83 protein-coding genes, 1 tRNA gene and 2 pseudogenes (1 of these 86 running past the window's edge) are annotated in these 115,343 nt (G+C 62.5%); 26 read left to right on the forward strand and 60 right to left on the reverse strand.

Annotated features, from left to right (window positions below):
• The first annotated feature begins 127 nt into the window (after positions 1-127).
• From E5S69_RS07330 to E5S69_RS07365, 8 genes are all read left to right on the forward strand, one after another.
• Positions 128-1,429: a dicarboxylate/amino acid:cation symporter gene (locus tag E5S69_RS07330; protein WP_171514339.1), complete on the forward strand. Its 1,302-nt coding sequence runs from the start codon at positions 128-130 to the stop codon at positions 1,427-1,429.
• Positions 1,430-1,508: 79 nt separating this feature from the next.
• Complete coding sequence (locus E5S69_RS07335) at positions 1,509-3,506, forward strand: sensor histidine kinase (RefSeq protein WP_171514340.1); 1,998 nt, start codon at positions 1,509-1,511, stop codon at positions 3,504-3,506.
• An 8-nt stretch (positions 3,507-3,514) separates the two neighbouring features.
• Positions 3,515-4,840, forward strand: coding sequence for a sigma-54-dependent transcriptional regulator (locus E5S69_RS07340; protein WP_171514341.1), 1,326 nt, complete (start codon positions 3,515-3,517; stop codon positions 4,838-4,840).
• A gap of 241 nt (positions 4,841-5,081) precedes the next feature.
• Positions 5,082-6,206, forward strand: a complete 1,125-nt coding sequence (locus E5S69_RS07345) for an NAD(P)/FAD-dependent oxidoreductase (RefSeq protein ID WP_171514342.1) — start codon at positions 5,082-5,084, stop codon at positions 6,204-6,206.
• A gap of 9 nt (positions 6,207-6,215) precedes the next feature.
• Complete coding sequence (gene creB / locus E5S69_RS07350; RefSeq protein ID WP_272871704.1) at positions 6,216-6,914, forward strand: two-component system response regulator CreB; 699 nt, start codon at positions 6,216-6,218, stop codon at positions 6,912-6,914.
• A gap of 9 nt (positions 6,915-6,923) precedes the next feature.
• Complete coding sequence (gene creC, locus E5S69_RS07355; protein WP_171514344.1) at positions 6,924-8,354, forward strand: two-component system sensor histidine kinase CreC; 1,431 nt, start codon at positions 6,924-6,926, stop codon at positions 8,352-8,354.
• 128 nt (positions 8,355-8,482) lie between these two features.
• Positions 8,483-9,460 (forward strand): NAD(P)H-dependent flavin oxidoreductase, encoded by a 978-nt coding sequence (locus tag E5S69_RS07360; protein ID WP_171514345.1) that lies wholly within the window; start codon positions 8,483-8,485, stop codon positions 9,458-9,460.
• 99 nt (positions 9,461-9,559) lie between these two features.
• On the forward strand, positions 9,560-9,958 hold the full coding sequence (locus E5S69_RS07365) for a DUF454 family protein (protein ID WP_171514346.1): 399 nt from the start codon (positions 9,560-9,562) through the stop codon (positions 9,956-9,958).
• Between the two features lie 113 nt (positions 9,959-10,071).
• Here the strand turns inward: E5S69_RS07365 and E5S69_RS07370 are convergent, their stop codons facing one another.
• From E5S69_RS07370 to E5S69_RS07400, 7 genes are all read right to left on the reverse strand, one after another.
• On the reverse strand, positions 10,072-11,322 hold the full coding sequence (locus E5S69_RS07370) for a phenylacetate--CoA ligase family protein (protein ID WP_171514347.1): 1,251 nt from the start codon (positions 11,320-11,322) through the stop codon (positions 10,072-10,074).
• A gap of 93 nt (positions 11,323-11,415) precedes the next feature.
• Entirely contained in the window at positions 11,416-12,231 is an 816-nt protein-coding gene (locus tag E5S69_RS07375; protein WP_018003769.1) for an ABC transporter ATP-binding protein, read from the reverse strand.
• Positions 12,232-12,342: 111 nt separating this feature from the next.
• Positions 12,343-13,680 carry an ABC transporter substrate-binding protein gene (locus E5S69_RS07380; RefSeq protein ID WP_171514348.1) on the reverse strand — a complete coding sequence of 446 codons (1,338 nt, stop codon included), beginning with the start codon at positions 13,678-13,680 and terminating at the stop codon, positions 12,343-12,345.
• Between the two features lie 91 nt (positions 13,681-13,771).
• Positions 13,772-14,848 carry a branched-chain amino acid ABC transporter permease gene (locus E5S69_RS07385; protein WP_171514349.1) on the reverse strand — a complete coding sequence of 359 codons (1,077 nt, stop codon included), beginning with the start codon at positions 14,846-14,848 and terminating at the stop codon, positions 13,772-13,774.
• A gap of 24 nt (positions 14,849-14,872) precedes the next feature.
• A complete protein-coding gene (locus E5S69_RS07390) occupies positions 14,873-15,787 on the reverse strand; it encodes a branched-chain amino acid ABC transporter permease (protein WP_171514350.1) in 915 nt (304 codons plus the stop codon).
• An 88-nt stretch (positions 15,788-15,875) separates the two neighbouring features.
• Complete coding sequence (locus E5S69_RS07395; RefSeq protein ID WP_171514351.1) at positions 15,876-16,838, reverse strand: ABC transporter ATP-binding protein; 963 nt, start codon at positions 16,836-16,838, stop codon at positions 15,876-15,878.
• 23 nt (positions 16,839-16,861) lie between these two features.
• The gene (locus tag E5S69_RS07400) at positions 16,862-18,820 is read right to left on the reverse strand and encodes an AMP-dependent synthetase/ligase (protein WP_171514352.1); all 1,959 of its coding nucleotides are present in this window, start codon (positions 18,818-18,820) and stop codon (positions 16,862-16,864) included.
• Positions 18,821-19,096: 276 nt separating this feature from the next.
• Between E5S69_RS07400 and E5S69_RS07405 the strand changes: the two genes are divergently transcribed.
• Both E5S69_RS07405 and E5S69_RS07410 read left to right on the forward strand, forming a co-directional pair.
• Complete coding sequence (locus tag E5S69_RS07405) at positions 19,097-19,765, forward strand: Crp/Fnr family transcriptional regulator (protein ID WP_171514353.1); 669 nt, start codon at positions 19,097-19,099, stop codon at positions 19,763-19,765.
• A gap of 1 nt (position 19,766) precedes the next feature.
• The gene (locus tag E5S69_RS07410) at positions 19,767-20,189 is read left to right on the forward strand and encodes a DUF3293 domain-containing protein (RefSeq protein ID WP_171514354.1); all 423 of its coding nucleotides are present in this window, start codon (positions 19,767-19,769) and stop codon (positions 20,187-20,189) included.
• Positions 20,190-20,402: 213 nt separating this feature from the next.
• Here E5S69_RS07410 and E5S69_RS07415 read toward each other — a convergent pair whose 3' ends face one another.
• The 4 genes from E5S69_RS07415 to E5S69_RS07430 all read right to left on the reverse strand — a co-directional run bounded on the left by E5S69_RS07415 (position 20,403) and on the right by E5S69_RS07430 (position 25,769).
• Positions 20,403-21,305: a 3-hydroxybutyryl-CoA dehydrogenase gene (locus tag E5S69_RS07415; RefSeq protein ID WP_236901249.1), complete on the reverse strand. Its 903-nt coding sequence runs from the start codon at positions 21,303-21,305 to the stop codon at positions 20,403-20,405.
• A complete protein-coding gene (locus E5S69_RS07420) occupies positions 21,302-21,739 on the reverse strand; it encodes an HIT family protein (RefSeq protein WP_171514356.1) in 438 nt (145 codons plus the stop codon). The genes E5S69_RS07415 and E5S69_RS07420 overlap by 4 nt, the downstream gene beginning before the upstream one ends.
• A 141-nt stretch (positions 21,740-21,880) precedes the next feature.
• Positions 21,881-25,171, reverse strand: a complete 3,291-nt coding sequence (gene icmF, locus E5S69_RS07425) for a fused isobutyryl-CoA mutase/GTPase IcmF (RefSeq protein ID WP_171514357.1) — start codon at positions 25,169-25,171, stop codon at positions 21,881-21,883.
• Between the two features lie 259 nt (positions 25,172-25,430).
• A complete protein-coding gene (locus E5S69_RS07430; RefSeq protein WP_171514358.1) occupies positions 25,431-25,769 on the reverse strand; it encodes a DUF2917 domain-containing protein in 339 nt (112 codons plus the stop codon).
• Between the two features lie 154 nt (positions 25,770-25,923).
• Here E5S69_RS07430 and E5S69_RS07435 point away from each other — a divergent pair, with 154 nt between their 5' ends.
• Positions 25,924-27,330: a PLP-dependent aminotransferase family protein gene (locus E5S69_RS07435; RefSeq protein WP_171514359.1), complete on the forward strand. Its 1,407-nt coding sequence runs from the start codon at positions 25,924-25,926 to the stop codon at positions 27,328-27,330.
• A gap of 9 nt (positions 27,331-27,339) precedes the next feature.
• Here the strand turns inward: E5S69_RS07435 and E5S69_RS07440 are convergent.
• The 4 genes and pseudogenes from E5S69_RS07440 to E5S69_RS07455 all read right to left on the reverse strand — a co-directional run bounded on the left by E5S69_RS07440 (position 27,340) and on the right by E5S69_RS07455 (position 32,232).
• Positions 27,340-28,736 (reverse strand): annotated as a pseudogene (locus E5S69_RS07440) (amino acid permease).
• A gap of 173 nt (positions 28,737-28,909) precedes the next feature.
• Complete coding sequence (locus E5S69_RS07445; RefSeq protein ID WP_171514360.1) at positions 28,910-29,260, reverse strand: VOC family protein; 351 nt, start codon at positions 29,258-29,260, stop codon at positions 28,910-28,912.
• Positions 29,261-29,276: 16 nt separating this feature from the next.
• Entirely contained in the window at positions 29,277-30,794 is a 1,518-nt protein-coding gene (locus tag E5S69_RS07450) for a CoA-acylating methylmalonate-semialdehyde dehydrogenase (protein WP_171514361.1), read from the reverse strand.
• A 106-nt stretch (positions 30,795-30,900) separates the two neighbouring features.
• Entirely contained in the window at positions 30,901-32,232 is a 1,332-nt protein-coding gene (locus E5S69_RS07455; RefSeq protein WP_171514362.1) for an aspartate aminotransferase family protein, read from the reverse strand.
• Positions 32,233-32,562: 330 nt separating this feature from the next.
• Here E5S69_RS07455 and E5S69_RS07460 point away from each other — a divergent pair, with 330 nt between their 5' ends.
• Entirely contained in the window at positions 32,563-34,023 is a 1,461-nt protein-coding gene (locus tag E5S69_RS07460) for a PLP-dependent aminotransferase family protein (RefSeq protein ID WP_171514363.1), read from the forward strand.
• A gap of 441 nt (positions 34,024-34,464) precedes the next feature.
• On the forward strand, positions 34,465-35,466 hold the full coding sequence (dmeF, locus tag E5S69_RS07465) for a CDF family Co(II)/Ni(II) efflux transporter DmeF (protein ID WP_171514364.1): 1,002 nt from the start codon (positions 34,465-34,467) through the stop codon (positions 35,464-35,466).
• A gap of 36 nt (positions 35,467-35,502) precedes the next feature.
• Here dmeF and E5S69_RS07470 read toward each other — a convergent pair whose 3' ends face one another.
• From E5S69_RS07470 to E5S69_RS07485, 4 genes are all read right to left on the reverse strand, one after another.
• Positions 35,503-35,946, reverse strand: a complete 444-nt coding sequence (locus tag E5S69_RS07470; RefSeq protein ID WP_171514365.1) for a GNAT family N-acetyltransferase — start codon at positions 35,944-35,946, stop codon at positions 35,503-35,505.
• 308 nt (positions 35,947-36,254) lie between these two features.
• Positions 36,255-36,329: transfer RNA gene (locus E5S69_RS07475), tRNA-Cys, on the reverse strand.
• Positions 36,330-36,424: 95 nt separating this feature from the next.
• The gene (gene bfr, locus E5S69_RS07480; protein WP_171514366.1) at positions 36,425-36,901 is read right to left on the reverse strand and encodes a bacterioferritin; all 477 of its coding nucleotides are present in this window, start codon (positions 36,899-36,901) and stop codon (positions 36,425-36,427) included.
• A gap of 308 nt (positions 36,902-37,209) precedes the next feature.
• Entirely contained in the window at positions 37,210-38,202 is a 993-nt protein-coding gene (locus E5S69_RS07485) for a Bug family tripartite tricarboxylate transporter substrate binding protein (RefSeq protein ID WP_171514367.1), read from the reverse strand.
• Between the two features lie 103 nt (positions 38,203-38,305).
• Here E5S69_RS07485 and E5S69_RS07490 point away from each other — a divergent pair, with 103 nt between their 5' ends.
• Positions 38,306-39,253, forward strand: a complete 948-nt coding sequence (locus E5S69_RS07490; protein WP_171514368.1) for a LysR family transcriptional regulator — start codon at positions 38,306-38,308, stop codon at positions 39,251-39,253.
• A gap of 20 nt (positions 39,254-39,273) precedes the next feature.
• Here the strand turns inward: E5S69_RS07490 and E5S69_RS07495 are convergent, their stop codons facing one another.
• From E5S69_RS07495 to E5S69_RS07510, 4 genes are read right to left on the reverse strand one after another with little or no spacing between them, the layout of a single operon-like run.
• The gene (locus E5S69_RS07495; RefSeq protein WP_171514369.1) at positions 39,274-40,584 is read right to left on the reverse strand and encodes an MFS transporter; all 1,311 of its coding nucleotides are present in this window, start codon (positions 40,582-40,584) and stop codon (positions 39,274-39,276) included.
• Positions 40,585-40,639: 55 nt separating this feature from the next.
• Positions 40,640-41,932, reverse strand: coding sequence for an acyl-CoA dehydrogenase family protein (locus E5S69_RS07500; RefSeq protein WP_171514370.1), 1,293 nt, complete (start codon positions 41,930-41,932; stop codon positions 40,640-40,642).
• Positions 41,929-42,315 (reverse strand): DUF6285 domain-containing protein, encoded by a 387-nt coding sequence (locus E5S69_RS07505; protein ID WP_171514371.1) that lies wholly within the window; start codon positions 42,313-42,315, stop codon positions 41,929-41,931. Before E5S69_RS07505 ends, E5S69_RS07500 begins: the two co-directional genes overlap by 4 nt.
• 2 nt (positions 42,316-42,317) lie before the next feature.
• A complete protein-coding gene (locus E5S69_RS07510; RefSeq protein WP_171514372.1) occupies positions 42,318-43,373 on the reverse strand; it encodes a phosphotransferase family protein in 1,056 nt (351 codons plus the stop codon).
• 158 nt (positions 43,374-43,531) lie between these two features.
• Between E5S69_RS07510 and E5S69_RS07515 the strand changes: the two genes are divergently transcribed.
• On the forward strand, positions 43,532-44,167 hold the full coding sequence (locus tag E5S69_RS07515) for a TetR/AcrR family transcriptional regulator (RefSeq protein WP_171514373.1): 636 nt from the start codon (positions 43,532-43,534) through the stop codon (positions 44,165-44,167).
• Between the two features lie 430 nt (positions 44,168-44,597).
• Here the strand turns inward: E5S69_RS07515 and E5S69_RS07520 are convergent, their stop codons facing one another.
• From E5S69_RS07520 to E5S69_RS07540, 5 genes are all read right to left on the reverse strand, one after another.
• Positions 44,598-46,958 (reverse strand): hypothetical protein, encoded by a 2,361-nt coding sequence (locus tag E5S69_RS07520; protein ID WP_171514374.1) that lies wholly within the window; start codon positions 46,956-46,958, stop codon positions 44,598-44,600.
• Positions 46,930-47,718, reverse strand: coding sequence for a hypothetical protein (locus E5S69_RS07525; protein WP_171514375.1), 789 nt, complete (start codon positions 47,716-47,718; stop codon positions 46,930-46,932). The genes E5S69_RS07520 and E5S69_RS07525 overlap by 29 nt, the downstream gene beginning before the upstream one ends.
• Positions 47,715-48,086, reverse strand: coding sequence for a hypothetical protein (locus E5S69_RS07530; protein ID WP_171514376.1), 372 nt, complete (start codon positions 48,084-48,086; stop codon positions 47,715-47,717). The genes E5S69_RS07525 and E5S69_RS07530 overlap by 4 nt, the downstream gene beginning before the upstream one ends.
• 2,715 nt (positions 48,087-50,801) lie before the next feature.
• Positions 50,802-52,139 carry a hypothetical protein gene (locus E5S69_RS07535; protein WP_171514377.1) on the reverse strand — a complete coding sequence of 446 codons (1,338 nt, stop codon included), beginning with the start codon at positions 52,137-52,139 and terminating at the stop codon, positions 50,802-50,804.
• 1,257 nt (positions 52,140-53,396) lie between these two features.
• A complete protein-coding gene (locus tag E5S69_RS07540; protein WP_171514378.1) occupies positions 53,397-53,942 on the reverse strand; it encodes an HAD domain-containing protein in 546 nt (181 codons plus the stop codon).
• 218 nt (positions 53,943-54,160) lie between these two features.
• Here E5S69_RS07540 and E5S69_RS07545 point away from each other — a divergent pair, with 218 nt between their 5' ends.
• Complete coding sequence (locus tag E5S69_RS07545; RefSeq protein ID WP_216621249.1) at positions 54,161-54,727, forward strand: DUF6471 domain-containing protein; 567 nt, start codon at positions 54,161-54,163, stop codon at positions 54,725-54,727.
• A gap of 442 nt (positions 54,728-55,169) precedes the next feature.
• On the opposite strand, the pseudogene E5S69_RS07550 reads toward E5S69_RS07545, so the two are convergent.
• From E5S69_RS07550 to E5S69_RS07570, 5 genes and pseudogenes are all read right to left on the reverse strand, one after another.
• Positions 55,170-55,367 (reverse strand): annotated as a pseudogene (locus tag E5S69_RS07550) (hypothetical protein); the annotation flags it as partial.
• Positions 55,368-57,371: 2,004 nt separating this feature from the next.
• Positions 57,372-57,815, reverse strand: a complete 444-nt coding sequence (locus E5S69_RS07555) for an NUDIX domain-containing protein (protein WP_272871705.1) — start codon at positions 57,813-57,815, stop codon at positions 57,372-57,374.
• A 39-nt stretch (positions 57,816-57,854) separates the two neighbouring features.
• Complete coding sequence (locus E5S69_RS07560; protein ID WP_171514380.1) at positions 57,855-58,094, reverse strand: hypothetical protein; 240 nt, start codon at positions 58,092-58,094, stop codon at positions 57,855-57,857.
• A gap of 875 nt (positions 58,095-58,969) precedes the next feature.
• Complete coding sequence (locus E5S69_RS07565) at positions 58,970-60,418, reverse strand: argonaute/piwi family protein (protein ID WP_171514381.1); 1,449 nt, start codon at positions 60,416-60,418, stop codon at positions 58,970-58,972.
• Complete coding sequence (locus E5S69_RS07570; RefSeq protein WP_171514382.1) at positions 60,418-62,286, reverse strand: SIR2 family protein; 1,869 nt, start codon at positions 62,284-62,286, stop codon at positions 60,418-60,420. The genes E5S69_RS07565 and E5S69_RS07570 overlap by 1 nt, the downstream gene beginning before the upstream one ends.
• 329 nt (positions 62,287-62,615) lie before the next feature.
• Between E5S69_RS07570 and E5S69_RS07575 the strand changes: the two genes are divergently transcribed.
• Entirely contained in the window at positions 62,616-63,347 is a 732-nt protein-coding gene (locus E5S69_RS07575; protein WP_171514383.1) for a DUF4145 domain-containing protein, read from the forward strand.
• 30 nt (positions 63,348-63,377) lie between these two features.
• On the opposite strand, the gene E5S69_RS07580 is transcribed toward E5S69_RS07575, so the two are convergent.
• Together E5S69_RS07580 and E5S69_RS07585 are read right to left on the reverse strand one after the other, a co-directional pair.
• A complete protein-coding gene (locus E5S69_RS07580) occupies positions 63,378-63,971 on the reverse strand; it encodes a hypothetical protein (protein ID WP_171514384.1) in 594 nt (197 codons plus the stop codon).
• A gap of 69 nt (positions 63,972-64,040) precedes the next feature.
• The gene (locus E5S69_RS07585) at positions 64,041-64,355 is read right to left on the reverse strand and encodes an H-NS histone family protein (RefSeq protein WP_171514385.1); all 315 of its coding nucleotides are present in this window, start codon (positions 64,353-64,355) and stop codon (positions 64,041-64,043) included.
• 269 nt (positions 64,356-64,624) lie between these two features.
• Here E5S69_RS07585 and E5S69_RS07590 point away from each other — a divergent pair, with 269 nt between their 5' ends.
• The gene (locus tag E5S69_RS07590; protein ID WP_171514386.1) at positions 64,625-64,996 is read left to right on the forward strand and encodes a PHA-granule associated protein 4; all 372 of its coding nucleotides are present in this window, start codon (positions 64,625-64,627) and stop codon (positions 64,994-64,996) included.
• Positions 64,997-66,216: 1,220 nt separating this feature from the next.
• Here E5S69_RS07590 and E5S69_RS07595 read toward each other — a convergent pair.
• The 18 genes from E5S69_RS07595 to glmU all read right to left on the reverse strand — a co-directional run bounded on the left by E5S69_RS07595 (position 66,217) and on the right by glmU (position 100,114).
• Positions 66,217-66,858 carry a DUF429 domain-containing protein gene (locus E5S69_RS07595; protein ID WP_171514387.1) on the reverse strand — a complete coding sequence of 214 codons (642 nt, stop codon included), beginning with the start codon at positions 66,856-66,858 and terminating at the stop codon, positions 66,217-66,219.
• A gap of 99 nt (positions 66,859-66,957) precedes the next feature.
• Positions 66,958-68,262: an McrC family protein gene (locus E5S69_RS07600; protein WP_171514388.1), complete on the reverse strand. Its 1,305-nt coding sequence runs from the start codon at positions 68,260-68,262 to the stop codon at positions 66,958-66,960.
• Positions 68,259-70,712, reverse strand: coding sequence for an AAA family ATPase (locus tag E5S69_RS32760; RefSeq protein ID WP_216621250.1), 2,454 nt, complete (start codon positions 70,710-70,712; stop codon positions 68,259-68,261). The genes E5S69_RS07600 and E5S69_RS32760 overlap by 4 nt, the downstream gene beginning before the upstream one ends.
• Before the next feature lie 133 nt (positions 70,713-70,845).
• Positions 70,846-72,159: a hypothetical protein gene (locus E5S69_RS07610; protein WP_171514389.1), complete on the reverse strand. Its 1,314-nt coding sequence runs from the start codon at positions 72,157-72,159 to the stop codon at positions 70,846-70,848.
• Between the two features lie 70 nt (positions 72,160-72,229).
• Positions 72,230-72,961: a Qat anti-phage system TatD family nuclease QatD gene (gene qatD / locus E5S69_RS07615; RefSeq protein ID WP_171514390.1), complete on the reverse strand. Its 732-nt coding sequence runs from the start codon at positions 72,959-72,961 to the stop codon at positions 72,230-72,232.
• Positions 72,961-74,238 (reverse strand): Qat anti-phage system QueC-like protein QatC, encoded by a 1,278-nt coding sequence (gene qatC, locus E5S69_RS07620; RefSeq protein WP_171514391.1) that lies wholly within the window; start codon positions 74,236-74,238, stop codon positions 72,961-72,963. Before qatC ends, qatD begins: the two co-directional genes overlap by 1 nt.
• Positions 74,235-75,113, reverse strand: a complete 879-nt coding sequence (gene qatB / locus E5S69_RS32765) for a Qat anti-phage system associated protein QatB (protein WP_336510570.1) — start codon at positions 75,111-75,113, stop codon at positions 74,235-74,237. The genes qatC and qatB overlap by 4 nt, the downstream gene beginning before the upstream one ends.
• Positions 75,114-76,979, reverse strand: a complete 1,866-nt coding sequence (locus tag E5S69_RS07630; protein WP_171514393.1) for a KAP family P-loop NTPase fold protein — start codon at positions 76,977-76,979, stop codon at positions 75,114-75,116.
• A 71-nt stretch (positions 76,980-77,050) separates the two neighbouring features.
• Positions 77,051-77,386, reverse strand: coding sequence for a hypothetical protein (locus E5S69_RS07635; RefSeq protein WP_171514394.1), 336 nt, complete (start codon positions 77,384-77,386; stop codon positions 77,051-77,053).
• Between the two features lie 91 nt (positions 77,387-77,477).
• On the reverse strand, positions 77,478-83,399 hold the full coding sequence (locus E5S69_RS07640; protein WP_171514395.1) for a DEAD/DEAH box helicase: 5,922 nt from the start codon (positions 83,397-83,399) through the stop codon (positions 77,478-77,480).
• On the reverse strand, positions 83,396-86,830 hold the full coding sequence (locus E5S69_RS07645) for a hypothetical protein (RefSeq protein WP_171514396.1): 3,435 nt from the start codon (positions 86,828-86,830) through the stop codon (positions 83,396-83,398). The genes E5S69_RS07640 and E5S69_RS07645 overlap by 4 nt, the downstream gene beginning before the upstream one ends.
• A 136-nt stretch (positions 86,831-86,966) precedes the next feature.
• Positions 86,967-90,053 (reverse strand): type I restriction endonuclease subunit R, encoded by a 3,087-nt coding sequence (locus E5S69_RS07650; RefSeq protein ID WP_171514397.1) that lies wholly within the window; start codon positions 90,051-90,053, stop codon positions 86,967-86,969.
• A 7-nt stretch (positions 90,054-90,060) separates the two neighbouring features.
• Positions 90,061-91,425 (reverse strand): restriction endonuclease subunit S, encoded by a 1,365-nt coding sequence (locus E5S69_RS07655; RefSeq protein WP_084402517.1) that lies wholly within the window; start codon positions 91,423-91,425, stop codon positions 90,061-90,063.
• Positions 91,415-92,974, reverse strand: a complete 1,560-nt coding sequence (locus E5S69_RS07660) for a type I restriction-modification system subunit M (protein ID WP_171514398.1) — start codon at positions 92,972-92,974, stop codon at positions 91,415-91,417. The genes E5S69_RS07655 and E5S69_RS07660 overlap by 11 nt, the downstream gene beginning before the upstream one ends.
• Positions 92,975-93,208: 234 nt before the next feature.
• On the reverse strand, positions 93,209-94,258 hold the full coding sequence (locus E5S69_RS07665) for a DUF2971 domain-containing protein (protein ID WP_171514399.1): 1,050 nt from the start codon (positions 94,256-94,258) through the stop codon (positions 93,209-93,211).
• Positions 94,259-94,393: 135 nt separating this feature from the next.
• A complete protein-coding gene (locus tag E5S69_RS07670; protein WP_171514400.1) occupies positions 94,394-95,956 on the reverse strand; it encodes an SIR2 family protein in 1,563 nt (520 codons plus the stop codon).
• Positions 95,957-96,810: 854 nt separating this feature from the next.
• Entirely contained in the window at positions 96,811-98,649 is a 1,839-nt protein-coding gene (gene glmS / locus E5S69_RS07675) for a glutamine--fructose-6-phosphate transaminase (isomerizing) (protein ID WP_171514401.1), read from the reverse strand.
• A gap of 100 nt (positions 98,650-98,749) precedes the next feature.
• Complete coding sequence (glmU, locus tag E5S69_RS07680) at positions 98,750-100,114, reverse strand: bifunctional UDP-N-acetylglucosamine diphosphorylase/glucosamine-1-phosphate N-acetyltransferase GlmU (protein WP_171514402.1); 1,365 nt, start codon at positions 100,112-100,114, stop codon at positions 98,750-98,752.
• A 314-nt stretch (positions 100,115-100,428) separates the two neighbouring features.
• Here glmU and E5S69_RS07685 point away from each other — a divergent pair, with 314 nt between their 5' ends.
• Positions 100,429-101,259: a DUF6279 family lipoprotein gene (locus E5S69_RS07685; protein WP_171514403.1), complete on the forward strand. Its 831-nt coding sequence runs from the start codon at positions 100,429-100,431 to the stop codon at positions 101,257-101,259.
• An 85-nt stretch (positions 101,260-101,344) separates the two neighbouring features.
• Here E5S69_RS07685 and ttcA read toward each other — a convergent pair whose 3' ends face one another.
• The 3 genes from ttcA to E5S69_RS07700 form a co-directional block, all read right to left on the reverse strand.
• Complete coding sequence (gene ttcA / locus E5S69_RS07690) at positions 101,345-102,268, reverse strand: tRNA 2-thiocytidine(32) synthetase TtcA (RefSeq protein WP_171514404.1); 924 nt, start codon at positions 102,266-102,268, stop codon at positions 101,345-101,347.
• A gap of 109 nt (positions 102,269-102,377) precedes the next feature.
• On the reverse strand, positions 102,378-102,779 hold the full coding sequence (locus tag E5S69_RS07695; RefSeq protein ID WP_082818824.1) for a dihydroneopterin aldolase: 402 nt from the start codon (positions 102,777-102,779) through the stop codon (positions 102,378-102,380).
• 86 nt (positions 102,780-102,865) lie between these two features.
• Positions 102,866-103,705: an SDR family oxidoreductase gene (locus tag E5S69_RS07700; RefSeq protein WP_171514405.1), complete on the reverse strand. Its 840-nt coding sequence runs from the start codon at positions 103,703-103,705 to the stop codon at positions 102,866-102,868.
• Positions 103,706-103,720: 15 nt separating this feature from the next.
• Between E5S69_RS07700 and E5S69_RS07705 the strand changes: the two genes are divergently transcribed.
• The 7 genes from E5S69_RS07705 to E5S69_RS07735 all read left to right on the forward strand — a co-directional run bounded on the left by E5S69_RS07705 (position 103,721) and on the right by E5S69_RS07735 (position 110,108).
• Positions 103,721-104,917 (forward strand): class I SAM-dependent methyltransferase, encoded by a 1,197-nt coding sequence (locus E5S69_RS07705; RefSeq protein WP_171514406.1) that lies wholly within the window; start codon positions 103,721-103,723, stop codon positions 104,915-104,917.
• Positions 104,918-104,924: 7 nt separating this feature from the next.
• On the forward strand, positions 104,925-105,119 hold the full coding sequence (locus E5S69_RS07710; protein ID WP_171514407.1) for a DUF2905 domain-containing protein: 195 nt from the start codon (positions 104,925-104,927) through the stop codon (positions 105,117-105,119).
• Positions 105,120-105,296: 177 nt separating this feature from the next.
• On the forward strand, positions 105,297-106,586 hold the full coding sequence (locus E5S69_RS07715) for an amino acid ABC transporter substrate-binding protein (protein WP_216621251.1): 1,290 nt from the start codon (positions 105,297-105,299) through the stop codon (positions 106,584-106,586).
• 24 nt (positions 106,587-106,610) lie between these two features.
• Positions 106,611-107,507 carry a branched-chain amino acid ABC transporter permease gene (locus tag E5S69_RS07720; RefSeq protein WP_171514408.1) on the forward strand — a complete coding sequence of 299 codons (897 nt, stop codon included), beginning with the start codon at positions 106,611-106,613 and terminating at the stop codon, positions 107,505-107,507.
• Positions 107,504-108,526, forward strand: a complete 1,023-nt coding sequence (locus E5S69_RS07725; protein WP_236901241.1) for a branched-chain amino acid ABC transporter permease — start codon at positions 107,504-107,506, stop codon at positions 108,524-108,526. The genes E5S69_RS07720 and E5S69_RS07725 overlap by 4 nt, the downstream gene beginning before the upstream one ends.
• On the forward strand, positions 108,523-109,269 hold the full coding sequence (locus tag E5S69_RS07730) for an ABC transporter ATP-binding protein (protein WP_171514409.1): 747 nt from the start codon (positions 108,523-108,525) through the stop codon (positions 109,267-109,269). The genes E5S69_RS07725 and E5S69_RS07730 overlap by 4 nt, the downstream gene beginning before the upstream one ends.
• Positions 109,266-110,108 carry an ABC transporter ATP-binding protein gene (locus E5S69_RS07735; protein WP_171514410.1) on the forward strand — a complete coding sequence of 281 codons (843 nt, stop codon included), beginning with the start codon at positions 109,266-109,268 and terminating at the stop codon, positions 110,106-110,108. Before E5S69_RS07730 ends, E5S69_RS07735 begins: the two co-directional genes overlap by 4 nt.
• A 79-nt stretch (positions 110,109-110,187) precedes the next feature.
• Here the strand turns inward: E5S69_RS07735 and E5S69_RS07740 are convergent, their stop codons facing one another.
• From E5S69_RS07740 to E5S69_RS07755, 4 genes are all read right to left on the reverse strand, one after another.
• Entirely contained in the window at positions 110,188-111,423 is a 1,236-nt protein-coding gene (locus E5S69_RS07740) for a multifunctional CCA addition/repair protein (protein ID WP_171514411.1), read from the reverse strand.
• Between the two features lie 55 nt (positions 111,424-111,478).
• The gene (locus E5S69_RS07745) at positions 111,479-112,177 is read right to left on the reverse strand and encodes a glutathione S-transferase family protein (protein WP_171514412.1); all 699 of its coding nucleotides are present in this window, start codon (positions 112,175-112,177) and stop codon (positions 111,479-111,481) included.
• Between the two features lie 198 nt (positions 112,178-112,375).
• Entirely contained in the window at positions 112,376-113,398 is a 1,023-nt protein-coding gene (locus E5S69_RS07750; protein ID WP_171514413.1) for a complex I NDUFA9 subunit family protein, read from the reverse strand.
• Between the two features lie 94 nt (positions 113,399-113,492).
• On the reverse strand, positions 113,493-115,343 hold the 3' portion of the coding sequence (locus tag E5S69_RS07755; protein WP_171514414.1) for a lytic transglycosylase domain-containing protein. The gene runs 102 nt beyond the window's last position; 1,851 of the gene's 1,953 nt are visible here — the last part of the coding sequence; the start codon falls outside the window, past its right edge — the gene reads right to left on this strand; it ends in the stop codon at positions 113,493-113,495.

A 115,343-nucleotide genomic window follows, 5' to 3' on the forward strand; every position in this document is an offset into this window, starting at 1 on the left:
CAACCAGTTAGCAATACCCGTTGGACTGGCACGCGGGTTGCGAATTCCCGTCCGTGAACGCGCCGCAACTGTGACGGCGCGCGCCCCGCGCAAACCGCCGGGTACGGTCAACACCGAGGACGACATCATGAGGAAACCCTTCTACAAGATCCTGTACGTGCAGGTCCTGTTCGCCATCTGCATCGGCATCCTGCTCGGCCACTTCTGGCCCGACACCGGCGTCGCCATGAAGCCGCTGGGCGATGGCTTCATCAAGCTGATCAAGATGATCATCGGCCCGATCATCTTCTGTACCGTGGTGACCGGCATTGCCGGCATGAGCGACATGAAGAAGGTCGGCCGCGTCGGCGGCAAGGCGCTGCTGTACTTCGAGGTGGTGTCGAGCTTCGCGCTGCTGATCGGCCTGGGCGCCGCGCACCTGCTCAAGCCGGGCGTGGGCTTCAACATCGACCCGTCGACACTGGACACCAAGGCCATCGCGCAATACGTGTCCAAGGCGCACGGCCAGAGCACGGTCGAGTTCCTGATGCACATCATCCCGGACACCGTGTTCAGCGCCTTCGCTAACGGCGACATCTTGCAGATTCTGCTGGTTTCGCTGTTCTTCGGCGCCGCGCTGGCCGTGCTGGGTGAACGCGCCCGCATCGTGGTGCAGCTGATCGAGCAGGTCTCGAAGGTGTTCTTCCATATCGTCCACGTGATCACCAAGGTGGCGCCGATCGGCGCCTTCGGCGCGATGGCGTTCACCATCGGCAAGTACGGCCTGGGCTCGCTGGTGCCGCTGCTCAAGCTGATCGGCACCTTCTACTTCACCGCCATCCTCTTCGTGCTGGTGGTGCTGGGCACGATCGCGCGCCTGACCGGCTTCAACATCCTGCGCTTTATTTCCTACATCAAGGAAGAGCTGCTGATCGTGCTGGGCACCAGCTCGTCCGAAGCCGCGCTGCCGCACCTGATGGAAAAACTGGAGAAGCTGGGCTGCTCCAAGTCGGTAGTGGGCCTGGTGGTGCCCACCGGCTACTCGTTCAACCTGGACGGCACCAACATCTACATGACCATGGCGGTGATCTTCATCGCGCAGGCTACCGGCATCGAGCTGACGCTGATGCAGCAGCTGACCATCCTGGCGGTGGCGATGCTGACCTCCAAGGGCGCCAGCGGCGTGACCGGCTCGGGCTTCATCACGCTGGCGGCGACGCTGGCGGTGGTGCCGACCATCCCGGTGGCGGGCATGGTGCTGATCCTGGGCATCGACCGCTTCATGAGCGAGTGCCGCGCGCTGACCAACATCATCGGCAACGGCGTCGCCACGGTGGTGGTGTCGGCGTGGGAACGCGAACTGGACCGCAAGCGCCTGGCCCGCGTGCTGCAGCACGGCGGCAGCGACGATGCCGACGAACTTGCCGAAGCCGGCCAGGGCGCCGTCTGAATGCGCGGCGGCCGCGCGGGCGGCTGCCCCGGCCGCCCGCCTGCGGGTATCATCGGCGCGACAGCCCTCGCGCGCGCCGATGCCACACTCCGACGACTTCCTCGCCGTGCATGACCCCGCCGCCACCCGCCCGGTGCACGCGCCGGCGGCCGGCAGCGGGCGCTGGTGGGGCTTCGCCGTCGCCCTGGCGGCGGGCCTGCTGCTGCTGTGCGCGCTGACCTGGCTGGTCTCGGTCCAGCGCGGCCTGGCCAGCCTGCAGCAAGGCACTGCCACGCGCGCCGACCGCTACGCCGCCACGCTCGAAAGCACCCTCGACCGCTACGAGTTCCTTCCCGCGCTGGTGTCGCTGCATCCGTTCGTGCGCGGGCTGCTCGCCGCCCCCGGCGACGCGCAACGCGTCGCCGCCGCCAACCAGTACCTGGCCGAGGTCAACCGCCGCGCGCATGCGTCGGCAACTTATGTGATCGCCGCCAACGGCATTGCACTGGCGGCCAGCAACCATGGCGAGCCCGGCAGCTTCGTCGGCACCGACTACCGCTTCCGCCCCTACTTCCAGGCCGCCGCGGGCGGCAAGATGGGGCGCTTCTACGCCATCGGCATCACCAGCGACGAGCCCGGCTACTACATCGCCCAGCCGGTGGAGGCAGGCGGCAAGGTCATCGGCGTGACCGTGGTCAAGCTCAACCTGGAATGGTTCCAGCGCGCCGGCAGCGGCGCCGAGCCGCTGATGGTGAGCGACGACCACGGCGTGATCTTCCTGTCGTCGGTCCCCGCGTGGCAGTACCGCACGCTGCGCCCGCTGCCGCCGGCATTGCGGGCGGAACTGGACCAGACCCGCCAGTACCATGGGCGCGCGGTGACGCCGCTGCCGCTGGAACCGCTGGCGTCGCCGGTCACGCGCTGGCTGGCCGACACCACGTTGCCCCACGGCGCGCGCCTGGTACGCGTGCGCGACGATGCGGCGGCGTCCCGGACCCCCTTCGCCCCGGATGGCGCCGAACGCGCCGAGCGCTACCTGGAACTGAACCGCACCGTCGGCCCGGCCGGCTGGACCATGCAGGTGATGGCGCCGCTGGAGCCGGTGCTGGCCAATGCGCGCAACGCCACCGTGGCCGCGGCGCTGGCCTACGCCTGCATCTGCCTGCTGCTGGTCAACTGGCGCCAGCGACGCCAGCGCGCGCGCGACATGCAGTACAGCCGCCGCCTGCTCGAGGCCGCCTATGACCAGCTCGAACGACGGGTCGAGGCCCGCACCGCCGACCTGATGGCAATCAACGAGAAACTGGAAGACGAAGTGGCCGAGCGCACCCGCGCCGAAAACGAACTGCGCGCGGCCCAGGATGAGCTGGTGCAGGCCAGCAAGCTGGCCGCGCTGGGCCAGATGGCGGCCGGCATCACGCATGAACTGAACCAGCCGCTGGCGGCGCTGCGCACCTTCTCGGACAACACCCGCGTGCTGCTGGCGCGCGGCCAGCTGGCCGCCGCCGAAGGCAACCTGACTGCCATCGCCGACCTGACCGAGCGCATGGGCAAGATCACCGGGCAGCTCAAGCTGTTTGCCGGCAAGGCGCGCCCGGTGCGCCGGCCGGTGGCGCTGCGCGCGGCCGTCGACCACGTGCTGGCGCTGCTGGCGCCGCGGCTGGGCGCGGTCACGGTCGCCGTGACCGGACTGGATGCGGTGCCCGGGCTGGCCGTGCGCGCCGACGAGCTGAAGCTGGAGCAGGTGCTGCTGAACCTGCTCGGCAACGCGCTGGACGCAATCGCCGCGGCAGCGCCGGCGCAGGGACGGATCGATCTGGACGTGCAGGCCGGCGAGCACGCCGTCACTATCGTCGTGCGCGACAACGGCACCGGGATCGCGCCGGAAGCGCTGCCGCGCCTGTTCGAACCGTTCTTCACCACCAAGGAAACCGGGCAGGGCCTGGGGCTGGGGCTGGCGATCTCTTCGTCGATCGTGCGCGAGTTCGGCGGGCAGCTCGGCGTGGCCAACCTCCCCGGCGGCGGCGCGCAGTTCACGCTGGTGCTGGCGCGCGCACCCGCCCTCGACACCGCACCCCCGCTTTCCACCACCCAATGAGCACTGCCATGCAAGACGGTCTGCGTGTCCTGTTTGTCGAAGACGAGCCGCTGGTGCGCCAGGCCACCGCGCAAAGCCTGGAGCTGGCCGGCTTCCGCGTGCTGGCGCTGGCCTCGGCCGAGGCCGCGATCCCGCACCTGCACGGCGCCTTCGCCGGCGTGGTGGTGACAGATGTGCGCCTGCCCGGCGCCAGCGGCCTGGACCTGCTGCAGCACTGCCGCAATGCCGCGCCGGGCGTGCCGGTGATCCTGGTGACCGGCCACGGCGACATCACCATGGCCGTGCAGGCGATGCGCGAAGGCGCCTATGACTTTATCGAAAAGCCCTTCGGCGCCGACCGCCTCACCGACACCGTGCGCCGCGCGCTGGAACGCCGCGCGCTGGAGTTGGAGAACCAGGCCTTGCGTCGCGAACTGGCCGGGCCCGCGGCCGGCACGCGCATCATCGGCCGCTCGCCGGCGATCGAGCAGGTGCGCGCCCTGGTGGCCAATGTCGCGCCCACCGACGTGCCGGTGATGATCAACGGCGAGACCGGCACCGGCAAGGAACTGGTGGCGCGCAGCCTGCACGCGCTGTCAGGGCGCGCCGAGGGACCCTTTATCGCGCTGAACTGCGGTGCGGTGCCCGAGGCCATCTTCGAGAGCGAGATGTTCGGGCACGAAGCCGGCGCCTTCACCGGCGCGGGCAAGCGCCGCATCGGCAAGCTCGAGCATGCCTCGGGCGGCACGCTTTTCCTCGACGAGATCGAAAGCATGCCGCTGGCGCTGCAGGTCAAGCTGCTGCGCGTGCTGCAGGAAGGCTCGCTGGAGCGGCTGGGCTCGAACGCGTCGGTGCAGATCGACGTGCGCATCGTCGCCGCGGCCAAGGGCGACATGGACGCGCTGGTGGCCCAGGGCACGTTCCGCGAAGACCTGTATTACCGCCTCAATGTCGTCACCATCGCCCTGCCGCCGCTGCGCGAGCGGCGCGAGGACATCGTGCCGCTGTTCGAGCATTTCTCGCTGGTGTCCGCGGTGCGGTACCAGCGGCCCGCGCCGATCCTGTCCGAGGCGCAGCGCCAGGCGCTGGCCCAGCGCCCGTGGCCGGGCAATGTGCGCGAGCTGCGCAATGCCGCCGACCGGATGGTGCTCGGCGTGCCCGAGGGCGGGCAGGCCGGCGCGCAGGCGGCGGGCCGCGACGAGACCGCGCCGCTGCGCGAGCGCATGGAGCACTTCGAGCGCGCCGTGATCGCCGACGCGCTGGCGCGCACCGGCGGCGCGGTCAGCCAGGCGGCGGACCTGCTGCAGGTCGGCAAGGCTACGCTGTACGACAAGATCAAGCGCTACGGGCTGTGATGTCATGCGGCCTTCATGGCGCCGCCACGACGCCGTCACATTGGCGGCCTATGCTTCGTGGGCGGTTGCGGCATTGGCAGGTGCCCGCCGTGTGTATCAGTCTTCGTGGTAATTGATGGCCCCGCGCATGCGGGGCGTTTTTTTTGGGCGGTCTGGGCGCCGCCGCGCCGCTTCACACCCGCCACACATTGCCCTCACCCCGGCTGGCCAGACTGGAGCCCTTCGCTCTCCGGGAACCGCCATGCCCTCCTTTGACTACGACCTCGTCATCGCCGGCGCCAGCTTTGCCGGCGCGGCCTGCGCCCTGGCCGCCGCGCGCGCCGGCCTGCGCGTGCTGGTGCTGGAACGCAAGACCGATCCGGGCGACAAGCTCCACACCACCGGCATCCTGGTCAAGGAAGCCATCGAACAGACCTGGCTGGGCCAGGCGCCGGCCGATTGCGTGCACCGCGTCGACCAGGTGCGGCTGTACTCGCCGCGGCTGCGCAGCATCGACCTGAGCGCGCCCGGCTACTACTTCCACACCACCGATACGCCGCGGCTGATGCGCTGGCTGGCCGCGGAACTGGTGCGCCACCGGGTCGAGCTGCGGCTGGGCCAGGCCTTCGTCGGCGCGGTGCCGCGCCACGGCGGCTGGCATGTGACGGGGGTCGGCCATACGCGCTACCTGGTCGGCGCCGATGGCGCGCAGTCGCGCGTGGCGCAATGTGCCGGGCTGGGGCGCGTGCACAGCTTCCTGTACGGCGTGGAGTATGAATTCCCGGGACTGGCGCTGCCACAGCCCGGCGCGCTGCACTGCTTTGTCACGCGCCGCTTCGCGCCCGGCTATATCGGCTGGATCGCGCAGAACCCCACCGGCGTGCAGGCCGGGCTGGCACTGCGCTACCTGCCGCGGCGCGGCCGCGCGCCGGACCTGGACGGCCTGCTGGCGCACGTGCGCGAGCGCGCCGGGCTGCCGCAGCTGGCGCGGCCGGCGGCCACGCGTGCCGGCCTGATCCCGTGCGGCGGCCCGGTGTTGCCGCTGGCGCGCGACGGCGTGATCCTGACCGGCGACGCCGCCGGCATCGTGTCGCCGCTGACCGCGGGCGGCATCCACTACGCCTTTGCCCACGGCGAATCGGTCGGCCAGGCCGTGGCCGCGCACCTGCTGCGCGGCGGCCCGGCGCCGGAGGCCGTGGCCAGCGCCAGCGCGCCGCGCTTTCGCGCCAAGCGCGCGCTGCGCTGGATGTTCGAGCGCTTCCAGTGCGACTGGCCCTTCGACCTGATGCTGTATTCGCCGCCGCTGCGCTGGGCCGCGGCGCAGATCTATTTCCACCAGCGTGGCGCCGAAGCGGCGGAGCCGGCGCGCGCGGCGGCCCGCGCCTGACCGGCTAGAATGCCGGGCATGGAACAACCGCGGATCCTGGTGGTGGAAGACGAGCAGGCCATCGCCGACACCATCCTCTATGCGCTGCGCACCGACGGCATGCTGGCCGCGCACTGCACGCTGGGCAGCGACGCGCTGGCGAGCCTGCGCGCCGCGCCAGCCGACCTGGTGGTGCTGGACGTGGGGCTGCCGGACCTGAACGGCTTCGAGGTCTGCCGCACGCTGCGCACCTTCTGCGACGCGCCGGTGATCTTCCTGACCGCGCGCCATGAAGAGATCGACCGCATCGTCGGGCTGGAGATCGGCGCCGACGACTACGTGGTCAAGCCGTTCTCGCCGCGCGAGCTGGCCGCGCGCGTGCGCGCCATCCTGCGCCGGGCGCGCGGTGGCAGTGCCACCGCCGCGAGGGACGACGAGATTGCCGGCTTTACCCACGACAAGGACGGCGCCCGCCTGGCCTATCACGGCCACTGGCTGGCGCTGACGCGCTACGAATACCTGTTGCTGGCCTGGCTGGTCGCGCATCCGGGCCGCATCTATTCGCGCGCGCAGCTGATGGACGGCGTGTGGGCCGGCGCACTCGACACCAGCGACCGCACCGTCGATACCCATATCAAGACCCTGCGCGCCAAGCTGCGCGAGGTGGCCCCCGAAGGCGCCGGGCGCATCCGCACCCATCGCGGCATGGGCTATTCGCTGGAGCCCTGAGCGCGAGCCATGCATATCGGCCTGCGCATCTTCTTCGGCTTTTTCCTGATCGTGGGCCTGGCCACCGTGCTGACGCTGCGCGTGTTCGTGCAGGAGGTCAAGCCCGGCGTGCGCCAGGCCATGGAAGACACGCTGATCGATACCGCGCACGTGCTGGCCGCGCTGGCCGCCGACGACCTGAAGGCCGGCCGCATCGCCGACGGCGCTTTCGCGCGGCATATGGCGGCGTTGCGCGACGTGCCGGTCAATGCCGAGGTCTCGGGCCTGCACAAGGACAGCATCGGCTACCGCGTCTACGTGACCGATGCCAGCGGCATCGTCCGCTTCGATTCCACCGGCACCGACGTGGGCCATGACTACTCGCGCTGGAACGATGTCTACCTGACGCTGCGCGGCCAGTACGGCGCGCGCAGCACGCGCGCCGACCCCGCGGACGAGGCCAGCACCGTGATGCACGTGGCCGCGCCGGTGCGCGACGGCGAACGCATCATCGGCGTGCTCACCGTGGCCAAGCCCAATGCGGCCATGGCGCCGTTCATCGCGCGCAGCCAGCGCAAGATCCTGTTCTACGGCGCCCTGCTGATCGGCACCGCCTGCGTGATCGGGCTGGCCTGCACGCTGTGGCTCGCGCATGGCCTGAGCCGACTGCGCGGCTACGCGCGCGCGGTGGCGGCCGGCGCGCGCGCCGAGATGCCGCTGCGCGGCGCGGGCGAGCTGGCCGAACTGGGGCGCGCGGTGCAGGGCATGCGCGAGCGGCTGGAAGACAAGCAGTATGTCGAGCACTACATCCACACGCTGACCCACGAGATGAAGAGCCCGCTGGCCGCCATCGGCGGCGCGGCGGAGCTGCTGCAGGAAGAGATGCCGGCGGCTGATCGCCAGCGCTTCGTCGCCAATATCCGGACCCAGTCCGGACGGCTGGAAACCATGATCCGCAAGCTGCTGGCGCTGGCCGAGGTGGAACAGCGCCAGCGCCTGGAGGTGCGCGAGCCGGTGCCGCTGGCGCCGTTGCTGGCGCAACTGTGCGCCGAACTGGAGCCGCGCGCGCGGCAGCGCGGCGTGGCGCTGCAGTGCCCTGCCGAAGGCGGCCCGGGCCACGTCGCCGGAGACCCGTTCCTGCTGCGCCAGGCCATTGCCAACCTGCTGGAAAACGCCATCGACTTCGCCCCGCCGGGGAGCGCGGTCACGGTGGCCTTGGAGCGCCGCCGCGACGCGCTGGCCATCACCGTGGCCGACCAAGGGCCCGGCATTCCCGACTACGCGCTGCCGCGCGTGTTCGAGCGCTTCTACTCGCTGCCGCGCCCGCATGGTGCCGACAAGAGCACCGGCCTGGGCCTGTGCTTTGCGCGCGAGGTGGCAACCTTGCATGATGGCGCGGTGACGCTGGCCAACCGCCCGGGCGGCGGCGCGCTGGCCGAGCTGGTCCTGCCGGCGGCATAGCGCCCCGCGCCGGCCGGACCGGCATAGACTGGGGCTTCTAACGTCACCGCGCGGAAACTCCCTATAATCGAACGACCGTTCATTTAGGGCGCGCCCCGCGTGCCCGCCCGTAGCGTCCAGGAGACACCATGCCCGCCGCCAAGCAACTGCCCCAGGCCTTGCAGAACCTGGCCCTGCCCGTGATCGCCTCGCCCATGTTCATCGTCAGCTACCCGGAACTGGTGCTGGCGCAGTGCAAGGCCGGCATCGTCGGCTCGTTCCCGGCGCTCAATGCGCGCCCGGCCGAACTGCTCGACGAATGGCTGACCCGGATCGAGGAAGAACTGGCCGCCTTCAAGGCCGCCAACCCCGGCGCAACGGTGGGCCCGGTCGCGGTCAACCAGATCGTCCACAGCTCCAACGCGCGCCTCGAGCATGACATCAAGGTCTGCGTGGAACACAAGGTGCCGATCTTCATCACCTCGTTGCGCGCCCCGCCCCGGGAGCTGATCGACGCGGTGCACAGCTACGGCGGCATCGTGCTGCACGACGTGATCAGCCTGCGGCACGCCGAGAAGGCGATCGAATCCGGCGTCGACGGCCTGATCCTGGTCGCGGCGGGCGCCGGCGGCCATGCCGGCATGCTGTCACCGTTCGCGCTGGTGGGCGAGGTGCGCAAGCTCTTCGACGGCCCGATCGCGCTGTCGGGCTCGATCGCCACCGGCGAAGCGGTGCTGGCCGCACAGGCGATGGGCGCCGACTTCGCCTACGTGGGCACGCGCTTCATCGCCTCGCAGGAGGCCCATGCCGCCGAGTCGTACAAGCAGTCGATCACCAGCTCGGCCGCCGCCGATATCGTCTACACCAACCTGTTCACCGGCGTGCACGGCAACTACATCCGCGAAAGCATCAGCAACGCGGGACTGGACCCGGACAACCTGCCGGTGGCCGACAAGAGCAAGATGGATTTTTCCAGCGGCAGCTCCAAGGCCAAGGCGTGGAAAGACATCTGGGGCGCCGGGCAGGGCGTGGGCCAGATCCACGACATCCCGAGCGCCGGCGAAATCGTCGCGCGCATGAAGGCGGAGTACGATGCCGCCAAGGCGCGGCTGGGTATCGCGCGCTGACCCAAGCCATTACCGGGCCGCGGCTGCGGCCTCTTCAGGCCTCCCTTGCCAACGCCAGGTCCCGCCAACCCTCCCGATTCCGCTCCGGATCCCGCCGCCGTGCCAGGCCGCCGGCAGCAGGTGCTGCGCGCGCTGTGGGTGGTGCTGGGCGGCGTATGCCTGCTGCTTGGCGTGATCGGCATCTTCCTGCCGGTGCTGCCGACCACGCCGTTCGTGCTGCTGGCCGCTGCATGCTTCGCGCGCGGTTCGCAACGCTTCCATGAATGGCTGCTGGGGCATCCGCGCTTCGGGCCGCTGGTGAGCGACTGGCAGCGGCATCGCAGCATCCCGTTCAAGGCGAAATGCCTGGCGCTGTCGATGATGTGGGTGTCGATGGGGACCACGGCATGGCTGCTGCGCGGGCGGCCGCTGGTGTCGGCGGCGTTGCTGGCGTGTGCGGTGGGGGTGAGTGTGTGGATGGTCAGGTTGCCGACGCGGCCGGCTAGCGGCAAGCTCTAATGCGCCCGCACACCGACGGTTGGCTCCCCTCTCCCGCCTGCGGGAGAGGGGCTGGGGGAGAGGGTCGGCGTATCAACGAAGTCTAAAAGCCGCCAGCCGCGACGCCACCCCGCTTAATCATACTTGCGCGCATCCTCGATCAGCTTCCCATCCTGCGGCAACGACCCCGCCGCGACAAACGCCACCTCGCCGCGCAGCCGCATCACCTCGCGCAGCGACTCCGCCACCGCGCGCTGCAGGTCAGCGTCTGTGCGCGTCGCTTCGCAATGCAGCGTCATCACGTCGGCGCCCGGATCGCCCGTCACTACCAGCCGCGCCGCGCGGATTTCGGGATGGCGCCGCACTACGTCGGCCACCTGTCCCGGATGCACGAACATGCCCTTGACCTTGGTCGCCTGGTCGGCGCGCCCGAGCCAGCCCTTGAGCCGGATATTGGTGCGGCCGCACGGGCTGGGCCGCTGCGAGGACGCCGGCACCACTGCCGACAGGTCGCCGGTGCCGAAGCGGATCAACGGGTAGTCGCCGTTGCCCAGCACCGTCACCACCACCTCGCCGGTCTCGCCTTCGGGCATCGGGCGCGAGCCGCCGGGTTCGACGATCTCCACCAGCACGCCCTCGTCCACCACCCAGCCATCGCCACCTTCGGTCTCGTATGCGATCAGGCCGACATCGGCGGTGCCGTACATCTGCTGCACGCGCACCCCGCGCGCCTGGAACCAGTTGCGCAGCGACGGCGGCAGCGCCTCGCCCGAGACCAGCGCCTTGGCCAGGCTGGTGCAGGGCGTGCCGAGTTCATCGCCGCGCTCCAGCAGCAGCTTGAGGAACGACGGCGTGCCGGCATAGGCCGCCGGCTGCAGGCTGGCCAGCGCCTGCACCTGCGAATCGGTCTGGCCGACGCCGGCCGGGAACACGCAGCAGCCCAGCCGGTGGGCGCCGCTTTCCATCATCATCCCGGCCGGGGTGAAGTGATAGGAGAAGGTGTTGTAGACCAGCTCGCCGGCGCGAAAGCCCGCGGCGTGCATGGCGCGCGCGGTGCGCCACCAGTCCGCTTCATGGCCATCGGGCTCGTGGATCGGCCCCGGTGACTGGAACACGTGGCGCAGCTTGCCCAGCGGCGTTGCGTTGAGCCCGCCCAGCGGCGGCAGCATGCGCTGGCGCGCGGTGAGGTCCGACTTGCGCGTCACCGGCAGTTCGGCCAGCGCGGCGCGCGAGGTCAGCAGGCGCGGCTCGACGCCGCTCAGCAGTTCGGCAAAGTAAGGCGCGTGGTCGCGCGCATGGGCCACCTGGCGTGCCAGGGCGGCAAGGAGCGCCTGCTCGCGGACTTCCGGCGCGCGGGTTTCGAGCGGATCGAAGTGTTCTGGCATGGTGCTGTGCGTCAGGGAATGGGATGCGTCTTGCCCCGCGCCGCGGGGCGCGTGGTCGCGTGGTGGCAAGGCCGGATAAAAAACGGGCGCTGGCTAGGCCAGCCAGCGCTTGCGGCGCCGGTAGCTCTTGACGTCGCGGAACGACTTGCGGCCGGGGCCGTCGGCGTCGTTGGCGGCCACGCCCAGGTAGAACTCCTTGACATCCTCGTTGGTGCGCAGCGACTCGGCGTCGCCGTCCATCACCACGCGGCCGTTCTCCAGGATGTAGCCGTAGTCGGCATAGCGCAGCGCCACCATGGTGTTCTGCTCGGCCAGCAGGAAGCTGACGTTCTCGCGCGAATTCAGGCCGCGCACGATCTCGAAGATCTCCTCGACGATCTGCGGCGCCAGCCCCATCGAGGGCTCGTCCAGCAGGATCATCGCGGGCTTGGCCATCATGGCCCGGCCGATCGCGCACATCTGCTGCTCGCCGCCGGAGGTGTAGCCCGCCTGCGACTTGCGGCGCGTCTTCAGGCGCGGGAAGTATTCGTAGATCTTTTCCAGCTCGTCGCGGGTCTGGCCGCGCGACAGGCCGCGCGTGTAGGCGCCGGTGAGCAGGTTTTCCTCGATGGTCAGGTGCGCGAAGCAGTGGCGCCCTTCCATCACCTGGATCACGCCGCGGCGCACCAGGTCATTGGGCGTGAGCTGGTCGACCCGGTCGCCGCGGTATTCGATCGAACCCTTGGTGACATCGCCGCGCTCGGCCTGCAGCAGGTTGGAGATGGCCTTGAGCGTGGTGGTCTTGCCCGCGCCGTTGGCGCCCAGCAGCGCCACGATCTTGCCCTCCGGCACTTCGAGCGAAACGCCCTTGAGCACCAGGATCACGTGATCGTAGATGACTTCGATATTGTTGACGGACAGGAGGCTCATGGTGCGGCTCGGGTTGGTGTGGCGGTGATTCAGTGCTTCACAGTCGTGGCGGCTTGCTCCCCTCTCCCGCAAGCGGGAGAGGGGAGCAAACCAGTCGGGACTCGTCCGGCCTCAGCTCTTCGAGCACCCCGGCGTAAGCCCCTTCTCCTTCGCGTACTGCGCCGCGGTGGCCTTGAACAGCGGGTGGATCAGGCTCTTATTGCCCTCGATCCAGTCCGACACCACCACCCACTTGCTGCCGTCCCACTGCTGGATCTTCACCTTGCCCGAGCCCTCATGGTTCTCGCAGCTGGTCTTGATCTCCGGCAGCAAACCCGTGGCGCCCAGTTGCTGCAGGCGTGCGTTGGTCAGGTTCAGGTTCTCGAAGGCCCAGCGCATCTGCTCGCCGCTCATGGGCTTGCCCTTGCCAAACTTGGCCTGCGCCACGCGCACCGCTTCCACCGTCACCACCGCCGCCGACACGCCGCGGTTGTACAGCACCGAGCCGACCTTGTTCTTGTCCTGCATATTGCCCTTGCCGGCACCGTAGACCACCTTCTCGATATCGGCGATCAGCGGCACGCTCTTGCCCGCGACGTTCCAGGTCGCGCTCATGTAGCCCTTGGCCGCATCGCCGGCCGGCACCGTGTCTTCCTCGGAGCCCGCCCACCAGGAGCCGATCATCTTGTCACGCGCGAAGCCTACCTTCTGCGCGGCCTTCAGCGCGGTCTGGTTCATCACGCCCCAGCCCCAGAAGATCACGTAGTCAGGATTTTCCTGGCGGATCTTCAGCCACTGCGCACCCTGCTCGTTGCCGGGGTGCGCCACCGGGATCTCCACGAGGTTGAACTTGCCCAGGCGCGCTTCGGCCTGCAGCGCCACGATCGGCTCCTTGCCATAGGCCGAGTCGTGGTACAGGTAGACGATCTTCTTGCCGGCGAGCGAACCGCCGTTCTTCGACGCCAGGTACTTGACGATGGCCGAGACCTGCATCTGGTACGTGGTCACCAGCGGGAACGCGTACGGGAACACCGAGCCGTCGACTGCATCGGTGCGGCCGTAGCCCATCATCACCAGCGGCACCTTGTCGGCGGCGGTCTTGTCGACCAGCGCGTAGGAGATGCCGGTCGACATGGCGTGGTACGCGGTGCCCTTGGTGGTGGCGTTCTTGGCCTTCAGCCGCTCATAGCACTCCACGCCCTTGGCATTGTTGTACTCGGTCTCGCACTCTTCCCAGCTCAGCTTGACGCCGTTGACGCCGCTTTCCTTCAGGTTGACGTAGTTGAGGTAGTCGATGAAGCCGCCATACCAGGACTGACCGTTGGCGCCGTACGGCCCCACGCGGTAGCTCGGCAAAGCCACGAACTGCTCGTTGCTCTGCGCCATGGCCGGCGCCGCGGGCGCCAGCAGTGCCGCCGCGGCGCTGACCACCAGGGCGGCGCGTTGCACGTTGCGGATCAGGTGGGTCATGACAGTCTCCTTCGCCCTCAAGGGAGCGTTTCGTTATGCGTAAGCTTCAGAACTTCACACAGGAACTGCGGTAACACAGGCTCCCCTCCCGTCAATGAGGGAACGGCCACAGCCTCAGCTTCTCCTTGGCGATCTGCCACAGCCGGGCCAGCCCGTGCGGCTCCACGATCAGGAAGAAGATGATCAGCCCGCCGAACACCATCAGCTGGATGTGCGACACGGTGGCATTGGTAAAGGGCAGGTGCAGCAGCGATGCCAGCGGCGGCAGCACGTTGTCCAGGAAGATCGGCAGCAGCAGGATGAAGGCGGCCCCGAGGAACGAGCCCAGGATGCTGCCCACGCCGCCGATGATGATCATGAACAGCACGCGGAACGACAGGTCCAGCGAGAAGCCGTCCGGCTCGACCGAGCCCAGGTAGCAGAACGCGTACAGCGCGCCGGCCACGCCGCAGTAGAACGAGCTGACCGCGAACGCCAGCAGCTTGGTCCGCATCAGCGGGATGCCGATCACCTCGGCGGCCACGTCCATGTCGCGCACCGACATCCAGGCGCGGCCGGTGGCCGAGCGCACCATGTTCTTGGCCGCCAGCGCCAGCACCGTGACGATGGCCAGCACGAACAGGTATTTCTTGACCGGGGTGTCGATGGCGAAGCCGAACAGGTCAAGCCGCTGCGCCGTGATCACGCCCGAGGAGCTGTTGTTGGAGAACCAGGGGAACTTGGTCAGCGCCCACACCACGAAAAACTGCGCCGCCAGCGTCGCCACCGCCAGGTAGAAGCCCTTAATGCGCAGCGATGGCAGCCCGAACGCCACCCCCACCACCGCCGCCGACAGGCCGGCCAGGATAAACGTCAGCAGCACCGGCATGCCTTCGATGCGCAGCTGGAAGTTGTACGCCGCATACGCGCCCACCGCCATGAAGGCCGCGGTGCCCAGCGACAGCTGGCCGGCATAGCCGGTCAGGATATTCAGCCCCAGCGCCGCCAGCGAGAAGATCAGGAACGGGATCAGGATGGCCGAGAACCAGTATTCCGACCCGACGAACGGGACCGCCACGAAGGCGACCGCCATCAGCACGGCAAAGCCGATGCGGTCCTGGCGGATCGGGAAAATCTGGCTGTCGGCAACGTAGCTGGTCTTGAACTGGCCGGCCTCACGATAGAACATGGCAACTCTCCTGTGCGAAGTCGGTCAGACGCGATCAATATGTTTTTCGCCAAACAGCCCTTCGGGCCGTACCAGCAGGAACAGCAGCGCAAACACGTACGGGAACCATCCCTCGATGCCGCCGAAGTTGCCGCCGAACATCGACTGGAACACCGGCGGGATATAGATCTCGGCCAGCTTCTCCGACGCGCCGATGATGAGCCCGCCGACGATGGCGCCGGGCACCGAGGTGAAGCCACCGAGGATCAGCACCGGCAGCGCCTTCAGCGCGGTCAGCGTCAGCGCGAACTGCACGCCATTGCGCGAGCCCCACAGCATGCCCGCCACCAGCGCGACAAAGCCCGCCACGCCCCAGACGATGGCCCAGATGTTCTGCAGCGGAATGCCCAGCGACAGCGCCGCCTGGTGGTCGTCGGCCACCGCGCGCAGCGCGCGGCCGACCTTGGTGTACTGGAAGAACAGCGCCAGCGATCCGACCAGCACGCCGGCGATGGCCGCCGCCGCGATGTCGAACTTGGACAGCACGATATTGAAGTTGGTGAGGATCGACTCGATCGGCTCGTCGACGATGCCCAGGTTGATCGGCCGCACTTCATTGCCGAACAGGAGCGGCCCCAGCCCTTCCAGGAAGAACGACAGCCCGATGGTCGCCATGAACAGCGTGATCGGCGGCTGGTTGACCAGCTTGCGCAGCACGAAGCGCTCGGTGCTCATGCCGACCAGGATCATCACCACGAAGGCGCCGATCACCGCGGCCCACATCGGCAGGCCCTTGTCCATCAGCCCGACCACCGCCAGCGCGGCAAAGTAGACCATCGCGCCCTGGGCAAAATTGAACACGCCCGAGGCCTTGTAGATCAGCACGAAGCCCAGCGCCACCAGCGAGTACATCAGTCCCGACAGCAGGCCGCCGAGCAGGATTTCAATGAAGAACGTCATGGTTTGCCTTTGCTTGCTTCCGTTGGTCCACCAACACCACTGTCTGCCTCCCCTCTCCCGCTTGCGGCAGAGGGGAGCACCCCCGCGCTCAATGTGAGGTTCCCAGGTATGCCTTGATCACGTCAGGGTTGCCCTTGACCTCTTCCGGCGTCCCGTCTCCGATCTTCTTGCCGTAATCCAGCACCACCACGCGGTCGGAGATATCCATCACCACGCCCATGTCGTGCTCGATCAGCACGATGGTGGTGCCGAACTGCCGGTTCACATCGAGGATGAAGCGGCACATGTCCTGCTTTTCTTCCACGTTCATGCCGGCCATGGGCTCGTCGAGCAGCAGCATCGACGGCTCCGCCGCCAGTGCCCGCGCCAGCTCCACGCGCTTCTGCAGGCCGTATGGCAGGCGTCCCACCGGCGTCTTGCGGATCGACTGGATTTCGAGGAAGTCGATCACCTCCTCGACCTTCTGCCGGTGCCGCATCTCTTCATTGCGTGCCGGGCCCCACCACAGCGCGTGCGCAAACAGCCCGGTGCGGAACTGCGTGTTGCGCCCGGTCATGATGTTGTCGAGCACCGTCATGCCCTTGAACAGCGCGATGTTCTGGAACGTGCGCGCAATGCCCTGGCGCGCGGCGGCGGTCGGGTGCATCTGCTTGCGCTCCTCGCCGCGAAACACGATGCGTCCCTGCTGCGGGTGGTACACGCCGTTGATCACGTTGAGCATCGAACTCTTGCCGGCGCCGTTGGGACCGATGATGGCGCGCACCTCGTGCTCGCACACGTCGAACGAGATATCGGTCAGCGCCTTTACCCCGCCGAACGACAGCGAGATGTGCTGCAGGTCCAGGATCACCTCGCCGCCGGTGCGCGCCTGTGCGCCGGTGCGCTGCGCGTGGCGCGTACCGGGATGCGCGCCGCTGTCATCCGTCAGCCCCGACGGGGGCAGCGGACCGGTGGGAGCCATCGCTCCGCCACTGCCGGCGCCGCTCGCATCGGTGCGTGCCGCTCCCGTCCACTCGCGCTTGCCGGCGCCTTGCCAGGCCACTTGCGTCATGTTGCTGCCTCCACCCTGTGCGCTCATGCCGCGCGCGCCGCCGCCGGCAGCCGCTTGGCATCCATCAGCTTCAGCGTGGCCGACACGCTGCCCTCGCGCCCGTCTTCAAACTTGACGCGCGTCTCGATGAACTGTTCAGACTTGCCCGCATAAAGGGCCTCGACCAGCACCGCGTACTTCTCCGCGATAAAGCCGCGCCGTACCTTGCGCGTGCGGGTCAGCTCGTCGTCGTCCGGGTCCAGCTCCTTGTGCAGCACCAGGAAACGCGCCACCTGCGAGCCCGCGAGCATCGGGTCGTGGGCAAGGTCGGCGTTCACCTGGTTCACGCACTCGCCGATCATCTCCAGCACGTCCGGCTGCGCGGCCAGGTCGACATAACCGGCATACGGCAGGTGGCGGCGCTCGGCCCAGTTGCCCACTGCCTCGAAGTCGATGTTGATAAAGGCACAGACCTGGTCGCGGCCGTTGCCGAAGGCCACCGCCTCCTTGATGTACGGGAAGAACTTGAGCTTGTTCTCGATGTACTTGGGCGCGAACATCGAGCCATCGGCCAGCTTGCCCACGTCCTTGGCGCGGTCGATGATCTTCAGGTGGCCGTCGGCGTCGATCACGCCGGCGTCGCCAGTCATGAAGTAGCCCTCGTCGTTGATGGCCTCGCGGGTGGCGTCGTCGCGCTTGTAGTAGGACTTGAGCAAGCCCACGCCGCGCACCAGCACCTCGCCGTTGTCGGCGATGCGGATTTCCATGCCGGGCGCGGCCGGTCCGACAGAATCGAACTTGACCTTGCCGTCGGGCTGCAGGCACACGTAGGCGCAGGTCTCGGTCTGGCCGTAGAACTGCTTCAGGTTCACGCCGATCGAGCGGTAGAAGCGGAACAGGTCCGGGCCGATCGCCTCGCCCGCGGTATAGCCGACGCGGATGCGGCTCATGCCCAGCACATTGCGCAGCGGGCCGTAGACCAGCGCCTCGCCCAGCGCATAGCGCATGCGCTCCGCCAGCGGCACCGGCTGGCCGTCGAGGATATCGGTGCCGCAGCGTCGCGCCACGTCCATGGCCCAGTGGAACAGCTTGCGCTTGATCCAGCCGGCGTCCTCCATGCGGATCATCACCTGCGTCAGCAGCCCTTCATAGATGCGCGGCGGCGCGAAGTAGTAAGTGGGGCCGATCTCGCGCAGGTCGGTCATCACCGTCTCGCGCGATTCCGGACAGTTCACGGTGAAGCCCGCCACCATTGCCTGCGCATACGAGAACAGGTTGTCGCCGACCCATGCCATCGGCAGGTAGGACAGCACGTCGTCATCGGCGCTGAGCTTGTCGAAGGCGCAGCCGTTGCGCGCCGAGCCGATCAGCCCGTAGTGCGAATGGCACACGCCCTTGGGCTTGCCGGTGGTGCCCGAGGTATAGAGGATGATCGCGGTGTCGTCGGGCTGCCCCGCGGCGATGGCCTCGTCATAGAAGCCCGGATGCGCCTGGTCGAATTCGCGCCCCAGCTCCTGCAGGCGCTCGTACGACATCAGCGAAGGGTGGTCGTAGTCGAGCAGGCCGCGCGGGTCTTCGAAGATGATGTGGCGCACGGCGCGGCCCGACTCGGCCAGCAGCGCTTCGACCTCCAGCAGCTTGTCGACCTGCTCCTGGTCCTCGACGATGGCGAACTCGATTTCCGCATCGTTGAGCACGTAGACCATCTCGTTGGCGATCGCGTCCTGGTACAGCGGCACCGGCACGCCGCCCAGCGCCTGTGCCGCGGTCATGGCCCAGTACAGGCGCGGGCGGTTGTCGCCCACCACCGCCAGGTTCATGCCGCGTTTGAAGCCGAGCGCGGCCAGACCACATGCCAGCGCCCTCACCTGCTGCGCCACCTGGGCCCAGCTGTATGTCTGCCAGATGCCGAGATCCTTCTCGCGGTAGGCCGGATGTTCCGGCCGCTGCTGGGCGTGCGCCAGCAGCCATCGCGGGAAGGTCGTCGCCGACGATTCCTGCATCGCTGTCTCCTGTCCCTCCGGCGTGGGGGTCCACGCCCGGTGTCAAGCGCCGGTCCGGTCGTTATACTTGGCCTGCTTTGCGCGGCGGCATCCGCCGCATCGCATCAAGCCCGGTGTGCCATCTCAGGGGGCCGGGAAAGCGTTGCCGCCATTCCCCGGCGTGCCTCTGGTGACACCCGCGGTTCCGTTGTGATCGTACGATAGTCCATGCCAACCACCCCGGTTGTCACGCCGGTGACAATTCCGGGTTAATCCCTACCGGAGCTTGCGCAGGCCATGCTGAACGATTTTGTCGACCGCTGCGTGTGGGCAGCAGACCTGAGTCCGGCGCAGCGCGAGCGCGTGCGCCGCGCCATGTTCGTGCACGAGTACAGCCAGGGCGACTACGTCTGCCACAAGGGCGACAAGGCCGAGCACTGGATGGGCGTGCTCGAAGGGATCGTCAAGATCACCACGGTATCGCCGTCGGGCAAGTCAGTTACCTTCACCGGCGTGCCCACCGGCGGCTGGTTTGGTGAAGGCGCGGTGCTGAAGTCGGAGATCCGCAAGTACGACGTGATGGCGCTGCGCCGCTCGACCATCGCCTTCCTGCCGCGCGACACTTTTCAGTGGCTGCTGGATACCAGCCTGCCGTTCACGCGCTTTCTGCTGACGCAGTTCAACGAACGGCTGGGGCAGTTCATCGCCGCGGTCGAGTATGAACGGCTGCTCGACATCGATTCGCGCGTGGCGCGCGCGGTGTCTTCGCTGTTCAACGAGCACCTGTATCCCGGCATCGGCAAGACGCTGGAGATCTCGCAGGAAGAGATCGGGCTGCTTGCCGGCATCTCGCGCCAGCGCGCCAACCAGGCGCTGAAGGTGCTCGAGCAGCAGGGGCTGGTGCGGGTGGACTATGGCGTGATCGAGGTGCTGGACCTCGAAGGCTTGCGGCAGTACGGGGAGTAACGTGGGCAGCGCCATCGACGCCGCCACCTTGCGGGCGTATCGTGAAACGCACTACCGGGTGCTGGGCGACAGGCCGATGCGCTTGCGCATCGACCAGCCCAGCGCGGCGCTGGCCGCGCTGCACCAGGCGCATGGCGTCGACTGCAGCGCCTTCATTACGGCGGCCAACCCGTTCAGCCAGCGTTGTGGCGACGCCGCCAATGCGCAGCGTCAGCTGGCACTGGCGCAGAACCTGGAGCGCATGGGCTTGCGCGCGATAGCAGCCGCCGGCGAGCATCCGTCAAACGGCTGGCCGGCCGAACCAAGCTTCCTGGTGCCCGGGCTGTCGCTGCAGGATGCGCGGATGCTCGGGGAACAATACGGCCAGAACGCCGTGGTGTGGAGCGGCGCGGACGCGGTGCCGCGGCTGGTGCTGCTGCGCTGAGCGTCCGGCTGGCGCCGGCGCGGTTCGACGCCAGCGCCCGCTGGTGTTGTCGTAAACGGAGTGGGTGCACTCTACCGCGCATTCCTGTTACCGGATGCGGCGCAGTGTTTCGGCATATAACGCGGTGTAAACGGGATTCCGCGGGCCCGGCGTCGGCAAAAGAAAACGGCCGCCCGAAGGCGGCCGCCGCAAGCGCGCAAGCCGCCGCGCGGCTTACTTGCTATACACGTACACCCCACGCCCCGTCTTGCGCCCCAGGTAACCCGCGGCCACCATCTCGCGCATCAGCATCGCCGGACGGTACTTGGGATCGGCGAACTCGGTGTACAGCACTTCCATCACCGCCAGCATGGTGTCCAGGCCAATCATGTCGGCCAGCGCCAGCGGCCCGATCGGGTGGTTGCAGCCCAGCTTCATGCCTTCGTCGATCTCTTCCGGCGAGGCCAGGCCTTCGCCCAGCACGCAGAAGGCTTCATTGATCATCGGGCACAGGATGCGGTTGACGACGAAGCCCGGGCTGTTCCTGACCGTGATCGGGTACTTGCCGAGCTGCTTCGACAGGCCTTCCACGGCGGCGTGGGTGGCGTCGCTGGTCTGCAGGCCGCGGATCAGTTCGACCAGCGCCATCACCGGCACCGGGTTGAAGAAATGCATGCCGATAAAGCGGTCGGCGCGCGAGGTCACGGCGGCCAGCTTGGTGATCGAGATCGACGAGGTGTTGGACGCGATGATCACGTTGTCGCCGACGATGCCGTCGATCTGCTTGAGGATCTTGACCTTGAGATCGTAGTTCTCGGTGGCGGCCTCGATCACGATGTCGGTGCCCTTGAGATCGTCATACGACGTGCTGCCCTGGATGCGCGCCAGCGCGTCGGCCTTTTGCGCTTCGGTCAGCTTTTCTTTCTTGATCAGCCGGTCCAGGCTGCCCGCCACCGTGGCCACGCCCTTCTGCACCGCGGCGTCGCTGATGTCGACCATCACCACGTTCAGGCCCACCACCGCGCAAGCCTGCGCGATGCCGTTGCCCATGGTGCCGGCACCCACGATGCCTACCGTCTTGATTGCCATCTTGTCTTCCTCTGCTTGCTTGGTTGAATGCCTGGATGCGGGCTTCAGGCGCCCTGCTCGCGCAGCGCGGCGATGATGCGCTCGGCATGACCCTTGAGCACGTCCGGCTCCTGCATGTCGCGCGCGTGGCCACGCAGCGCCTGGTCGTTGTAGCGCGGCACGATGTGGAAATGGATGTGCGGCACGGTCTGGCCCGCCGCGGCACCGTTGAACTGGCCGATCGAGATGCCGTCCGGGCTGAAGGCGGCGCGCACCGCGCGCGCCACGCGCTGGGTGGCGACGATGGCCGCCTGCGCGCCGCGCTCGGACAGGTCGAAGAGATTGACCGCGGCTTCCTTGGGCACCACCAGCGTATGGCCGTCGGCCTGCGGCATGATGTCCATGAAGGCGATGGTGTCGTCGTCCTCGTACACCTTGATGCACGGCATTTCGCCGCGCAGGATCTTGGCAAAGATGTTGTTCGGGCTGTACTGGGTGTCCATGGTTTCGGGCTTGCGGTTATCTGGAATACGTTGGCCGTAGCGCGGCCGCCGGCGCAGCCTTCGAGTGTAACGCAGGGCGGCCCGTCACTGCGGCCGCCCTGCGCGGTAATCGGGCACGCGTTCCGCGCGGTGCCGGCGGCGCTACATATTGCGGCGATACTGCCCGCCAACCTCGAACAGCGCGTGCGTGATCTGCCCCAGCGAGCAAACCCGCACCGCGTCCATCAGCACCGCGAACACGTTCTGGTTGTCGATCACGGCCTGGCGCAGCCGCTGCAGCATCGCCGGCGCTTCGTCGGCATGCGCCTGCTGGAACGCCTGCAGGCGGTCGAGCTGGCTCTGCTTCTCGGCCTCGCTGGAGCGCGCCAGTTCCAGCTTCTGCGGCACCGGATCGCCCTCCGGATTGCGGAACGTGTTCACGCCGATCAGCGGCAGCGTGCCGTCGTGCTTGAGCTGCTCGTAGTAGAGCGACTCCTCCTGGATCTTGCCGCGCTGGTAGCCGGTCTCCATCGCGCCGAGCACGCCGCCGCGCTCGGCGATGCGCTCGAACTCCTGCAGCACCGCCTCTTCCACCAGGTCGGTCAGTTCCTCGATCAGGAAGCTGCCCTGGTTGGGGTTCTCGCACCTGGCTACGCCCCATTCGCGGTTGATGATCAGCTGGATCGCCAGCGCGCGGCGCACCGATTCGCCGGTGGGCGTGGTGATGGCCTCGTCGTAGGCGTTGGTGTGCAGCGAATTGCAGTTGTCGTAGATCGCGATCAGCGCCTGCAGCGTGGTGCGGATATCGTTGAAGTCGATCTCCTGCGCATGCAGCGAGCGGCCCGAGGTCTGGATGTGGTACTTCAGCTTCTGGCTGCGTTCGTTGGCGCCGTACTTGTCGCGCATGGTCACGGCCCAGATGCGGCGCGCGACGCGACCCAGCACGCTGTACTCGGGGTCCATGCCGTTGGAGAAGAAGAACGACAGGTTGGGCGCGAAATCGTCGATATGCATGCCGCGCGCCAGGTACGCTTCCACATAGGTGAAGCCGTTGGACAGCGTGAACCCCAGCTGCGAGATCGGGTTGGCGCCGGCCTCGGCGATGTGGTAGCCCGAGATCGACACCGAGTAGAAGTTGCGCACCTGGTGGTGGACGAAGTACTCCTGGATATCGCCCATCACCTTGAGCGAAAACTCGGTCGAGAAGATGCACGTGTTCTGGCCCTGGTCTTCCTTCAAGATGTCGGCCTGCACCGTGCCGCGCACGTTCTGCAGCACCCACGCGCGAATCTTGGCCTCCTCGTCGGCGGTGGGGTCGCGGCCGTTGTCGGCGCGGAACTTGTCGAGCTGCTGGTCGATGGCGGTGTTCATGAACATCGCCAGGATGGTCGGCGCCGGGCCGTTGATGGTCATCGACACCGACGTGCTCGGGCTGGTCAGGTCGAAGCCGTCGTACAGCACCTTCATGTCGTCGAGCGTGGCGATCGACACGCCCGAGTTGCCGACCTTGCCGTAGATGTCGGGGCGCACATGCGGGTCTTCGCCATAGAGCGTGACCGAGTCGAACGCGGTCGACAGGCGCTTGGCGTCCATGCCCTCCGACACCAGCTTGAAGCGCCGGTTGGTGCGGAAGGCATCGCCCTCGCCGGCGAACATGCGCGTGGGATCTTCATTTTCGCGCTTGAAGGCGAATACGCCGGCGGTGTACGGGAAGCTGCCGGGCACGTTTTCGCGCATCAGCCACTTCAGCACCTCGCCGTCGTCGTCGAAGCGCGGCAGCACCACCTTGCGCACCTTGGTGCCCGACAGCGTGGTGGTGACCAGCCCGGTGCGGATCTCCTTGTCGCGGATCTTCACCACGTATTCGTCGCCGCTGTAGGCCTCGCGCATCTGCGGCCACATCGCCAGCAACTTGCGCTCGACCTGGCCGAGGGCCGTGTCGCGCTCCGCGGCGAGCGCATCGAGTGCGGTGCCGTCTCCGTGCGCGGCCTTCAGCATGCGGCTCGATTCGCGCAGCTGCTGGCGCTCGCGCGCAATGCGGCTTTGCTCGGCCACGCGGCGGTGGTAGGCGCGCACGGTGTCGGCCAGTTCGGCCAGGTAACGGCTGCGCGCCGGCGGCACGATCACGTTCTGGCCGGTGGAGATGCGCCCGGACAGCGCCGGCAACGCGCCCGGCCGCAGAACCAAGCCGCGCGCGGCGAGCGCTTCGCGCAGGCCCTGGTACAGCATGGTCACGCCGTCGTCGTTGAAGCGCGAGGCCTGGGTGCCGTAGACCGGCATGTCCTCCGGCTTGCCATGCCATTGCTCGCGGTTGCGCTGCACCTGCTTGGCCACGTCGCGCCAGGCATCCTGCGCGCCCTTGCGGTCGAACTTGTTGATGGCGACAAAGTCCGCGAAGTCCAGCATGTCGATCTTCTCGAGCTGGCTCGCCGCGCCGAACTCCGGCGTCATCACGTACAGCGACAGATCGACGTGCGGCACGATGGCGGCGTCGCCCTGGCCGATGCCGGAGGTTTCGACGATCACCAGGTCGAAGCCCGCCACCTTGCACGCGGCGATCGCGTCGGGCAGCGCCTGCGAGATCTCGGAGCCGGCCTCGCGCGTCGCCATCGAGCGCATGAAGATGTTCCGGTGGTTGATCGCGTTCATGCGGATGCGGTCGCCCAGCAGCGCGCCGCCGGACTTGCGCCGCGACGGGTCGATCGAGATCACGGCGATCGACAGCGCATCGTGCTGGTCCAGCCGGAAGCGGCGGATCAGCTCGTCGGTCAATGATGACTTGCCGGCGCCGCCGGTGCCGGTGATGCCCAGCACGGGGACCGATGCCGGTTTCGCCTGCGCATGCATCGACGCCACCAGCGCGCCATCGGCCTTGCCGTTTTCCAGCGCGGTGATCAGCTGCGCCAGCGCGCGGCGGTCGCCGCCGGCGACCGCATCGAGCGAAGTCGGGGCGTAGCGCGACAGGTCGATGTCGCAGCGCTGCACCATGTCGGCAATCATGCCGGCCAGGCCCATGCGCTGGCCGTCCTCGGGGCTATAGATCCGTGCCACGCCATAGGCCTGCAGTTCGCGGGTCTCGTCGGGAACAATCACGCCGCCGCCCCCGCCGAAGACCTGCACGTGTTCGCCGCCCTTCTCGCGCAGCAGGTCGACCATGTACTTGAAGTACTCGACATGCCCGCCCTGGTAGCTGGAGATCGCAATCCCCTGCGCGTCTTCCTGCAGCGCGGCGGTCACGATCTCCTCCACCGAACGGTTGTGGCCAAGGTGGACCACCTCGCAGCCGTGCGACTGCAGGATGCGGCGCATGATGTTGATCGAGGCATCGTGGCCATCGAACAGCGAGGCGGCCGTAACAAAGCGCACCTTGTTGACCGGACCGGCGCCCTGCGCGGTCGGCTTGGGCTGGGGCGCCCCGCGGCGCACATCATGCACATCGGAAAGGTCGGTCATTGTCTCCACCGTCTCTGGTGTTTCGCTGCCGCCGCGGCGTGCGCCGGTCATGTTGTGGGGTGCCGTGCCTGGACGGCTTGTCGGCAAGCGCGCGGGCCGGGTCCCGGATGGGGGCCGGTCGATTATATGACGTTGACGTTAACGTTAATCAATGGGGCGGAACCCCGAGGGCGGGCGGCTCCGCCCTTCTAGAGTAGGCGCCGCCGCCAAGCAAAAGGCCACCCGCAGGTGGCCTTGTCCGAAAATCGTCGGGCGCCGTTCAGGCCCAGATCCTGGGGCACTCGCCGAACGCATCGGTGCTGTGCTCTTCCACGCGGTGGCGCATCGCCCGCAGCCACCCGGACAGCCGCCGCAGCGACCACGGTGCCGGCACCTGCGCCAGCGTAAAGCGCGCCCCAGCGCCGTCGCCCGACAGCCATACCCGGTAGCCTTCCGGCAGCGCCAGCTCGGCACCAGGTTCCAGCCAGATATCGTTGGGGTTGCCCTCGACCGTCAGCCACAGCTTGCCGGTCACCGCGCAGACGGTCTGCCCGTAACCAGCGCGCCAGCTGACCGGCCGTCCGGGCTCGTCCAGTTCGAAAGTCCGTAGTTCGCGCATGTTGCACTCCTCTCAGCCTGTCGGCGTCGTCATTGCCGCCACGCTTCCATTATTCGCATCCCTCACTACAATCCCATGTACAGTTGTGAACAGTTTTCGATGCACTGTTCAGTAGTTTTTCCTGACAGTTGCCCTGCGGCTGCGCGCGGATCCCATGAAACTTATCTTAGATGCTTCCACCGGAATTCCACTGACCGAGCAGATCGTCGAAGGCGTGAAGTCGTGGATCGGCAACCGCGAGGCGCGCCCGGGCGCGCGGCTGCCGTCGATCCGGCAGCTGGCCGCCGAGAACGGCATCAGCCGATTCCCGGTGATCGAGGCCTATGACCGGCTGGTGTCGCAGGGACTGCTCGATTCGCGCCAGGGGTCCGGCTTTTATGTGGCGGACAGTCCGCTGGCGGGGCGCTCGGCGCGCGGCTGGTCGGACCCGAGCCTGGCCGAGGATCTGTCCGACCATATCCTCGAGCAGTTCAACCACCCCAGCGGCACGCTCAAGCTCGCCGGCGGCTTCGTCCCGGAGAGCTGGCGCGACGTGGAAGGCCTGACGCAGGCGATCCGCGCGATTTCGCGCAACGAGATCGACAGCGTGATCCATTACGCCACCCCGATGGGCCATCCGGAACTGCGCCGCCAGGTGCTGCTGCGCGTACGCCAGTTGGGCATCGCCGCGGAGCTGCCGCAAGTGCTGATCACCACCGGGGCCAGCCAGGCGCTGGACCTGGTGGTGCGCCACATGCTCAAGCCGGGCGACACGGTGTTCGTGGAAGACCCTGGCTACTACAACCTGTTCGGCCTGCTGCGGCTGCATGGGGTGCAGCTGGTGGGCGTGCCGCACACACCCAACGGCCCCGATCCGGACGCCACCGAGGCGCTGCTGCGCCAGCACAAGCCGAAGCTGTTCTTCACCAACAGCGTGCTGCAGAACCCGACCGGCTCGACGCTGGCGCCGCCGGTGGCGTTCCGGCTGCTGGAACTGGCGCGCCGGCATGGCTTCCGCTTTGTCGAGGACGATATCTTCTCGGACTTCCAGACCCACTTCACCGACCGGCTGGCCACGCTGGACCAGCTCGAGCACGTGATCTACATCGGCGGCTTTTCCAAGACGGTATCGGCGTCGCTGCGGATCGGCTACCTGGTCGCCGACAAGGCGCTGGTCAAGGACCTGGTCGATGTGAAGGTGCTGACCAGCGTGGCCGGCTCGCACTTTGCCGAGGCGGTGACGGCGGCGCTGCTGGAGCGCGGCGGCTACCGCAAGTATGTGGAGCGGCTGCGGCTGCGCGTGCGCGAGGCCGTGGCGGTCGCGGTGCGCCAACTGCATGGCAATGGCTGGGAGGTGTTCTGCCAGCCCTCCGGCGGCAACTTCCTGTGGGCGCGCCCGCCCGGCATCGCGGATTCGCGCGAGCTGGTGACGCTCGGCGAGCAATACGGCGTGACGCTGGCGCCGGGCAACTACTTTCGCCCCGGCGGCGAGACCTCGGCCTGGATCCGCATCAACGCCGCCTATGCCAATGAGCCGCGCGCGGTGGCGTTCATGCAGGCCGCGGCAGAACGCGGCCGCTGAGCGCCGCGGTCAGCCGCCGTGGTTATGCAGCACGGCATGGCGCCGCGCGTAGGCGAAGTAGATCACCAGCCCCACCGCCAGCCAGACCAGGAAGGCGGCCCAGGTCAGCGCCTGCAGGTGCGCCATCAGGAACAGGCAGAAGCCGATCGACAGCAGCGGCACCACCGGCACGCCCGGGCAGCGGAAGGCGCGCGGCAGCTCGGGCCGGGTCTTGCGCAGCACCAGCACCGCCACCGAGATCAGCGTAAAGGCCGCCAGCGTGCCGATATTGATCAGTTCCGCCAGCACGTTCAACGGCACCAGGGCGGCAATCGCGGCAAACACGAGGCCCACGGTCCAGGTGGCAAAGTAGGGCGTGGCATGCACCGGGTGCACCGAGGACAGCCGCTCGGGCAGCAACCCGTCGCGCGACATGGCAAAGATCACGCGGGTCTGGCCATAGGTCATCACCAGGATCACCGTGGTCATGCCCAGGATCGCGCCCAGGTCGACAAAGCCCGCGACCCAGTTCTGCCCGGCAAACTGCAGCGCCAGCGAGACCGGATGATCGACCCCGGCAAATTTCGCGAACGGCACGATGCCGGTCATGATCGCCGCCACCACCACGTACAGCACCGTGCAGACCGCGAGCGAACCGATGATGCGATCGGCAGGTCGCGGCGCGGGTTGCGCACCTCTTCCGCGGCCGAGGTCACCGCGTCGAAGCCGATAAAGGCAAAGAACACCAGCGCCGCCGCATTGAAGATGCCGGTAAAGCCGAATGGCGCGAACGGCTGCCAGTTGGCCGGTTGCACGTGCCACACGCCCACCGCGATAAACAGCAGCACCACGCCGATCTTGATCGCGACCATCAGGTTGTTGACGCGCGCGGACTCGCGCACGCCATACGACACCACCCAGGTGATGGCCAGCATGATCAGGCACGCCGGCAGGTTCAGCACGGTCTGCACCCCGGGCACCGAGCCCGGTGCCGCGGTCAGCGCCACCGGCAGCTTCATGCCGAAACCCGTCATCAGCGACTGGAAATAGCCTGACCAGCCCACCGACACCGCCGACGTGGCCAGCCCATATTCCAGCAGCAGGTCCCAGCCGATCATCCACGCGACGATCTCGCCGAGCGTGGCGTAGCTGTAGGTATAGATCGATCCCGACACCGGGATGGCCGAGGCAAACTCCGCGTAGCACAGCGCGGCAAAGCCGCACGCCAGTGCCGCGATCACGAACGACACCGTCAGCGCCGGCCCGGCGGTCAGCGCGCCGGTGCCGGTCAGCACGAAAATGCCGGTGCCGATGATGGCGCCGATGCCCATCAGCACCAGGTCGACCGGACCCAGCACTTTTTTCAGGCCATCCTCGCGCGCGACGGCGAGCATCGCGTCGATATCCTTGGTACGGAACAAGCTCATTCAGACTCCCTGCAACGGTAACCAGGCCCGCGGCGGCAATGCGCGGGCCCGGAAAAAGGGCGGTAGTTTACGCCGCTGGCCGGACGCAAGCGTCACTTGCACCCGGCCACCGCGTTGCAGGAATGATAGGAAAGCCCCGCCAGGCCGGCACTGACGGCGGGCAAGGCACGCGCTCAGGCGTGCGCGAGGATATTGACCAGCTGCCCGAACGGATCGCGCACAAAGAAGCGACGCACGCCCCACGGCTCGTCGGCCGGGCCGTATTCCACGGCAAAGCCAGCGGCCACCATGCGGCGGTGCGCTTCGTCGACGTCGTCGACTTCGATCGACAGCGCGGGCACGGGCGTGCCGTTGCCGCCTTCCACGGCAAAGCTGACCTGGGCCCGCGCGGCGCCATCGCTGCCGTAGGTGCGGATCCAGCCGTGGTCCATCAGCAGGTCCAGGCCGAGCACGTCCTGATAGAAGATGCGGGCCTGGCTGGGGTCGGCAGTGCCGATATTGGCGACGATGCGGTTGACCTTCATGACCCGTCTCCGACTATCACTTCGCCACCGGCATGGTGAACTCGGCGCCCTTGGCGATCGAGTCCGGCCAGCGCTGCATCACGCTCTTGTAGCGCGTGTAGAAGCGCACGCCCTCTTCGCCATAGGCATGGTGGTCGCCGAACAGCGAGCGCTTCCAGCCGCCGAACGAATGCCACGCCATCGGCACCGGGATCGGCACGTTGATGCCGACCATGCCCACCTGGATCTGCCGCGCGAACGCGCGCGCGATGCCACCGTCGCTGGTGTAGCAGGAGACGCCGTTGCCGTACTCGTGCGCATTGATCAGCGCCACCGCCTCGGCAAAGTCATGCACGCGCACCACCGACAGCACCGGGCCAAAGATCTCTTCCTTGTAGATGGTCATGTCGGGCTTCACATGGTCGAACAGCGTGCCGCCGACATAGAAGCCGTTCTCATGGCCATCGACCTTGTGCCCGCGCCCATCGGTCACCAGCGTCGCGCCCTCCGCCACGCCTTTGGCGATATAGCCTTCGACCTTGGCCTTGTGCGCGCCGGTCACCAGCGGGCCCATCTCGGCATCGGCCTCCATGCCGTTGCGGATCTTCAAGGAACGCGCCCGCTCGGCCAGGCGCGGCACCAGCTGGTCGGCGACCTCGCCAACGGCAACGGCCACCGAGATCGCCATGCAGCGCTCGCCGGCGGAACCGTAGGCGGCGCCGATCAGCGCATCGACCGCCTGGTCCAGGTCCGCATCGGGCATCACCACCAGGTGGTTCTTGGCACCGCCCAGTGCCTGCACGCGCTTGCCGTGCTTCGTGCCTTCCGTATAGATGTACTCGGCGATCGGGGTCGAGCCGACGAACGACAACGCCTGCACGTCCGGATGCGCCAGCAGCGCGTCGACCGCTTCCTTGTCGCTCTGCACCACGTTAAACACGCCATCCGGCAAGCCGGCCTGGCGCAGCAAATCCGCGATCAACAGGCTCGGCGACGGATCGCGCTCGGACGGCTTGAGCACGAAGGTATTGCCGCACGCCAGCGCCACCGGGAACATCCACATCGGCACCATCACCGGGAAGTTGAACGGCGTGATGCCGGCCACCACGCCCAGCGGCTGGCGCAGGTTCCAGTTGTCGATGCCGCCGCCGATGTTGTCGGTGAAATCGGTCTTGAGCAGGTTGGGAATGCCGCAGGCAAACTCCACCACCTCGATGCCGCGCGTGACTTCGCCCCTGGCATCGGAGAACACCTTGCCATGCTCACGCGTGATCAGCGCGGCCAGGTCGTCGTGGTGCTGGTCCAGCAGTTCCTTGAACTTGAACAGGATGCGCGCGCGGCGCAGCGGAGGGGTGTCGGCCCACGCGGGGAAAGCGGCCTTGGCGGCGGCGACGGCCTCGGCGACGTCTTGCGCGGTGCCGAGCGCCACGCGTGCGGCAACTTCGCCGGTGGCGGGATTAAACACATCCGCCTGGCGCTGGCCGCCGGCGCGGCGCACGGCGCCGCCGATGAAATGATGGATTTCGGCGAGTTGCCGGTTTTCTGCAATGCTCACTTGGGGTTTCCTTCGAGAGCCGCGACACGCAGTACAGCGCGCCCGGCGTGCAATCCGAGACGCCGGGCCCGCGGGCCCGGCAACAAAGCGATGCGGCGCGCGCCGCTTACTGGATGGCCTGCAGCGCCTTCTTCACGGTATCGAAAAGTTCGCCGATCTGCGCTTCGGAAATGATCAGCGGCGGCGAGAACGCCAGGATGTCGCCGGTGTAGCGCACCAGCACGCCCAGCTCCAGGCACTTGAGGAAGGCCTCGTAGGCGCGCGCGCCCGGCTGGCCCGGACGCGACTCCAGCTCGATGCCCGCCACCAGCCCGTAGTTGCGGATGTCCTTTACATGCGGGGCGCCGCGCACGCCGTGCACCGCGGCCTCGAATACCGGCGCCAGTTCGGCAGCGCGGCCGAACAGGTTTTCGCGCTGGTACAGGTCCAGCGTGGCAATGGTGGCCGCCGCAGCCAGCGGGTGGCCCGAATAGGTGTAGCCATGCAGCAGTTCGATCGTCCCCGGCGCGGCCGCATTGACCACCGCGTCGTGCACCTCGCGACGCACGGCGACGGCGCCCATCGGCACCGCGGCGTTGTTGATCGCCTTGGCCATGGTGATCAGGTCCGGCGTCACGTTGAAGCGCTCGGCCGCGGTGGCGGCGCCCAGACGACCGAAGGCGGTGATGACTTCATCGAAGATCAGCAGGATGCCGTGCTTGCTGGTGATCTCGCGCAGCTTTTCCAGATAGCCGACCGGCGGCACCAGCACGCCGGCGGAGCCCGCCAGCGGCTCGACGATCACCGCGGCGACATTGGCCGGATCGTGCAGCGCCAGGATGCGTTCGAGTTCGTCGGCAAGGTGGGCGCCCCATTGCGGCTGGCCCTTGGAAAAGGCCGCTTCGGCGATGTTCAGCGTGGCCGGCAGATGATCGGTGCCGGGCATCAGGTTGGCCGAGAATGCCTTGCGGTTGGGGCCGATGCCGCCCACCGCCATGCCGCCGAAGCCGACGCCGTGGTAGCCGCGCTCGCGGCCGATAAAGCGTGTGCGCTGGCCTTCGCCGCGCGCGCGGTGGTAGGCCAGCGCGATCTTCAGCGCGGTGTCGACCGACTCCGAGCCGGAGTTGGTGAAGAAGATGCGGTCCAGCCCCTGCGGCATGATCGCCGCCACCTTGGTGGCGGCCTCGAACGACAGCGGATGGCCCATCTGGAACGGCGGCGCGTAATCCAGCGTGGCCGCCTGGCGTGCCACCGCTTCGGCGATCTCCTTGCGGCAGTGGCCGGCCGCCACGCACCACAGCCCGGCGCAGCCGTCCAGGATCTGGCGGCCGTCGTGGGTGGTGTAGTACATGCCGCTGGCCGACGCCAGCAGGCGCGGCGCCGCCTTGTACTGGCGGTTGGCGGTGAAGGGCATCCACAGGGCATCGAGATCGGGAATCACGGTCTTGGCGGCGTCCATACGTCCTCCTTGAGGGGAAATCGGGTCGGTTGGCGGGGGCGCGCTGGCAGGGCAGCGGCAGCGATGAGGGCCACTCTACCGGCGGCGACTGGCCGACAAAATATACAGTCCGGACAACCACGCCTTACCGTACAGTTTGATCACGCCAAATCGTACAGGCAAGCGGCGCTGCCCGACCGCCCCCAGTCGATGCTGGCGGGGGCCGCTCGGCGACGCGGTTCGGCATCCCACGCTGCAGTGCGGCAAATTTCGCGGGACCGGCACCGCAGCGGCCGCGACCGCGCCGGGCACCCGCTAAACTGTACAGGTCCACGCCCCATCGAGCGCCTGATGCTGACCCTGAACCTCACCCGCAGCCGCCGCGACGGCGATACCCTGACTGAGCAGATCGTCGCCGGCATCGCCGCGCTGGTGGAGCAGCGCGCGCTACGTGCCGGCGCGGCGCTGCCGTCGGTGCGGCGCTTTGCGCAGCACCACCATGTCAGCACCTTCACCGTGGCCGAGGCCTACGGGCGGCTGACCGCGCTCGGCTACCTTGCCGCGCGGCCTGGCGCCGGCTACACCGTGGCACACCGCCACGCCCCTGCCGGGCACGCGCGCGCGCCGCAATGGGAAGCGCCGGGACTGAATGCGGCCTGGCTGCTGTCGGACGTGTTTGCCGACCATTCGGTACCGATCAAGGCCGGCGCGGGCTGGCTGCCGGGCGACTGGCTCAACGAGGAAGGCTTGCACCAGGCCATGCGCGCCTCGGCCCGCGTGCCGGCGGCGCAGCTGTCGGGCTACGGCCATCCGTATGGCTTTGCGCCGCTGCGCGAGCACATTGCCGCCGGCCTGGGCCAGTACGGCATTCCGCTGCAGGCGCAGCAGGTGGTGCTGACCCAGGGCGCGACGCAGGCGCTGGACCTGGTGGTGCGCACGCTGCTGCGCGCCGGCGATACGGTGCTGGTGGAAGCGCCCTGCTATTGCAACCTGCTGCAGATCCTGCGGCTAGCCGGGTTGCGCGTGGTGGGCGTGCCGCGCACGGCGGCGGGGCTGGACACCGATGCGCTCGAGGACGCGCTGCGCGCCCACGCCCCGCGCGCGCTGTTCATCAACACCGTGCTGCAGAACCCGACCGGTGCCAGCCTGACCAGCATGAACGCCTTCCGCGTGCTGCAACTGGCCGAGCAGCACCGGCTGCTGGTGGTCGAGGACGATATCTACCGCGAACTCGCGCCGGCCGGCTCGCCGATGCTGGCGGCCATGGATGGGTTGTCGCAGGTGGTCTATATCAATGGTTTTTCCAAGACCATCACGCCGTCGCTGCGGGTCGGCTACCTGGCAGCCAGTCCGGACCTGGCCAAGGCGTTCGCGCGCACCAAGATGGCGGTCGGACTGACCTCATCGGAAGTGACGGAGCGGCTGGTGTATTCCGTGCTGACCAGCGGCCACTACGGCCGCCATGTGGCGGCGTTGTCCGAACGGCTGCGCGCGCAGCAGGACCGCGTGACGGAAAAGATGGAAGCCCATGGGCTGGAGGTGCTGCTGCGCCCGGAAGGCGGGATGTTCGCCTGGGCGCGCCTGAACGAATCGATGCAGGCGCAGTGGCTGGCCAGCCGGCGCGGCGGTCCGCTGCTCGGCAACCGCCTTGCTACGCTGGCACTGGAGCACGGCATCTGGCTGGCGCCCGGATCGTATTTCGAGCCGGACGAGACCGACTCGCCGTGGATCCGCTTCAACGTGGCGACCGGCGATGCGCCGCAGTTATGGCAGTTCTTTGACAGCCTGGCGCAGGCGCAGCAGGCGGCTTGAGGGGATGGATGCGGACTGCCGATGACGGGAGCAGGGTCAGTCCGCGGGATCAGAACGCGGCTGGGGGGCGCTCAGCTCCAGAGACGTTCGACCAGCCACCCCGCGGTGGCGCAAACGCCGACCCAGGCGGCAAGACAGGTGGCAATAAAGCGATAGCTCATCTCGGTATGGTCAACAAAGTTATGACGGGGGCATGAATTTTTCGCCGAATCATACATCCGTTCATGAATGTATGTAAGTGGAAGACAAGATTCCTTACGACTATCGCGGGCATTTTGTCGCATATCAGTCACATGTAGCGATGCCAGCCCGTCGCTCGGATGCACCCCTGTCGCCATCGGGGATGCCGCCGGCGCGCCCCAGGTCTCTGCTACCCTTGGTCCTGCCCGGCCCTGTGCCGGACGATTTCTCAAGATCTCACAGCGCAACGCTCGTTTCCCCATGCATACCCAAGACTTGTCCGCCTGGACCCACAGCCACGCCTTCGACGCGGGCAACCGCGCCGCCGAGCGCGGCACCCGCCTGGTCATGGTGATCACCGCCATCACCATGGTGGCGGAAATTGCCGCCGGGCTCTGGTTCAACTCGATGGCGCTGCTGGCCGATGGCTGGCACATGAGTTCGCACGCGCTGGCTATTGGCCTGTCCGCCTTTGCCTATGCCGCCGCCAGGCGCTACGCCGGCGACTGGCGCTTTGCCTTCGGCACCTGGAAGATCGAAGTGCTGGCCGGCTTTGCCAGCGCGGTATTCCTGCTCGGCATTGCCGCGCTGATGGCGGCGGGCTCGGTCGAGCGGCTGTTCACGCCGCAGGCCATCCACTATCGCGAAGCCATGGCCGTGACCGCCCTGGGGCTGCTGGTCAACCTCGGCTGCGCGCTGATCCTGGGCGGCCATGCGCATGGCCACGATCACGGACACGACCACGGACACGACCACGGCCACCATCACGGCCATGATCATGGGCATGGCCACCATCATCATGGCCATGGCGCCCATCACGACATCAACCTGCGCGCGGCCTATGTGCACGTGCTGGCCGACGCCGCGACTTCGGTGCTGGCGATTGTCGCGCTGGCCGGCGGCTGGTGGCTCGGCTGGGCCTGGCTGGACCCGGTGATGGGCCTGGTGGGCGCGGCGTTGGTCGGGCGCTGGGCCATCGGCCTGCTGCGCCAGAGCGGTACGGTGCTGCTGGACCGGGAGATGGACCACCCGGTGGTGGAAGAAGTGCGCGAGGTGCTGGCGGGCCTGGACCACGGCGACGAAAGCACCCGCGTGTCGGACCTGCATGTGTGGCGCGTGGGCCGGCAGCACTTTGCCTGCATCGTCTGCCTGGTCACGCACGATGCCGCGCTGACGCCGCAGCACGTGCGCGAGGCGCTGTCGGTGCATGAGGAACTGGTGCACGTAACGGTGGAGATCAGCCGCTGCGACGCCCCTCACTGAGGCGAGCACAGGGGCTCGCCGTTGGCTTGCAGGGACTCAGGCCAGCTCGCACCACATGCACAGCGGTGGCGTGTCCGCGGCGCGGTGGAATTCGCTCGATGACATGACCTCGGGCGGCAGCTTCGAGGCCGGCACCAGCGTAAAGCCGTAGCGCGCGAAATAGCTGGGGCAGCTGGAGGCCAGCAGCACCGCGCGCCGCGCGCCGTTGGCGCGGGCGCGCATCAGCGCGGCACGCACCACGTGGGTGGCCACGCCCTGGTCGCGGTGCTCGGGCAGCACGGCCACGGACCGGATCACCACGGTCTCGCCGCAGCGCTCGCCGGCGGCGCAGCCAATAATCTGCGTGCCAAGGATGGCAACGTGGAAATGCTCGAGCAAGCGCGGCACGCCGTCCACCGGCAACCCGCATCGTTCCAGCACGTCTCCCACGGCTGGTGCGTCCGACGGCATGGCCGCCCGGATCCGCAGGTCTTTCATCATCTGGAGCCTCTCATTCTCAAACTGCCTCGCGACGGGAAACGCCATGGAAGCCCGGACATGGCGGTGCCGCCATCTGGCGGCACGGGTTGCATGCAGGCCGACAGGCCTGTCGGGCAACATTACCCGATTCGGTGTTGTCGATCCATTGGGGAAAAATGGGTGTCCGGAATCGCTGCGCATACCGGTCAGGGCGTGCACGGCACAGCCTGCCGCTGTCATGGCGCTGGCCGATGACAGGGGCGTGAAAACAAGGGAAATGGCGCGGATGCGCTGGCGTGCCGGGCCGGCCGGGCCAAGCAGGAAAATGATGGAGGCGGGGATCCGGAATCGAACCGTCGTACACGGCTTTGCAGGCCGTTGCATAACCACTCTGCCACCCCGCCGCTGACGCAGCGCCTGAACGACGCAACGTGCTGCGGGCCGCAGTGTAGCGGGAAATGGAAATCTTTGCAGGAGGCGGCGCCGGAACGGCGCCGCGTCAGTCCGCGCCGCCCATGGCCGACTGGATGTAATTCTGCAATCCGACCTTGCGCACCAGCTCCAGCTGCGCCTCGAGCCAGTCGATATGTTCTTCGGTGTCTTCGAGGATATCGACCACCAACTGGCGCGAGACATAATCGCCGACCGATTCGAAATACTTGATTGCGTCCTTGCAGCTGGCCTGCGACACCTGCTCCAGCTTCAGGTCGCAGCCGAGCATCTCTTCGGTGTTCTCGCCGACCAGCAGCTTGTCGAGGTCCTGCAGGTTGGGCAAGCCGTCGAGCAGCAGGATCCGTTCGATCAGCTTGTCGGCGTGCTTCATTTCCTCGATCGATTCCTCGTACTCATGCTTGCCCAGCGCGCGCAGCCCCCAGTGCCGGTACATGCGGGCATGCAGGAAATACTGGTTGATCGCGGTCAGCTCATGCCGCAGCTGCGTATTCAGCAATTGGATCACCTTCTTGTCGCTCTTCATGGCAGCCCCCAATGCCCCTTTGGCAGGGACACACGATGTCGCGATTGCACGACCACAGCAACGCCACGGCGAATCGTCCGCCGTGGCTTTCATGGTAGTCCCGCGCAAGCGGACATCAAAGCCATCCGGGCCCCCGCGCGGCGTTGCTTGTGCCGCATGGATACGCACTTTCGCATCTGCTTGCGGATGCGAATGCCAATGGTTTTTATTCGGCTTTCAAAAGCGCCCGGCACGACATCGCGCCAATGCAAAGGCGGGCGCGCGGCATCGGCCGCCGCGCCCGCCACGGGTCTCTCGCTCGATGCAGGTCAGTCCAGCTTCGCGCCCGAATCCGCCACCAGCGTCTTCAGCACCGGCCAGTCACGGGCGTAAAGCGCCTGCGCCTCGGCCGGTGAACTGCCCACGGTGCGCAGTCCCAGCGCGACCATGCGCTCCTGCATCTCGGGGGTCTGCAGGATGGCGCGCACCTCGCCTTCCAGCCTGGCCAGGATCGGTGCCGGCACGCCTACCGGCGCCATCAGCCCGATCCAGCCGACGGTCTTGAAGGCGCTGTCCGGCATGCCGGCCTCGGCGAAGGTGGGCATCTCGGGCAACGCGCTGCTGCGCTGCGTGCCGGTGACCGCCAGCGCCTTGAGCTTGCCGCTCTGGATATAGGGCTTCGCGGTCAGGATGCTGGCGAAGCCGAACTGCACCTGCCCGCCGAGCAGGTCCTGCAGCATCGGCGCCTCGCCCTTGTAGGGCACGTGCGTGGCCTGGCCGTGCACCAGCTTGCTGTAGTAGGCGCCGCTCAGGTGCGACAGCGAACCCACGCCCCACGAGGCATAGCTCAGCTTGCCCGGCCGCCCGCGCGCGTATTCGCCCAGTTCGCGCACCGTGCGCGCCGGCACCGACGGATGGGTCACCAGCACCAGCTGCGCGTCGGCCAGCACGCTGATCATGGTCAGGTCCTTGCGCGGGTCGTAGGGCAGCTTCTGGAACAGGAACTGGTTGGTCAGCACCGACTGCGTCAGCGTCATCAGCAGCGTGTAGCCATCGGGGGCGGCCTTGGCCACGGCATCGGTGCCGATGATGCCGGAGGCGCCGGCCTTGTTGTCGACCACCACCGGCTGGCCCAGCCGCTTGCCGAGCTTTTCGCCCATGGCGCGCGCAATGGTGTCGGTGCCGCCGCCGGCCACATAAGGCACGACGATGCGGATCGGCTTGGCGGGATAGGCCTGCGCCGCGGCGGGCAGGGGCACGCCGAGCGAAAACCCGGCCACCACGCCGCCAGCGGCCATTGTCAGCAAAGCGCGTCGGTTCATGTTGTCTCCAGATCGATTTTGTTTTGGAGGCCAACCTTAGTGGGCTTGAGAACTTACGTCCAATGCAATATTTTTCAGTTCTTGATGCACAAAGAGTTAATTTATGGGCTTAAGGCAGCTGCATCACTTCGTCACGCTGGTCGAGCAAGGCAGCTTCGCTCGCGCCGCGGCCGCGCTGCACCTGTCGCAGCCGGCGTTGACCCGCAGCATCCAGGCGCTGGAGTCCGAACTGGGCACGCTGATCGACCGCAGCTATGGCAAGGTGCGACCGACCGCCGCCGGCATGCTGGCGCTGGCGCGCGCACGCCGCATGCTGCGCGAACAGCGCGAGCTGCGGCGCGACCTGCAATTGCTGGAAGATGTGGAAATCGGCACGATCCGCGCCGGCTTCGGGCCGTTCGCGGCATCGTTCCTGCTGGACCCGGTGCTGGAGGCGCTGGTGCGCCGCTATCCGCGGCTGCGCATCGACCTGGAGACCGCCGACACCACCGCCATGCGGCGTTCGCTCGAAGCCGAACAACTCGACATCTTTGTCGGCGAAAGCCGCAGCCTGGCGGAACTGGGCCACTTGCAGATCGACCGGCTGCCGGCACTGGAAACGGCATTCTTTGTGCGCAGCGGCCATCCGCTGACACGGCAGCGCAAAGTCACCCTGGCCGACCTGCGCGCCTATCCCGTGGCCGGGACCCGGCTGCCACCCCATATCGTGCGCTTCTTCCGCCAGGCCTTGCACGAGGCCAGCGGTGGCAGCGGTCCGCTGCCCGAGGACGAGCCCGGGCTGATGACGGTCACCTGCAACGACATGCATGCGCTGCGCGCACTGCTGCTGGCCGTCGATGCCGTGGCGCTGGTGCCGGCCGCCATGATGGCCGACGCCTGCGCGCGGCATCTGGCCGTCGCTTTGCCGATGCACCCGCCCACCGCGCTGAAGGCGCAATACGGGATCGTGACGCTGGCCGGGCGCACCCCGTCGCCGGCCATGCGCGTGTTCGCCGCGCTGGTGCATGAAGCGGTGGCGCAGGTCATTGCCGATGCCGGGCCGCCTCCGTAAGCCAGGCCCAATCCCGCGGTTCACCCCGCGGCGACCGCGGGCCGTCCGGCCTGGACGCCCGATGGCAGCCGCGCCGCCAGACGCTGGCGCGAGCGCTCGGGGTTGACCATGCGCAGCCCGGCCAGCGCTGCCACCACCATGATCGCGCCACACAGCGCCAGCCCCAGTTCAAAGCCGCGCGCGCCGGGCATGTTCTGCACCAGCACGCCCGTCACCAGCGGCGCCAGCACGCCGGCGACCGACGACACCGAAGCATCGATCGCCAGCACCGCGCCGCGCTGCCCCGCGGGCACCACCTCGGCCAGCATCGCCGGGCCGAGCGAATAGATCGCCGGCGCGCACACGCACGCCAGCACCAGCAACCCCACGCGCATGGCCGGCGTGGTGTCTGGCCACAGCAGCAACAGGAAGAAGCCGCCCGCCAGTAGCAGCATGCCGGCCGATACCCGGCCGCGCGCCACCCGCGACGACACCCCGCGCGCGAGCAGGCGTTCCGAGCACCACGCGATGGCGATCGTCAGCGGCAGGTTGGTGCCGACGATCAGCGCGAACAGCTTGCCGCTGACGGCATGGTCGAAACCCAGCCCGCTTTGCAGATACGCCGGAATCCAGGTCAGGCATAGCGCCAGGCCCCAGTACGCCGCCAGCCGCAAGGCAAAGCAGCCGAGCACGGTGGGATCGCTCAGCAGGACGCGATATGGCAGCCGCTGCGGCGCGCTGGTGCCCGTGGCGACGTGCGCGTCGGTGCGTTCGTCGAGCGTGCCCTCGCGCCCGAGCGCAAGCCACGCCACCGCCCACACCACGCCCAGCACCGCCAGCAGGTAGAAGTTGGTGCGCCAGCCCCAGTGCGAGGCCACGGCCGGAATCAGCAGCCCGGCCAGCACGATGCCGATGCCCGCGCCCTGTGTCAGCACCGCCACCGGCAGGTTGCGCCGGTTGTTGGGAAACCACTTGTAGCAGGCGTGGATCGCCACCGGCGCGGCCGGCCCTTCCATGAAGCCCAGCAGCACGCGCGACACGATCAGCACCGCCAGGCTGGACGACAGCGCGATCGGAATCTGGCATAGCGACCATGCCAGCGCCATCAGCACCAGCAGCCGCGAGGTCGGCGTGCGGTTGGCGAGGAAGCCGCCCAGCACGCCGGACACCGCGAACAGCCAGAAGAAGCTGCTGCCGACCAGGCCGAACTGTGCCGGCGTGAGTCCCAGTTCCGCCATCATCGGCGCGGCCAGCAGGCCCACCACCATCTTGTCCATGGCGTTGACCACCAGGAAGAAGAACAACAGCACTGCGGTCAGCCACGCGCGGCGCGGCTGGTAGGTTGAAGTCATGCGTGTCTCCCGGAAGGATGGGATGCCCGCCGCGGCGGGCACCAGGGGTTCGCCGTCAGTGGGGCGCCGGCCCGGCGCGGTCGTGGCCGATATAGCCGAACAGGTAGGCGCCGACCTTGCGCATCTGGATCTCGTCCGAGCCCTCGGTGATGCGGTAGCGGCGATGGTGGCGGTAGATATGCTCGAACGGCTTGTGTCGCGAATAGCCCAGCCCGCCGTGCACCTGCATCGCCGTGTCGGCGGCCTCGCAGCACAGGCGGTTGGCGCTGTAGTTGCACATCGAGACCTTGTCCGACAGGCGCTTCTCGACCTCGCGCTTCGGCATCTGGTCCATCTGCCACGCGGTCTGGCGGATAAAGGCGCGCAGCATCTCGGCGCGCGTGGCCAGTTCGACCAGCGGGAACTGGATGCCCTGGTTGCGCGCCAGCTCCTGGCCGAAGGGCTTGCGCTGGCGCGCATACTTCACGCTCTCGCGGATGCAGTAGTCGGCCGCGCCGAGGCTGGCCGCGGCCTGGCGGATGCGGTTCTCGTGCACGAAGTGCTGGGCGATGGCGAGGCCCGCGCCCGGCTGCCCCAGCACGGCCTCGTCCGGCACCCAGACCCCGCTGAAGCTCACGCGCGGGTGGTCGGTCGGCATGTTGAAGGTCCACAGGTACTCTTCCACGCGTACGCCTTCGCTGTGCGCCGGCACCAGGAACGCGGTGATGCCGCGGGCATCGCCATCCTCGCCGCTGGTGCGCGCAAACACCACCACGTGCGTGGCGGTGTGCAGGCCAGTGGTCCACATCTTCTCGCCGTCGATGCGCCAGCCGCCGCGGCCGCCGCGTTGCTCGGGGCGCGCGCGCGTGGCCATGTGCGTGGCGTCCGAGCCGTGCTCCGGCTCGGTCAGGCCGAAGCTCAGCTTGATGGTCTCGTCCAGCATGCCCGGGATCAGCGTGGCGCGTTGCGCATCGTTGCCGAAATCGCGCAGCACCAGTACGAACGGCTTGTTGCCGACGATCGAATGCTCGTTCTGCAGGTCATTGTGCAAACCCAGGCCCTTGGCCGCCAGGTGTTCGCGGATCACGGCCATCCACAGGTTGCCGCCGTCGCGGCCGCCGTACTGCGCGGGCAGCGCGAAGCGCAGGTGGCCGGCGCGGTCGGCACGGCGGCGCGCCTCGGCCAGCAGCGCCTCCCATTCCGGACGCGGCAGGCCCTGGTTGTCGAAGTCGGTGCGGGCCCATTCGCGGCGGTGGTCGAAGAAGCGCTGGTTGTCGTGCTCGGCCTGCAGCGGCGCGATCTCGGCCTCGATAAAAGCATCGAGCTCGGCCAGGTAGGCCGTCAGCTCGGCCGGCAACTGGAAATTCATGGAAGCGTCTCCACAGGATCGACAATCTGGCGATAGCTGCTGTACCCAGGCTGGTCGACGGCGAGCTTGGCCAGCGTGACCGCCCACAGGTGAGCGGCAAGCCCCGGCGTGGCGGCATCGATGCGGCCGCTGGCGATGCCCTCGCACAGGCGCTGGTTCTGTTCGGCCTGCGTGCCGTCGCTGCCCAGCAGGGCACGCAGGCGTTCATGCTCGGCGGCGTGCGCCGCGGGGGCCAGGCGCAGTTCGCGCGCGACGATGTCGAGCACATTGGCGGCCACGCGCGCGTCGAAGGCCGGGCGGCCGCTCAGGCTGGGGATTGCCGTGTCGCGCAGGAAGGCGGTCACTGCGTCGATCAGTTCCGCGGCATGGGGAGTGTCTTGCATGGTCAGCTTCCGTAGGCCGGGGCTGCATCGCGCGGCAGCAGCAGGTTGAGCAAGTCGATCTCGGTTTCCGAACTGCGCCGGCCGATGGCGGCCCGCTCCACGCTGCGCGGTCCGCCGCCCTCCGGCGGGCGCGACATGGTCTGGCAGGCCACGCCCCACTTCAGCACGCCAAAGATCTCCCAGAAGCGCACGCGCTCAGCATCGACCATGCCGCCTGCGTCGCCATAGCCGGCAAACAGCTGCGCGCGCGTGCCAAAGCCACCCACCGGCAGCCTGGTGCGGCCAAAGCGCCAGGAATTCACGCACAGCCAGCCCAGGTCGGTCATGGGGTCGCCCACATGGGCCAGCTCCCAGTCGAGCACCGCGCGCAGGCCGGCTTCGTCGACCATCAGGTTGCCGTTGCGGAAGTCGCCATGGACCAGCGTGGTGCGCTCCGTTGCCGGCGCATGGCGCTGCAGCCATCGGAACGCCAGCTCGAACACCGGTCGCTGCGCGCCAGTCGCCCGATAGCGCCGCAGGTAGCCCTCCACCTCCGCCGCGGCGTTGCTCTCGCGCAGCGGCGGCAGCGTGGCGCGGTCGATACCATGGATCGCGGCCAGCGCCTGGCCACACTGGTAGGCCAGCTGTTCGCGCGCCCGCGCCAGCCGCGGCTCGCGCACGATGCGCGCGCCCAGGGTCTCGCCTTCGATGTAGTCCATGACAAAGCCCGCGCCGATGCCGTCCTGCGGCGCCAGCACCGCCCGCACCACCGGCACCGGCACGCCAGCCGCGCCGACCAGCCGCAACAGTGCCGCCTCGGCCGCCATGCCCGCCTGCACCACCGCGACGCCCGCCGCGGGCCGCGCCCCCGCGCCCGGATCCCGCCGCAGGATCAACGGCTCCGGCCCTTGCGGCCCGGCCAGCGTGAACCGCCAGGTTTCCTGGCTGGCGCCGCCGGACAGGCGGCGTAGCCCGCTGATGCCCGCCTCCGCATCGGCACCCGGAAACTCGCGGGAAACGACGCGGCGAAGGCCGGCCAGCAAGCCGGATTCCGCTTCGGGGGACAGGGGTGTATGCATCGGTCTCCGGGCAGTCCCGCATGGCCACGGCACCGCTTAATTGATAATCTGAATTATGTTTTGGCCGAGTATGGTGGCCTGATACAGTTCATGACATCGGTAAAAACACGGACAAACAGGGGCACGCGGAAGCGCTTCCGCCAGGAATCGGGGTCGTCATGAAAGAAAAACTGATCGCGCTGGAAGGCCACGCGGGCTATGCCGCGCCGCGCTATTCGCGCGGCCTGCGCACCACCCATGCGCTGCTTGCGGCGGGCCGGCGGCTGCTGCGCGAGCGCACGCTGGAGCAGGTCTCGATCCACGAAATCTGCGCCCACGCCGGCGTCACCACCGGCGCCTTCTACAGCCGCTTCGACGGCAAGGACAGCTATTTCAAGGCGCTGCAGGCGCTCGCGCTGGCCACGCTGCGCCGGGCCATGGCGGCGCGCCTGGCCCAGCTCGACCACGCCCCCACCACGCTGGAAGACGCGGTGCATACGCTGGCCCGCGGCAGCCGGATCTGGGCTTATCGCAATGAAGGGGTGCTGCGCGCCTCGCTGGTGGCGCGCGCCACCACCGGCGAGGACCCGGTCCGCCAGCTCAATCGCCAGTACATGCTCGACCTGGCTACACGCCTGGCACGGCTGCACCCGGCCGGCCCTTCACCGCAACTGGAATTGCGTATCCGCTTCGCGCACCAGGCGCTGGCCGGCACGCTGCTGTATGCGCTGATCAACCGCGAGAGCACCTTTGCGCTGTCGGAGCGGCGGCTCGATATGGAAATGGCGCGGGCCTTCCTGCTGACGGTGGCATAGCGACCCGCGCGTTCAGGCACCAATGCAAAGAGGCCCCGTGGGGCCTCTTTGCATTGGTGCCTGCGTAGCAGCTGTGAGCAACAAATAGAACCGGATACGACCGCACAAACAGATTCGGATACTGAGCTAAAAATCGCTTTTATTTCAATAAGTTATAGCCACTTTCCTGAGCCCCGCTTTCGGCGGCATCTAGCGTCACTCCTTGGAAAGGGTAACCGAAGTGAGAACCTGTAAAAGTACAAATAGTTCCGGATACTACCCCCATTGACTACCCGCACGACTGACGCGCGGGTCGAGTCAGGGGAGTTCGGTACCGGAAATGAAAGCTCTTGCACCTCCGCCCAGATGAACAGATGCAGAAGGCCGTCAGATGACGGCCTTCTTGCACCTCTCTCCCGCACGTGGCGACTTCCCGGCCGAGTTGTTCTGCTTACAAGAGTCCCAACTCTGCAAGGTACTCCTCGTCTGAGCCCGCCGGCCGCTGCAGCGGTGGCGTATCCGACACTCGCTCAACTGCAACCTGCGGAAATTGGACGTCGTATGCGCTCGTTTCCGCAGCACCCCGCTCCTGCGCCCGCTTGAGTGCTGCTGTATCTTTAGCTGCTACCACCGTGGCTCCGCTCATACCAGCCAATGGATTACCCCTGCCACGTTCTGCAGCGGTAATTTGTTCATGCGTCTTTACCGACACCTGCCCTCGGTTGCGTCGACCTTTGTCCTTCAGTTTCCCGCCTCGGTGGTCATCGTCAAGGAGGTCCAGTTCAATTTGCTTCCAGGATACCGTGCCAAAGCTGAGGCGGTCCTCTGCGACCATCTCAAGCGCTTCCGTTGTGCCATCGTCTTTGCGCCACAACAGGACTTGGTCGAAGCCGGTTAGCCGCTTCACCCATACACGGGGGTTCGTAACTTTGCCAGGCCGCTTGGCTCGCTCATTAAAGTAATCCGCCATTGCCGTTGAAGAGAATCGCACATCATTGATGTAGACAACCCCCTTTCGGCAAGCTTTGCTTATCCAAGGAATAAACCTGTCGTTCACTTCCGAGGGGGTGTACCTCCTCGCCGCGTCGCCATGCCGCTGCTCTTGGGTGTACTTGTGCAATGCTGCCGGATGGATGTCTACGCCGGCACTTCGCATAGTGCGCGTGCGCAGCCGCCTCTTATTCGTGTAGAGGTTGTAGTGGTTGAACGCCTTAAGCATGAACCGTTCGAAATCGTCGAGCGACAAAGGCGGCGCCTGGCGCATCAGCTGACGAATTTCTCTTGCTAGCACGTCCCTGTCCCGGGTCGCACCAATACGCTCCTCTGCCATCATCCGGATGAGCAGCGAATTGAGCCCCTCGATGACACCCTTTGTGTCACCCCGGCCAGGCGGAGCGAGTATACGGATAAGCCCCATCTCATCGACAGCGACACTCACAACCTCTTCAGACGCGCCGGCGCCGTTGTCTACGAAGACGCCGTCAATCGAGCCTACAAGCAGGCCCTTCATCTGGCCAAGACCTAGTGCAGTGGCTCGCTCCTGTTTCGAAAGATAGATAGACGCGATGCATCGCCGAAACGAGTCCGAATTCTCCGCCTTCAACGCGAACTCGTAGCCGAGGATAGCGCCTGTAAGCCTCGATACTGCGATGATGACTTTTATCGTGGTCCGCTCAATCTTCCCATTAATCTGGACAGCAATACCGACTTTTGGCACCCAGCCGTCGATGTCGACAATCTCAATGACGCCATAGGTTAGCTGACTAGCCTGGCCCGTCCTTGCGTCGTTATGTTGAGCGGATAGTTTGTGTCCAAGCCTTATCGCCTTTAGATTCTTCTCCTCTATTATTCGTGGCGCGTGATATAAGAACATTCTTATTGTTGGAATCAAGCGCTTTGCCCACCTCTTATAACTATCCGCAACAAGATATCTATAAGTAGTCCTATAATTTAGTCTGCCAATCGCCCAATAGGTACGAAGCGCAGACTCGAACTTAAGCAGGTCTGACTTACGCACGGGACGCTGGCGCTTGAAATTCTTTTCTCCCGAGAAATGTGCTCTGTTTTTTTCGAGCAACTCCATCTTGGACAACCGGCCCGGTTTTCTACCGTTTAATCCGGTGCGACTTGCTCCCTTCCCCCCTTGAAATGAAGTCAGCCTTGCGAGCGCGCAGTCGCCTCCACCGTAATGGAGGTACTTGGTAAGCAGCTCCAACATGTACGGCCGGTAGCTAGCCGCTCGACCAATTGCCTCTATGACTCTTCGCACAGCTTGACCGCACGCCTTGGCATCAAAGATGATTTCGTCATTAAAGATGAAATCATCTGGATTTCCGTCGCCAGTCCGGTCCAACATCAGCACCGCCGATACGACCATATTGCGAAAGGCCAAGCCGTGCGAGGCCGAAGGCGGAATATCTCCTTGGTCGGGGTTCATGAACTGCGGACGAACCATGTCAGGGACTACCGCAATTGATAAGCCACTCTGCAGGTCCGGTGCCACAATGAGCTCGTCAGGCTTGCGCGCCCCTTCCGGCGCTTTTCCTACAACTACGGGCTGTGCATAGAGCCTCCTGGCGCATGGATTCCATGCGACGGCTCGTCTCAGCAGCTGCTTCTTGCTATCTCCAGTTGTAAAGACGTCGAATCGAGATAGGTTGAATGGCCAAGGACTTGCATGTACTTCCGCCAACCAGTCCAACTGAGCAGAAGTTGCCTTTGCAGGCAAAACGACCGTCTTGGAATCCGCCAAGACAAAATGCGAACTATTCACTTTTACCACCTCACCGCAATACATGAAGCGCTTCGTCATCTCTGAATGGCTTCGTATGGTCTACTCTCAACATTCCAAAGCTGGCTGCAATCGAAAAAAGCTCATGGGCGCGGTCTTCCGGCACAGCCAGCTGTTTCGCAATCCGCCGCATAACAGAACCGAGCGTGCCATTTGTCGAACGTTTTTTTACATACTCTGCAAAGGCATCCGCCTCCTCGTACTGTGCAAAGACATCCTGGTCACGTATGGTCCGATACATGACCAAATAGTTGGAGAACTCAAGGGCGCTGTATGCGTTACTGGGCATAAACTCCCATGTCCATCCTAGTTTCCCCAGAGCCTCCTCTTCTCGCTGGTGTCTCGCCTCATCCTTTTCACTGAGGTCCGCACCGGCCAACTTTACTGAAATGCCGTGATAGTGGATGCGGTAGTCGGGCGGGAGGACCAACGTCACGACTATGTCTATAGACATCTTGTCAGCCTCGAACATGCGCCTTCCGGCTCGCACGGCTCTGTTATAGGCTTCCTGTTCATAGATGGGGAACTGCTCCCGGATGTCGACGACGTAGGGGTTGAACGCCAACGCTAGCAATGGCCGAAACTCCGTGAAAGCCAGCGTTTCATAACGCCGCTTGAATTTCAGTCCTCTGAACGTAACTCGCGTGCTCCGGCGCGGAGTCCTTGCCTTCTTTGCTGCCTCGAAGCCTTCACCATGAGGCTGTCCAACGATGTCGCGCCCCGGAAGCCACAAGCCCGGCGGGGTAACGAACGGAGCCCGAGTGTCTTCAATAATCCTCACTGTCGTTTCCTTGCAGCCTTGAGGAGAGAATGAACGCGCCTGTCCTCAAGCACGTCGACCGATGCAACTTCGTTTGGGGAAATCGAAGGCACCAGCCCCTTGACGACGAAACCCTTGAGCCGTCGCCTCTTGTAGGCACTTGGACTCTCCTCATATACAGCCAAAACAAGCTTTGTCTGTGGAAGCAGGTGCTCGATACCCGCGAAAACGGACACCATCTTGTGCCGACCAAAGAGACGTGTCCGCGACAGGCGACCCTCGAAGCCTGCTTTGCGGAGTGCGGCGGCTGTCTTCTCAACCTGCTCGGCAAGAGAAGAGTCTAGCGACACGTAGTATTCAGGCCCGCTCCTTGCCTTCGCTGGCTCCACGCCCATCGCCTTAAGTCGACTACGTGTAAGGATTTCCCCTGCGTGGCGTGGCATTCGCAGAAGTAGGGAGCTATGTGTCTCCGTAGGATGCGTCTCCCTAAGCTCCCGATACTGCTTTGCATACTGGTAAGCGTTCTCCTCAGCCCTTTTCCTCGCGTTTTCCTTGTAACGTGCACGAGATGCCGCTGATGTCCGACTTTTCGCCGTTGCTGCGCCCGGCCTGACATCTGTCGAGTTGTCACGCTCGGAATGAAGCGCAGCGACGACTTGACTCCAACTACCGTATAGGGCCTGCATCAGAAGAATTGCGTGCACTGGCCGTCGAGGCAGCACACCATCCTTCATGATTCTTGAGACGACTAACCCCTTGTTTCCGGGAAACCCCGTGCGAGCCATCTTGCTACGAAACGGGCTCTCAGCAATCAATTCATTCAGTCCGGACCGATTCAAACGGCCCGTCTCGGCCAAGCCTAGAGTAGCGAGCTTGGTCTGAATCAACCTAACCATGGCTGAACGGTTCATGCCTGGAATAGCTGATTCGTCGAGTAGTTGCGACCACGCCCTTGCAAAGTCAATTTCGGCCTCTGCCTCCGCGAGGTCTAGGTTCGACGAGCGTAGAACAAGCTGGGCCCCGCAAATGCAACGATAGCGCGGTCGACAGATGCCAGCGGATGTGCGGAAGCCATTCTGGCAAACTCCGCAATGAATTTTGAGAGGTTCCGCATGCCTCCAGCAGTAGGAAACATCGGCTAAGATGAAATCCCGGCGCCAAAAGGCTTGCCCGTCCGCGGCGATATCCTCATTCAAGCATCCGGTGCAAATTCCTGGTTGCCAAGAGGGTCCCGAAACTGACACCCCAGCGAGACCGACCAATGACGCAATACCCTGCACCGGTGACGACAAATGATGCGCATTCACAAGGGATACATCGCCATCAGTGAGAAATCGGTTAAGTGCGGGTGCGATGGTGTTCCTACTCAGTACTTCGTCCGGTGTTCCAACAGCATCTCCGAGCAACTCTGCCATCTCCCGAATCCGACTAGGTAGCAACCATGGTATTCGACCGTGGTGGTACGTATTCATCGAGCTCGACAACTGGTTATGTAGCGATGTCAGGCTGAATCTTCGATGCCCTGCAATGTATCCAGCCAAAATTTCACCGGGAATAATTTGCCTGGTCATTAATCGACCTAACAAACCATTTTCAACACAACAACCATCCGTCTTCATCTATTTATTTTTACCCCTCCGGCTCCCCTAGCTTCGGGGGCCGAACCGTAGAGGAAGACGAGAACGGTCTCCACACGCAACCTCGCGGCTCTCGCAATCGTGTCGGGCCGTACCGGCTGGCGCCATCGATTTAGCTCGCTCATCGCCCACTCGACGCGATGAGAAACCAGACGACGTTTCGAACATGAATCTTTGTCGTACCAACCGACCTTCGAAAGATTTTTCAGCGCCAGTCGGAACGCGCCCTCGTTAAGCCCATAGTGCAGTCTCGCTTGGTATGCTGAGCAAAGGGGCGGCGGAAGGTTTGTACCCGACAGTGGCGCCGCGCAGTCGCCCTTAAGGACTTTGGTCATCCAGCTTGGAATGTCTCGCTGTCTTCTACCTCCAGCAGGTCGCATACGCGGTGCCTGGTTGAGGATGAGCCAGGCCCTATCGTTGCGGCGGAGCCAGAACCACAATGCAGATTTTCTATTCCGCGCGTCGCTTCTTGACTCGTCAGGATGGGTCGCACGCTCTTTCAGCCACTCTGCTCGCTTCCTGCTCGACAACTCATGGGGTACGCTGGAAGCAGGCTTGCTGATGGCACGCCGGCTTGCTGATGTACGGCTTGTCTTGCAGCCTTGGCTTTCGTCCAAACACCACAACATGAGCGTAAGGAGAACGGGATGAACTCCTCTATCTTCCCGATGTAAGGAGCGATAGATACGTAATGCCAGGTCTGACTCGCGAGCAATCGCAGTGAGACGGCAATCTTCGAATCCTGCCGAGAAATTTTTCGCAAAGTCTTGGCATAGCTCATTCACAGAAAGGCGACCGTCGGGGCTCACATACCCTTTCTCAACAAGCAAATGACTAACCACGCCGCGAAGCCGTCCACTCTCCGAAGCCCGGCTCGTTGCAAATGACCTAACCGCAAACCTCTCGCTATTCGACCTTGACGCGGCTGAGGCTTCCTGCTGGCATAGAGCCTCGAAAGTGGAGCACGGGTCTGAAAGGCGTAGCGGAGCATGATGGTGAGGGCAGCGACTGACGTAGGGAAGGCACTCATGACAGAGCGACACCCCCCGTCCAACAGCGACTACTGATGCGGCTTGGCACTCTGGGCAGCGCATTCCGTAGCGATGACCGGACTCGAGCAACACTGGCAGTCGTGGAGCACATGTCCTGAACCTGAGCTCGCTTATTAGCTGCGTTTGAAGACGGCCTCGAAGAAAATCTGGCATCCCAGCAAGCTCGTACGCGAAGAGCGCGTGGTGATGAAGAACCTCGAGTTCCCCCCCATAGAGTCCACGAGTCAGTTCGCAGAATCGACGTACGCGGCAAGGCAACGTATAGATGAGGGGATAACAGCGACGGAATGCCATGGCGACCGTTCGACATATCTCCCGGTCTCCCGTGGATACAGCTGCTGCGCACAATAAACTAAACGCCGTTTCGTCATCTGCAGCTGGATAGAAAATTGGTAGCATTTTGACGCTGACTTCTTCAGGATGCGCTTAGAGTTTTGGCGGCAACAGCCGCATCAAGGCCAAGAGCGGTCTTCATCATCACCTCTAGCGGAATCCAGTCACCATGGCGGCGCAGGCTAGCATTGGTAAACGTGCCGCCACCGTGTGCCTGGCGAACCGCTCGTAGATGTGGCTCATGGATTAGGGTCGCCTCTGCGGCCAGCACTGCAAACTCCTCTTCCCCAAAGGCTTTCTCATCTTTAAGCTTGAGAGCTGCCTCAGTTGCCTTTGCAGCCGGCACGGCTACGCCTGGGTGTCCCAGTGACGCGTTCCACAGCGCCGCAGGGAACCAGTCAGGCATCACGCCGCCATTCGCGAACGGGAGGCATTGCATATATATTGCCTTGGCAATCGCTTTCCATTCGTTAGTGTCCCGGCCATACGGAGTGATTCGGTGAACTCCATTCGGGCACAGGTCACCAATGGAGCCGGATTGTTCAGCCAGACCAGTCGCAGCACCCGGCGTCAACAGGCACAACACGGGAATTCCTGTCGTTCGAGTAAAAATTCCAAGCGCATCCCAGGTATCCGGGGCGTATCGAGAGGTGGCATCACGTGTATTGATGCGTTCCACGATAAGCAATCCGAGATTGACGCCCGTTGCCAACGCGCATAGTGCCGGGACGATGTCTTCCTCGCGGAACAGCGGACCCCTCGTTCGATGAGAATACTCGGAGCGAACTACGGAGTCGAATGCACCGACAAACTGTTTCGCAAAGGTCCTTAGCTTTCCATTCGTTGGCCAGCTGACTCGAAGTGTTCTCAGTCGCAGGAACTCGGCGAATCCGTTTTCGGTGTCGACCCTGATGGTGTGGTAGCCGCTGCCAATGTAGCTTTGAACTGCATCTGCTATCCGCCCTCGACCAGTACGAGCAGGCGCGCACACGAGAATTCCTCGAGGCTTGGCGTTTGGAGCTTTCCCCGCTCTGGCGGGAATTCGATGGCCGTGTCTATCGTAAGACTGATGCAAGAACTCCAGCGCCGTATACGTGTAAGCGCGATAGGCTGCATCGTTCAGATTGCGGTAAGCATAGGAGCTCCTGACTTGCGTCACGACCTCAATCAGTATTCTCGCCTGCGGTGTAGTGGGCACGAAGAGCCGAGCGCTTTCGTCAATGTCAGCCGAATCAGTTCTTGGTGACACCACTGTAGATGCGCTCAGATACGGCAAGCAGGCCATTTCCCGCCTAGCAACGGCAAGAGTTGGCACTCTCGGGGTATCAAGCAGTGCGGGATTTTCAAGCCTTGATGCCACCGTGTGAACGAGCGGCTTCAATGCTTGCCCGACCGAGGCAAGCGCGCTGTCAGTTGACATATTGCAAACGTTTTTTGCTCCGACCACCGAAAAGGCGGTCGGAATAGGTCACCAGGAGGGACGTGATGACACACCATCCCTCGAGCGATGTTGCTGTAGATGCTGAATAGCTTTGCGAGCCATGACTGAACGCGCAAAGACCAAAGGACTACGGCCCCTTGCAAGCAAGCTATTTGGAGCGAATGCTCTGCCTTTTCCGCCTGCGCCCCACTACGGTCTGCGCCTCGTTAGTCTTCGTGTCGGGGTCGCGAGAAATAGATTCGAATACCGGGGCGCTGGAAGTGGGCGGTTCTCTGTGCAACCTGCGCCGGCTCATGAGCCTTTCTTCTATCGACTTTTGGTCGGGCCTCAGCCGAAGTAGCTGCGCTTCGTGCGCAAGCACCGCACGCTTAATTGCAGCCCTAGTCGCTTTAGCCGCTTTAGGCACACGGAACAGCACCTTCGCCGAAGTGGCCTTCGAATTGCAAGCTGTGTTGGCAGCGACCAGGGCCGACGCCAGTTCTAGGTTGGACCCTGGCGGTCCCTCTGTCTCCATTACCGAGGAAAGGTGTGGGTATGCGGTGCTCTGGACGCAGTTTGCGGCGGACCCGAGATAAACCACAACGTGCCGAATGCCAGAATCTTTGAGGCATGACATGAGGCGGGCAACCGACGGCCAATCGGCGTAGGCTACTTCGAGTAATCGAAGTTCTACGCGGCAGCCTTGCGTCACCGCGATGTTGTCATTAGACCACATTCTGTGTCCTTTTTGCCTGGAGTTAGGCGTGCGAATGCCGCCCTCCCTCCATTTGGGTTGACAAATTGGGGGCGGACAAAAGACACTTGCGATTCGTGGGTGCGTGTCTTCTGTTCGCACTCTGGGCGGTGTAAAGGGCCCTAATCCTTTGCTCCGCCCGCCCCTTCCTACAGCACATTGCTGTACGGCTGTTCACTGACAAAGTCAGTGAATATCTCTCTTCCTTGTACTCCGGTCTTACCCCTTCATTGCATCGGCCATGGCACGTGGGTGTCTGGCTTCAATCTGTGTAATACGGCTCTAAACTGTGACGCTTGGAATTTAGGAAGGCGCATCCTCTAAAATTGCGCTAAAATCTAAATTCCACGTTGTTCGGCTCGTATTTTTTCAAAACGAGCAAAATTCTAGCACGCTCCTTTTCCGCGCCGCAATGGGCATGGGGCTTTGTCGCGTCCCTACGTTGTGATTCGCACGGATGCTCGCCCACCTCATGCCTCCCAAGCAATTCCCCCCCATCAACCCTAGGCAGTAACTCGGTCTACAGAGACCGAGCGCTGCAGCGGGCTTCCCACATCGTCGGCCACTAGCAGCGCTATTAACCTGTCGCAGGCCCCGGCGGATGCGAGCCCATACCAGCCATCCACAATGCAAGATGAATCAGTAAGTGCCGGCGCAATCTGCCTGTAGTCGCAATCCACCAAGACCGGCTGCAGCGGTCGACGACGAATAAGGTCTTCGTCTAGCCAGGAGCGTCGCGCACCGGTTGGCCTCAGTCTGGCACGAAGGCCTCGAGTACCGCGCCATGTCGCTCCGATGACATGCAACCGTACCTCCTGTGGCAGCATCTCTAACACCCTCCGATATCCGAGTGCAGGCACCCACAAGGTGTGCAGCACCACCTGCGTTTGCGGACACGATTCGATGACCTGCTCAAGAATCACGCTGTTCTCAAAAAAAGCATGACCGCCAGCGTGCAACTGAGGCAAGCGCCGTCCGTTAAATGAAACGAGGTTTGGATGGAGCACGCCGTCGAATGCCAGGTAAAGCGTTGCTGCTGCAGTCCCCATAGCTATCCCCAGGGAGCATAGACTCTGGGAACGTGTCCGTTTGGGGCCCTCTACAGTCGACGGACTTGGGTCTAAAATGCCTGTTCCAGAGACGAATTTTTTGTCGGCTCGAGCCTTCCACGCGCGACCAGGTTTAGCTCCGCCTGTGTAAGGCCACCCGCCAATAGATACTGCCCTGCTGCAATGCGGCAGCCAGCTTCTCAGCTAAGGGACTCGCATTGGCCCACACCGACACCGCGTGGACACGTTTGGCGGCACGGACTGCGCGCGGGCTTCTTGCGCGCAAAGGATGCGCATTTCAGGAACTCGCCGCCAGCCTCTCGGCAATGGGCATCTCTGAGTCTTTCAGAGGTGCCGAAAGTAAAGTCCAACGGGGAACATTCACCTTTGCATACTTTCTTGCCATTCTTAAGGCTGTGGGCGGGGAGTGCTCTCAACAATGGAAGCACTTCATTGACTCCGAGGATGCATGGGAGGTTGCTGCGAGCCATGTCATTCTCCATGAAATCAATAGCCAAGGGCTAAACATCCAGGACCTGTCCGGCCATCTCGAACGGTTCGGAATCTCACTGAACCCAGACCGGCTGGTAACTCAACTTTCCAGCGGCCAGTTTCCGTTCACGCTGCTACTGCAACTCGCGCTCGTTGTTCCCATAGCCGACCTCTCGAGATTTGTAGACCAATGCGACATTCTTGAAGCAGCGGGAACTGCTGACACTGGGATTGATGTCGCCGAGCGGGCCCGACGTTCGGGCCATTCAAAGCGAACGCAGCGAATCCCATAGAGCCTCCAGCGAATCGCTTTTCGTCAGCGCAGGGAAAGATGTCGACGCGGCTTTGGCTGAAAAGCCTGTCAATGTGGTGTCAGCGACCACGAGATGCAAGGCAAATTTCGTTCTGCTCATCACGCCTTGCCGGTACGTAAAACTACGTACCTTCACTCTACGTCGCACCACCGGAAATGCAAGTGATATTTCATACGGCAACAGGCGCCAAAGCCTTCCCCTAACCCGACGGGCTCTCTGGCCCGGTGCAGCTTGCCTCAAACATTGAGATTTTTCTTACGGCGAAATCTTCGGAGGAGCGCGTCTGACAACGACAACGCTTCTGGCATCGACTCAAGCTCGACTAGCGAAACGTCGTAGTGGCCCGCCAAGCCGAACCGCCCAGCAGTAATGAGCACCACCTTAGTACAACATTGTGCGAGAGCGGCGTCGGGCCTCATCATCATTGTTTACGGCAACTCTTGAATTCCTTACGAAATTCTCTTTCCGACAGTACCCTGCCAGCGAGCGCATCGTCGATACCCGCTCCCGCATCAAACAGCAACGCCAACAGACCAATCTCCGCATCGAGAGCGCAATAATCCCTGGCATCCACGATGACGACGTAAGGTGCGCCATTCTTCGTCAAAACAATCTCTGTGCCTCCTTGATGGGTACTAGCCGAGTTCGGTTAATCACAGTACACCCTTTAGCGCAATCCATTGGGCTGGCTACGACTTCACCGCGAAGGCTACGGATTTCGAGGACTGAGCACAGAGACGACTGAGCGCGCCAGCTCAACTCCGCTCCGCCCGGACGTACCCTCATGCGAAAGAAACTCAGCAGTGACATCCTCTGTTGTCAGTAGACGTGCATCAAACACCGCGCATCGCGCTATGAAGTGCTCGGCAGCTGCCAGAGCGCCAGGCTCACCAACCAGCAGATACTTGCACCCATCACCCGTAAGGCCCACGCGGGAACCGAAATCCCACCGAACGATAGGTGGAGTTGCCCAGTACTTGCCCGTGCTAGAGAATCTCCCGACAAGATGACGCTCGCCGCGGTAAGTCTCAAGCACGCGCCAATCTTCGACATACGTCTGCTTGACTTGAGCCGAGCGCAATGCAATGACCCTCGACATGATGGAGCTCCTGGTTCGCACTCGTTCACGTCCTGCAGCCATGGCTGCAGGAGGAGGACCGCACTGCTGCAATAGTGCGGCGCTATATCTCCAGATACTCGCCTGTAACGTCCTTCGTGCCCATGACCTTGTTATCCCACGTCGCGACCAGCCAGAAGAGCCACCATACCCCTTTCTCACGACTTGGAGGGCCGGCTAGGACATAACGAATCCCCTGCGCGGTCACGCCCATTCGCGTATCCCAATTGAAAGAGGTAATAGGAGGGCTAACGCGGTAAGGACCAGTACGAGTGCATATGCCAACAAAGTGCCTCGACCCGCTGTAAGTCTGCAGCACGCGCCATTCCTTTAGAACTGCGTCGCCAGCCGTATCCTCCGGCTTCGAAATCCACGCAGGCATGTGGGCCTCCTGCAACGACGCCTCGTCCGACTCCCGACCACATCTTGTCGGGAGAAGGCCGATAGCATTCGTTCCTGACTTCAGTAACTTCGACAAAGCGTCAAAGGGGAGTGTGGTGCTCAACGTGAAGCGCCGAGGCGCTCATCGTCGACGCCGGCGGTGAGTACCAGACGGACCCTCGTCCGCTTGCACCCAGTACTCGCCGCTGACATCCTTGGTCTCAGTAACGCCATTGCTAGCGGCCCAGAAACTCCACACATGAAGTGCGTCTCCGTCAAAGCTCGGCTCGCCATACAGAACGTATCGCCGCCCACTCCGAGTGATGCCTGCTCTGGATTTGGCATCGAACGACACGATTGCTGAGCTGACACGACCCGACTCGTTTTCTACGCAGTAGCCGACGAAATGGTGTTCACCCAGCTCTGTCTCGTAGACTCTCCAGCGCCGGAGCGTGATGTCGGGCTGCTCGTCGACGGTCGCGACTGACCAGATTGGCATGAGTTGCCCCTGCCGCGCGGGGCGGCATTTCGTTCAAGCACTTCGCAACTAACGCTGCTTATCGCTTCAGCAGCTCGTTGGCTGCAGTGGTCCATTCCCTCGAGCGAAAGCTCAGGAAAATGGATACAGCTGCAGCACGAACATGCGTGCAGGCGCCATCTTGTTATCAACGGTGCGAGCGACGCATTGGGCTACCGGAACGCTTGGTGCGATAGCGCGTATGCAAACAAGATTCGGAAATTTGTTGCCAGGATGTAGTTCTGCTTGTGGCGGCAACGCTGAGGCGCCAGCGAGGGCGCGCAACTGGAGTGTAGGCAATTCGGCAGCGGATGCAAGTCTGTAGAAAGAGACGTACCGGGCGGTCCTTACCTAAATGCTAGCCTTGCTTGCCTTTTCCAACCGCCTCTTTGCGCCGCTACCTTTACCGGGCTCGCCGTACTCACTGCTCCCATCCGTGCCACTTCGAGGGTGTATGACGACGAGGCAGCGTTCCGGCGGCACTTGGAGATGGTTCACTTTCTCGCCTTTAATCAGCAAACCGAGCCGTACACCATTTCCAAAGAGGTACGCATCTTTGGTCGCCTAGGAGCTCCTTGAGGTGAAATGAGCAATGGGCTGCAACCGATTCAGGAGCTCCCGTTAGCGGCCATATCCCTTCCCCACTGCAGTATCGGCCAGAACCTTTGCGGCAAGAGCGCCTGAGCATCTGCGAAAGAAACCCAGCGAAACTCGTGGTGCTCGGGACGGCCAAGCTCGACACTGACTGGAAGACTCACATCACCCAGGCTCGACAGCGCAAGATATAGGCGCGCGACCTTTCCCTTTGAGTACGGCTCGGTCTCGCGATAATCCTCGCCCCAAGGCAATTCCAGGTCAGTCAGCCCCGTTTCCTCTGTGGTCTCACGCAGTGCCGCCTGCAACGGTTCCTCGCCAGGCTCTGGCAGCCCTTTTGGAAAGTCCCAATTGCGGTAAGCGCGCAGGACCAGACAGCGCCACTCGCCGTCGAATTGCCGCATCACAACCAGACCTGCCGAACGCTTTACTATGGTCATTTTCCAATAGGTTTGCAACGATGGGCATCCGGGGTCCGCTCGGCGAACGGATTTGCCTCAGACCCCCGTCAGTCGTCGGCCAGGATAAAGGTGCTCCCCATACTTCGTCACGATGTCCCAGAACTGGCCCCATAGCTGCTTCGCCTCTTCAACCTGAGCAGCAAACTCGTCTAGGGTCAGCTCAATTGATTTGTCCTCGCGATTTGGCGACATGTCCCCGTCGAGCAGCACGAAGACAAGCTGCGGTGTTGCGTCGCAGAGCCGGCCAGACTCGGCATGCAGGTGTTTGCCTGGCACGCCGCACAGGCCGTGGGCGTACTCGTTCCGGAATCCTAGGGCCTTGTGGGCGCGCTCAAACCAGCCGCCCAGTTGCTTTTGCCCCTCATCATGAGCAGCCTACCATGCTGAGGCTACCAACTGCTCCAGGACTCTCAGCCGCTCTTCCAGCTTCGGCGTCGCGGCTTTAACAGCGAACGAATCCTTGAGTCGTCTTCGTGCGCCCAATAGCGAAGCTGCAAGCCTACATTGAAGTCCAGCCTGGGAATGGCATAAAGGAGTCGGCCGAGCAATACTTCTAGCCCAAGACCTCAAACTCCCATCCGTGGTAGCTATAGAGGAATTGTCCGCCACCGTCTCGGTCGGTCAACTTCGCCCGCACCCGAAATTGAGTACCAGGTGGATAGTCACGCGACAAACGCTTCGAACACTCGACGTGCAATTCAGTAGAGTATTTTCCGCCCGGTGCTGGGCGTATGTGCACTGGACCATGAAGGCCACTCGTATCAGGGGGGCGGAAGCTCTCGACGATAACATCTTCATATGGATTGTCCTGCGCCATGTTGCTCCTATCCCTAACTAGTGGATGACGCTGGCCGACGGTGACGGCGAACAGCGTTGGCTCTTGACTTAGGCTCGGCTGCCGATTCCCACGATTTCATCGTTGCCAAGCTCGACCAGCATGCCCCTTCAGTGTACTGGATATGCGACATTCCTTTTCGGACTTATAGGCAATGCAATTCAGCCACAGGAAGGGGGCATCTCTACCAAAAGGCGTCTGCATCAGAGCTCTCGTTCGCCTCATTGCGGTCATTTCTAAGGTCGGGTCTCTCGCAGCCCTAACCCGAGAAAAGCGGGGTAAAGAGCTCCAATATGCATTTCACTCCCATGCCGGGTTACATGAAGAGCCGATACGGGTAGGTCTTCCCGGGCAAATCTGGCACGTTGGCAATCGTCCGCGCCAGTCGTTGCGAGTACCGGATGCTGACTGGAACCGGGTCGTACAGCGCATCGTTATTCCAATCCATCTTGGTCAGGGCGAGCGCCTCGAGCGCGACGGTTTCCAGTGGACCTCGTCCGGCGTGCCGTGTCAATTGGAGCGGCCGCGGGATGCTCTTCTTCCCTTGGTAGTAGTCCCCAGTGTTGGACACGCCTGGAGCATTTCCAGCCGCCCAAAGCAGCGCCGAATTGCCCGAGCGTACGACTACGACTCCTCGTGGTACCGGATAGCCGGATGGTTTGCTCTTGGGACCATCCCTCCCAGACTCAATCAACCAGACTCCTCTACAGCTTGCATTTGTGCCGACCTCAATGCAATCGACCTCTGGCACGCCCGCCAACGCGTCAAAGGCGCCGTCGATTTCGTCCTGCTTAAAGGCAGTGGTCTTATGTATGACCAAGCGCTTTGGTAGCACGCCGCCATTGCGTCCCTGGTAAAGCTCCAGGCTACGTGCCAGAACCGCACGCATATCATCGCGGCTGAGGAACGGATTCCTTTTTGCCTCCAGCAAATCCGTCACGGGGTCGCGTGCTTCAAATGCGACAAACTGCATGCCCCCACCATCCATGTCAAAGACTTGGGAGCAACACGTCACGAAGTGTGCATCACGTTGGTCCCCTCGCAGCGCATATGCGAGGCCAATATATGCCGTCTCATCCGGCACACTGGTCATACGGGCCAGTTTCCAAGGAATTCCACCTGCCTTCACGTAAAGTGCGATAGACAGGCGCCAAGCTAGTGACGCCTTGTATTTGAAAGTGAATGCCCGGTCGTTCAGAACCTGCGTTGGTATGTTGTACTTAGCGCCAAGCGCCTTCAGTACGTCGTGTGCATCGAAATCCTTCGACCTGGTTGCCGGGCCCCAGTTGTCGGGGAAGTGAACTAGCACCACGTCGAATTCGTTCCGGACTGCATCGAGTCGGCGCAGCGCGTTCTCCATTGCTTCATAGAGGCGCTCCGACGGTGTGCCTTCGCCGGGCAACTGTCCAAGAGATTCCGGCCATTTTACGTGCGCAGAAGGTGCTGCAGATACAAGCTGAATTCCGAACAGCTCGTCAAAGCCGGGATACCGAGGCACGTATTCCGAGCGGTCAGACGGCTCTAAGGCTTGGCGGAGCGACGTCATCAACTCGCCGCGCGTCTTGAACGCACTCGCCGGCCCGACTGTGGCAATGCGTAATGAGGAGGCGAAGCGACCAAACGACGCCTTCGAAAATGGGCCGTAGCGGACAAGCCCGCGCAATGGATGGACATCTACCTGATTCGTATCCGCCGGGGAGAAAGCGAGCAGTGGCTCCTCCAGTAGAGTGAACGGCGGGAGCTTTGAGAGGGCAGCAACGGACATCACTTTGTCCTTTCGAAGTACACGTGGTGGTGCGACGGTCGACTCCAGCCTGTGACTGGCGACAGGGAGAAGGATGCATCTATGCCTTCGTTCGCGGCGAAACCAAAGGCCGATACGTGGCCGTTATCCCCACTGGTAAGCAGGGCCGCCCAAGCGTCAACGATTCGCGACCATTGAGGGTTGTATTTTCGAGCCCACCTCTCGCGCCGCCAATCTCCTGCGGGGTCACCGCCACCTCTTTGCGGCAAGGCCAGCGCATCTCCAGCTGCCGCACCCGATGAGTTCTCCTTTCGGAGCGGAACATCAACAAACGTAAAGGGCTCGAAGTTGCACCACCAACGGCCTTCAATGCGCTCCAGCTTGAGGTTGACTCCCTCCTGGTATGGAAACGAGAGATTCTGCACGGTCCCCGTCAGCGGACTTTCGTAAGCAGCCTTCAAGCGGCTGAGTTCTGCTTCTCGCTTGCGCACCAGCCCTTGTTCTTCGTCCGGCCGCGTCCGCACCACGACAAGCCCGTGGCCTGAGCGCTTGAAGCGTGGTGCTAGGGGGCGCCGGCGTGACAACGCCCGTGTCACCGCGTCGTAAATGAGGCCGAGCGCCCAGCTATCCTTTTCAGGGTCCAGTTGAACGGTGCCGTCCAGTTTGGGGCCCATGGATTGCAAGGCCCCAATCAACTGGGCGTCGTTTCCAAACACCGCAAGCTGTCGCCCTTGGCAAGCCACCAAAGCACGGCACCCTTGCTCCTTCAGCAGCGCTCGTACCTCTACCGTCGTGCTTGCCCTAGACAGCTGGATACGTCTCGCAACGGTTGGCACGCTCTTCACAAGCAACGCGGAATAGCGGAGAACCGGAAATGCTTGCGCATCAACGGTCTGAGGCTTGACGAGTTGCAGGCGCGGCGGCGCCTTACGCTGCATCACGTGCTCCATCAGCACATCGGGCAAATCGACCTGGGCAATCAGGTCACCCGCCAGCTCATCGAAATTCTTTGACTCTATGATGTAGACGTCTACTCCCGCTATGGCCGCGTTCTCCAGTAATTGGTTCGCAGCGGGAAGCAGCTTCGACCTGGACGAACACACCCAGTACAAGCCGCTTGGATACGCATGCGGATGCTTCAGCACAGATTCCAGCGCCTCCATTACTGAGGTGTCGCGCCCGCTGTAACCCACTACAACGAGAGCAAACCGTAGACAGGCATCGACAAGAACCTGACGCATGTTCTCATCTTGGTGTTCAAGCTCACTGCTCGTGTTCTTGATGTTGGTGGACTTGTAGTCACCATGCAGCTTGGCAATCAAAGGCCAATCTGACTCGGCAACGCAGCGAGACGCCCGCTCGGCGGAATCAATAGCAGCTAGAGTTGGCAAAGCTCGCTGTTCAGGCGTGAGCAACTGGTCAGTCAACGTTACGGCGGTTTCAACTAGCGGGTCGAAATTTGTCGTAAACACGACGTTCAGCTTGCCGCTCGACATCAGGGAAGCCAAGACGCGATGAGCGAAGGAAGGACTACCGAGGCGAATCGCGTCATCAATGTACTGACGGCGATTTCGCTCGCTGGGATAAACCGCTTCGAATGCTGCCGAATACTCGGTGGGGTCTCCATCCGGCGGAAGGATGGAGTTCGTTTTGAAGAAATCGTCAATCCGAGCAATCCATAGCGGGTCGGCCGCATCGATTTCCTTCAGGGTGTATCCCACCTCCCTGCAGAAGATGCGTGTCTTGAAGTCTCGAATCATCGCGTAGCCGGTCGGGATGCCGGAGGCGGCAGATGCGCCAGCACCAAGGAACCACGCAAACAAGTGTGGGCGGAGCGCAAAAACAGACGCAAATTCTGGCCCCGAAATCACTCGTACTGATGAATCCATAAGACTCCGTCAATCGTTTCCCGAATGTGATAAGAAGGTATCAGAACCAACCAACGGAGTCATCTATGCAAACTTGATAGATGTCCAATATGGAGCCTCGCACCCCAAGAATGAGGCGGCGAACCTTCAGTGGTTTCCGGCGTGGCTTGGGTCGGCTCGCGTCGCACCGGAAAAACGCCATAACTCAAACGGGTGAAGGCGGGATTTCCCTTCCCGCTTAGGGCACACGTATGTAAATCGGGATATAGCCATTAGCCTACAAGTGACCTGGGGCAGTTACTCCACATTGGCATACAATCCAAGCGCACTGCCCGTACGACACAAAAATCATGAGCGACACCGCAACAAGGGAGTTCACTGTTCAGCAAAACCAGGGACTGACCCTGCAAGTACTCTGCATCGATTGCAGACGTGAGACTGAGCACAAGGTCGCCGCACCTTCATTCCGAGAATCAGGTTCTCATGGAGAAGCGTCTTGGAGTGTAGAGTGGCAAGAGAACTATCAAATCTTGCAGTGCGGCGGCTGCAAGGCGGTCACCTTTCGTCACCACCACTGGTTTTCCGAAGATGCCGACCCGGATGACCTGGGGAATGAAACTCTATACCCGGCGCGAGACGGCAGGCCGGTTCGCCGGTTTGAGCATGTGCCTACGACGCTCACAAAGCTCTATGCGAAAGTGGTCGCGCGCCTCAACAATGACTCGCACATCCTGTGTGCGGCTGGGTTGCGAGCGCTAGTGGAAGGCCTGTGCGTGGACCGCGGAGTAAAGGACGGGCTTGTTCCTCAGGCAAATGGCTCGCCGAAGCGGACTGGAAACCTGGAAGGGAAGATTTACGGTCTGCACGAGCAAGGAGTCGTTACCGCCGACAGCGCCGACTTTCTGCACTCCCATAGGTTTCTCGGGAACGAAGCCGTGCACGAGCTAACCGGAGCGCCACAGGAAGAACTGGGACTCGCATTGGACATCGTCGAGCACATGCTGGAACAGGTCTACGAAATTCCTGCGAAGGCGGCCAGCTTGAAACAAGCCAGAGCTACTCGCAAGCAGAAGAGTCCGTAATGGAGCCGGGGGCATTTCATCGCCCCCTCTCTACATGCTGCCCTTTCCGCCCAATCGTTGCCCGATGTGTAGGTGCGCGCCATACTTCGTCACCAGATTCTGGTACTGGCTCGATAGCAGTTCGGCCTCTTCGACTTGGGCGGCAAAATCCTCCAACGTCAGGTCGATTGATTTGTCCTCTCGATTGGGCGACATGTCCCAATCGAGAGGCACAAAAACAAGCAACGGAGTCGCGTCACAGAGTCTTCCGGACTCGGTGTACAGGTGCTTCCCTGGTACCCCCCAACGGCCGTGGGAATAGTTATTGCGGAACCCACGTGCTTTGTGCGCGCGCTCGAACCACAGTGCAAACTCTCGCTCCCCGTCAAGGTTCGAACTCGTCCACGCAGCCCGCATCAAACGCTCCAAGGCTTTCAATCGACCCTTTAGCCTTGCAGTTTGAGGCTCGAGGAGCTCTCGAATCTTCGGGTCTTGCTCGTGACCGCAGTAGCGCAACTGCAGCCCAATATTGAAGTCCAACCGGGCAATGGCATGGACGAGCCGACCGAGCAATAGATGAAACGCGCTGTCGAAGTCGGTTTCCGCAATCTGACGCCATGCTTGTACTCGTTTGGGTGAGGCCATCAGAGTTCTACCTCGAGCCTAACGTGTATGAGGATGCGTTCGACAAGGCGTCACAAGCCAATTGACGGCTTACTCTTCACCAATCAGGTATCGATTCGGATTCTTCCCGAGCCATGCCGGTGTGCGGCCGCGACCCGACCAAGTCTTGCCGGTCTTGGGGTCGCGATACTTGGGCGGCAACGGCTGCTTATCAGCTTTCGGCGCACCACTTCCGGCCGGGCGGCCACGGCGACGTTTGCCTTCAATGTCCTCTGCGGTGAGGCCGAATTCTGCCATCAGGGAGCGGATTTTGTCGATAACGCCTGCGACCTCCGTTGCGCGCGCTTCAGCGAGTTGGGCCTCGATAGCTTCCTTCTGTGCCATTAATTGCTTGTAAGTAGCCATTTTGTTCCTCCAGTAATTAGTATGGAGGCAATCCTAGATTATTTCTTTTTCTGGCGCCACATGTTTCGCACTTCGAAAAATTACGATTACCCATCGCCCCAATCCGCTCGCGAGCCAGACCCGGCAAGAGTGCTGTTCCTCAGCTTACAATATTGCTGTGCAACATGTGACTAGCGCCAAGGTGCGCCGGCATGTCCGGCATGGTCACGCGCCTTGTTTGAGACGGACCGGCTGGGATGCAGCCGCCGAAAGATGCAGTGGAGGGCAGAATGACAATAGCTCGAGCGGGCACGAAGGAGGAGGCGTTGCGGCTCCTGGAAACAGCAGGAGTAACAGTAATCGAATTAGATTACGAATCTGGCTGGCAAGATGCAATTGAACTCGGTCGTCTTGGCGACAAGCGCGGGATACGCGTCGAGTATCGCGGCCACGAAAACATTGCCGTCAGCTCGCCAGCGGCGTTGGTCGCAGGCCTAAAGCAGCCGAAGACGACGTTCAGGCAGAGAAATCTTTACTGTCAGTTTGAGCTGAGTGAACTACCAGCAGGCGAACTGGAGCAGTTGGAGGCAAAGGCATCGAAATTGGGCGACTACATTCTCGCAGGGCACTTGATGCGGGACGTGGATGAGGTGTGGGGGTAGTAGGCGGCGCTTTTAGCGCTGCCGCATTCGCATTGAGCTTAAGGGCGGCGCAGACACACGCCCGGGTAGTCGGATTGCTAGTGGGTAAAGTGGTCATGCTTGTGTTGGGTAGCTACCGAGAGATGCCTGATTCTGTTGACGCCAGAAACGAAGAGATAGCCCGGTTGTTCATAGGTGGACCTCCTCCCCTCACTTGACGTCAGAGTATCCACGTGTAGCCAAGGACCAGCTGTCAACCTGGGATTTCGTAAGTCGATTTCCCCCGGCTACAGCATTCAGGGTTCCACCCAGCGCCGCCCTTTGCATAGGAACAAGCGACGAATACCAGCCCCAAAGCCATTCTTGCAGCTTGCTATCAGCGAGAGCATCGTACTCATAGCCATCCGTCTTCGATAGCTCCCCAAGTCGGTGATAGACGGAGTCGAGATTTGCACGTTGGACCGGCAATGGATTGTGCTTATGCAAGGCTTTCATCCACTTGTTCCGGAGCGATGATTTCCGGAGGGATTTGAGCAGGACATGCTGAAGCTGGTGGTATTTGTGTCGCGTACTCTTATTTGGAATACGTGTTCGAAGGGGCCGCACCAGCGGCTCGATGTCAGTCGCACTAGGGTGTCGGCCCAAACATCAGACATAGCAGCCGCATCCATTCTGCGCCACTGAGCCCTTCGCTGTGCGCCGGCAATCGCCAGCGACCGGACGTCCGCGTAGCTCTTGCCTCCCTTCGCTCTGTTAGCTCGGGTGCACATGACGATGAGATTTCCGTCTGCATACGCGCCGTCATTGTTCACTCTATCCACCGACCAGTCCGTGTCCGTTCTGGTCCCATGTGTCAGCACTTCGAGTGTCACAGGGCACGTCGCGTAGTCGATGAGCTCGATGAACTCAGGCGTAATCTCTTTCTGGACAAGTCGCCCGCGCACATACGCGTTCCTGCGCAACTGGAGCCACTTCGTGTGATACCTGTCCGGCCGAGCGGGATTGGGAAAGTGAGCGCGCCAGCCTTTGTACCCTTCAACTATGTGAAGGGAGGCATCGATAGGAGGTACTTGGCCATACATCGCCATATCCCACCCAATGCTACGGCCGACGTCCACTGCGTCATACTTCTCCATCCCTTCTGTGCCTCCTCGTTCTGAGTTCTCTTCGAGCCTGTCGCTGCTTAACGGCGCATAGATGAGAAACTGAATAGGGCCCACCAGAGAATCCATGGATTACTACTATGTAGCGGCAGGAACCCGAATGTATCCTCCCGTGGCATCACCGTACGAGTAGGTTTTACCTTCGAGTAGGAATCTTGCCGTCAATGCGCATAGGGCCGCATCAATCTCGTCGATGGACTTCAGCATTCTGGTGTCAATCCCCATCCGTTCGAGGAGCTGCCTACGCTGAGTGCGCTTTTGCTTCGCGGACGCAACGTCCTTACCCAGCATGGCGCAAACAATTGCATGTGGAAAGGTCTCGAAGCTAACGCGCCCGCCCGAATAGGCCCTTTCCTTCAGAAGCGGGTAGATTGAGGCGAGTGCCTGGTACACCCGCTCTCCGCTGAACATCCAGCCGTAGAAATTCTTGGTATTAGAGACAGCGAGCTGCGGTGTGGGGGTTGAGAACGAGCTGATTCTTTCCCGCGCCAGCTCTCTCTCGGCCTGTCGAGCGCCATCTCCACCCCTCCACTGGCAAGGGGAATCAACGCCGACTGCTATGACGCCATGTTCAGCGCAAACATGAACAAAATCCTCCGGCGTCTTGCTATTGATGCTGCTCAAAATCGACGTTCCCTGGAGGACGACCAAGTGGCAGCCTTTCTTGTCACCACCCACATCGATGCCAGCAACAGCGCTCGTCATTGGCGTTTCAGTCATTGCGAGACGATTCGTAACGAAGCCGACATGCTCCGGAGGAAGATTCGAAGAATGTCCACTCGGAAAACTCATGCCTGCAATAAGCGCCGTCGGCAAACCTCACGTGCAGAGGTCGCAAGTACATGGTGCCGCCAATGACATTAGCGCCTGCAGCTGCGCCGGAACCGTACTGAGGTCCTGAAGCGAAATCTCCCCAATGGTCACGCGCGTAGTCTTCCCCTCAAAGACGAATTGCGCACCAACCCCCGGCTGCTTCCCTCCCGAATCGCTCCACGGGTAAAGCAGCAGTACCGCCTCGCAACCGTAGCGCTCCGAGTAAGCCAACATCTGGTAGAGGTCCGGCTGCGCGACACCCAGCTTTCGTTCCACCGCCTGCAAGCGCTTCCATTTGGTATCCACGATGCATCGCGACGCACCGTTAGCCGTCACCACTATGTCCGGGCGGAGCTGAAAGAGGCGGCGATTCCCCGGCACGTCGCGGACCAGATGGTATTTGGTGTGCTGCAGCAGGACCTCATTCCCTTCGGGTCGTAGTGTGCGCCGCATGACTTTCCCAATATAGCGCTCGAATACTTCGTTCATGTCGAACAACAGCGCGAAGGAATCCTGCTCGCCCGCATAGAGGTCGGTCGTAGCGCCATTTAGGAAGAGCTTTGCTAACCCGAGGCAAACGTCGTAGCGCTCACTCATCCGGTCCAGCCTCACCCTGTCGAGCCACGCGCGGCTCGGCTGTACATCAGCCACCGCCTCGAATGCGGGCAGTAGCTCACGGATAGCTTGTTGCGTGCCATGTGTGCCCGCCACCCGCAGCATGCGCGTGATGGCCGCTCGGAAAAGTTGATTCAACGCATGGTTCTCGTCAAACTCATCAAACGCGCAGGCAGTCCGTTCGCGGTGGACGAGATTCCGGCGTAATTGCTCGTCTATCAAGATGCGGCCACGCACAGCCGGCAAATCCTCCTCGGCCTCTCGATACAGCTTTACCAGACCTCGCCTGATTTGCTCTGCCATGGCGCCGGCAAAGAGGCGAATCAGCAAATCGAGCCAACCACCCGAATGCTCAGCCAGTGCCGCTTTGTCGGTGTTGGCCCCGTCCAGCTCATACGCGACCAGCAGCATTTTTAGCAGGTTATGACGGACTAAAGGCAAGCTCTCCTTATCTGCCGCGTCACTCTCGACTTTTGGCAGAAACTCCAACATGCGCGTGGGAAGCTGAATCGCCCCCACGTACTGCCGAGGACGAATCCAGGAGTGGGAGAGGTGCTCGATGATGGGGAAATTCAAGCGCTTGCCCAGCTCCTCGAGAATCCGCAGTTCGTTCACCGAGAGGGCGCGCTCGTCAAGGGCTGACAACGTTGGCACCACCCGGATGCGCTCATACTCCCGAAAGCTGACGACAGTCATTCGTAGATGGCCTTGACCATGTCCACAGTCAGTTTCGGAGCAATGCAGTAGGAAGCACGCGCATCTGCTATCTCCAACTCGTCGTCAAACAACTGCGCGTCGACGTCCGCCTGACAGACGATGTGCTTTTTGGCCTCTTTCTTTGGTCCATCCTTGAATACCAGGCGAATCTTTGACCAATCATCGAAAAAATACTCCTGCAGCAGCGGGATGACTTTGAACCGCAGCCGGTCGTCTAGGTCCCGGAAAGATTTGATGCCAGTGAAATACGCGTGCCCGATGGTATGGTCTCGGTCAAATAGGTAGGCAATGCGCTGGTTGAGCTTTCGCATCAGCGCCTTCAAATCCACGCCATCGACGAAATCTGTGTTCAGCGCGCTCTCGTCAGGCATCAGTTCCTCAAAGTGGAACCGTCTGCGCAGAGCGGTATCCAGTAGGGCAATGGAGCGGTCGGCGGTGTTCATCGTGCCCACGATGAACAAGTTCGGGGGCAGCCCGAATGGTGCCTCCTCAGGCGTGTACGGCAAGCGCACAGTCAGTTCGTTGGCTTGGCCCAATCGCTTGTCGTCTTCGATTAAGGTAATCAGCTCGCCAAAAACCTTAGCAATATTGCCACGATTGATTTCATCGATAACCAAGACGTAATGCTTGAGCTCAGTGGGCGCGGCGGGAACCAGAGCCCCAAGCTTGGCATCAGCCGCCTCCAAGAGCTTCAATATCGCCCAGAAGGTGGAACGGTTGTAGAGGCTGCCCAAATCTGCAGGTCTCTTGACAAGAGCTCGCCGCGCCCACAGCTTCTTGAGCTGGAATTTCGGGGCGTTATATATCGTGGGGTATCCTGGGAGCAGCGCCGTCAAGTTCTGTTCCGTTGCGCCAACGCGGACCTCGGCAGGGTAGCCCTTGTAAAGTTTGGCTTCGACGAAGCCCTTCTCGGACTCCTCAATGTCGTCCACCACTTTTGCAAAGGCGCGCTCAAAACGCTCATCCTCGAGCACATCGTTGCCTTGCGGGTGCAAGGACGCGCGCCAGTTGTCTTCCGCCGCGCGTGCAATTCGCTTGAGTACGCCAGGCTCCACTGAGTAATGTACCTGTCCGTCACTCGTGGCGTCCGGTCGGATTCCCTCGACGAAATCCTGATAGGCATAAGACGGATGAAAGGTTACGAACTCAATCTGGCCGGCCTCCCGGTACCGGTCGAACTGCGCCTTGGCCTGTGGATAGGCTTCCGGCGCAAGAAGAGACGTCACACTGGCCCCGTCGATAATGGCAACGGCTTCCGCCACGGACCGGTAGGTTTTTCCTGTCCCTGGTGGCCCGAACAGGATGCGATTGAGAGGCCCGCCACCAGCCTGCGGCCTCGGGGCCGGTATTGCGGCCTGCTCGGCAGACGGCTGGACCGGCTCCAAGTCCATGACGTCCTCCAATCCAATACCGAAATAGGGCTTCAGTAGGGTTGTCTCAAATTCCGGCAGGTCCTCATCTGGTACCCTTTTGAACGTGGAAACTCCTCGAGGAGTCCACGATTTTGCATTGACTTGGTATGGCGCGGAGGTAATCGACGGCTTCAACAACTCATAACGACGCTGAATCCAACCCTCACCCCGCTCGGCATCCTCCACTTCTCCGCTCAAGCGACCAAGAAGCTGCACGGCGTTGCCATGGCATAAGTAAAACAAGGTACCGACAGGCGCCTCTTGAAAGTTCTTGCCTTGCCCTTTCCCAGTATCACGGTGCATGACTGCCAACCGTGACCGCATCAATTTCTCAAGGTCATCGAGAGAAAATTCTCGCCTTCCATGGGACAACTTCCAGATAGCGATAGCCTTTGCCTTCCACTCAGACCATATGCGCGCGCTGAACCCGAGAAGTTCTTCATCCGGTGCGCGCTTCTGGACCGTGGCTCGCTGCAATTCCGCCATGCTGCACTTCTTGTTAGATTCGCCTAGAAACGTCTGTAGCGGCGCTTTCTTAAAAATATTGACAATGCATGGCCGGCTCGGGTCCTGATAGTGAAACGCAATCTTCCATTTCACCACTTGGCCAAGGTCGGCCGCCTCGATGGCTTGCAAATCCCCTTGAGCGGCAGCCTCGGCAACCGTGGCAATAATTTCACGAACCTTTTGGAACGCCACTTCCGCCGTCGCCCCATATTTTGAATACCAGGCATAGTCGTCGGAATACGACGCACCGCCACCCTCTGGCTTGTCCGTCTTATCCTTCCGCGAAAAGATACCAAACTTGAAGGCGGAGCCACCCCAGATGCTGCCCATCTCCGCCAATCGTATCTCGAGCCAGTTCGTGAAAGAGTCGGGATTGCCCGCTTGGGTATATTCGTGCAGCGCCATGGAGCGCAACTTCTGTAGCGGCCACTTGCTTAAGAACTGCTCCCAAAGCTGGTTTTGTGCCTGCCATTGACCGTCCAGCGTGTCGCTCGTGTTCTTGGTATCCACCTGACCTACCTCGTTGTCTCAGATTGTTCAGTCCTGCGCATGGTGGAACTGTATCGCATAGCCGGGTGTCGTAGCCCGCCGAATTTCGCGAGTTTCGAGAACCTAGTATGAACGTGTAGGGCAACCACGGTCGCTAACGCTCCTCCGGTGCCTTCCATGAGCGAAAACGCTCCAGTGCGTCGACGCTGCCAACGAGCTCTCGAGCGCGCCTTAGTCGCTCATGCATTTCAATCCTCGCTTCTCCACTCAAGTCTCGCAGTCTCTGCTCGGCGTCAAGGAAGAACTCTGCCAATCGCCGCGACTGGGCCCAGCCATCAATGATTTGAAGGAGCTCCTCTGTACTGTCCTTAAGCGCCTTCGCCGCTCGCTTTTCCGCCTCCTCTCTGCGCCATTGCTGCTGTTGGGCTTCCCAGCGCTGACGTTCAAGCTCAGCCTGGCGCTCGCCCTCAGCAGCTAACCTAGCGACCTCGGAAGCCGACTGCCGCAGTTCCTTCACAATGACTGGAATGAGACCTGTAATATCCCGGGCCGGCGTTTCTCGCCATTGCTTACTCCACTCAGCGCGCCAGTATGGAGAATACGCCTGCAAGCAAAAGCGGCCGCTTGGCAAATCTTGTTTGCTGGTCCATCCATGGTCGGACACGTAGCGCCCTCGCTTCGGAGGTACGTGCTCGCTGAGCCGCACGTATTCACCGTTGACATACCTCACCTCAACCTCTTCGGACATCTCAATAATCGTGAGCCCGATGGCCACTGTACCAATGTAGACAACCGTGCAGCGTCCCGGTGCCCATCGGTCACGGTAACTATGGTCCTTCCGAGGAACTTCACGTTCATCGAAATCTCTTCGCGAGAGATGTTCTCCATGGGGCGCGATGACAACACGGTAGCCGTCATCTTCCAAGGCAAGAAACAGTTCGTTTGCAAACGAAAGAGCCTTACGAAGGCCGGTCTTGGTGGCAACTATGTCAACAAGCAATTTCTTTCGTGGCTTGAGGTATCCCACGCCGTAACCAGCACGGCCTTCTTCGAAAATCGTCTCGGCCCCGACTATGAGGGCATGCTCGGTGTTAGTCCGCTTGAGGCGCGTGGCCCGCCTATGAGGCTTATCAGAAGGCGGCTTCGGGACGGGGAGTTTCGTTTCCCACTGAGCGTCACCGCGAGCCCACACAAGTTCGTCCCCTGGTCGGGCATCGGGCAGGTTCGGCTTTGGCGATTCCTTTCCAACGGCCAACTTCGCCCAATATCCGCGCGCTGGACGCGGCACATTGAGTAATGTGCATACTCTGGCCAGATAGCTGGACGAGACTCCGAAACGAGCTGCCACTTTCAGCATCGATTCAGCCCAGACCAGTTCATAGAGCGATTCGCGACTGACTACGCCGGAAGAGGCCTCGATAGGCTTACCCTGCGACCTCGTGCCATCTGGGGTATCGTTTTCGTACATACGTGAAATCTGTACCTAGCGTCCGACGAGAGTGGCTGGGCAGGCAAACTTGAAAATATTCGGTAGTTACCTAACGAATCTGTCTAAGCAAGCGGGCAAGGTTCGAAGCTAGCTTGGCATTTACGACATCTGTTGGCTCGCGCCAAACATGGGTCAGGACAGGGACGATGTCCTCGGCTTGCCAGGGCATCAAAGGGGCTTTATTAACCGTTGCGAAAGGACCGTCAGTCTCAGGTAGCACCCTCTCAGCTGGCATCTTACTCAGCAATTCCCGACCTTTTGCGCCGGAAAGCATAGCTGGCCCGACACTGAACCAGCATCCCAGTTCTATGGCGCGCTGCAGTTCCCTACTGGTACCTGAAAACCAGTGAAGGATTGGCTTTCCAACTGAAGGATGCCTTTCCAGCACATTCAGCACTTCCGTCGCCGCACCTCGAGAGTGCAAGCTAATTATGCGACCACCTTGGCGTTCACACTCGGCAATGACGGCCTCTAAGATTTCATGCTGAAGAGGTAGCGACGAACGAAATCTCGGCGAGCCGTCTAGCCCTACCTCGCCGATAAATGGTGCTTGTGCCACACTTGACAGCAACAAGTCGCGCTCATTCGCCTTGCGCTCCGCGATTTCCGGATGCAGCCCCAACGCTACCTTGACGTTCTCATGGCCTGCGAAGACGCGTGAAGTTGCAACCCAAGCGCGCGGACTTGTCGTTACGACAAGGGTGAACTGATTACGCTTGGCTACTTCAGGCAGTAACTTCAACGCGTCCGGGTAGAGGTCAAGGTGACAATGCAAGTCCATTAAACGACCCCATGGTGTTGCAACAAGACGCCAAGTTCTTCGATACCACGCTGCACGACCCCTTCATATAGCGGCCGGGTCCCGTTATCCGCAAAGCTCAACGCGCCACCGAAAAGACGATTAACCCCTATAGCGTTAGCTCGAAGGAATGCGACAGCAGCAGCTCCAATATCGTTAGCCCCAGTTCTGCGGCCTGTTGTTCCGAGATTGTCGAAACGGTAAGCAGGAGTGGAATCCGCGAATCCTGCGCGAATGAACGAACCCCTTCGAACCATGCAAGGCACACACCTTCCACAGTGCATATAGTTGTAGTATCCGTAGCGTCCGCAGCTGGTGGAATCTCCCACCAGTGACTGAAGCAAAGCCTGGTCTGCGCAATTTTCCAACAACTCCCCTTTTGTGGAGAAACTGTATGGCGTCACAAGCTGCGCAGGGATTCCCACGGCATCCCAGACGGCTTGAAGGCGCGCCAGCAGCACCGGATGAGTTGTCTTCGTACTGAAGCTACCGAAACGTCCCGGCGTAAGGGGAACATTAAGACTGATGAACCCATTTTCCGGGACGAAGACTTCGATGCGGCCACTCCCTGGCAAAGGAACAACACTGCTCGCAAGCGCCGCAAAAGCAAAAAATACAATGGAGCGGCCGCGCGTGGAACGCTCCGAAGCATGAGTCAACCGAATGCGGTGATTCCACTGGAAGTGGCGGTCCGCTGCATTCAGCTCTCGCGCAAATCTCAGCTGCTTGTCGGCATCCCCCTTCGCAATCTGCGACACAAAAACTGGCCGACGGCCAGCCGCTGAAAGGTCGATTGCCCCGACGAGGCTGTCTACCCCACCTGACAAGAGGGACACGCAATCCGTATCTAATGTCACTGGTGCCGTTGATTGCGGGGGTGCTTCCCCGCCGGGCAGCAGATTTAGCGTCCAAAAATCGCCAGTCAGAAAACGTAGCATTTCCTGGAGCTGCGCTTGTTGGGCAGTCCAAGGTGCGGGGTCATGCAGGTAGACATCCAACTCAATGACTCGCGTCCAGCCGTCGGCACTCCCTGCTCTTACACAAGTCAAGTCAGCAGCCGCAACCGCTAGTGCCAGAGATACGAAGTCCCACACTTGGACCGAAGGATTCAACCCGAGACGCGAAAGGTCATTCTTCCAGCCGGGCGCAATCGTGCCTACATCCCCACGGCCGGGGTTCGAATACAGAGAAAAATAATCACCGCCACCAGGAATGGCGTTAGGCAGAAGGTGTGCCGGGGAGCAAACAACATGAGTCATAGAGTTCCCTCATATACGGCGAAAGTGCTCTGCACCGCTTGCTGCATCGTAGATTCAAGCTGCCTCGGCGAGGGATTTTGATTTCCCTGCCGTATCGTCCGCATCTGCGCGGAAATTTCAGCCTTGAGATAGTCGCGCATTTCATTCATTCGCGCGACGACCTCACGAGGATTCAATTTGGAACTTTCAAAAATCTGGCCGATGTCCAGTTGCAGCCGGTTGCAGGCCTCCTGGGCCAAAAAGAGTTCAACCAACGACCAGATGTCGCCGTCGCTCATGTTGAGCAAATCGACGGTCGGCTGGTTCTCCATCAGCTCAGCCATGGCCTGGGCCATAGAGTCCTTGCAAGACTCTTCCTCCAGGCTCCCACCGCTCGTCGTGAGCTGCCCGATGACTTCATCGATAACATCTTGAACAGACGGATTTCCGGCAACCAGCGAGCTAACCCACTGACTCACGCGCGCATCAGTTCCATCACGGGCAGCTTGCAACAACGACACGAGACCAGCAGCAGACCGAGCAGACGTTCGCATTCGTGCGGCAGCTTTGCTTGCCCCGCCCATGCCAGTCCGAGAGTAGTGACCGATTGCACGGCGGAGAGAGTCGCTGCTCCCCGTTCTCGCAAAGGCTCCTAGTTCTCTACGCGCCCCTGCAAACCTGCGGGCAGGTGCGACACCATCAGCGGGAACTGGACCCGCCTGGTCGTTATTGTTTCCCTCATCCGTGTCATTCCCCGTATCTGCACCGTCACCGCCATTACCATCAGCGGCCTGACCGTCTCCACCAGTAGCAACCTCGCCCCCAAGCTGGTCGAGCCACGGGGGGTCAAAGGGAACTCCTGCACCGGGACCCGAGCTAGATGTTGAGGTACCCATTTATTGTTTTCCCTGGAATGCCTTCAAAGCATTTCTCACTTGTTGTGGCGAATTGGAATCCAAGGCCCAGGCAACGAGCAGTTCCTTGGCCCAAGCTTCGTCCCGGATGTTGGGAAGCAACGCAGCAGGGCGCTGAGCAGCAGGAATCTCATGTAGCAGCCCGACGAAGAGCGAACCAAGCTGCGGGAATGCCCGGGTCACATGCAAGCACCTATTCAGTGAAGTCATACCCCACTGTTCGGAACGGGCACGTCGCATTAGCCGCGTAAGGACGCGCTCAGCCTCAGTTTCACCCAGGGCTTGCAACTGCTTCACCAGCAGGTCGAGGATAGTTTTCGCTTCAAATACTGCATCGAGCAATGCTCGCCCTTCTGGCGAGAGCTCATCAAACGCCGCTATCGAGATACCTCGGTCCTTGCTCAAATACAAGAGAGGTCTCAGGTCAACGCCCGCCAGCGGGGGTGACAACTTCAACCAACCGCCAATGAATTTGACATCCCAACTAGGGTCCGGAACCTTGTAGGTCTCGCCCTTCGCGACCGCGTCTTCGATGTCAGCGAAGAATTGCGGTTTTCCGTCTTCGCTCTCGCCAACGGTCTTGACAAGGAATTCAAATGCCGCTGGTGAAACACACCGCTCGAACAACTGGAGCTTGACCAATTCTTCAAAGCCAACGGACATTCCCTGGGCCTTAGCGATAGTCTCGCGAATCATGAGATTGTTCATGAACCGCTTGATAAGCCTAGGGTTACCCGCGATATGGTCTGCAGTCGTCAGCAGGGGCGCAAGCTGGTCAGCCAAGTCGATTCTCTGCGTGAATCCGTTTGCCTGGCCGAAAGCTTCCGCGAGAGTCTTCCGGGTCAACGCGCCTGCCCAAGATTTTTTGACTGCATCCAAAATTTTCGCCTGTGCCTCTTTGCGAACCTCGGGTGCAAGCTCCCCTCTACGCTCTGCCAAGTCCGCAAACAGCAAGACCAAGTATGCCTTGACTTCCGTAATACCAAGTCGTGGCACGCGCAACGGAACCTGAATCAGCTTATCAAAATAGCTAGTTACCAGGTCGTCGTTAAGGTTCGCACCCTTGAAGTGAGCTTGAACTGCACCGCGTATCATCTGTTCATCTGCGGCAATGACGAATGCAGTCCTAGGCATGAACAGCAGGAGACGCATTGCCTCCAAGGTCGAAATAGCCGTGTCGGGCAAGCAACGGTCAAGGTCATCCACGAAGACCACCAAGGTAACGTCCAAACCTTCCAAGATTTCGTGAAAGGCGTTTCGCAAGCCGGCAATCTCCTTCGGCATGGACGCGGCTTCCTTGTCCTTCAGTAAATCCTTCAGTTCAGGCTGAAGCTCATTGTAGGCCTCCTTAACCTTGGCCAGGTCTTCTGCGCTCGGCATTCCCTCCGCTTTGAATAGGCCGCCCACAGCCCCAACAACAGCCCCAACAGGACCGGCGATAGCCCCACCAACTACAACGCCCTGAGCGACGGGAGCAAGAAGTTTAGCCGCTCGGAGCCACTTTACACGTTTGGCGAAATCCAGTGCCTTTTCGAGAAAATTCTTTCTGGCCTCCGCCTCTTTGACGAGCTTGTCAGATACTGATTGCAGCAGCGCCATCCGTGCGTCATCGAATCCTTGATACAGCCAGGCATTGAAATCCAGGAAAACGTACTTTTTATCAGCCCCGTCTCCCTTCTTTAGGGCGTTCGCAACCATCTTTACCAAGGAGGACTTCCCAACGCCCCAGCTGCCAGATATGCCAATGGAAAGCGGCTGGCCCGCAGAGTCTCGGATAAGTTGGGCGGCCGTATCTGCAACGACCGAAAAGTTAAGAAGGTCGGTTGAGGTCTCGACGTCATGCCACATGCTGGGTCCTCTTTACGCTCTGCGTGGTTGGTTTTGCTGTTTCGCAAACGCCTGGTAACCCGACGCACCGGTCATCCGCGTGCCGTAGGTACTGCCGTGTTTGCGCTTCGACAACATGGGTCACTTCCGCCGATTTCTTCGCCGCGAAACCACACCTCTTTGAGTTTTTGCTGAGCCTCGCGCTCTGGCGCATCGGGAACAAGGTGCCCCTTGACGAAGTCGCCTACCAGCTGTCGCATTGTCTTCTTGTTGATGGTAGCCTCTCGTTCCTCTCGGCGCGCCTGCAGTTCACTGGCATAACCGTCGATTGCCGCCTCGGTCAAAATGAATTTCAGCAATCTCTCCTTCTGCTGAAAGAGAAGCAGATTGCGTCCAATCTTCTGCAGCACCTCTTCTTTGGACACCATGTGTGCCGCGCCAGTGGGGGCGAGTTGAGGCCGTCACACTGGAGTCCACCACCCTCAAGAGAGGCCGGTACTGCCTGCGCCATGACCGAGCTCACGCTATTCGAAGATAGAAGACTCGGGTCTGAACCCGTTCATTGAGGAGGTAGTCGATACCACCGGTCAGGAAATATCGGTGGGCTTCCTCACAACCATCTTCCGCCACCGTCACGATATCAACCTCCCGGTCGTGAAACGACTTGCTGCTCCGCTTAAGTGGGATGACTTCTACATCTCGTTTTTCGAACCCCATCGCGCTAACAAAGTCATCGACGCGACGTTCAACATCTAGGTAAAACTCGACATATCCGTCGCGCTCTTTTGTCTCTCGGCAACGAATATTTAAATACTCGATAGAAGCCGCCACTGACCTGACGTATTTCAGAAACTCCTCAAGCCGACCGACATTCGCTGGCGCTGCACAATAGGGGTCTCTGATTTCGAGGCGCTTGACATAGGCGCCTTTCAGCGGGGCAAAGATATCGCTCAGCTTCCTGGGCTCCCCCTCGTGCAGTTCCCACATCCCCATCCGCTCGCCTTCCCGGAGAGCTTCTACTCCGTAGGGGACTGCCATCTCCGCAAGCTCAGCGAGCTCTTCCCGAACCTGCTCATCCACAGTCCCGATATCTGCCGGTCCGGCAATCATCCGACCCAGCAACGACTGTGCTGCGTAATACTGACGCACAATGGGCGCATTGATTCCCGTTCCGGCGAATACTCTCGGCAAATTCTGCCAGTTCGAGTTCTCATTCTCCGGAAGGGCAAATAAGCGCAAGCGTCCTTCAAAGACGTAAGGCTGCAGCCGTCTGTAAGCGGTCAGAGGCACTTGTGCGCGAGGTTTCTCATCCAGCTTATTCACAAGATAGACACTCACAGTCTTACCACTCTGGAGCCACTTTAGGAGCTGGCTCATCGATTCCTCATCGACGTCACTAACATCAACAAGGCTCCGAACTACGAAGCTAATCTCGCTGTAGTTAGCAAGTCGGTCTGCGAGGCCAGCCACACTCGGAGAAGCCCACCGAATGTAGTTGCCAGGCCCATCGATGCCTTTGCTGGGGTCCACCAGACCATCCAGCCAAGACAGGGCCGCTTTGCGCTCAAAACTATCCCAGTAACGTTGGTTTGCGTAGTCGCAAAGGCAGACTCGACAGCCCGATTCACACCCGTCGGGGCAATCAAGACTCTTGCGTGCAGCATCTATCAAGGCGGCAAACGAGTACCCGGGCTCGCCAATGCGCGCGCAATAGCCCGCTCCGCCAGGAACCCCGTCATACAAGACAACTTCCAGTGCACCGCCACGCGCACCCGAGAGCCTGTATATCGCCCGAACTTCGCCAGGATGTAATGAAAGTAGACGAGTTGCGGCCAGCCTAAGTGCCTCAGAGACGGTCCTAGCAATTCGTTCATGAAAACGACGCGGGGGCAGGTCTGACGACTCCGGGTCGGGCAACGTCTGCACGAACCTCAGAATGCGGACATCGGTGTGGAATTGGTGGACGAAATCCAGTCCAATTTGTGAGGCAACGTCGTTCTTGCAAATCAAGCCCGTCTGCGGGTCCTTGTGGACAAGTTTCGTCTTATTAGCCCTACCCGCGCCTCTGTTCTTCGATGCCGTAGCGCCCTTCGCTTGGGGACCAACTGGCTCGCAATAGTTACACACGTAGCAACGCCGATAACCCTCACCATATGCACCACGATTGGCGATGAAGAGTGCTCCTGTCAGCGCACCATCACCCCTGGCTTTCGCTGACAGGAATGCCGAGCTTAGAAACGGTAGCCCCGTGTCATTGAAAACATCGTCGCGCGGTGCGGCAATCAGTTTTGCTTCGTCGGCGGCCTTAACCCGTCGTCTGCTTGTGCCCGGGTCTCTCCCCCTGCGTTCGGCAAAACTTGTGACGAAACCGTGGGGCTCAACGAACTTGCGTTTGCGACGACCCTCTGTAGAGCCGCAATTGCCGCAGGCGGGAGGAACATCCTCCATGAAGTCGCCTATATCGACGTGGAAGCACTCGGGACATGCTACATACCACCGCTCTGGCATGAATGCTTTCGGATAATGCGCGAGACCTGCGCTCTCCCAGATACGCCCGTTGGCCACCACCTCCGCTCCAGGCGCGTACTCGCTGATGCCGAGCGACGCGTCTCTCGATAGAACGACTTCTGACTTGCTGCCATAGTAGGTACTCGTCGCTTCTGTAAGTACCTCCAAATTCAATGAATGGACCGGGAAGCTATATGTAGGAATCAAACCACGTCGGGAGAGCTGGTCAACCAAAAACTGTCCCATGAAGTCTTCGCGCATCCCCTGCCAATAGCTAGCCTTTCTGTAATCGTTCGCTTGGGCGGCCTCGGCAATTCGCTCCGAGTATTTTCCGAATCGCTCGCACACCTCTTCAGCAAACTCACGAACGGCAGCAAGGAAGAGTTCGCGGAGATACGCGCCGCGTGCACCAATCGCGTTGAGCTCGCTCGGAAGCTTTCTCTGCAGTCCCTCAGCTTCATCAATCGCCACGCGGCCCTCAGCCGACTCCAGCCATTGCATGAGGCTGTCAGTGAATGCGCGCAGGTCGTCTCGCGCGAATCTCTCTCCAAAGAAGTCCTTCAGCGAAGGAGCGTTGATATCACCATCTACAATCCTTTTTCGGAGAAAATGCGACAGCAACACCGAAAACTGATGTCTTGTAAACAGCTCCTGGTTGTCGAGATGGATGAATGGCGTACCCGGGCTCGACGCGAGATAGAAGGGGAAATCCCTCACGACCATTTGGTCGAAATTTGTGTTTCTTGCAACGGTAACGCAGAATGGAGCAGCTTGGGCACGTCGACCCGCGCGCCCGGTGCGCTGCTGGTAATTTGCAATCCCTGGAGGCACGTTCAAATTGACAACGGCTTCGAGGTCGCCAAGGTCCACCCCCATTTCCATGGTTGTTGTACAGCAAAGCAGATTGATTTTCCGCTCTGCAAAGTCCCGCTCAATAGATTCACGTAGCTCTGTCGATAGAGACGCGGTGTGCTCCCGGGCCCTGACCGTCGAATGATTTGCTTCGTCATATGAGGCAAGATAGTGGTTGCGCCTGCGCAGCTCAGCACGCTCATCGGCATTCAACTCCTCGACTTCACCACGACAATTGAACGCTGTGCACTTATGCGCGATGACGTTCTGTTGCATCAAGCCGCAGCTCTTGCAGACATAGAGTGGCACCGCCTCCCCATTGCCGAACCGAATCAGGTCACCGTTAAGGGCGAATCCCGGCACGTGGGGTTCGAGCAGAGCTATGGGAGGCATCCTCAAAACCTCCCAAAACTGGCGAAGAAACGCAGTAGCCTCCTCGCGTTGCATGCCCAATTGCTCTACCAGGTACCAGCTCCGTCGGTTATGGCGGGCCTTCGCAGGAATCCACTTGTACCTGACCCTATCATCACCACCCTCCACGTCAAAGGACCGAGGTCCGCTGTAGACACCCCAGACAGATTCGTCCGTGAGTGCGACTTTGTAGAATCGCGATAGTGCCCTCTCGCGTCGAATGTTCTCGAGAAGGAGGTGAGTGAGGGCAATGATGTCTGCCTCGTTGGCTGGAAGTGAACTTGGCCAGAAGGCCTTTACCTTTTGGAAGAGAAGACGTAGCCTTGCCTCATCGTACGTGACCCGCACGACACCAAGCGCTTCAACCGAATTACGCCGACCGCCTGGCGTACACATTTCGCGACCGATAGCTGCGAGGAGCAGCGCCACCATATCCTGATGGTCGTGACAGATTTCGCCGTTAGCATCTAGCAACACTGCTTGCTGTCCGTCCTGCTGCCAATGCTGATACACCTGCTCAGCAAGTTGCGACCCCGTGAGTGCTGTGCTTCGCTCTCTCAGCACATTTCGGATAGCGCTACGCAGCGCGAGGTCGGCAGCTGTCCGCTCAAAATAGGGGGCGAAGAATGCAGCGTCCTGACGGTTGTCCGAGAATGTGAGCAAGTTTCGCCCGCCGGCGGGTCGCGGATTGTAGTGGTCAATTGGAACCGAAGGCAGCGACTCAAGAACACGCTGGGCAACGACGCTACCTAGTGCCTCATTCCCGGGATGCATGCGGGTAACAACCTCTGCATCAGTCCCTGCTGCACTGCCCCCGCACGCAGGGCACTTGAGCACATACCACGCCCGCTCCTCTTCGTCACGCTCCGTCTGAATCGCGTATATAGGAATAGCGTTCGCAGTAGCGCCAATCTGGCCTGTCACTACGTCCAGATGGTACTTCTGGTATTCCTTCGACGGGCCAGCTTCGACCTCATCGTCCTCATCCTCCACATAGCCAACCGGATTTCCGAGCCAGAACACACGGCGCTCGGCTCGCCCTTCACGGTCCCCCGGCTGATGATTGTGGAGGCTCCCGCCTTGTTCGAACCCTTCGAAAAATGGTTGACCGCACTTTCGGCAAGTCAGCAATGGAAAGTATTGCCCCTCCTCTGTACGGTGGTGTCGTGCAGCCCGCAAATTTGTCCATCCTTCAGCACTATCGGATGGCAATACAGCGAGTCCTTCAATACTATTCACAGCGATATGGTAGCGCCCGGGAAGCAATGGAAAACCATCATTGCTCGCTCGTGCCAGCATGCCGAGCCGAATGACAGCGCTAAGCGCACGGTATTTGTCCTCGTCCGCCGCGCTCTCTAACGGCGCTTCGAAGACAAGAGCTGCCAAGTCCCGGAATGCGCGTACCCCCCCACTGTCGAGATGTTGCGCGACGCGCCGGACTTCCTGATTCTGGGAAAAGCGCTCCTCAAGAAAGGTGAGAACTGGCTTGTCGGACTCGCATTGCAACTCATCCCGCTGCAGTCCACAGTCCTGCGATAGTAAGTTCCATGTGTCCGCTGTTCTGGCTTCTTCATCAAGGCTTACAAGTCCCTCGAGTACCGCCCCCACCTTCGCCCACTCGGCAATGGACAGCGAGAACTCGTCCTGGGCAGTTTTCTGCAGTCTGTCGTGAACGATGCGCTTACCTCGCACGACCTCATGAACCTCCTCGCCAAACAGAGTGCTGGCGAACGACTTAAGCCCTTCATCGACCCCGTCGCCATCGGCCAAACTGGCGCTGGTGCCAAAAACTTGCACTGGCTTGTCGATTCCAAGGCGGTTTTTAAGCTTGCGGAGCAAGAATGCGACCTCCGTCGCCTGCGCACCATGATAGGTGTGAATTTCATCCAACACGATGAATTGCAGCGCATTCGCTGTGAATAGGCGTTCATTACGCGGTAGCAGAAGCAAGTGCTCTAACATCGCATAGTTGGTAATCAGCACCTTAGGCGGGTCCGCCAGCATTTCCTCCCGAGTTAGCTTCCAATTAGTAGGGACTCTTTCCGGATAGCCCAACTCTTTCATCAGCTTCGTGTTGCTCAGCAGCCGCGCTTCTTCTTCTTCGCGCTTCACCTTGGCCTTCACCTGACCGGTATACCGTCCAAAAGTGATGCCGTGCGGCTTGAGGTATCGAGCAAACAGCGGAGCAATACGGTAGTACAACTGGTCATTAGCCAGCGCGTTCATCGGATAAACCAAAAGGGCCCTCACGCCGGGCTTCTCTGGTTCTGGGTCCGACAGAAGTTGGTTGGCGATAGGGTACAGGAACGTTTCTGTCTTACCACTACCGGTTCCTGTAGCAACAAGAAGGCTCTTACCCTCTCTGCTTGCAAGCTCCAATGCACGCTGCTGGTGTCGGTGCAGCTTGCGGCCGGCTGTTGGGATATTGCCCATGGCATCATGGACAAATCCGCCATTCCTTCCCAGCAACGTCTCAAGAGATTCCCCCTTCTCGAAATCCGGCAAGGCCTCAACGTAGGGACCTTCGACCAACCTTTGTTCGCTTAGGATTTCCCGGAACTTTTCAGCAAGCAACGGGTGGCGCCGCCCAATCGGCAACGTCGTTGCAATATAGCGGCCCAGTACGTCGGACAAGTCGTCGACGAGAGCAATCGGATTTGCGTCTTTCATTTTTGGATGTTCTCAGCCTTCTGGACCAGTTCCCAAAGAAGGAGGTAGTAGGCAAATACAGCCTCACCAATCTGGAGGAGGTATGTGAGGCTAGGTTCCACAGGAATGCCAGCGCTCCCGAGTACCTCCATGAATGTGGCCAACCCCCTATCCGAGCGCGCCTCTAGGCGACAATGGAATGCCAATAGGGAAAGCAGATGCGTGATTTGCTCTAGGTTGTCGCTCCTCTGTGCGACCTCCTCCGGAATGCCATCAACAACCTCCGTCGGCCATGGCGCAACGACGGGCGAGCTACCGGCCAAGCATTTGTGGGAGTTCTGTGGAAACGCCGGGAACTTCTGCTTCACGAAACGGCACAGCCCCATCGCCTGCCCCCTCCGGATTTCATTTCCAGCCAGACTGTTCTCATACGCCAATTCGAGCGCTCGCGTTGCGAATCGAATATGAACCGGCCCAAGCCAGTCTCCATTCAGCGGACGGAAGCTGGCATCCTCTAGCTTGAATGAGTCTTCAATCCCGCCCCCCATCTGCCTCATGGCTTCCATGTATGAAGCCAGCTTAAAGCCTCGCGGAGCGCCCCCTCTCTGCATTTCGGATAGGTTGGAAAAGGCGGATGCCGCCGCCACATGAATCAAGTCCGGAAAGACTCCAGGGTACTGAGCCTTCAAATCTGAGATTGCACGCAGTGCCTCAGCGACTCGGTGTGCGCGCTTATTGACTCGGCTGTAGGCAACAGCCGGTAAGGTGAACATCTCAGGCATGATTGCGCCGGCAGTCTGCTGAAGCAGCCAGCTGGAATTCGCACCTTCGGGAGGGCGCATGCAGGCGACGTCCACAAGTGTCGTCACTGCTTCAACCGTGCGTCCCTTCCAGCGAGATAGCAGGGCTCTCCATATCCCGGCAATCCATTGGAGGGATTCCCAGCACTCCCGCATATAGCAGGTCGACATAGCGTCCTGCACGCGACACAGGACAGCAAGAGACTCTATATCCGTTAGCCCTGATAGGCAGGCGAGAAGCTCATCGCTTCGAATTGGCCGCCCCTGGTCGTCGCAGATAAACCCAGCCGCAAAGACATCTTGCCGCTGGTTCTCCAATTGCCCCCACATTCCGCCAACTTTGGCGTCGAATCCAAATATCCAAGCACCAGAGGGCCACTGCTCCAGGTCAAAATACACCGAGACCGTATACCCACCGCTCTTCGCCGGCAAACTTGTTAAGCGAGACCGTCCGAATCGATGCCCCGTCCAAACGCCAGTGTTCGCCTCCAGGGTCAGTTCGACGTCCTGACCGGAAATGACATCTCTCGCCCGTATAGCTACAGCCTGCGCCTCTTCGGACATCGAGAACTCAACTAGGTACTGCCCCTCCACTATCCTTGCCGCCATTCGCGTAACGAACTGTGGCTGCACTAGTCTCAGCAGTTCGACGTCGAGTCCCGTCCGGTCGCTCTTGAATCGAAGAGAACTAGCCTGCGGGGTAAGGCGACTGGCAAGAAGTGACGCCGGCAAGCGCTTCGAAGGATGCTTCGCGAAATCAACATGAATCGCCCAGTCACCCACCGACAAGAGCCCCGATTCACTGGAACTCACGAGGATGTGCTTACTCGAAATAGCTGAAACGGACTCCACTTCACCAATTGTCCGCATCTGCCGACTAACGCTGCCCGATTCCTGTGTGCTTTCAACCTCGATGAAGATTCCTGGTACGTTCCACGAGAGAACCTGATATCGCCGCTCGTCAAGCTGGAACACCAGGCGTAATGCCCTTGAGATAGCGTCCCGTGGCTTCAGGACATTGCCATCAATGCGAATGTTCTCATTGAGCGCCGATTGGAGATTTCGCGGCAGCTGGTCGCACTTGAACTGCATATTGGGCGTAATCTCGGAGAGACCCCACCAGTAGTTCACGGAACTTCTTACCAGTGTACGATTTTCCCCTGCGCGCGACACCTCAGCGAGGAGACGCACAAAGCCCGGAGCGCACCTATGCTGCTCTAGTGCTTCGGCAACGGCAATAGTTGCTCTTGATGACGCGTCCACCGAAAAAGGTATCCGCAGCTGCTCGCTGCTACCGGATGCCGACAATGTCAGGACGTAGCCCCCTGCAGCAACGCTAGACCATTCACTTGGAAACTCCACATCAAATTCAAGCTGGCCGAAATGGACCTCTATGCCCTCATTAGTGGCCTTGCTAACTCCAGACCATTGTGAGTAGGGCTGTCTGGCCCCTTGAATAGTCAATGTGGCTGGGCCGTGTCGGAGCGTTGATGTACTACCGGGGTGAACGGAAATGCGGAAGGCGCACACGTAGGGGTCATCCCACAGTTCCTCCGCTTCGATTCCGGTCGGCTCGAAACGGCTGAGGCAGGTGTAAGAGCCAGGCGGGACGACAATGGGATTAGTATCGTTCGCCTGTAGCTGGCCAGAGCACTTGAAGCGACCTGTATCCGTAAAAAGAAGTATCCGATTTGTTTTGTCATCCTCCCACAGCTGATACCGGTACGATTGCGTACCGGCCCGCTCCTGGATGACAACCTTATGCGTGAGAGGTTTGTTGAAAGGGACGAAGGTATCCTCGATACCGGAGTGGTGAAGCACGGCCTCCCCATCAATCCAAAACTCGAATTCACGTAGGTCCCCACCAGGGACGAAAATGCCCGCAGTTTCTTCGTTCAGGCTGATGTATGGAAGCGATGCACGTCGAAAGGCGCCCCGATTTCCCTGCATATCGAATGCCCGCGCCATGGCTCTTTCGACAGGATTACTCGGGTCATCGCTGGATATGCCCCCATGCCTCGCGCTAACACGCAAAAACGCCTGTGTGTAATATCCCTTCGCATCAAGTGATACAGCCTTCTTGGCTGTCATGCTGAACGGTGGATTCAGGCGGTCCTCTAACGCGCGCTGCCAACTCACGACTGCCTCCGGGTCATCTCCGTCGGGTAAGCCGAGCCTTCTAGCGAAGGTGAGCATTCTCTCCGCCAAGTCATCTGCATACGCGAGGGGCACGCCTGCTTGGCGGAGATACTCGTTGGCCATGAAGTGTGGCCCTGAAACTATTGGCGACGGTTCAAATCCGAGCTCGATGATTGACCGCCTGAATGCCCGCCAAAGGACATCGCGCTGCCCCTGCGAAAGAGGCGAGTCCGTTCCGATGGCTCGCTGTATATGGGAATACAGCTCGAAATGCCCAGCCTGCCCCATCCCTTCCATGATGCAAGCGGTCAGGTGTACAGAGAAAAGCGCAGGATACCGCCGGAGGTACCCCGCGTACATTTCCGCTCCGGGACTAGCGAGGGTCAAGAGCTCGATGCTCACAGTGGTGGAGGGCCGAAGCGATTCCTTCATAAGGCCCAAAAACGGCACGTCGCTCGACTTAATCGTTGCCCGGAGACTCTCTTCTGCGTCTACTATATGTTGCAACTTCACGGACCCCTCGCTTTCTTATTTTTCGCCCTACGCCTCGGCTCCGCCGAGACTTATGCCACAGTCCAGCTTAGCCAAGTTAGCGTGAAAGAATCGCTAGCACACAGTTACATCAACTCCCGCACAGTTCTTTCCCGAGCTATCCCCAAGCTTCGCCCAGCGCCTCAGCCTGCCGCAGCACCAGTTCCACAGCTCCATCCTGCTGGTCAGGTGGGTACTTGTATTTCCGTAAGATGCGCTTGACCATCAGCCGCAACTTGGCCCTAACGCTCTCTCGTGCGGACCAGTCCACGGTGATGTTCTGTCGCAGGTTTTCGGTCAGCTCATGCGCAATCTTCTTCAGCGTCTCGTCAGTCAGTTCTCGAACAGCAGATTCGTTGTTCGCCAAGGCGTCATAGAAGCGCACCTCATCCTCGGTCAGCCCGAGCTCTTCGCCCCGGCTGGCGGCGGCGTGGAACTTCTTGGCCATGTCGATGAGCTCTTCAATGACTTGGGCGGTCTCAATCGCTCGGTTCTGATAGCGCTTCACCACGTTTGAGAGCATCTCGGAGAACTTCTTCTCCTGAACCACGTTGCCTGCAAAGCGGCTCTTGATTTCGCCCTCCAGCAGCCGCTCCAGCAATTCCACTGCCAGGTTGCGTTCCGGCAGGTTTCGAACTTCCGCGAGGAAGGCATCATCCAGGATGCCGATATTAGGCTTGTCGAGGCCGACCGCCTCGAAGACGTCTATCACTTCTTCTGAGACGACGGCCGAACCGATGATTTGCCGGATGGCCAGTTCGCGCTCCTCATCGGTACGCTTCTTCTCGCTGAGCTCCCGTTTGGTCAGGATGACTTTAACGGCCTGCATAAACGCCACTTCCTCCCGGACGGCCTTAGCCTCGTCCAGGGTACAGCAGAGGGTGAAAGCCTTACTCATGGCAAGCGCCGTGTCGGCAAAGCGCTTTTTGCCGTCTTCCAGGCCCAGCACGTGGTTCGCGGCCCCCGCCAGGCGCTTGTGACCCGCCGTCAGAAAATCGCTGTAGTCATAGCCATGGAGCATGCCGCACAGGATGTCCATCTTCTCCTCGAGAATGGCATAAGCCTCTGCGGCATCGACGGTGGGCCGGCCGCGCCCGTGGCTGGCCGTGTATTCCTTTAGCGCGCTCTTGAGCTCATTGGCGATGCCAATGTAGTCAACCACTAGGCCGCCTTGCTTGTCCTTGAAGACACGATTGACGCGCGCAATGGCCTGCATCAGGTTGTGGCCCTTCATGGGCTTGTCCACGTACACGGTATGGACACAAGGGGCATCAAAACCCGTCAACCACATATCCCGCACGATGACGATGCGCAATGGGTCGGCCGGGTCTTTGAAGCGCTTCTCCAGTCGTTTCTTGACCTGACCGCTGTATATATGGGGCCGTAGCAACGCCTTGTCGCTTGCCGAACCCGTCATCACGATTTTGATGGCCCCCTTCTCCGGGTCGGGGTCATGCCAGTCGGGGCGGAGCTGAATGATTTCGTTGTAGAGGTGAACGCAAATCTCGCGACTCATGGCGACCACCATGGCCTTGCCGCTCTGAGCCTTGTTGCGCTCCTCAAAGTGAGCCACGAGGTCTGCGGCTACGGCCGCCACGCGAGGTTCCGCGCCTACGACCTTTTCGAGCGCTGCCCAGCGGCTCTTCAGCTTCGCTTGCTGGCTCTCCTCCTCGTCCTCAGCCAGTTCGTCCACTTCCGCGTCTATCTGGGGCAGTTCCTCAGCTTTGAGCGATAGCTTGGCGAGGCGGGACTCGAAGTAGATGGCCACTGTGGCGCCATCTTCCTTGGCCTGCTGCATGTCGTAGACGTGGATGTAGTCGCCGAACACGGCGCGTGTATCGCGGTCCTCGCTGGATACCGGGGTGCCGGTAAAGGCGACGAACGTAGCGTTGGGCAGCGCATCCCGTAGATGCTGAGCATAGCCGACCTGATACTTCTCCTGGCCGGGCTTGCCCTTCAGCTGGGCCTCAAAGCCATACTGGGTGCGGTGGGCTTCGTCGGCTATGACCACGATATTGTGCCGGTCCGACAGCATGGGGAAGACATCTTCGTCTTCCCCCGGCATGAACTTCTGGATAGTCGCGAAGACAATTCCGCCGGAAGGCCGGTTGGCCAGCTTCGCCCGCAAGTCCTGGCGCGTTTCGACCTGCACCGGCTGCTCACGCAACAAATCCTGCGCCAGGGAGAACACGCCGAAGAGTTGCCCATCCAGGTCATTGCGGTCTGTGATGACAACAATGGTCGGGTTCTCCGTTGCCGCTTCCTGCATCACTCGAGCGGCGAAGCACGTCATGGTGATGCTCTTGCCGCTCCCCTGCGTGTGCCAGACCACACCGCCTTTGTGACTGCCACCGGGCCGGCAGGCCGACACTACTTGCTGAATGGCGGCACGAACGGCGTGGAACTGGTGATAGCCGGCGATTTTCTTGACAAGCGTGCCATCGTCCTCGAACAGCACGAAGAAGCGCAGGTAGTCAAGCAGGTAGGCTGGCGCCAGCACTCCACGGACGAGCGTTTCCAACTCATTGAACTGGCCGAGCGGGTCTAGGGTAGCGCCATCGATGGTGCGCCACTGCATGTAGCGCTCGGCATTGGCCGAGAGCGAGCCCATGCGTGCTTGCGAGCCGTCACTGATGACCAGGATTTCGTTGTACTGGAAGACGTCGGGAATCTGGTCCTTGTAGGTCTGAATCTGGTCGTAGGCCTTCCATATATCGGCGTTCTCGTCGGCGGGGTTCTTCAACTCCAGCAGTACCAACGGCAGGCCGTTGACGAACATAATGATGTCAGGCCGCCGGGTGTGATGCGGACCTTTGATGGAAAACTGATTGACGGCGAGCCATTCGTTGGTCGCCGAATTGGCCCAATCGATGAGGCGAACGAAATCGCCTCGCGTTTCGCCGCCCTTCTGGTATTCGACCGGCACCCCCCCCACCAGCATTTGATGGAAGCGTCGGTTTGCAGAAAGCTGAACGGGGATGCCCAGGTCTTGAATCTGGCGCACAGCGTCTTCGCGGGCAGCCAGCGGGATGCTTGGGTTCAAGCGTGCAATGGCACAGCGTAGACGTTCAACCAACAGGATTTGGCGGTAGTCGGCGCGCTCGGCGTTCGCTCCATCGCGAGCGATGTCCGGGCCGAAAATCGTGTCATAGCCGACTTCGGAGAGCCAGCCGAGCGCTTCCTTTTCCAGTTGGTCTTCTGTCATGGTGTCTTCAGGCTGCGAGGGCTTCTGCTTCTGCCTCAGGGAGACGGAGTTGACCGGATATTAGTCGGGGAAGAAGGGTATTTCGAATAGCTACCAAGGATGAGACTTGCGTCTGGTTTTCAAAGGCCTTCTCATAAATTGGGCCGGCAATCTCACTGAAAAGACTAATGACAGTCTCATCGGGTCGAACAACACGCAGTCGCTTCATATCAGCAACAGTTACATGCCCCAATCCTGTAGTCTGTTTGTTGCGAGCGAGCTCAGCAAACTTCGGCCGTAAGTACCTGAGCGTTTGGAGGACAAATGACCGCTCTATTGCGCGATGCGGGACCACGCGGAAGATATGCTGATTCAACCATGCTTCGCTGTGATGCCAAACGAACGTGTCAATGGACGTATCGGGATTACCAGACCACGAAAATAGAATATCTCCTAGTCGAATGCGATATTTTTCCGACATCTCCACATCAGAGTACGCCGTCTGGGATGTAACGCCGGCTTTCAATTCGGCAATCTTAATTATTGGTAATCCACGACGTTCAGCGTTGGGGTCAAAAGCCTTGTATGCAGCACCATTGATATAACTCGCCAATTCATACACCGGGCATGGCCTCCACCCCTTCGGCACCAGCCCCAACTCCGATTCCTCAAACGCATCTGGAAACAGCGCAGCGATGGCTTCGTCCATGCCCTCCGGGACCCGACCACTCTGTTTGGCGCGGACGGGGTCGAAGTCGATGAACCAGGATTTGAACAGCGCTTGGGCGATGGCTTCCAGCGTGGTGCTGTTTTCACGCAGAAGGGAGATTCGCTCGTCGAGAGCGTCAAGAATCCCCGCCATCCGCTCTTGCTCGGCAAGGGGGGGAAGGGGAACGACGAACGACTCTATATGGCCTTTAGTGATAGCCCTTCGCGACCCTCCGGCATTAAATCCCTCAATATAAGCCTTGATTAAAGGATGAGTGAGGTAGCTTAGCACGTAGCCTGGATTTGCCTGCGTTTTGTCCAGACGAATTATAGATACATGTTGGTTTACACATGCAGGCAAGACAGACTCGGGAACCAGACATGCGCGCCCAAAGGTAGCCCCGTCACCGGTGATGTTCAGCAACAAGTCATCCTTTTTTAGCATCGCATTTCGCAACCCAGCAGCCTGTTCGTCGGAAATGAAAGCCAAACCGTCGTTAGAGAACGCCCGGTCGAACACGTTCTGGCTACGGACCAATGCATAATTGGTGCGCTTCTCTTGATACGCGGCCTGGCCCCCGGTCGGTGTTGCGCCCGAGCCAATCTTTGTCGATATGTCTTTCAAGCGAACGAGCCGCCATGAGCTCGGACAGTCGATTGGGGAAACCAAAAACTCAGAACTCATATCCTAGCGCCCCAATTTTCTGCCGAATCAACTGGTCCAGCTCTGCACCCTTCGCCATCTGCTCGCCCAGCTTCTCTGTGAGCTTCTGCATCTTCTCGGCAAAAGCCTCATCATCGTTCTCAACCTCCTCGGCACCAACATAGCGCCCCGGGGTGAGCACATGGCCGTGCTCCGCAATCTCCGCCAACTTCACGCTGCGGCAGTAGCCGGGAACGTCTTCATATTTGCCGACGCCTTCGCCAGCCTCATCCCGCCACGCAGCGACGGTATTGGCAATCCTTTCGATGGTTTCGTCGACCAATTCCGCCTGGACTCGGCTAATCATGGCCCCAAGCTTCCGCGCGTCGATGAACAGCACTTCACCCTTTCGGGTGATTTTCTGCTTGGTTAGGAACCACAGGCAGGCAGGAATCTGGGTGTTGAAGAAAAGCTGCCCAGGCAGAGCCACCATGACTTCAACCACATCGGCGTCCACCATCGCCCGACGAATGTCGCCTTCACTGTTCTGGCTCGAGCTCATGGAACCGTTGGCCAGGACGATGCCGGCTCGGCCGTTTGGCTTCAGGTGATACAGCATGTGCTGCAGCCACGCATAGTTGGCATTGCCCTGCGGCGGCGTGCCATAGACCCAGCGGGGGTCGCCCTCCAGGCTGCCGTGCCACCAGTCGCTGACGTTGAAAGGTGGGTTGGCCAAGATGAAGTCGGCGCGCAGGTCTGGGTGCTGGTTGCGGACAAAGGTGTCAGCAGGTTCCCGCCCCAAGTTGTAGTCGATGCCCCGGATGGCCAGGTTCATGGCCGCCAGGCGCCAAGTGGTGGGATTGGACTCCTGTCCGTAGATGGACACGTCGCCTAGCTTGCCGCCGTGGGCTTCAATGAATCTTTCCGACTGGACGAACATGCCCCCGGAACCGCAGCACGGGTCATAGACCTTGCCATGATGGGGCGCGAGGATTGCCACCAGCGTTTTGACGATGGAAGCTGGGGTGTAGAACTGCCCGCCCTTCTTCCCTTCGGCACTGGCGAACTGGCCAAGGAAGTATTCGTAGACTTGGCCCAGGACATCGCGAGCCTGGCTGGCGTCTTCGCCAAAGCCAATGGTGGAAATCAGGTCGACCAGTTCCCCCAGCTTCCCATCCGGCAAGTGCGCCCGTGCATAGCGCTTGTCCAGGATGCCCTTGAGCTTGGGGTTCTCCCCCTCGATATCGGCGAGTGCCTCATCGATGCGTTTGCCAATGTCCGTCTGCTTGGCCGAGCTGCGGAGGTTCTCCCAGCGAGCCGTCTCGGGCACCCAGAAAACATTGACTTCCTTGTAGTAGTCCCGGTCTTCCAGCTCTTCCGCGAGCATCTTGTCGTCGCACTCGTGCAGGAAGTACTCGTCGCTTTCATCGCCGAAGCGGCGGGTCAGCTCGGCCCTCCGGGCGGCAAACGTGTCAGAAATGTACTTGAGGAAGATGAGACCAAGGACGAGATGCTTGTATTCGGCAGCATCGATATTGGCCCGCAGCTTGTCAGCCGCAGCCCAGAGTGTTTTTTTGATGTCGTCGAGCATTGAGGCGCTTCGGGGGTGTTTTAAGCGGAAGCACCATTATGAGGCCAGCCCCCCCTTCGGCACCACCACACTCCCGTCTGGCGACGCAAAATATTGACGTTCAGTCGGGCATCGACAACAGGGAACGCCAACGTACCCGTCCGTTGGTCGTGACTTCCGTGCCGGTCTGCGCCGCCCCCAATGGCTGGGAAAAGCAATCATGGAAGCTGTAAGGCCGGCTGTAACGCCCTACCTCTAGAAGCGAATGGGGATGCTCGAGCAGGTAACGTCAATGACATAGCCTTTACTTTTCAGGAACGCTTTGAGCTTAGTTTCGCGCTCATCCTGAGTGGGTCCGGGTCCGACGATAATGCGTCGAATCGGCAAGCGGGGGGCACGTCCGACGTCAAGTCCCTCGAAGAGACGGATATGGGGCACAGACTGGCCGCCGCGCATAAAAGAGTGGCGAGGACGTTCGACGAGCTTGCTACCATCAATTTCATGCAGTCGACGTGCACGCTCTCCATTTAGCGTAGCGACAAGGCGGACCTCTCTCTCTTCGGCAAAAGCCCAATGCTTGTAATGAATGCAGCAGTTCAAAAATGGTTCGAGCACTGGCTCGATAGCCTCAGGCGAACTCCCCCTTTTGAACCATACGCTAAGAGCGTTTCGCAGAGAGGGGAGGGAATCCAGGCGGCGCTCCATGACCTCCGCCGAGTCAGACGAATAGCTGACGTCGCCGCAACTCAGACGGCATGGCCACACCGAATGTTCCTGCTCCATGAGCCTTTCGAGTTCGGCGGTATCGAACACTAGTGAGTAGCCCCCGTTACCTCCATAGTATCGCCATTGGCTCAATAATCCATGATTGCGAGCTTCTGAGTAGTCCCCATTTGGGGTACAAAAGGAGGTTATATAAAACTCAAACAGATTCTCAACTGGGTCACTTTTGTGAAGCGTGTCATGCATCATGTCGGCCAAACCCATGCTTTGCTCACGACAAACCGCCTCGACACCACCATTCTCGACTAACCAGCTCTTGGCCTCGGAGTTTGTTGACGCTACCTCGTTTGCGCGCTCAATGAGTAGAGGTCTTATGATTCCGGCGAGAGCGTGACGAAACTGCAAGAGCTCACTTTCGTCATTAACATGCTTCCAGTGGGTCGCCCACAGACACTGCGACTCAAGGATTCCGAACAGACCGGACACGCTGGTGTAATGGAACAACTCTGGATACGCCTCTGATATGAGCATTTCGACCTCTAATAACTTCAGGTACCTTGTTGTTGCGGCAAATGACACCACGTGTCGCGCTCATCGCGAAGAAGGAAGCAGCTAGGACAACAGCCGTTGAGGACATCGCTAGCCGTCACCTGAGCGTATTGGTAGGGAGAATCCGCGAACCGTCGATGGACCAAGCATCAACTGGCTCCGACTGCACTATCGCCAACCATAAACTGCCCTGTCATACAAGCAGGCAAGCTTCCGGAACGCTGTTGAATACGGCGAGGTCGGCAAGCGGTCAATATGGGCTCTCAAGAATTCGAGAATCGCAGGGTAATCAGCCTCCTCCCAGTCGGCGAAAGGAAGGTACTGGGCCACAATTTCTGGCGTATACCGCTCCAACATCTGCCGGACTGTCAAGCCCTTGTAATTTCGCATGTAGCCTTTTGCGAGGCTTTTAACGCGAAAATCCGCCGGCTGCAAACCAAGGTATTTCTCGACGTCATACCCAACTCTGGCACATGCCTCTTGGCTGTCAATTCCAGCAGTCCTCAGTAGATGGAAAACCGGCAAATATTTCAGCCCCTTGGACAATTCTGGCAATGTTTCCGCCAAAATTCTCCCCGGCTCATAAATTTTCTTGTCACGAAGAAGCTCCTCATAGATGCTGACAGCAGTAATTGCCCGATACCCATAATCTGCAAGTCGGCGTTCCTCTTCCTGGGCTCGTTCCTTTGCCACACCTACCCCAACCACAAATTCTATGTCGCCTTTGGCCTCCACCTCATCGATGTCAACAACACAAAGCTTCGCCTCAGGCTCTCCACCCTTCACCAGTTCGTATAGCTGCTCCTTGCAGTATCTGAGCACGCGAGCGGGAATCTTTCTTCGCTTGGTTTCCAAGGCATTGTAGATTTGACTAAAGTCGTTTGTTCTTAATAATGTAATTGGGACATTGGTTTTTTCGAGCGCAAAAACTGTGTTGGATATTGAGGCAGCCTCACCTTCCTTAAGGCGCTCAACAAAGATGAGGTTGTTATTTAATTGCTCCAACCTCTCCTTTCCAATACAGGCGCAAATGGCGCGCAACATACTGACGATGTTTTGGTCGGAGAGGGAGTACCCCATAAAAATGACAGGGTGCTCGACAAAGATTGTTATTAATTTTGCGGCAAGGTAGGCGTTGCGCTCAGCAAAGCTGTCGTAGTCAGCCTCGGTCAAAATTAGGCTTCGAGGTGTATTCACGCAACCGTGAATCTTGTATATTTCACCAATTGATTGGGGATTCGAGAACAACAACTCCTCCTGACCTACGTAGACTTTGTAGTCTGGGAATAATTCCTGAAGGAATGTATCCCAATTTGTGGTTATAATTCCATCCACATTAAGGCGACCAAGTGCAGCCAGCTCTTCGGAATATGGGTGCTGCGCAACACCATCGAGCTTAACACCCTTAATATAGTTGGAAATCTCCAACCGCAAGGCAGCAGTAAGGTCAGTAATCTTTTTGCTGTGTTTCTTCCTGCTTTCCTCAAATACTTCACTTTTCCACCACACCTCATGAAAATCGGACGCCATTAGCGTGGCGACGCGGGGCAGATTACCGTTGGCTGTAGAAAGATAGTATTCGTAGGGCTTGATATGGCTACAGAAGCGCTCGAGAAGAGCCGCCCAACTTTCCAGGCCAAGGTATCGTCTTGAAAGGCCGGACCCCGCAAAGAGAAAAGGGCCTGCTGGATGAGCTTCGAGAAGCTTGGTGAGCTGCTCTAGAATTGACATGTATTTTTATGGCACGCCGAATTAATGACAAGCTACTATGGGGCGACGTTAGTTAGAAGTCAATTATGTTGACGCGCCGTAGGCCAGCCTGCCATCTTCTTCTCGCCTCACATAAGGGCATATGGCTGGCGGTCAGAGGCGTGCATATAGGAGGCAAGGCTAGCTCAGGCACCGCAACGACTGACGCACGACTGAAGACGATGGTTGGCCCATCTTTTCGACGCACTACGCTCGCTTTGTCACTGCAGGACATCTGCCCGTCGCCATCGCAAGGGGAAAGTTGGCCCCAAATAGGCCCTTGGTGGCAAGGCCCAGGGGGACAAGCCGGGCGCGGCGGAGGATAGTCGCGGGGGTGACGCCTAGCAGAAAGGCTAGGTCGTGGGCGTCGAGATATTCGGGCAGTGCGACCGGGTGACTGCCCGTGGTGGAGCTGGAGAATGTTTGCATTCTCCGTATAGCAACGCGCGCCGCCTCTCCCGGGCACCTGGGCAGGCGTTTAAATCTCGGTCCTATCCTGTTACTGGTGGATGCGAACGGCTCTGCCCCCAGGTGAGGAGAACTCGGGAAGGCAGCGCTGATGCTCCGCCCCCCCCAACAGCGGCTCGACTTCATCGCGTGACCTAGGCGGTGTGGGAAGGGAAGCGGGTGTGCGAGAAACTCTGCGCCAATTTCGGGTCTCATTTCCAAGCCGACATCCGAAGGGCTGCAAATTTGAGGGAGTTGCAATAGTTCCGGATACACGGCTCCGGGCCTAGCCTAGCGAGGGGCTAGGCTAGCTTGTATCCGAAACTATTTGTATCTCTGTATCCGGAACTAATTGTCCTTCACACAGCGCCAGCTCTCGATTCGGCGCCTTACTCCACCGTCACCGACTTCGCCAGGTTGCGCGGCTTGTCCACGTCGGTCCCGCGCGCGCAGGCCGTGTGGTATGCCAGCAGCTGCAGCGGCACCACGTGCAGGATCGGCGAGAGGTCGCCGTAGTGCTCGGGCATGCGGATCACCTGGATGCCATCGGACGACTGGATCTGCGTATCGCTGTCGGCAAACACGTACAGGCGGCCGCCGCGGGCGCGCACTTCCTGGATGTTGGACTTGAGCTTCTCCAGCAGCGCGTCGTTGGGCGCGACGGTAACCACCGGCATGGCTTCGGTGACCAGCGCCAGCGGGCCGTGCTTGAGCTCGCCGGCCGGATAGGCCTCGGCGTGGATATACGAGATTTCCTTGAGCTTGAGCGCACCCTCCAGCGCGATCGGGTAGTGCAGGCCGCGGCCAAGGAACAGCGCGTTCTCGCGGCGGGCGAAGTCCTCGGACCAGGCGATGATCTGCGGCTCCAGCGCCAGTACGCCGTGCAGCGCGGCGGGCAGGTGGCGCAGGTTGGTCAGGGCCTTGGCCTCGGCCTCTTCGGTCAGCAGGCCGCGGGTCTTGGCCAGCGACAGCGTCAGCATGTACAGCGCCGCCAGCTGCGTGGTGAACGCCTTGGTAGACGCCACCCCGATCTCGGTGCCGGCGCGCGTGAGGAAGCGCAGTTCGGTCTCGCGCACCATGGCGCTGGTGGCGACGTTGCACACCGCCAGCGTATGGACATGGCCGAGCGCGCGCGCGTGGCGCAGCGCGGCCATGGTATCGGCGGTTTCGCCCGATTGCGAGATCACCACCACCAGCGCGCGCGGATTGGGCACGGTGTCGCGATAGCGGTATTCGCTGGCGACCTCGACCTGGGTCGGGATCTTCGCGATGCTTTCTAGCCAGTACTTGGCGGTGCAGCCGGAATAGTAGCTGGTGCCGCACGCCAGGATCAGCACGCTGTCGATGCCGGCGAAGACCTCGGCGGCGTTGGCGCCGAACAGGTCCGGCGACAGGCCTTCGACGCCCTCGAGCGTGTCGCCCAGCGCGCGCGGCTGCTCGAAGATTTCCTTCTGCATGAAATGGCGGTACGGGCCCAAGTCGACCGATGCGGCATGGGCTTCGACCAGGCGCGCTTCCCGCTCGACCGGGTGGTCGTCGGCGTCATGGATGGTCACGCCGTCCAGCGTGATCTCGACCACATCGCCCTCTTCCAGGTAGATGATGCGGTTGGCGGTGCCGGCCACGGCCAGCGCGTCGGACGCCAGGAAGGACTCGTTCTCGCCCAGCGCCACCACCAGCGGCGAGCCCGCACGCGCGCCGACCACGCAGCCCGGCTGGTCTTTGGCGAACACGGCGATGGCATAGGCGCCGTGCAGGCGCTTGGTGACGGCACGCACCGAGGCGAACAGGTCGCCGCGGGTAGCGCTGCTGGGATAGCTGTAGGCCTGGTGGATCAGGTGGGCGACCACCTCGGTATCGGTCTGGGACTCGAAGCCGTAGCCGACCGCACGCAGCTCTTCGCGCAGCGGCTCGTAGTTCTCGATGATGCCGTTGTGCACCAGCGCGATGGTCTCGCCCGACAGGTGCGGGTGGGCGTTGACGGTATCGGGCTTGCCATGCGTGGCCCAGCGCGTATGCGCCACGCCGGTAAAGCCGGAGAGGCCGGACGCCTGCGTCTGCGCGTCCAGGTCGGCGACGCGCGACACGGTGCGTGCGCGCTCGACCGCATCGTCGCGCACGACGGCAACGCCGCACGAGTCATAGCCGCGATACTCGAGGCGGCGCAGCCCTTCGATCAGGACCGGAACGATATTGCGCGTGGAAACCGCGCCGACGATGCCACACATGCTGAACCCCCGTTTTGCTGGCGCCTGCCCGCAGGCCACTGGCGCCGGTATGAATCCTGTGGCGCCACCCTGCGCGGGCGGCGCTTGAGCTTACTGCTGCTTACTGCTTCGGCTGCTTGACCGGACGCTGCCAGGCGTCGATGGTCAGCTGCTTGGCCCGCGACAGCGTCAGCTTGTCGGCCGGGGCCTCCTTGGTGAGCGTGGTGCCGGCGCCCAGCGTGGCGCCGCGGCGCACCGTCACCGGCGCCACCAGCTGCGTGTCGGAGCCGATGAAGACATCGTCCTCGATCACGGTGCGGTGCTTGTTAACCCCGTCATAGTTGCAGGTGATGGTACCCGCGCCAATATTGACGCGCGACCCCACCGTGGCGTCGCCCACATAAGCCAGGTGGTTGGCCTTGCTGTGTGCCGCCACCTGTGCATTCTTCACCTCGACAAAGTTGCCGATATGCACGTCCTCGCCCAGTTCGGTGCCGGGGCGCAGCCGCGCGTACGGCCCGATGCGGCCCGCTGGCCCGATGCTGGCCTCGTCGATATGGCAGAACGGATGCACCTGCGCGCCGGCGCCGACGGTGCTGTTGCGGATCACGCAATGCGCGCCGATGCGCACGCCGTCTTCCAGGTGCACGCGGCCCTCGAACACGCAGCCGACGTCGATGGTGACATCACGCCCGCAGGTCAGCTGGCCGCGCACGTCGATGCGGGCCGGGTCCAGCAGCGTCACGCCGGCTTCGAGCAGGCGCCGGGCCTGGTTGCCCTGGTGGATGCGCTCGACCTCGGCCAGCTGCAGCTTGCTGTTGACGCCCAGCGTCTCCCAGACCGCCGCCGGCTGGGCCGAGACGGTTTCGACGCCATCCGCGACGGCGCGCTCGACGGTATCGGTCAGGTAGTACTCGCCCTGGGCGTTGTCGTTGCGCAGCGTCGACAGCCACTTGCGCAGGTGGCCGGTCGGGCACACGATAATGCCGGTATTGATCTCGCGGATGGCTTGCTCGGCTTCCGTTGCGTCTTTCTGCTCGATGATGCGGACGATGCTGCCCGCCGCGTCGCGCACGATGCGTCCATAACCGGCGGGATCGGGCATTTCAACGGTGAGTACGCCAAGGCGCTGCGCGCCGGCCTCGGTCACCAGTGCCTGCAGCGTCGCAGCGCTGGTGAGCGGAACGTCACCGTAGAGAACCAACGTGGGGTGGTTGTCGTCCAACAAGGGAAGTGCCTGCATCACCGCATGGCCCGTGCCCAGTTGCTGGGCCTGCTCGGCGAAGGCGACATCGTCAGCGGCAACCGCCTCGCGCACGCGTTCGGCCCCATGGCCGACCACGACCACCAGCCGGGCCGGCGACAGCGCACGAGCCGTATCCAGGACATGCGCGAGCATGGGCCGCCCGGCTACCGGGTGCAGCACCTTGGGCAAATCGGAATACATCCGCTTGCCCATGCCCGCGGCGAGAATGACGATATTCACAAGGAGACCCCTAAGTGAGTGTGTCCGAAAATATTCTGGAAAGCGCCGGCCGGGTGTTCGGGCCGGTGTTTGGCAAACTGCGCTGCCGGCGCTGGCGGAAGCTGGCCGCCAGGCCTGCGCGTCTTCCCGCAAACCCTTGCCAGGACTTGGCTGGCGGGCATCGGGTCAGCTCGCGGGGCAGCCCGGTTTCAAGGCGCGCCGATTTTAACATGGCGCTTTCTGCGCAACGGACCGCGGTTTCGGAATTTCACAATTGCTGGACCCGGCGCATTTTGGTGATTCTGGGCGCGGCGGCCTTGTGCGCCTGCAGCGCAATGAAACTGGGGTACCAGCAGGGCGACCGGCTGGCGTACTGGTGGATCGACAATTATGTCGACGTCACTTCGGCCCAGGAACCCCTCACGCGCGAGGCCATCGCGCGCTTCTTCGCCTGGCATCGCAAGGCACAGCTGCCGGAAATCGCCAGCCTGCTGCAGCAAGCCAAGGCGGACGTGCGCCAGCCCGTCAGTGCGGCGCGCGTCGAGCACTTCCAGGACGCGTCGCAGGAACTGGCGCGCCGCTCGTTCGAGCAGGCCATGCCCGACATGGCGGACTTGCTGCTGACGCTAACACCCGACCAGATCGCGCGCATGGAAAAGAAATTTGCCGACGGCAACGCCAAGTACCGCAAGAAATTCCTCAATGCGGACCCGGCCGAGCGCGAGGAAGCACGCTTCGACAAGGTGATGGAGTACGCCCGGTTGGTCTACGGCGGCTTCTCCGCCGAGCAGGAAAAGGCGATCCGCGCCAAGGTGGGGCCGGTGGTGGAGAACGCCGAGGCGCGCTATGCCGAGCGTGTGGCGCGGCAGCAGGAATGGCTCAAGATGGTGCGCTACGTGCAGGCCACGCAGCCGCCCAAGACACAGGTGATCGACTTGCTGCGCCGCTTCCGCGAGTACTGGCAGAACCCGCCGGCGCGGCTCGCCGCCAGCCACCAGGCGAACGACAACGCCGGCATCGCGCTGACGGTGGCGATTGCCAACATGACCACGCCGCAACAGAAGGCGCACGCGCAGGAGCGCTTCCAGAAATGGATCGACGACACCCATGCATTGATGCGCGAAAAGGCGAATCCGCCGGTGCAGTCGGCGGCGGCGGCAAACTAGGCGGGTGGAATGCCGCCGGATGGCGCGCCGCTCCCGCAGCGGGAGCGGCGCGCCATCGCCGGCAAGCTTGCGCTGTCGGGGAGTCTTACTGAGTGCCGGCCTGCTCCGCGGGCGCGCGCTCGAAGCGCACGAACTCCATGCGGTTTTCTTCCGTGCTGCCGGCAAACGTGAGCGGCTGCTGCTGGAAGGTGGTCTCGCCGAACAGTGAGGCCTCGTCCACCTTGGCCAGGCCGGTCGCCAGCCCGGTGAACGGGAACAGGTCGGTATCCGCCAGGTGCGACGGCACCACGTTGCGCAGCGCCGAGAAGATATTGTCGATGCGGCCCGGGTTCTGGCGCTCCCACTCCTGCAGCATCTCGCTGACCTTCTTGCGCTGCAGGTTCTCCTGCGAGCCGCACAGGTTGCACGGGATAATCGGGAACTCCATCGCGCGCGCGTAGGACGCAATGTCCTTCTCGGAGCAGTACGCCAGCGGGCGGATCACGATATGCGCGCCATCGTCGGTAGCCAGCTTGGGCGGCATCGCCTTCATCTTGCCGCCGAAGAACATGTTCAGGAAGAAGGTGTTGACGATGTCGTCGCGATGGTGGCCCAGCGCAATCTTGTTGGCGCCCAGCTCCTTGGCGGTGCGGTAGATCACGCCGCGGCGCAGGCGCGAGCACAGCGAGCAGGTGGTCTTGCCCTCGGGCACCTTCTCCTTGACGATCGAGTACGTGTCCGCCTCGACGATCACATGCTCGACCCCAACCGACTTCAAGTACTGCGGCAGGATGTGTTCCGGGAAGCCTGGCTGCTTCTGGTCCAGGTTCATCGCGATCAGCTTGAACTTGATCGGCGCGCGCTTCTGCAGCGCCATCAGCACCGACAGCATGGTGTACGAGTCCTTGCCGCCACTCATGCAGACCAGCACGGTGTCGCCGTCCTCGATCATGCCGAAGTCGCCGATGGCCTTGCCGGTTTGCGATTGCAGCCTCGTCTCGAGGCGATAAAAGTTGTTCGAGTGGCTCATGGAGCATCCTGTTGCGTGGCGCCCGCCGGATGGAATGGCCGGCGCGGCGCGAAGGGGCAACATTCTACTTTAGGCGCCCGCTAGCTGCAGCGCACGCCCGCAGGACCGCTCAGGCCTGCTTGATATGGAACACCTCGACCCCGACCGAATCGCAATCCGGGTACACGTCGGGTTTCTCGGTCGACACGCGCACCGCGCGCACCTTGGGATGCTTCAGCATGGCGCGGGCCACGTCGTCGCACAGCGTTTCCTGCAGGTGCACGTGACCCTGCGCCATGCGCGCGGCCACGGTGTTGCGCATGAAGTCATAGTCGACCACTTCGTCGAGCTTGTCAGCCTGCGGCGTGCATTCCTCCAGCGGTACGAACAGGTCGATATTGATCAGCACGCGCTGCTCGCCCTTCTTTTCGAATTCGTGCACGCCGATATTGATCTGCACTTCATAGTTACGCAGGAACATGCGTCGGCAGTCTTGCAGGCTGGGGTGGGAAAGGGCGGCGAGCATGGTCATGGGCGGCTGCGGAGAGAAAAAGGAAAGCCGCGCCCGGCGGGCGCGGCACATCAGATGACTACGGTATTCGGTGGCTGGCTTCCAGCTTACTCGGTCAGGAACATCACGTCGCGCGCCAGCGGCATCAGGTGCTGGCCGCCATCGACATACAGCGTGGTGCCGGTCACGGCGCGCGCCTGCGCCAGGTAGGCTACCGCCTGGGCGATGTCCTCGGGCGTGGAAGACTGGCCCAGCGGCGTCACGCGGTGCGCGCGGCGGAAACTCTGCTCCGACTGCTCGCCCGACACCAGCGTGATGCCGGGGGCCACGCCCACCACGCGCAGGCGCGGCGCCAGCGCCTGCGCCAGCTGCACCGTGGCGGTCTGCAGCGCGGCCTTGGACAGTGTGTAAGAGAGGAAGTCCGGGTTCAGGTTGTCCAGCTTCTGGTCAAGCAGGTTAATCACCACGCCGCGCGGCTCGGCGGCCTTGTTCGCGCCCTCCGGTGCCGCGGCAGCGGCCAGCGCCTTGTGCAGTTCGCGCGCCAGCAGCAGCGGCGCGGCCACGTTGGTGCGCATATGCGTATCCAGCGACGCATACGAGAAGCTGGTCGCCACGTCGTACTGGAACAGCGAGGCATTGTTGACCAGGCAGGTGGGCACGCCCAGCGCGGCGCTGCAGTCGGCCACCAGTCGGCTGGTGGCGGCCTCGTCGGCCAGGTCGGCGCGCAGCACCGCGGCGCGGCGGCCCAGCGCGCGAATCTGCGTGGCCAGGGCTTCGGCCTCGTCGACCGAGCGATGGCAGTGCACCGCCACGTCCCAGCCTTGCGCCGCGAGTTCCAGCGCGATGGCACGGCCCAGGCGGCGCGCGCCACCGGTCACGAGCGCCACGCCGCGGGCCACGGCAGGCTGGGGACCGGTCTCGCCGGCGGGAATCTTGGATGCGGGCATTGCTACAATCGCAGGATGCAGAAAGCCGCTAGTTTACCCCTTCCCCCCGCCGACGCGCAGGCCGCTTCCGATACTCTTGCGGCCCGTATTGGCGAATCGATCGATGCGGCCGGTGGCTGGATCGGCTTTGACCGCTATATGGCGCTGGCGCTGTACGCGCCCGGCCTGGGCTATTACAGCGGCGGCTCGGCCAAGTTCGGGCGCGATGCCCGCGACGGCAGCGACTTCATCACCGCCCCGGAACTGAGCCCCTTCTTCGCCCGCACGCTGGCGCGCCAGTTCGCGCCGCTGCTGGCGCAGGGGTTGCCGCGCCTGCTTGAATTCGGCGCCGGCACCGGCCGGCTGGCGGCGGATCTGCTGCTCGGGCTCGAACAGGAAGGCCAGTTGCCCGACACCTACGCCATCGTCGAACTGTCGGGCGAACTGCGCGCGCGCCAGCAGGACACGCTGGCCCGGCGCGCGCCACACCTGGTGGAGCGCGTCACCTGGCTCGATACGCTGCCCGCCGCCTTCGAAGGCGTGATTGTCGGCAACGAAGTGCTCGATGCAATGCCGGTGCAGCTGTATGCGCGCAATGGCGGCAACTGGCACGAACGCGGCGTGGCGCGCGCGGGCGTGCAGGATGGCGGCGCGCCCGCGTTCCGCTTCGAAGACCGCCCGCTCGCCGCTACCGACGTGCCCGAAGCCTTGCGCGCCATTCCGGGCGACCACGACCTGGTCACCGAGACCCATGCCGAGGCCGAGGGCTTTACGCGCGCGGTCGGCGCCATGCTGGCGCGCGGCGCGGCCTTCTTCATCGACTATGGCTTCCCCGGCGCCGAGTATTACCATCCGCAGCGCGCCGGCGGCACGCTGATGTGCCACTACCGCCATCATGCGCACCCGGACCCGTTCCTGCATCCCGGCCTGCAGGACATCACCGCGCACGTCAACTTCAGCGGCATCGCGCACGCCGCCGCCGAGACCGGACTGACCGTGGCGGGCTTTGCCTCGCAGGCGCGCTTCCTGATGAATGCCGGCATCACCGACCTGCTGATGGCGCTGGACCCGTCCGACGCGCGCGCGTTCCTGCCGCAGGCCAATGCGGTACAGAAGCTGCTGTCCGAAGCCGAAATGGGTGAACTGTTCAAGGTGATCGCGCTCACGCGCGGGCTGGACGACAGCGAACCGTTGGCCGGCTTTGCCCGCGGCGACCGCTGCCACGCGCTGTAGGCCGGCCATGCTGCGCTGGACCTTGACCATCTTCTTCAGCGTGATCGTGCTGTCCGCGGCGTTGCCATGGCTGCAGAAGATCGGGCTGGGACGGCTGCCGGGCGACGTGCGTTTCCGTCTGTTCGGGCGCGAATTTGTGCTGCCGTTTGCCTCGACGATCCTTCTGTCGATGGTGGCACTGGTGATCGGCAAGCTGCTTTAGGCGCGCGCCACCGGGGGCCGCCCCTGATCAAGGCAGCCAGTTTCACCACCGTCGCGTGACACGGCCCCGTTTCAACGTAAGGAAAACCCGATATCCATCATGGCGTGATCGATTCGTTTCATACCGCCCTTTCCCTTTCAAAAATGAGTCCTAATCTTGAAAGAGTCAGGAGGTGATATGAAAACCGCATCCGCCCACAGCTTTCTGACCGGTGTCCAGTCCGGGCCTTCCACCGGCATGCGCCATGCCACCCTCTGTGCCCTGGCTGGCCTTGGCTTGGCCCTGTCGCTCCCCGGAGCAGCCAAGGCGCAGGGCGACACCATCGTCCTCGGCGCCGCGGTCTCGCTGACCGGCAAGTACTCCACCAATGGCAAGAACACGCAGGACGGCTACAACCTTGCCGTGAACCGCATCAACGAGATGGGCGGCGTCAAGGTCGGAGGGAAGGCCTATCAGCTGAAGATCCTTTTCTACGACGACGAATCCACCTCGGCGCGCGGTGCGCAGCTGGCAGAGCGGCTGATCAGCCAGGACGGCGTCAAGTTCGTGCTGGGCCCCTACAGCTCGGGGCTCACCAAGGCGATGGCCCCGGTCACGGAGAAGTACCGGATCCCGATGGTCGAGGGCAACGGCGCAGACCGCAACCTGTTCACGCAGGGCTACCGCTACATGTTCGCGGTGCTCAATACCTCTGACTACTATCTGCGCGCCGCCATCAACCTTGCCGCGGAGCAAGCGCAGCAGGCCGGCAAGTCACCGAAGACCCTGAAGGTGGCGATCGCCATCGAGAACGACAACTTCTCGCAGGACGTGCGCGACGGCGTGGCCGAGGACGCGAAACGCCTGGGCATGCAGGTGGTGATCGACGACAAGCTGCCGCCAGAGCTCAACGACATGTCGGTCACGCTGGCCAAGGTGAAGGCGCTCAAGCCCGACATCCTGGTGGTGTCCGGCCACGAGAAAGGCGCGGCGCTCGCGGTGCGCCAGGTGGCGGAGATGCGCATCGACGTGCCGATGCTGGCGCTGACGCACTGCGACTCCGCGCAGATCATCGAGAAGTTCGGCAAGAGCGCGGAATTCGCCGTGTGCGGCTCGCAATGGGACCGCACGCTGAGCTACAAGGACCGCTGGTTCGGCACGGCCGACCAGTACGCGCAGCGCTTCGAGAAAGCGTTCCGCTATGACCCGCCCTACCAGGCGGCCGAATCGAGCGCCGCGGTGCTGGCCTTCGCCGACGCCTTCGAGCGCGCCGGCTCGCTCGATACGGAAAAGGTCCGCCAGGCGCTTGCCGCCACCGACCTGATGACGTTCTACGGCCCGCTCAAGTTCGACCAGAGCGGCAAGAACACTGCCAAGTCGATGGTGCTGTACCAGGTGCAGGACGGCAAGTTCAAGGTGGTGGCGCCGGGCAAGTGGGCATCGTCCAAGGTCATCTATCCGGCCCCCGCCTGGACCCAGCGCAAATAGGGGCCGCGGCGCGGCCCGAAGCCCATGACCGATCTCGCGGTGCTCGTCCAGAGTCCCGGGCTGAACCTGCAGCTCGTGATGGATGGCCTGCTGGCCGGCGCGATCTTCGCGCTGGCCGCCTATGGCATGGCGCTGGTCTGGGGCGTGATGAACCTGATCAACGTGGCTCAGGGCGAACTGGTGATGCTGGGCGGCTATATCGTGATCTGGCTGGTCGAAAAGGGCATGCCACCGCTGCTGGCGGTGCCGGTGGCCGCGGCGGCGATGTACTGGGTGGGCTGGGGACTCTATCGCATCGTCATCTTCCGGCTGGTCGAGCGCGATCTCTTTGTCTCGGTGCTGGCCACCTTCGGCCTGAGCATCGTGCTGCAGCAATTCGCCAACCTGGCATTCGGCGCCAATGTGCGCACACTCGATGCCGGGCTCGGCAGCCTGTTCCTGCCGGGCGGACTGGTGGTGCCGAAGATCAAGCTGCTGGCGTTCGTCGCAGCCCTGGCGCTGGGAGCCGGCCTGATGCTGTTCCTCAGGCATACCCGCCGCGGCCAGGCGATCCGGGCGACCGCCCAGAACGCGCGCGCCGCGCGCGTACTCGGGGTGGACGCCGATCGCATCTACGCCGCCACCTTCGCCCTCAATGCCGCCATCTGCGGCGCGGCTGGCGCCCTGGTGGCCATGACCTGGATCATCCACCCCTACCTGGGCCTCCCCTATACCGTGCGCGCCTTCATGATCGTGGTGGTGGCCGGGCTGGGCAGCATGCTGCCGGTGCTTGGCGCCGGGGCCGGGCTGGGCGTGGCCGAGAACTACGCCGGCTTCCTGCTCGGCACCGAATACCAGACCGCCTTCCTCTACGCCCTGCTGGTGGCGATCCTGGTGAGCCGCAACCTGATGCTGCGCCGGCGGCGAGGCTATCTGCGATGAAGCCGCACGTGCGCGGCGCGCGCCGGCCCGAAGCGGAGGTCCCGGCCACGGCGGCCACCCCGGCGCTGTGGCTGGCGCTGCTTGCGGGCTGCCTGGTCGCGCTGGCAGCGCCGTGGCTGTTCACCGGCATCACCACGCAGCTGACCTTCCTCTGGCTGATGGTGCTGTTCGCGCTGACCTGGGATGTGATGGGCGGGCAGATGGGCTACAACTCCTTCGGCAATATCGTTTTCTTCGGCGTGGGCGCCTATGTCTGCGCGGTGGCGCAGCGCGACTTCGGGCTCGGTTATTTCGCCGGCCTCGCGGTGGGCACCGGCCTGGCGGCGCTGGCGGCGGTGGCAGCCGCGCTGGCGCTGGGGCCGGCCATGCTGGGCCTGCGCGGCCACTACTTCGCCATCGGCACGCTGGGCCTGGGCATCGCCTGCGCCGATGCCGCCGCCGGCTGGGATTTCATCGGCGCGGGATCGGGCATGACGCTGCCACTGTTCCCGGGTGCCGCCGGCAGCCGCGAGCCGTTCTTCTACTACGCGATGCTGGTGCTGGCGGTGGCGACACTGCTGACGCTGCGCTGGCTCTATGCGCGCCCGTTCGGCCTCGCGCTCAATGCCATTCGCGACGACGAGGACAAGGCCCAGGCGCTCGGCCTGCACACCACGCGCTACAAGATCGCGGCCTGGTGCCTGTGCGCCGTCTTCCTGGGCATGGCGGGCGCACTGACGGGCAACCTGGTGGGCTTCATCGATCCGCGCGAGCTGGCCTTTGCCAGTGCCAGCTTCGGCGTGTGGATGGTGGTGATGGCCATCCTGGGCGGCAAGGGCACGCTGTGGGGGCCGGTGCTCGGCGCCGCGCTGTTCCACCTCACCCAGGAGTTGTTCTGGACCTACCTATTGAACTGGCAGCGCGTTGCGCTGGGCGTCCTGATCGTGCTGATCGTGGTGCTGTTCCCGACCGGCATCATGGGCTGGCTGCACGAGTTCAGGGCGCACCGCCGGCGCTTGGGCGGGAGCGGCGCGCCATGACCGACCTGCTTGCGGTGCGCGGCGTGACCAAGCGCTTTGGCGGGGTCGTCGCCAACCATGAGGTTTCCCTGCAGGTGCCGCGCGGCAGCATCGTGGGACTGATCGGGCCAAACGGTTCGGGCAAGACAACCCTGTTCAATGCCATCGTCGGCTACCACCCCATCGACGGCGGCTCGATCTGCTTCGACGGGCACGAGATCTCGCGCCTGCGCGTTGCCGAAATCGCGCGCCTGGGCCTCGTGCGCACATTCCAGCAGACCCGGGTGTTCGGCAAGATGAGCTGCCTGCAGAACCTGCTGGTCAGCGTGCCGCACAGCCACGAAGGACTCGCCGCGATGTGCACGCGGCAGCCGCCGGCGGTGGCGCAACGGGCCTGGCAGATCCTGCGCATGGCGGGCTTGCAGGACCACGCGGAACAGCGCGGCGCGGACCTGTCGTTCGGGCAGCAGAAGTTGCTGGAGATCTGCATGGCCCTGATGAACGAGCCCAGGCTGCTGCTGCTCGATGAGCCGACCGCCGGCGTGAACCCGGTGATGATCGACAGCCTGATCGCGCTGCTCACGGACATCAACGCGCGGCTCGGCATCACGCTGCTGGTGATCGAACACAATATGCGGGTCATCATGCAGCTGGCCGGCCAGATCTTCTGCCTGGCGCATGGCGAGGTGCTGGCGCAGGGACCGCCGGCGCAGATCACGGCCAACCGCGCCGTGATCGAGGCCTACCTGGGAGGACAGCCATGACCGCCACGCGCAGCGCGCACACGGCGGCACATTGGGGCGCCAGCGCGCCGGCCGCCACGCTCGCCGCCGCCCTCTCGCGCCCCCGGCCCGGCGTCGCGCAACTGGAGCAACTGGCCGGCGGCACGCCGATGGTCGCCATGGACAACGTGGTCGCCGGCTATGGCGGCATGGAGATCCTGCACGGCTTCAGCCTGCGCGTGGCGCGCGGCGGCTCGCTGTGCCTGATCGGCCCGAATGGCGCGGGCAAGTCGACGGTGCTGCGCGCCATCTACGGGCTGGCCCGGGTCATGTCGGGGACCATCGCCGTGGCAGGCGCGCAGGTGGTTCACCTGCACGCCGAGCAGAAGCTGCGGCAGGCAGGCGTGGCCTATGTGCTGCAGGAGAGTTCGATCTTCCCCGACATGACGGTCGAGGAAAACCTGCTGATGGGCGGCTACCTGATGCCGCACCCACGGGACGCGGCCGCGGCTGCCGAGCGCATCTTCCGGCAGCATGGTGTGCTGGCGCAACGGCGCGGCCAGCGCGCCAGCGTGCTCTCGGGCGGGGAGCGCCGGCTGCTGGAAATCTTGCGCGCGCTGATGATGGATCCGGCCGTGCTGCTGGTGGACGAGCCCTCGATCGGGCTGGAGCCTCGCTATATCGACCTGGTGTTTGAACTCCTTGGCCAGCTGCAGCACGAGGCGGGCAAGACCATCATCCTGGTCGAGCAGAACGCCCGCAAAGGACTGGCATTCGCCGACCTCGGCTATGTCCTGGTGGCCGGGCAGCTGGCCATGGCCGGAACCGGTGGCGAACTGAGCGCGGATCCGGAGGTCGGGCGGCTGTTTCTCGGCGCATGACGGCGCATGACGCTGCATTATGCAGGTCTGCCAACGCCGATCCTCTACAGCGACCCGGCGGTGGCGCGAGGCATCCTGCCTAGCTGCCGAGCCGCTGCGCCACCGCGGCCACGCGCGCCGCATGAATGCGGTCGCGGATCTGGCTGACATCGTCGCCACAGGCGTGCGCGATGGCGCCGGCATCGACAGCCGCCGCGGCGTCCAGCGCCGCCAGCAGGCGCGCCGCCTGCGGATACGCACTCGCTTCAAAGCCCTTGCGCCCGCGCTTGTCGGCTTCACACGCCTGCAGTGCCTGGGCGAAGCGCCCGGGCTTGCGCAGCGCATCGCAACGCTCCAGCAGCCGCATCACGGCGGCCGCGCCGAACTCCAGCGAGCGGTGGATATTGCCGTGCTCGCGCGCCACCACCACCGCCAGGTCGCGGCAATCGTTGGGCACGCGCAGCCGCGCGCAGACGGCTTCCAGCAGCCTGACGCTGCGCATCTCGTGGCCGATATGGCGCGGCAGCACGTCTTCGGGCGTGGTGCCCTTGCCCAGGTCATGCACCAGCGCGGCAAAGCGCACCGGCAGCGGCGCACCCAGCGCCGCGGCACAGTCGATCACCATCATCACGTGCACGCCGGTATCGACCTCGGGGTGGAAGTCGGCGCGCTGCGGCACGCCCCACAACCGCTCCAGCTCGGGCAGCAGCCGCGCCAGCGCGCCGCACTCGCGCAGCACCTCGAACATGCGCGACGGCCGGGCCTCCATCAGCCCGCGCGCCAGCTCCTGCCACACGCGCTCGGGCACCAGCGCGTCGACCTCGCCGGCGGCGACCATCTCGCGCATCAGGCGCAGGGTCTCGGCGGCGACGTTGAAGTCATGGAAGCGCGCGGCAAAGCGCGCCAGCCGCAGGATGCGCACCGGGTCTTCGGCAAAGGCGTCGGAGACATGGCGGAACAGGCGCGCGGCCAGGTCGCGCTGGCCGCCGTGCGGATCGATCACCGGGCCGGTCAGGTTGCCGTCGGCATCGACCGCGCGCGCCATGGCGTTGATGGTCAGGTCGCGCCGGACCAGGTCGTCTTCCAGCGTGACATCGGGCTCGCAGTAGAAGGCAAAGCCCTTGTAGCCCATCGCGGTCTTGCGCTCGGTGCGCGCCAGCGCGTACTCCTCCTGCGTGCGCGGATGCAGGAATACCGGGAAATCCTTGCCCACCGGGCGATAGCCGGCGGCTTCCATCTCGGCCGGGGTCGCGCCAACGACCACGTAGTCGCGGTCCTGGCTGGGCTTGCCCAGCAGTTCGTCGCGGATTGCGCCGCCCACGGCATACACCTGCATCGTTATGGCCTTTCATGCGCCGGCACGGGGCAGTCGCCCGGTGCCGGCGCGATTGCTAGTGGTTGACGATGATCGCATCGGCGCGGTCCGGGGCCACGCGGTACGGCTCGTCGTCGGCCAGGAAGTCGCGTTCCTCGCGCGCGCCGGCAATCCATTGCTGCATCGCCGGCAGCCCCAGCATGAAATCGGCATAGGCCTTGGCGTCTGCGGTCTCGTCCGGCAGGTGGATGCCGTATGTGGCGAAGCGGCTCACCACCGGCGCGTAGAACGCGTCGGCGACGGTGAACGTGCCGAACAGGAACGGCCCGCGCGCGCCGTGCTGCTTGCGCAGCCCGTCCCAGATCGCGGCGATCCGCTCCACCTCGCGCTGCACCGCCACGTTCCAGCCGCGCCCGGGCAGCACCGCGGTCACGTTCATCGGCAGCTGGTTGCGCACGTTGCCGAAGCCGGAGTGCATCTCGGCGCAGACCGCGCGCGCCACCGCGCGCTCGGCCGGGTCGGTGGGCCACAGCTGCTGCTCGGGGAAGCGCTCGGCCACGTATTCGGAGATCGCCAGCGAATCCCACACGGTGACGTCGCCGTCGACCAGCACCGGCACCTTGCCCGCGGGCGAGTAGCGGGCAATCTCGGCGGCGAAGCTGCCGGTGAACAGGCGCACCTGCACTTCCTCGAAATCAATGCCGGCCTGGCGCAGCAGCAGCCAGGGGCGCAGCGACCAGGAGGAATAGTTCTTATTGCCGATGACGAGCTTCATCGTGGGGTCCTTGGGGGAGGAAACGGAAGGGAGAGGCGGCACGGTCGCGGGGCGCGACCCATGCGCTGGGCCCGCGGGACGGCGTGGCCGGCGCGCGCCCGACCTGTCATTTTGCCAGCGCGGCAGCCCACGTCAAAGTGAATTGCGCTCGCAACCGATATGAAATCCGGTCACATAGCCCGCGCCGTTGACTGCGTCTCAGCGGTGCACGCTGGCGCGCATGTGGGTCAGCGCGGCATCGCGGTTGCGCCCGGACAGCGCGTCGGTCATGACCGACTCCAGGTGCACGGGCTGCAGGTTCAGTTCGGGCGCCATCGGGCGCTCCAGCACATTGTCGAGCTGCATCGAATCGAGGTTGTCGCGCGACAGCAGCGGTTGGCCCGGCATATGCTCCATGACCGCGGCCTGCACCCGCGCCAGCGCATCGGGCAGCGCGATCACCGGGCGCGGATGGCCCGAGGCGCGCCCGGCAAAGCGCACCAGCTCTTCCAGCGTATAGACCTGCGGCCCGCCGAGCTCATAACCGTGGCCGATGGTGGCCGGATTCACCATGGCGTTCAGGTAGGCCTGCACCACGTCCTGCACGAACACCGGCTGGAAGCGGGCATGCGCGCACGCCAGCGGCACCACCGGCGCCAGCTGCTGCATGTGGGCAAACAGGTTCAGGAAATGGTCGTCGGGGCCGAACACCACCGAGGGCCGGAAGATGGTCCAGTCGAGCCCGCTGGCGCGCACGATACGCTCGCCGTCGCCCTTGCTGCGCAGGTACATCGACGGTCCGTTGCTGTCGGCGCCGAGCGCGCTCATATGCAACAGCCGGCGTACCCCCGTGGACAGGCATGACGCCACAATCTGCCGCACCAGTTCCACATGCGCGCTGGCAAAGGCCTCGCCGTAGGGCTCGCCGCGCTCGCCATGCAGCACGCCCACCAGGTTGACGACGATGCCGTCCACGCCAAGCGAGCCGATCGCGTCGTCCAGCGCGGCATTGTCGGCCAGGCCCAGCTCCACCACCTCGACGCGCGGCAGTAACAGCAGGTGCTGCGCATGCTCGACATTGCGGCTGCCGACCACGATGCGATCGGGTGCAATCGGGGAATCTGGGTTGGCGCCGGGCTCCAGCGGCGCGCCGGAGGCCGAGGCGGCGCCGGCCAGGCGCGAGACGAGATGGCTGCCGATGAAGCCGGCGCCACCAATGACGAGGACGTTGCTGGTCTGCATGATGCCTCCGTGCCGGGAAAATCTGCCCGCCGGGCGATGCCGGCAGGCCCGTCTTGCCCGCCCTGACGGGGTCAAAGGGCGGAAAGAGACGACTTCAGGGCAGGCTGGTGGTAGTCACCGCCGACGGCGTGACCGTGCCCAGGCGCGACTTCAGCGACTGCGGCCGGCCACTCATCAATGCAGCATAGTACGTAGCGTTGGAAAGCACATTCTTCACATAGCCGCGCGTTTCACTGAACGGAATGGTCTCTGCAAAGATCGCGCCTTCCACCGGCCGCGCCAGCGTGCTGCGCCAGGCCTTGGGCCGGCCCGGGCCGGCGTTGTACGCGGCCGAGGCCAGCGTCCAGGAGCTGTCCAGGTCGGTCAGCACCATGTTCAGGTAGTTGGTGCCGAGCTGGATGTTGACGGTGGGATCGGCCATCATCGACGGCGAAAAGTCGCTCATGCCGATCTTGCGCGCCACGTACCTGGCCGTGGCCGGCATCACCTGCATCAGCCCATGGGCCCCGGCCGACGAGCGCGCATTCATGATGAAGCGCGACTCCTGGCGGATCAGGCCGTACACCCATGACATGTCCAGGCCGACCTCGTCGGTGGCGCGCTGCATGATGTCGCGGTACGGCATCAGGAAGCGCAGCGTGAAGTCATGCTCGTTGCGGGTGCGGTCGGCGGAGTTGACGGTGCGGTCCAGCAACTCGAGGCGGCGCGCATATTCGGCCGCGGCCAGCAGCTCGCGGTCGCTCATGTTGCGCAGCTCCCAGTTCCACTCGCGGTTGCCCTCGAAGCGCAGGTTCATGGCGTAGAACTTCTGCGCGCGCTGAAAACCGGGGCGCGCGCGCATCGCCATGGCCTCGGCATCGCTGACGGTGGTGCGCGCCGGCAGCGTGATGCGGTTGCCCAGCTCCTCGCTGGCCAGCTGGCCGTAGAAATTGAACTGGCCGGCAATCTGCTGGAAGTTCTGCTGGGCCTCGGTGTCGCGGCCGTCGGCCTTGAGCGCGCGGCCATACCAGTAGATCCACGCCGGGTCCTTGGCGCGCAGTTCCGGGCGCATCAGCTCGACCGCCTGGCGCACCTGCTTCCAGTCGCCCTGGCGCAGCGCGGCGCGCACGCGCCATTCCTGCGTGTCGTCGGACAGCCACTGGTTGCCGCCCAGGTCCATCTGGCGGCGGTAGTAGCCGGCCGCCTCGGGCAACAGCTTCTTGGCCGCGAACTGGCCAATCACGCCCCAGGCCGCGCCCTGCTCGTCGCGCGACAGCGCGCCCTGGGCAGTGGCCAGATACGCCGCCGCCTGCGACGGGTCGGCGCGCGCCATCTTGACGATGGTCGCCAGGGTATCGCCGTCCACGCGCGCGTCGGGTAGCAGCGCGGCGATCTTGCCGGCCAGCGTGAGGTAGTTCTGCTCCAGCGCCAGGCGCGCCTGGAAGGCCACGTCGCTGCGCTGGATCTGCTGGCTCTGCGCCAGGTAGCCGATCAGGTCGACACAGCCCTCGCCGTAGTACCTGGGATCGCTCAGCACGTTGCGCGCATCGGCGGCCACGTTCTGGCCCTTGAGCGCGCGCGACAGCAGCGCATAGCACTCGACCTGGGTATCGTCCTTGAGCGCGAACTGCGGATACTCGACGTCGAAATTGGCCCAGTCGCGCTTCTTGCCCAGCACCAGCAGCCAGTCATTGCGCATGCGGTCGGCGATCGCGTCGCCCTTGTAGCGCTGCAGGAATACGCGTACCTGGTCGTCCGGCGCATCGATGCGGGCCAGGCCGCTGGCGTCGAACAGCTGCGGCTTGATGCGGAAGTACTCGACATAGGACGGCACCGGGTAATCCACCAGCGTGGCCGAGATCGCGTAGGCGCGTTCGACGTCGTTCTTGCGCGCGGCTTCGCGCAGCGCGGTGAAGGCCTCGTCGGGATCGCTGGGGATCACCGTCGACGGCGCGCGCGACACTGC

This window comes from Cupriavidus necator (genome assembly GCF_013141915.1).
GTDB classification, from domain to species: Bacteria; Pseudomonadota; Gammaproteobacteria; order Burkholderiales; family Burkholderiaceae; genus Cupriavidus; species Cupriavidus necator_B.

Excerpts from the sequence above, each read along its gene's own strand:
- E5S69_RS07730 (WP_171514409.1), top strand. The coding sequence starts at position 108,523 with ATGACCGACCTGCTTGCGGTGCGCGGCGTGACCAAGCGCTTTGGCGGG.
- glmS (WP_171514401.1), bottom strand. The coding sequence starts at position 98,649 with ATGTGTGGCATCGTCGGCGCGGTTTCCACGCGCAATATCGTTCCGGTC.
- E5S69_RS07345 (WP_171514342.1), top strand. The coding sequence starts at position 5,082 with ATGCCCTCCTTTGACTACGACCTCGTCATCGCCGGCGCCAGCTTTGCC.
- E5S69_RS07750 (WP_171514413.1), bottom strand. The coding sequence starts at position 113,398 with ATGCAGACCAGCAACGTCCTCGTCATTGGTGGCGCCGGCTTCATCGGC.
- E5S69_RS07595 (WP_171514387.1), bottom strand. The coding sequence starts at position 66,858 with ATGACTGAAACGCCAATGACGAGCGCTGTTGCTGGCATCGATGTGGGT.
- E5S69_RS07400 (WP_171514352.1), bottom strand. The coding sequence starts at position 18,820 with ATGCAGGAATCGTCGGCGACGACCTTCCCGCGATGGCTGCTGGCGCAC.
- E5S69_RS07510 (WP_171514372.1), bottom strand. The coding sequence starts at position 43,373 with ATGCATACACCCCTGTCCCCCGAAGCGGAATCCGGCTTGCTGGCCGGC.
- E5S69_RS07585 (WP_171514385.1), bottom strand. The coding sequence starts at position 64,355 with ATGGCTACTTACAAGCAATTAATGGCACAGAAGGAAGCTATCGAGGCC.
- creC (WP_171514344.1), top strand. The coding sequence starts at position 6,924 with ATGCATATCGGCCTGCGCATCTTCTTCGGCTTTTTCCTGATCGTGGGC.
- E5S69_RS07635 (WP_171514394.1), bottom strand. The coding sequence starts at position 77,386 with ATGGTGTCCAAAGAAGAGGTGCTGCAGAAGATTGGACGCAATCTGCTT.
- qatD (WP_171514390.1), bottom strand. The coding sequence starts at position 72,961 with ATGGACTTGCATTGTCACCTTGACCTCTACCCGGACGCGTTGAAGTTA.
- E5S69_RS07660 (WP_171514398.1), bottom strand. The coding sequence starts at position 92,974 with ATGCTCGACGACATCAAAAAAACACTCTGGGCTGCGGCTGACAAGCTG.
- E5S69_RS07330 (WP_171514339.1), top strand. The coding sequence starts at position 128 with ATGAGGAAACCCTTCTACAAGATCCTGTACGTGCAGGTCCTGTTCGCC.
- E5S69_RS07685 (WP_171514403.1), top strand. The coding sequence starts at position 100,429 with ATGAAACTGGGGTACCAGCAGGGCGACCGGCTGGCGTACTGGTGGATC.
- ttcA (WP_171514404.1), bottom strand. The coding sequence starts at position 102,268 with ATGAGCCACTCGAACAACTTTTATCGCCTCGAGACGAGGCTGCAATCG.
- E5S69_RS07590 (WP_171514386.1), top strand. The coding sequence starts at position 64,625 with ATGACAATAGCTCGAGCGGGCACGAAGGAGGAGGCGTTGCGGCTCCTG.
- E5S69_RS07715 (WP_216621251.1), top strand. The coding sequence starts at position 105,297 with ATGAAAACCGCATCCGCCCACAGCTTTCTGACCGGTGTCCAGTCCGGG.
- bfr (WP_171514366.1), bottom strand. The coding sequence starts at position 36,901 with ATGAAGAGCGACAAGAAGGTGATCCAATTGCTGAATACGCAGCTGCGG.
- E5S69_RS07360 (WP_171514345.1), top strand. The coding sequence starts at position 8,483 with ATGCCCGCCGCCAAGCAACTGCCCCAGGCCTTGCAGAACCTGGCCCTG.
- E5S69_RS07700 (WP_171514405.1), bottom strand. The coding sequence starts at position 103,705 with ATGCCCGCATCCAAGATTCCCGCCGGCGAGACCGGTCCCCAGCCTGCC.
- E5S69_RS07520 (WP_171514374.1), bottom strand. The coding sequence starts at position 46,958 with ATGACGAAGCGCTTCATGTATTGCGGTGAGGTGGTAAAAGTGAATAGT.
- E5S69_RS07610 (WP_171514389.1), bottom strand. The coding sequence starts at position 72,159 with ATGTACGAAAACGATACCCCAGATGGCACGAGGTCGCAGGGTAAGCCT.
- E5S69_RS07495 (WP_171514369.1), bottom strand. The coding sequence starts at position 40,584 with ATGACTTCAACCTACCAGCCGCGCCGCGCGTGGCTGACCGCAGTGCTG.
- E5S69_RS07390 (WP_171514350.1), bottom strand. The coding sequence starts at position 15,787 with ATGACGTTCTTCATTGAAATCCTGCTCGGCGGCCTGCTGTCGGGACTG.
- qatC (WP_171514391.1), bottom strand. The coding sequence starts at position 74,238 with ATGACTCATGTTGTTTGCTCCCCGGCACACCTTCTGCCTAACGCCATT.
- E5S69_RS07575 (WP_171514383.1), top strand. The coding sequence starts at position 62,616 with ATGAGCGACACCGCAACAAGGGAGTTCACTGTTCAGCAAAACCAGGGA.
- E5S69_RS07505 (WP_171514371.1), bottom strand. The coding sequence starts at position 42,315 with ATGCAAGACACTCCCCATGCCGCGGAACTGATCGACGCAGTGACCGCC.
- E5S69_RS07580 (WP_171514384.1), bottom strand. The coding sequence starts at position 63,971 with ATGGCCTCACCCAAACGAGTACAAGCATGGCGTCAGATTGCGGAAACC.
- E5S69_RS07650 (WP_171514397.1), bottom strand. The coding sequence starts at position 90,053 with ATGACAGAAGACCAACTGGAAAAGGAAGCGCTCGGCTGGCTCTCCGAA.
- E5S69_RS07455 (WP_171514362.1), bottom strand. The coding sequence starts at position 32,232 with ATGGACGCCGCCAAGACCGTGATTCCCGATCTCGATGCCCTGTGGATG.
- E5S69_RS07630 (WP_171514393.1), bottom strand. The coding sequence starts at position 76,979 with ATGTGGCATGACGTCGAGACCTCAACCGACCTTCTTAACTTTTCGGTC.
- E5S69_RS07515 (WP_171514373.1), top strand. The coding sequence starts at position 43,532 with ATGAAAGAAAAACTGATCGCGCTGGAAGGCCACGCGGGCTATGCCGCG.
- E5S69_RS07445 (WP_171514360.1), bottom strand. The coding sequence starts at position 29,260 with ATGAAGGTCAACCGCATCGTCGCCAATATCGGCACTGCCGACCCCAGC.
- E5S69_RS07725 (WP_236901241.1), top strand. The coding sequence starts at position 107,504 with ATGAAGCCGCACGTGCGCGGCGCGCGCCGGCCCGAAGCGGAGGTCCCG.
- E5S69_RS07640 (WP_171514395.1), bottom strand. The coding sequence starts at position 83,399 with ATGAAAGACGCAAATCCGATTGCTCTCGTCGACGACTTGTCCGACGTA.
- dmeF (WP_171514364.1), top strand. The coding sequence starts at position 34,465 with ATGCATACCCAAGACTTGTCCGCCTGGACCCACAGCCACGCCTTCGAC.
- E5S69_RS07745 (WP_171514412.1), bottom strand. The coding sequence starts at position 112,177 with ATGAAGCTCGTCATCGGCAATAAGAACTATTCCTCCTGGTCGCTGCGC.
- E5S69_RS07375 (WP_018003769.1), bottom strand. The coding sequence starts at position 12,231 with ATGAGCCTCCTGTCCGTCAACAATATCGAAGTCATCTACGATCACGTG.
- E5S69_RS07405 (WP_171514353.1), top strand. The coding sequence starts at position 19,097 with ATGCTGAACGATTTTGTCGACCGCTGCGTGTGGGCAGCAGACCTGAGT.
- E5S69_RS07435 (WP_171514359.1), top strand. The coding sequence starts at position 25,924 with ATGAAACTTATCTTAGATGCTTCCACCGGAATTCCACTGACCGAGCAG.
- E5S69_RS07695 (WP_082818824.1), bottom strand. The coding sequence starts at position 102,779 with ATGACCATGCTCGCCGCCCTTTCCCACCCCAGCCTGCAAGACTGCCGA.
- E5S69_RS07600 (WP_171514388.1), bottom strand. The coding sequence starts at position 68,262 with ATGACTGTCGTCAGCTTTCGGGAGTATGAGCGCATCCGGGTGGTGCCA.
- E5S69_RS07335 (WP_171514340.1), top strand. The coding sequence starts at position 1,509 with ATGCCACACTCCGACGACTTCCTCGCCGTGCATGACCCCGCCGCCACC.
- E5S69_RS07470 (WP_171514365.1), bottom strand. The coding sequence starts at position 35,946 with ATGATGAAAGACCTGCGGATCCGGGCGGCCATGCCGTCGGACGCACCA.
- E5S69_RS07380 (WP_171514348.1), bottom strand. The coding sequence starts at position 13,680 with ATGACCCACCTGATCCGCAACGTGCAACGCGCCGCCCTGGTGGTCAGC.
- E5S69_RS07740 (WP_171514411.1), bottom strand. The coding sequence starts at position 111,423 with ATGCAGGTGTATGCCGTGGGCGGCGCAATCCGCGACGAACTGCTGGGC.
- icmF (WP_171514357.1), bottom strand. The coding sequence starts at position 25,171 with ATGACCGACCTTTCCGATGTGCATGATGTGCGCCGCGGGGCGCCCCAG.
- E5S69_RS07385 (WP_171514349.1), bottom strand. The coding sequence starts at position 14,848 with ATGTTCTATCGTGAGGCCGGCCAGTTCAAGACCAGCTACGTTGCCGAC.
- E5S69_RS07720 (WP_171514408.1), top strand. The coding sequence starts at position 106,611 with ATGACCGATCTCGCGGTGCTCGTCCAGAGTCCCGGGCTGAACCTGCAG.
- E5S69_RS07655 (WP_084402517.1), bottom strand. The coding sequence starts at position 91,425 with ATGAGTTCTGAGTTTTTGGTTTCCCCAATCGACTGTCCGAGCTCATGG.
- E5S69_RS07540 (WP_171514378.1), bottom strand. The coding sequence starts at position 53,942 with ATGGGGACTGCAGCAGCAACGCTTTACCTGGCATTCGACGGCGTGCTC.
- E5S69_RS07535 (WP_171514377.1), bottom strand. The coding sequence starts at position 52,139 with ATGTCAACTGACAGCGCGCTTGCCTCGGTCGGGCAAGCATTGAAGCCG.
- E5S69_RS07705 (WP_171514406.1), top strand. The coding sequence starts at position 103,721 with ATGCAGAAAGCCGCTAGTTTACCCCTTCCCCCCGCCGACGCGCAGGCC.
- E5S69_RS07460 (WP_171514363.1), top strand. The coding sequence starts at position 32,563 with ATGCTGACCCTGAACCTCACCCGCAGCCGCCGCGACGGCGATACCCTG.
- E5S69_RS07500 (WP_171514370.1), bottom strand. The coding sequence starts at position 41,932 with ATGAATTTCCAGTTGCCGGCCGAGCTGACGGCCTACCTGGCCGAGCTC.
- E5S69_RS07710 (WP_171514407.1), top strand. The coding sequence starts at position 104,925 with ATGCTGCGCTGGACCTTGACCATCTTCTTCAGCGTGATCGTGCTGTCC.
- E5S69_RS07420 (WP_171514356.1), bottom strand. The coding sequence starts at position 21,739 with ATGGACACCCAGTACAGCCCGAACAACATCTTTGCCAAGATCCTGCGC.
- E5S69_RS07340 (WP_171514341.1), top strand. The coding sequence starts at position 3,515 with ATGCAAGACGGTCTGCGTGTCCTGTTTGTCGAAGACGAGCCGCTGGTG.
- E5S69_RS07395 (WP_171514351.1), bottom strand. The coding sequence starts at position 16,838 with ATGACGCAAGTGGCCTGGCAAGGCGCCGGCAAGCGCGAGTGGACGGGA.
- E5S69_RS07485 (WP_171514367.1), bottom strand. The coding sequence starts at position 38,202 with ATGAACCGACGCGCTTTGCTGACAATGGCCGCTGGCGGCGTGGTGGCC.
- E5S69_RS07490 (WP_171514368.1), top strand. The coding sequence starts at position 38,306 with ATGGGCTTAAGGCAGCTGCATCACTTCGTCACGCTGGTCGAGCAAGGC.
- E5S69_RS07370 (WP_171514347.1), bottom strand. The coding sequence starts at position 11,322 with ATGCCAGAACACTTCGATCCGCTCGAAACCCGCGCGCCGGAAGTCCGC.
- qatB (WP_336510570.1), bottom strand. The coding sequence starts at position 75,113 with ATGGGTACCTCAACATCTAGCTCGGGTCCCGGTGCAGGAGTTCCCTTT.
- E5S69_RS07565 (WP_171514381.1), bottom strand. The coding sequence starts at position 60,418 with ATGTCCGTTGCTGCCCTCTCAAAGCTCCCGCCGTTCACTCTACTGGAG.
- E5S69_RS07570 (WP_171514382.1), bottom strand. The coding sequence starts at position 62,286 with ATGGATTCATCAGTACGAGTGATTTCGGGGCCAGAATTTGCGTCTGTT.
- E5S69_RS07430 (WP_171514358.1), bottom strand. The coding sequence starts at position 25,769 with ATGCGCGAACTACGGACTTTCGAACTGGACGAGCCCGGACGGCCGGTC.
- E5S69_RS07735 (WP_171514410.1), top strand. The coding sequence starts at position 109,266 with ATGACCGCCACGCGCAGCGCGCACACGGCGGCACATTGGGGCGCCAGC.
- creB (WP_272871704.1), top strand. The coding sequence starts at position 6,216 with ATGCCGGGCATGGAACAACCGCGGATCCTGGTGGTGGAAGACGAGCAG.
- E5S69_RS07670 (WP_171514400.1), bottom strand. The coding sequence starts at position 95,956 with ATGTCAATTCTAGAGCAGCTCACCAAGCTTCTCGAAGCTCATCCAGCA.